Source organism: Flavobacterium artemisiae, assembly GCF_042678225.1.
In the GTDB taxonomy this organism is placed as follows: Bacteria; Bacteroidota; Bacteroidia; order Flavobacteriales; family Flavobacteriaceae; genus Flavobacterium; species Flavobacterium artemisiae.
In genome coordinates, this window is sequence record NZ_JBHUDZ010000007.1 from 690,342 (window position 1) to 798,353 (window position 108,012).

The 108,012-nt window shown below is 33.0% G+C and carries 103 protein-coding genes, 1 tRNA gene and 1 rRNA gene (1 of these 105 cut by a window edge); 52 read left to right on the top strand and 53 right to left on the bottom strand.

Annotation, left to right across the window (positions count from 1 at the left end; genetic code table 11):
- Positions 1-928, bottom strand: partial view of a B12-binding domain-containing radical SAM protein gene (locus ACFSC2_RS08220; protein ID WP_379816919.1) — the 5' portion only. Its footprint begins 1,277 nt before the window's first position; the window shows 928 of its 2,205 coding nt (coding positions 1-928); its start codon is at positions 926-928; its stop codon lies beyond the left edge, outside the window.
- Positions 929-1,061: 133 nt separating this feature from the next.
- Here ACFSC2_RS08220 and ACFSC2_RS08225 point away from each other — a divergent pair, with 133 nt between their 5' ends.
- A complete protein-coding gene (locus tag ACFSC2_RS08225) occupies positions 1,062-4,442 on the top strand; it encodes a T9SS type B sorting domain-containing protein (RefSeq protein WP_379816920.1) in 3,381 nt (1,126 codons plus the stop codon).
- Positions 4,443-4,449: 7 nt separating this feature from the next.
- Positions 4,450-8,505 carry a DUF7948 domain-containing protein gene (locus tag ACFSC2_RS08230; RefSeq protein WP_379816921.1) on the top strand — a complete coding sequence of 1,352 codons (4,056 nt, stop codon included), beginning with the start codon at positions 4,450-4,452 and terminating at the stop codon, positions 8,503-8,505.
- A gap of 94 nt (positions 8,506-8,599) precedes the next feature.
- Here the strand turns inward: ACFSC2_RS08230 and ACFSC2_RS08235 are convergent, their stop codons facing one another.
- Positions 8,600-9,868 (bottom strand): MFS transporter, encoded by a 1,269-nt coding sequence (locus ACFSC2_RS08235; RefSeq protein ID WP_379816922.1) that lies wholly within the window; start codon positions 9,866-9,868, stop codon positions 8,600-8,602.
- A 272-nt stretch (positions 9,869-10,140) separates the two neighbouring features.
- On the opposite strand from ACFSC2_RS08235, the gene bshC reads away from it, so the two are divergent.
- The 3 genes from bshC to ACFSC2_RS08250 all read left to right on the top strand — a co-directional run bounded on the left by bshC (position 10,141) and on the right by ACFSC2_RS08250 (position 13,838).
- A complete protein-coding gene (gene bshC, locus ACFSC2_RS08240) occupies positions 10,141-11,730 on the top strand; it encodes a bacillithiol biosynthesis cysteine-adding enzyme BshC (protein ID WP_379816923.1) in 1,590 nt (529 codons plus the stop codon).
- Positions 11,731-11,938: 208 nt separating this feature from the next.
- The gene (locus ACFSC2_RS08245; RefSeq protein WP_379816924.1) at positions 11,939-13,210 is read left to right on the top strand and encodes an acyltransferase family protein; all 1,272 of its coding nucleotides are present in this window, start codon (positions 11,939-11,941) and stop codon (positions 13,208-13,210) included.
- Between the two features lie 208 nt (positions 13,211-13,418).
- The gene (locus ACFSC2_RS08250; protein ID WP_012026941.1) at positions 13,419-13,838 is read left to right on the top strand and encodes a nucleoside-diphosphate kinase; all 420 of its coding nucleotides are present in this window, start codon (positions 13,419-13,421) and stop codon (positions 13,836-13,838) included.
- Between the two features lie 118 nt (positions 13,839-13,956).
- Here ACFSC2_RS08250 and ACFSC2_RS08255 read toward each other — a convergent pair whose 3' ends face one another.
- From ACFSC2_RS08255 to ACFSC2_RS08265, 3 genes are read right to left on the bottom strand one after another with little or no spacing between them, the layout of a single operon-like run.
- A complete protein-coding gene (locus ACFSC2_RS08255; RefSeq protein ID WP_379816925.1) occupies positions 13,957-14,253 on the bottom strand; it encodes a DciA family protein in 297 nt (98 codons plus the stop codon).
- On the bottom strand, positions 14,234-14,674 hold the full coding sequence (locus ACFSC2_RS08260; protein WP_379816926.1) for a lipocalin-like domain-containing protein: 441 nt from the start codon (positions 14,672-14,674) through the stop codon (positions 14,234-14,236). Before ACFSC2_RS08260 ends, ACFSC2_RS08255 begins: the two co-directional genes overlap by 20 nt.
- A gap of 9 nt (positions 14,675-14,683) precedes the next feature.
- The gene (locus ACFSC2_RS08265) at positions 14,684-14,869 is read right to left on the bottom strand and encodes a hypothetical protein (RefSeq protein WP_379818604.1); all 186 of its coding nucleotides are present in this window, start codon (positions 14,867-14,869) and stop codon (positions 14,684-14,686) included.
- 51 nt (positions 14,870-14,920) lie between these two features.
- Here ACFSC2_RS08265 and ACFSC2_RS08270 point away from each other — a divergent pair, with 51 nt between their 5' ends.
- Positions 14,921-15,985 (top strand): serine hydrolase domain-containing protein, encoded by a 1,065-nt coding sequence (locus ACFSC2_RS08270; RefSeq protein ID WP_379816927.1) that lies wholly within the window; start codon positions 14,921-14,923, stop codon positions 15,983-15,985.
- Positions 15,986-15,994: 9 nt separating this feature from the next.
- Here the strand turns inward: ACFSC2_RS08270 and ACFSC2_RS08275 are convergent, their stop codons facing one another.
- From ACFSC2_RS08275 to ACFSC2_RS08335, 13 genes are all read right to left on the bottom strand, one after another.
- Entirely contained in the window at positions 15,995-16,591 is a 597-nt protein-coding gene (locus tag ACFSC2_RS08275) for a Zn-dependent protease (protein ID WP_379816928.1), read from the bottom strand.
- Positions 16,592-16,610: 19 nt separating this feature from the next.
- A complete protein-coding gene (locus ACFSC2_RS08280) occupies positions 16,611-16,790 on the bottom strand; it encodes a hypothetical protein (RefSeq protein WP_379816930.1) in 180 nt (59 codons plus the stop codon).
- 6 nt (positions 16,791-16,796) lie between these two features.
- Complete coding sequence (ftsY, locus tag ACFSC2_RS08285; RefSeq protein ID WP_379816931.1) at positions 16,797-17,750, bottom strand: signal recognition particle-docking protein FtsY; 954 nt, start codon at positions 17,748-17,750, stop codon at positions 16,797-16,799.
- Between the two features lie 271 nt (positions 17,751-18,021).
- Positions 18,022-18,174 (bottom strand): DUF4295 domain-containing protein, encoded by a 153-nt coding sequence (locus ACFSC2_RS08290; protein WP_008468081.1) that lies wholly within the window; start codon positions 18,172-18,174, stop codon positions 18,022-18,024.
- 74 nt (positions 18,175-18,248) lie between these two features.
- Entirely contained in the window at positions 18,249-18,431 is a 183-nt protein-coding gene (gene rpmG, locus ACFSC2_RS08295; protein ID WP_011963553.1) for a 50S ribosomal protein L33, read from the bottom strand.
- 27 nt (positions 18,432-18,458) lie between these two features.
- Positions 18,459-18,695, bottom strand: coding sequence for a 50S ribosomal protein L28 (gene rpmB, locus ACFSC2_RS08300; RefSeq protein WP_008468080.1), 237 nt, complete (start codon positions 18,693-18,695; stop codon positions 18,459-18,461).
- A 74-nt stretch (positions 18,696-18,769) separates the two neighbouring features.
- Entirely contained in the window at positions 18,770-20,020 is a 1,251-nt protein-coding gene (locus ACFSC2_RS08305) for a CinA family nicotinamide mononucleotide deamidase-related protein (protein WP_379816932.1), read from the bottom strand.
- A 178-nt stretch (positions 20,021-20,198) separates the two neighbouring features.
- Positions 20,199-20,543, bottom strand: a complete 345-nt coding sequence (locus ACFSC2_RS08310; protein ID WP_379816933.1) for an Hpt domain-containing protein — start codon at positions 20,541-20,543, stop codon at positions 20,199-20,201.
- A complete protein-coding gene (locus tag ACFSC2_RS08315; protein WP_379816934.1) occupies positions 20,543-21,154 on the bottom strand; it encodes a fumarylacetoacetate hydrolase family protein in 612 nt (203 codons plus the stop codon). The genes ACFSC2_RS08310 and ACFSC2_RS08315 overlap by 1 nt, the downstream gene beginning before the upstream one ends.
- Before the next feature lie 88 nt (positions 21,155-21,242).
- On the bottom strand, positions 21,243-22,013 hold the full coding sequence (locus ACFSC2_RS08320; protein WP_379816935.1) for an exonuclease domain-containing protein: 771 nt from the start codon (positions 22,011-22,013) through the stop codon (positions 21,243-21,245).
- Between the two features lie 221 nt (positions 22,014-22,234).
- Positions 22,235-23,620, bottom strand: a complete 1,386-nt coding sequence (locus tag ACFSC2_RS08325; protein ID WP_379816936.1) for a dihydrolipoamide acetyltransferase family protein — start codon at positions 23,618-23,620, stop codon at positions 22,235-22,237.
- Positions 23,621-23,704: 84 nt separating this feature from the next.
- Positions 23,705-24,868 (bottom strand): glycosyltransferase family 2 protein, encoded by a 1,164-nt coding sequence (locus ACFSC2_RS08330; RefSeq protein WP_379816937.1) that lies wholly within the window; start codon positions 24,866-24,868, stop codon positions 23,705-23,707.
- A gap of 30 nt (positions 24,869-24,898) precedes the next feature.
- A complete protein-coding gene (locus ACFSC2_RS08335; protein ID WP_379816938.1) occupies positions 24,899-26,083 on the bottom strand; it encodes a BamA/TamA family outer membrane protein in 1,185 nt (394 codons plus the stop codon).
- Between the two features lie 140 nt (positions 26,084-26,223).
- On the opposite strand from ACFSC2_RS08335, the gene ACFSC2_RS08340 reads away from it, so the two are divergent.
- On the top strand, positions 26,224-26,784 hold the full coding sequence (locus tag ACFSC2_RS08340) for a hypothetical protein (protein WP_379816939.1): 561 nt from the start codon (positions 26,224-26,226) through the stop codon (positions 26,782-26,784).
- A 192-nt stretch (positions 26,785-26,976) separates the two neighbouring features.
- Here the strand turns inward: ACFSC2_RS08340 and ACFSC2_RS08345 are convergent, their stop codons facing one another.
- Complete coding sequence (locus ACFSC2_RS08345) at positions 26,977-28,167, bottom strand: DUF5009 domain-containing protein (protein WP_379816940.1); 1,191 nt, start codon at positions 28,165-28,167, stop codon at positions 26,977-26,979.
- Positions 28,168-28,280: 113 nt separating this feature from the next.
- Here ACFSC2_RS08345 and ACFSC2_RS08350 point away from each other — a divergent pair, with 113 nt between their 5' ends.
- The 5 genes from ACFSC2_RS08350 (at position 28,281) to ACFSC2_RS08370 (ending at position 33,354) form a co-directional block, all read left to right on the top strand.
- Positions 28,281-29,018: a tyrosine-protein phosphatase gene (locus ACFSC2_RS08350; RefSeq protein WP_379816941.1), complete on the top strand. Its 738-nt coding sequence runs from the start codon at positions 28,281-28,283 to the stop codon at positions 29,016-29,018.
- Between the two features lie 80 nt (positions 29,019-29,098).
- Positions 29,099-30,064 carry a T9SS C-terminal target domain-containing protein gene (locus ACFSC2_RS08355; protein WP_379816942.1) on the top strand — a complete coding sequence of 322 codons (966 nt, stop codon included), beginning with the start codon at positions 29,099-29,101 and terminating at the stop codon, positions 30,062-30,064.
- 64 nt (positions 30,065-30,128) lie between these two features.
- The gene (locus ACFSC2_RS08360) at positions 30,129-31,991 is read left to right on the top strand and encodes an ABC-F family ATP-binding cassette domain-containing protein (RefSeq protein ID WP_379816943.1); all 1,863 of its coding nucleotides are present in this window, start codon (positions 30,129-30,131) and stop codon (positions 31,989-31,991) included.
- A gap of 70 nt (positions 31,992-32,061) precedes the next feature.
- On the top strand, positions 32,062-32,550 hold the full coding sequence (locus ACFSC2_RS08365; RefSeq protein ID WP_379816944.1) for an FKBP-type peptidyl-prolyl cis-trans isomerase: 489 nt from the start codon (positions 32,062-32,064) through the stop codon (positions 32,548-32,550).
- Between the two features lie 24 nt (positions 32,551-32,574).
- Entirely contained in the window at positions 32,575-33,354 is a 780-nt protein-coding gene (locus tag ACFSC2_RS08370; protein ID WP_379816946.1) for an O-methyltransferase, read from the top strand.
- Positions 33,355-33,405: 51 nt separating this feature from the next.
- Here the strand turns inward: ACFSC2_RS08370 and ACFSC2_RS08375 are convergent, their stop codons facing one another.
- A complete protein-coding gene (locus tag ACFSC2_RS08375) occupies positions 33,406-34,065 on the bottom strand; it encodes a DUF6565 domain-containing protein (protein WP_379816947.1) in 660 nt (219 codons plus the stop codon).
- A 292-nt stretch (positions 34,066-34,357) separates the two neighbouring features.
- Here ACFSC2_RS08375 and ACFSC2_RS08380 point away from each other — a divergent pair, with 292 nt between their 5' ends.
- From ACFSC2_RS08380 to ACFSC2_RS08410, 7 genes are all read left to right on the top strand, one after another.
- Positions 34,358-35,050 (top strand): ABC transporter ATP-binding protein, encoded by a 693-nt coding sequence (locus ACFSC2_RS08380; protein ID WP_379816949.1) that lies wholly within the window; start codon positions 34,358-34,360, stop codon positions 35,048-35,050.
- 130 nt (positions 35,051-35,180) lie between these two features.
- Positions 35,181-35,732, top strand: a complete 552-nt coding sequence (locus ACFSC2_RS08385) for a hypothetical protein (protein ID WP_379816950.1) — start codon at positions 35,181-35,183, stop codon at positions 35,730-35,732.
- Between the two features lie 51 nt (positions 35,733-35,783).
- Entirely contained in the window at positions 35,784-36,353 is a 570-nt protein-coding gene (locus ACFSC2_RS08390; protein WP_229349106.1) for a cob(I)yrinic acid a,c-diamide adenosyltransferase, read from the top strand.
- Positions 36,354-36,591: 238 nt separating this feature from the next.
- Positions 36,592-36,813 carry a DUF2795 domain-containing protein gene (locus ACFSC2_RS08395; RefSeq protein ID WP_007138072.1) on the top strand — a complete coding sequence of 74 codons (222 nt, stop codon included), beginning with the start codon at positions 36,592-36,594 and terminating at the stop codon, positions 36,811-36,813.
- Between the two features lie 85 nt (positions 36,814-36,898).
- Positions 36,899-40,240, top strand: coding sequence for a preprotein translocase subunit SecA (secA, locus tag ACFSC2_RS08400; RefSeq protein WP_379816951.1), 3,342 nt, complete (start codon positions 36,899-36,901; stop codon positions 40,238-40,240).
- Between the two features lie 225 nt (positions 40,241-40,465).
- Positions 40,466-41,032 carry a DUF2306 domain-containing protein gene (locus ACFSC2_RS08405; protein ID WP_379816953.1) on the top strand — a complete coding sequence of 189 codons (567 nt, stop codon included), beginning with the start codon at positions 40,466-40,468 and terminating at the stop codon, positions 41,030-41,032.
- Positions 41,029-41,949 (top strand): YARHG domain-containing protein, encoded by a 921-nt coding sequence (locus ACFSC2_RS08410; RefSeq protein ID WP_379816955.1) that lies wholly within the window; start codon positions 41,029-41,031, stop codon positions 41,947-41,949. Before ACFSC2_RS08405 ends, ACFSC2_RS08410 begins: the two co-directional genes overlap by 4 nt.
- Positions 41,950-42,026: 77 nt before the next feature.
- Here the strand turns inward: ACFSC2_RS08410 and ACFSC2_RS08415 are convergent, their stop codons facing one another.
- The 3 genes from ACFSC2_RS08415 to cysC all read right to left on the bottom strand — a co-directional run bounded on the left by ACFSC2_RS08415 (position 42,027) and on the right by cysC (position 44,961).
- On the bottom strand, positions 42,027-42,689 hold the full coding sequence (locus ACFSC2_RS08415; protein ID WP_379818606.1) for a TrmH family RNA methyltransferase: 663 nt from the start codon (positions 42,687-42,689) through the stop codon (positions 42,027-42,029).
- Between the two features lie 64 nt (positions 42,690-42,753).
- Entirely contained in the window at positions 42,754-43,722 is a 969-nt protein-coding gene (locus ACFSC2_RS08420) for a sulfotransferase family protein (RefSeq protein ID WP_379818608.1), read from the bottom strand.
- A 9-nt stretch (positions 43,723-43,731) separates the two neighbouring features.
- Complete coding sequence (gene cysC / locus ACFSC2_RS08425) at positions 43,732-44,961, bottom strand: adenylyl-sulfate kinase (protein WP_379816957.1); 1,230 nt, start codon at positions 44,959-44,961, stop codon at positions 43,732-43,734.
- Positions 44,962-45,138: 177 nt separating this feature from the next.
- On the opposite strand from cysC, the gene ACFSC2_RS08430 reads away from it, so the two are divergent.
- From ACFSC2_RS08430 to ACFSC2_RS08440, 3 genes are all read left to right on the top strand, one after another.
- Positions 45,139-45,828 carry an SIR2 family NAD-dependent protein deacylase gene (locus ACFSC2_RS08430; protein ID WP_379816958.1) on the top strand — a complete coding sequence of 230 codons (690 nt, stop codon included), beginning with the start codon at positions 45,139-45,141 and terminating at the stop codon, positions 45,826-45,828.
- 79 nt (positions 45,829-45,907) lie between these two features.
- A complete protein-coding gene (purB, locus tag ACFSC2_RS08435; protein WP_379816959.1) occupies positions 45,908-47,254 on the top strand; it encodes an adenylosuccinate lyase in 1,347 nt (448 codons plus the stop codon).
- A 169-nt stretch (positions 47,255-47,423) separates the two neighbouring features.
- On the top strand, positions 47,424-49,661 hold the full coding sequence (locus tag ACFSC2_RS08440; RefSeq protein WP_379816960.1) for a cation:proton antiporter domain-containing protein: 2,238 nt from the start codon (positions 47,424-47,426) through the stop codon (positions 49,659-49,661).
- A gap of 190 nt (positions 49,662-49,851) precedes the next feature.
- Here ACFSC2_RS08440 and ACFSC2_RS08445 read toward each other — a convergent pair whose 3' ends face one another.
- Together ACFSC2_RS08445 and ACFSC2_RS08450 are read right to left on the bottom strand one after the other, a co-directional pair.
- Positions 49,852-50,490: a peroxiredoxin gene (locus ACFSC2_RS08445; protein ID WP_379816961.1), complete on the bottom strand. Its 639-nt coding sequence runs from the start codon at positions 50,488-50,490 to the stop codon at positions 49,852-49,854.
- 110 nt (positions 50,491-50,600) lie between these two features.
- Positions 50,601-51,512, bottom strand: coding sequence for an AEC family transporter (locus tag ACFSC2_RS08450; RefSeq protein ID WP_379816962.1), 912 nt, complete (start codon positions 51,510-51,512; stop codon positions 50,601-50,603).
- A 117-nt stretch (positions 51,513-51,629) separates the two neighbouring features.
- On the opposite strand from ACFSC2_RS08450, the gene ACFSC2_RS08455 reads away from it, so the two are divergent.
- From ACFSC2_RS08455 to meaB, 3 genes are all read left to right on the top strand, one after another.
- Complete coding sequence (locus ACFSC2_RS08455) at positions 51,630-52,037, top strand: RrF2 family transcriptional regulator (RefSeq protein ID WP_379816963.1); 408 nt, start codon at positions 51,630-51,632, stop codon at positions 52,035-52,037.
- A 57-nt stretch (positions 52,038-52,094) separates the two neighbouring features.
- The gene (locus ACFSC2_RS08460; RefSeq protein WP_379816964.1) at positions 52,095-52,736 is read left to right on the top strand and encodes an NAD(P)-dependent oxidoreductase; all 642 of its coding nucleotides are present in this window, start codon (positions 52,095-52,097) and stop codon (positions 52,734-52,736) included.
- Between the two features lie 208 nt (positions 52,737-52,944).
- Positions 52,945-54,039, top strand: a complete 1,095-nt coding sequence (gene meaB / locus ACFSC2_RS08465; protein WP_379817016.1) for a methylmalonyl Co-A mutase-associated GTPase MeaB — start codon at positions 52,945-52,947, stop codon at positions 54,037-54,039.
- 128 nt (positions 54,040-54,167) lie between these two features.
- Here the strand turns inward: meaB and ACFSC2_RS08470 are convergent, their stop codons facing one another.
- The 3 genes from ACFSC2_RS08470 to ACFSC2_RS08480 all read right to left on the bottom strand — a co-directional run bounded on the left by ACFSC2_RS08470 (position 54,168) and on the right by ACFSC2_RS08480 (position 57,887).
- On the bottom strand, positions 54,168-56,102 hold the full coding sequence (locus ACFSC2_RS08470) for an LTA synthase family protein (RefSeq protein WP_379816965.1): 1,935 nt from the start codon (positions 56,100-56,102) through the stop codon (positions 54,168-54,170).
- A gap of 43 nt (positions 56,103-56,145) precedes the next feature.
- Positions 56,146-56,373 (bottom strand): hypothetical protein, encoded by a 228-nt coding sequence (locus ACFSC2_RS08475; RefSeq protein ID WP_026984926.1) that lies wholly within the window; start codon positions 56,371-56,373, stop codon positions 56,146-56,148.
- A gap of 128 nt (positions 56,374-56,501) precedes the next feature.
- On the bottom strand, positions 56,502-57,887 hold the full coding sequence (locus ACFSC2_RS08480; RefSeq protein ID WP_379816966.1) for an MATE family efflux transporter: 1,386 nt from the start codon (positions 57,885-57,887) through the stop codon (positions 56,502-56,504).
- Between the two features lie 190 nt (positions 57,888-58,077).
- On the opposite strand from ACFSC2_RS08480, the gene ACFSC2_RS08485 reads away from it, so the two are divergent.
- Positions 58,078-58,596 carry a hypothetical protein gene (locus ACFSC2_RS08485; RefSeq protein WP_379816967.1) on the top strand — a complete coding sequence of 173 codons (519 nt, stop codon included), beginning with the start codon at positions 58,078-58,080 and terminating at the stop codon, positions 58,594-58,596.
- A gap of 180 nt (positions 58,597-58,776) precedes the next feature.
- On the opposite strand, the gene ACFSC2_RS08490 is transcribed toward ACFSC2_RS08485, so the two are convergent.
- Positions 58,777-59,655, bottom strand: coding sequence for a PPK2 family polyphosphate kinase (locus tag ACFSC2_RS08490; protein WP_379816968.1), 879 nt, complete (start codon positions 59,653-59,655; stop codon positions 58,777-58,779).
- A 296-nt stretch (positions 59,656-59,951) separates the two neighbouring features.
- Between ACFSC2_RS08490 and ACFSC2_RS08495 the strand changes: the two genes are divergently transcribed.
- The 8 genes from ACFSC2_RS08495 to ACFSC2_RS08530 all read left to right on the top strand — a co-directional run bounded on the left by ACFSC2_RS08495 (position 59,952) and on the right by ACFSC2_RS08530 (position 66,031).
- A complete protein-coding gene (locus ACFSC2_RS08495) occupies positions 59,952-60,530 on the top strand; it encodes a hypothetical protein (RefSeq protein WP_379816969.1) in 579 nt (192 codons plus the stop codon).
- Positions 60,531-60,554: 24 nt separating this feature from the next.
- Positions 60,555-61,391: a DUF6929 family protein gene (locus ACFSC2_RS08500; protein WP_379816970.1), complete on the top strand. Its 837-nt coding sequence runs from the start codon at positions 60,555-60,557 to the stop codon at positions 61,389-61,391.
- Between the two features lie 270 nt (positions 61,392-61,661).
- Positions 61,662-62,162, top strand: coding sequence for an RNA polymerase sigma factor (locus ACFSC2_RS08505; RefSeq protein ID WP_379816971.1), 501 nt, complete (start codon positions 61,662-61,664; stop codon positions 62,160-62,162).
- A 2-nt stretch (positions 62,163-62,164) separates the two neighbouring features.
- Positions 62,165-63,124 (top strand): hypothetical protein, encoded by a 960-nt coding sequence (locus ACFSC2_RS08510; RefSeq protein WP_379816972.1) that lies wholly within the window; start codon positions 62,165-62,167, stop codon positions 63,122-63,124.
- A gap of 77 nt (positions 63,125-63,201) precedes the next feature.
- A complete protein-coding gene (locus ACFSC2_RS08515; RefSeq protein ID WP_379816973.1) occupies positions 63,202-63,804 on the top strand; it encodes a carboxypeptidase-like regulatory domain-containing protein in 603 nt (200 codons plus the stop codon).
- A gap of 215 nt (positions 63,805-64,019) precedes the next feature.
- Positions 64,020-64,607, top strand: coding sequence for an LURP-one-related family protein (locus ACFSC2_RS08520; RefSeq protein ID WP_379816974.1), 588 nt, complete (start codon positions 64,020-64,022; stop codon positions 64,605-64,607).
- A 114-nt stretch (positions 64,608-64,721) separates the two neighbouring features.
- A complete protein-coding gene (locus ACFSC2_RS08525) occupies positions 64,722-65,438 on the top strand; it encodes a 3-ketoacyl-ACP reductase (protein ID WP_379816975.1) in 717 nt (238 codons plus the stop codon).
- Between the two features lie 89 nt (positions 65,439-65,527).
- Positions 65,528-66,031, top strand: coding sequence for a hypothetical protein (locus ACFSC2_RS08530; RefSeq protein ID WP_379816976.1), 504 nt, complete (start codon positions 65,528-65,530; stop codon positions 66,029-66,031).
- A gap of 254 nt (positions 66,032-66,285) precedes the next feature.
- On the opposite strand, the gene mtaB is transcribed toward ACFSC2_RS08530, so the two are convergent.
- Positions 66,286-67,620, bottom strand: coding sequence for a tRNA (N(6)-L-threonylcarbamoyladenosine(37)-C(2))-methylthiotransferase MtaB (gene mtaB, locus ACFSC2_RS08535; protein ID WP_379816977.1), 1,335 nt, complete (start codon positions 67,618-67,620; stop codon positions 66,286-66,288).
- Positions 67,621-68,106: 486 nt separating this feature from the next.
- Between mtaB and ACFSC2_RS08540 the strand changes: the two genes are divergently transcribed.
- A complete protein-coding gene (locus ACFSC2_RS08540) occupies positions 68,107-68,631 on the top strand; it encodes a hypothetical protein (protein WP_379816978.1) in 525 nt (174 codons plus the stop codon).
- A gap of 78 nt (positions 68,632-68,709) precedes the next feature.
- Here the strand turns inward: ACFSC2_RS08540 and ACFSC2_RS08545 are convergent, their stop codons facing one another.
- From ACFSC2_RS08545 to hisS, 12 genes are all read right to left on the bottom strand, one after another.
- Positions 68,710-69,240, bottom strand: a complete 531-nt coding sequence (locus tag ACFSC2_RS08545) for a GNAT family N-acetyltransferase (protein ID WP_379816979.1) — start codon at positions 69,238-69,240, stop codon at positions 68,710-68,712.
- A gap of 154 nt (positions 69,241-69,394) precedes the next feature.
- The gene (locus tag ACFSC2_RS08550; RefSeq protein WP_379816980.1) at positions 69,395-70,186 is read right to left on the bottom strand and encodes a Cof-type HAD-IIB family hydrolase; all 792 of its coding nucleotides are present in this window, start codon (positions 70,184-70,186) and stop codon (positions 69,395-69,397) included.
- A 94-nt stretch (positions 70,187-70,280) separates the two neighbouring features.
- On the bottom strand, positions 70,281-70,499 hold the full coding sequence (locus ACFSC2_RS08555) for a putative signal transducing protein (protein ID WP_379816981.1): 219 nt from the start codon (positions 70,497-70,499) through the stop codon (positions 70,281-70,283).
- A 23-nt stretch (positions 70,500-70,522) separates the two neighbouring features.
- Positions 70,523-71,239: an alpha/beta hydrolase gene (locus ACFSC2_RS08560; RefSeq protein WP_379816982.1), complete on the bottom strand. Its 717-nt coding sequence runs from the start codon at positions 71,237-71,239 to the stop codon at positions 70,523-70,525.
- A gap of 188 nt (positions 71,240-71,427) precedes the next feature.
- The gene (locus ACFSC2_RS08565; RefSeq protein ID WP_379816983.1) at positions 71,428-72,090 is read right to left on the bottom strand and encodes a DEAD/DEAH box helicase; all 663 of its coding nucleotides are present in this window, start codon (positions 72,088-72,090) and stop codon (positions 71,428-71,430) included.
- A gap of 49 nt (positions 72,091-72,139) precedes the next feature.
- Positions 72,140-73,303, bottom strand: coding sequence for a sigma-54-dependent transcriptional regulator (locus ACFSC2_RS08570; protein ID WP_379816984.1), 1,164 nt, complete (start codon positions 73,301-73,303; stop codon positions 72,140-72,142).
- Between the two features lie 101 nt (positions 73,304-73,404).
- Positions 73,405-74,721 carry an ABC transporter permease gene (locus ACFSC2_RS08575; RefSeq protein WP_379816985.1) on the bottom strand — a complete coding sequence of 439 codons (1,317 nt, stop codon included), beginning with the start codon at positions 74,719-74,721 and terminating at the stop codon, positions 73,405-73,407.
- Between the two features lie 72 nt (positions 74,722-74,793).
- Entirely contained in the window at positions 74,794-75,723 is a 930-nt protein-coding gene (locus ACFSC2_RS08580; RefSeq protein ID WP_379816986.1) for an ABC transporter ATP-binding protein, read from the bottom strand.
- 163 nt (positions 75,724-75,886) lie between these two features.
- Positions 75,887-76,996: a molecular chaperone DnaJ gene (dnaJ, locus tag ACFSC2_RS08585; RefSeq protein WP_379816987.1), complete on the bottom strand. Its 1,110-nt coding sequence runs from the start codon at positions 76,994-76,996 to the stop codon at positions 75,887-75,889.
- Positions 76,997-77,058: 62 nt separating this feature from the next.
- A complete protein-coding gene (locus ACFSC2_RS08590) occupies positions 77,059-77,637 on the bottom strand; it encodes a nucleotide exchange factor GrpE (protein WP_379816988.1) in 579 nt (192 codons plus the stop codon).
- Positions 77,638-77,986: 349 nt separating this feature from the next.
- A tRNA-Trp gene (locus tag ACFSC2_RS08595) sits at positions 77,987-78,057 on the bottom strand.
- A gap of 277 nt (positions 78,058-78,334) precedes the next feature.
- Complete coding sequence (gene hisS, locus ACFSC2_RS08600; RefSeq protein ID WP_379816989.1) at positions 78,335-79,762, bottom strand: histidine--tRNA ligase; 1,428 nt, start codon at positions 79,760-79,762, stop codon at positions 78,335-78,337.
- Positions 79,763-79,955: 193 nt separating this feature from the next.
- Here hisS and ACFSC2_RS08605 point away from each other — a divergent pair, with 193 nt between their 5' ends.
- Positions 79,956-81,200 carry an ABC transporter permease gene (locus tag ACFSC2_RS08605; protein WP_379816990.1) on the top strand — a complete coding sequence of 415 codons (1,245 nt, stop codon included), beginning with the start codon at positions 79,956-79,958 and terminating at the stop codon, positions 81,198-81,200.
- 56 nt (positions 81,201-81,256) lie between these two features.
- Here the strand turns inward: ACFSC2_RS08605 and prmC are convergent, their stop codons facing one another.
- A complete protein-coding gene (prmC, locus tag ACFSC2_RS08610) occupies positions 81,257-82,111 on the bottom strand; it encodes a peptide chain release factor N(5)-glutamine methyltransferase (protein WP_379816991.1) in 855 nt (284 codons plus the stop codon).
- Between the two features lie 81 nt (positions 82,112-82,192).
- Positions 82,193-82,678 carry a GNAT family N-acetyltransferase gene (locus ACFSC2_RS08615; protein WP_379816992.1) on the bottom strand — a complete coding sequence of 162 codons (486 nt, stop codon included), beginning with the start codon at positions 82,676-82,678 and terminating at the stop codon, positions 82,193-82,195.
- A gap of 131 nt (positions 82,679-82,809) precedes the next feature.
- On the opposite strand from ACFSC2_RS08615, the gene ribD reads away from it, so the two are divergent.
- The 3 genes from ribD to ACFSC2_RS08630 all read left to right on the top strand — a co-directional run bounded on the left by ribD (position 82,810) and on the right by ACFSC2_RS08630 (position 85,272).
- The gene (gene ribD, locus ACFSC2_RS08620) at positions 82,810-83,859 is read left to right on the top strand and encodes a bifunctional diaminohydroxyphosphoribosylaminopyrimidine deaminase/5-amino-6-(5-phosphoribosylamino)uracil reductase RibD (protein ID WP_379816993.1); all 1,050 of its coding nucleotides are present in this window, start codon (positions 82,810-82,812) and stop codon (positions 83,857-83,859) included.
- Positions 83,852-84,454, top strand: coding sequence for an HAD family hydrolase (locus ACFSC2_RS08625; RefSeq protein ID WP_379816994.1), 603 nt, complete (start codon positions 83,852-83,854; stop codon positions 84,452-84,454). Before ribD ends, ACFSC2_RS08625 begins: the two co-directional genes overlap by 8 nt.
- Before the next feature lie 185 nt (positions 84,455-84,639).
- The gene (locus tag ACFSC2_RS08630; RefSeq protein WP_379816995.1) at positions 84,640-85,272 is read left to right on the top strand and encodes an IMPACT family protein; all 633 of its coding nucleotides are present in this window, start codon (positions 84,640-84,642) and stop codon (positions 85,270-85,272) included.
- 31 nt (positions 85,273-85,303) lie between these two features.
- On the opposite strand, the gene ACFSC2_RS08635 is transcribed toward ACFSC2_RS08630, so the two are convergent.
- On the bottom strand, positions 85,304-85,708 hold the full coding sequence (locus tag ACFSC2_RS08635) for an acyl-CoA thioesterase (protein WP_379816996.1): 405 nt from the start codon (positions 85,706-85,708) through the stop codon (positions 85,304-85,306).
- 188 nt (positions 85,709-85,896) lie between these two features.
- Here ACFSC2_RS08635 and dnaA point away from each other — a divergent pair, with 188 nt between their 5' ends.
- From dnaA to ACFSC2_RS08665, 6 genes are all read left to right on the top strand, one after another.
- On the top strand, positions 85,897-87,324 hold the full coding sequence (gene dnaA / locus ACFSC2_RS08640) for a chromosomal replication initiator protein DnaA (RefSeq protein WP_091492283.1): 1,428 nt from the start codon (positions 85,897-85,899) through the stop codon (positions 87,322-87,324).
- A 9-nt stretch (positions 87,325-87,333) separates the two neighbouring features.
- Positions 87,334-87,801 carry a low molecular weight protein-tyrosine-phosphatase gene (locus tag ACFSC2_RS08645; RefSeq protein WP_379816997.1) on the top strand — a complete coding sequence of 156 codons (468 nt, stop codon included), beginning with the start codon at positions 87,334-87,336 and terminating at the stop codon, positions 87,799-87,801.
- Between the two features lie 59 nt (positions 87,802-87,860).
- The gene (locus ACFSC2_RS08650) at positions 87,861-88,574 is read left to right on the top strand and encodes an SAM-dependent methyltransferase (RefSeq protein WP_209575275.1); all 714 of its coding nucleotides are present in this window, start codon (positions 87,861-87,863) and stop codon (positions 88,572-88,574) included.
- A 22-nt stretch (positions 88,575-88,596) separates the two neighbouring features.
- Positions 88,597-89,055, top strand: coding sequence for an energy transducer TonB (locus ACFSC2_RS08655; protein ID WP_379816998.1), 459 nt, complete (start codon positions 88,597-88,599; stop codon positions 89,053-89,055).
- A gap of 125 nt (positions 89,056-89,180) precedes the next feature.
- Positions 89,181-90,308: a methionine aminotransferase gene (locus ACFSC2_RS08660; RefSeq protein WP_379816999.1), complete on the top strand. Its 1,128-nt coding sequence runs from the start codon at positions 89,181-89,183 to the stop codon at positions 90,306-90,308.
- Between the two features lie 74 nt (positions 90,309-90,382).
- Positions 90,383-91,264 carry an SDR family oxidoreductase gene (locus ACFSC2_RS08665; RefSeq protein ID WP_053474060.1) on the top strand — a complete coding sequence of 294 codons (882 nt, stop codon included), beginning with the start codon at positions 90,383-90,385 and terminating at the stop codon, positions 91,262-91,264.
- A gap of 130 nt (positions 91,265-91,394) precedes the next feature.
- Here ACFSC2_RS08665 and ACFSC2_RS08670 read toward each other — a convergent pair whose 3' ends face one another.
- Positions 91,395-92,231 (bottom strand): fatty acid desaturase family protein, encoded by an 837-nt coding sequence (locus tag ACFSC2_RS08670; RefSeq protein ID WP_379817000.1) that lies wholly within the window; start codon positions 92,229-92,231, stop codon positions 91,395-91,397.
- Between the two features lie 413 nt (positions 92,232-92,644).
- Between ACFSC2_RS08670 and udk the strand changes: the two genes are divergently transcribed.
- From udk to scpA, 4 genes are all read left to right on the top strand, one after another.
- Positions 92,645-93,253, top strand: a complete 609-nt coding sequence (udk, locus tag ACFSC2_RS08675; RefSeq protein ID WP_379817002.1) for a uridine kinase — start codon at positions 92,645-92,647, stop codon at positions 93,251-93,253.
- Positions 93,254-93,404: 151 nt separating this feature from the next.
- A complete protein-coding gene (locus tag ACFSC2_RS08680; protein ID WP_379817003.1) occupies positions 93,405-93,737 on the top strand; it encodes an FtsB family cell division protein in 333 nt (110 codons plus the stop codon).
- A 14-nt stretch (positions 93,738-93,751) separates the two neighbouring features.
- On the top strand, positions 93,752-95,116 hold the full coding sequence (locus ACFSC2_RS08685) for a methylmalonyl-CoA mutase subunit beta (protein WP_379817004.1): 1,365 nt from the start codon (positions 93,752-93,754) through the stop codon (positions 95,114-95,116).
- 43 nt (positions 95,117-95,159) lie between these two features.
- Complete coding sequence (gene scpA, locus ACFSC2_RS08690) at positions 95,160-97,301, top strand: methylmalonyl-CoA mutase (RefSeq protein ID WP_379817005.1); 2,142 nt, start codon at positions 95,160-95,162, stop codon at positions 97,299-97,301.
- A 44-nt stretch (positions 97,302-97,345) separates the two neighbouring features.
- Here scpA and ACFSC2_RS08695 read toward each other — a convergent pair whose 3' ends face one another.
- From ACFSC2_RS08695 to dapF, 4 genes are all read right to left on the bottom strand, one after another.
- Complete coding sequence (locus ACFSC2_RS08695; protein WP_379817006.1) at positions 97,346-97,984, bottom strand: peptidoglycan-binding protein LysM; 639 nt, start codon at positions 97,982-97,984, stop codon at positions 97,346-97,348.
- Positions 97,985-98,460: 476 nt separating this feature from the next.
- Entirely contained in the window at positions 98,461-99,501 is a 1,041-nt protein-coding gene (gene mltG, locus ACFSC2_RS08700; protein WP_379817007.1) for an endolytic transglycosylase MltG, read from the bottom strand.
- 10 nt (positions 99,502-99,511) lie between these two features.
- Positions 99,512-100,045, bottom strand: a complete 534-nt coding sequence (locus ACFSC2_RS08705; protein WP_379817008.1) for a GNAT family N-acetyltransferase — start codon at positions 100,043-100,045, stop codon at positions 99,512-99,514.
- Between the two features lie 65 nt (positions 100,046-100,110).
- Positions 100,111-100,893 (bottom strand): diaminopimelate epimerase, encoded by a 783-nt coding sequence (gene dapF, locus ACFSC2_RS08710; protein ID WP_379817009.1) that lies wholly within the window; start codon positions 100,891-100,893, stop codon positions 100,111-100,113.
- A 159-nt stretch (positions 100,894-101,052) separates the two neighbouring features.
- On the opposite strand from dapF, the gene ACFSC2_RS08715 reads away from it, so the two are divergent.
- A complete protein-coding gene (locus ACFSC2_RS08715; protein ID WP_379817010.1) occupies positions 101,053-102,453 on the top strand; it encodes a trypsin-like peptidase domain-containing protein in 1,401 nt (466 codons plus the stop codon).
- 172 nt (positions 102,454-102,625) lie between these two features.
- Positions 102,626-104,074, top strand: coding sequence for a glyceraldehyde-3-phosphate dehydrogenase (locus ACFSC2_RS08720; protein WP_379817011.1), 1,449 nt, complete (start codon positions 102,626-102,628; stop codon positions 104,072-104,074).
- A gap of 55 nt (positions 104,075-104,129) precedes the next feature.
- Here ACFSC2_RS08720 and ACFSC2_RS08725 read toward each other — a convergent pair whose 3' ends face one another.
- Positions 104,130-104,588 carry an Lrp/AsnC family transcriptional regulator gene (locus ACFSC2_RS08725; RefSeq protein ID WP_194140289.1) on the bottom strand — a complete coding sequence of 153 codons (459 nt, stop codon included), beginning with the start codon at positions 104,586-104,588 and terminating at the stop codon, positions 104,130-104,132.
- A gap of 200 nt (positions 104,589-104,788) precedes the next feature.
- On the opposite strand from ACFSC2_RS08725, the gene ald reads away from it, so the two are divergent.
- A complete protein-coding gene (gene ald / locus ACFSC2_RS08730) occupies positions 104,789-105,907 on the top strand; it encodes an alanine dehydrogenase (RefSeq protein WP_379817012.1) in 1,119 nt (372 codons plus the stop codon).
- A 133-nt stretch (positions 105,908-106,040) separates the two neighbouring features.
- On the opposite strand, the gene pafA is transcribed toward ald, so the two are convergent.
- Both pafA and rrf read right to left on the bottom strand, forming a co-directional pair.
- Positions 106,041-107,660 carry an alkaline phosphatase PafA gene (pafA, locus tag ACFSC2_RS08735; protein WP_379817013.1) on the bottom strand — a complete coding sequence of 540 codons (1,620 nt, stop codon included), beginning with the start codon at positions 107,658-107,660 and terminating at the stop codon, positions 106,041-106,043.
- Positions 107,661-107,932: 272 nt separating this feature from the next.
- A 5S ribosomal RNA gene (rrf, locus tag ACFSC2_RS08740) occupies positions 107,933-108,012 on the bottom strand; the annotation flags it as partial.

Consider the following 108,012-nt stretch of genomic DNA (forward strand, 5'->3'; position numbering starts at 1 on the left):
GTGAATTGTTTTTGTAAACTACTTCTCCATTTTCTAATAAAAAAGTTCTTTTAAAAGAATCTGAATCTGGATTTTCTAAATGAAAAATTAGTTCTTCAATTGGCACTTCTCCATCATCTAAGGTGATAAAATCAAAAAACTCAAAAACACGTTTATCTGAAAGCGAACGTAATTCGGTATTTGGAAAACCACCTCCCATCGAAATTTTTATTTCAGGATGATTTTGTTTTACCCATTGTGCCGAACGAAAAGCGCTGTATAAATTCCCTGGAAAGGGAACTGAAATTAGAAATAAAGTCGGTTTTACGGTTTCTATTTTTTCTTTCAAAATAGAAATCAAAATCGAATCAATATAAGTTGGTTCTTTTTGTAAAGCTTCATACAATTCGTCAAAAGAATTGGCGCTTCGTCCTAAACGTTCCGCATATCGGCTGAAACCGAAGTTTTCATCAACACATTCCACAATAAAATCCGAAATATCTTCCAGATATAAAGTCGCTAAATGTTTGGCTTTGTCCTGCGTTCCCATTGTACCAAAAGCCCAATCGAGTTCTTCTAATTGTGCAAAACGAGAAGCTTCTGGCAGAAAATCTTCCTGACAAATCTGCAAAGCTAAAGTCGGATTTTTTCCTTGCAAAAACTGAATTACAGAATCAATCGTTTTGATGTATTCATCTTGAAGTGCAAAAATACGTTTAGAATTATCTGAGATTTCAGAATCTGAAACTTCAAACTTGACACTTGACACTTGAAACAAATCAATAAGTCCTTTTTTCGAAAACAATTCTAAAATCACATCAATACCCAGATCTGCCTGAACCGATTCGATATTTTTAGTGTTCAGAAAACCTTTTATATACGCCGTTGCCGGATACGGTGTATTCAGTTGTGTAAATGGTGGCGTGATTACAAAAAGCTTCGTTTTCAAAAGGAATATTTTTTTGCAAAAATACAGCATATTGACGACTTTTCAAGCAAAAGATTTTAGTCGTTTTCGGACTGTATTTTTGATTTTATTTTGTAGATATTTAATTACATTTGCTTCGGTCTTAAATAAACTTATGAAATACAAATTACTTTTTATACTTCTTTTTTATTCATTTTTAATGCAGAGCCAGTGTTTTGATTGCGCTAAAAATATAGGAGGCTGGAATGGGGATGCTGCAACTGATCTAAAAAAAACAAATGATGGTATCTATCTCGTAAAAAACTCAGGAAATTTTGGTGATTCTGCTGCCTTCTACAAGTATGATTTTAATTGCAATTTACTTTGGAAAAAGGAAATTGATGATTTTAGAATATATGCATCGAAACTTACCTATGATAATCAAGGAAATATTTATGTTTTAATAACATGGACTAGTGCTCACAATGTTGTAGGGCCATTCCCTATTAATTTCAACGGATTCCCTATGTATCCTGGTCTAAATTTATTTAAATTTGATAAAAATGGAAATTTACTTTGGAATAGACCAATAGGTGAAGGTGCTGATTATGGAATGAGAGATATTTATATTTATAATGAAACTATTTACATCGCAGGAACATTTTACACTGACATCAATATAAACAATGAAATTAAACTTATAAATACTGCTTATACTGGATATTATGTTTATCATCCTTTACTATTCATTGCTGCTTTTGATTTGAATGGAAATTTAAAAGATGCTAAAAAATTCGGTGACAGCAATAATGAATATACTAGTTCTGACATGGATGAAAACGGAAACTTATATATTTCCAGATATTCAAATCAAAATAGTTCTTATACCCATTCAAATATTGATAAAATTGATTCCAATCTTAATGTTGTTTGGACAAAAGAAATATCAAATAACCTAATAAAAAAAGAATCCGTTTTCAGACCCACTATTTTACATTACAATGCAAACAATAGCAAATTATATTTATGGGGTTCTTTTTACAAATCAGCTGATATACTTGGTACCATTTACAACGAGCCAATTGCAGGTTTAAACTCAAACCAAAGTATTCTCTCAGAATTCGATACAACTACAGGAAATTTAGAAAGAATTAAGCAAATTAATAACTCTTCCACCTTGCCTCTTCCCGGTATAAACGGACATAGTGCAGGTAATACAGCCTTTTTGACTGAAAAAGACAATGAGCTTTATATTTTTTCGAGTTTTACAGGAACAATGACATTTCCTAATGGTACTATTAGTTCACGTCTTTATCAAAGTGGCGGCGTTTATTACAGTAATGAGGAATTAGTATTATTTAAAATAAACTTAAATAGTTTTGATTCTGAATTTATATTAAAATCTTCTGGAACAAATTATTATTCAAGTGGCAAGTCAACTGATGCGGCAAATCCTATTTTATTCAATGGTACTGATCTATATCTCACATCCAGTTTTCAAAGCTCACCCTTAATAATTAACAATACAACAATAAACAACAACAGCGGAAATAATGCTTCTGACGTAATGCTCTATAAATATAAATTAGACGCTTCATCTAATTCAGGTGAAATAATAGCCGAAAACACATGTTCTAATATGCCAGTTAATTTCTTAGTAAGAGGCACATTTGATTCTATATTATGGGATTTTGATGATCCAAATTCAACAACCAACAATAGCGCAGCAATAAATAATCCACAACATCAATTTACTGCTTCAAGAGCATATAATGTTTCTGCAATAATAAAATGTGGAACTGAAACCCAAACTTTAAAAAAAGAAATTATAATTACAAATATTCCAAATAGTATAACTCTAAATCCTATTTATGCCTGTGAATCAATTTCTGGTACAGGAATTTCAAACTCTTTTGACACATCAAATATTAACAACAAAATTATTGATAATCAAACAAATTTAGTAGTTGAATATAGAGATTCAAAAGGCAATTTATTACCAAATCCTTTACCAAATCCATACACAAATAATGTAAAAAATGAAGAAGTTATCAAAGTTAAAAGCTATTTTTCTTCTAACCCTTCATGTTTCTTTGAAACTGATTTAAAATTCATTACAAATGCAAAACCTGCAAATCTTTTAATTAATTCTCCTCAAACTTTCTGTGTTCAGCAAAATGCCTCTTTAAGTGATATTCAAATAACTGGACAAAGTATAAAGTGGTACAATGCACAAACTGCTGGAACACTTTTATCTAATACAACTCCACTTCAAAACGGAGTAACTTATTATGCATCTCAAACTGTAAACGGATGTGAAAGCGACAGAGCAGCTGTTTCAATTAATATTCAAAACACATTAGCTCCAACAGGAAATGCAAACCAATCTTTTTGTACAGATCAAAATTCGACTATTTCAAATATTGAAATTACAGAAACTAACATAAAATGGTACGATTCAACAACAAACGGAACTTTATTAGCAGAAACTACCACTTTACAAAACGGAAAAACCTATTACGCTTCTCAAACTATAAATAATTGTGAAGGACCTAGATTAGGAGTTACCGTTTCAATTGTAAATACACCTTCCATTCCAGCTGGAAATCCAGAACAATCTTTTTGTAAGAAAGAAAACAAAACATTAAATGATGTTCAAATAACAGGACAAAACATAAAATGGTATGACACCGCTTTTTCGGCATCTTCTCTGTCAAATACTACAGTATTAGAAAACAACAAAACCTATTACGCTTCTCAAACAATCGGATGTGAGAGTGATAGAACACCAATTCTTGTAAATGTTTATGATACTCCTTTACCAACAGGAAATAACAATCAACAGTTTTGTATCGATGAAATTGCAATGATTGAAGATCTTAATATTACAGGGACTGCTTTGAAATGGTTTGATGCCCCAGCAAACGGAAATACAATTTCAGAAACAACTTTATTGCAAAACGCAACTTATTATGTTTCGCAAACATTAAACAACTGCGAAAGTGAAAGATTCGCTATTACTGTAAAAATTCAAGATACTCCAATTCCAAATGTCGATTCTCCGCAAGTATTTTGCATTCAAAAAAATGCATTAATTAAAGATATTGATATCACGGGACAAAATATAAAATGGTTTTCAAATTCAGCTTCAAATACTGCTTTATCAGAATCAACACCTCTTGAAAACGGAATCACTTATTACGCTTCTCAAACAATAAGCAATTGCGAAAGCGACAAGATTCCTGTTACAATAAATATACTTGGAGCGACAATAGGAGATTGTATCAATTTTGTAGATGAACTTCCTTATCCAAAATTCTTTACTCCAAATAACGATGGCCATAATGATATATGGACTATTGATTTTCTTTATTTAGCGCCAAATACTGGAATTAGAATTTTCGACCGCTATGGAAAATTTATTAAAGAATTACGTCTAGGCGCTTCTTGGGACGGGACTTATCTTGGACAACAAGAACAATCTTCAGATTATTGGTTTACTGTTACAAGGTTAAACGGAACAGAATTTAGAGGTCATTTTACTTTGAAAAGATAGAATAAACATGAAACAAATTTCTATTTTATTATTCTTACTTTATTTTATTCCATTGTTTTCTCAAAGCAAAAACCAATCTATTGGTTTTAAAGAAAATAAAGGTCAGATTATTGATCAAAAAGGAAAACCGAATACGACTGTAAAATATTTACTGAACTCTGGAGGATTAAATGTTCAGCTTAAAAAAAATGGTTTTTCGTATGATATCTATGAGGTAAAAAAAACTCCAAAACCAAATTCACAAACATCAAAAACACTTCCATATAAAATTTCTGAAAAGGAAAAAGAAGAATTTGCTTTAGAATATTTATTTCATCGAGTTGATATTGATTTCATAAACTCAAACTCAAAGGTTGAATTAATTGCCGAACAAAAATTAACAGGTTCCGACAATTATTACAATGTACCAAACAAGCCCGAAGGAATTGTTGGCGTGAATCAATACAAACAGGTTACTTATAAAAACATCTATCCAAATATTGATGTTGTTTTTATGATTCCTGAAGACCCTAAAAAAACAGTTGAATACAATTTTATTGTTCATCCAAAAGGAAAATTCTCCGATATTGAATTAAAATTTAATGGTGCTGAAACAGATTTAGTTGATAACAAACTCCAGATGAACGTTCGTTTTGGAAAAATGGAAGAAACCCTGCCTGCTAGTTGGATTGAGGATGGAACTGCAAAAAAAGCGATTTCTGTTGTATATACTAAAATCAAGAAAAATGTTTATGGTTTTACTTCATCAAACAAAACAGAAGGGAAAACTGTAATTATTGACCCTGTACCTATAAGGCTTTGGGGAACTTTTTATGGAGATGAAACAAATATTCACATTTCTCTTGGCCCTTCTAATATTAGCACTGATTCTTTCGGAAATGCCTATGTTTCCGGAACCACGACGGCAAATAATTCATCTTATGCAACAACTGGTGCTCACCAAACTTCAATTCCTCCTTCTCCTTATCTGGCCACAAATGGTATAATTGAAAAATTCGATCCAGATGGAAAACGATTATGGGGCACTTATTATGGAGGACAAGATTATAATACAATTACTGGAATAAAAACTGATCATCAAAACAATATTTTAATAACAGGATCAACTCAATCTAAGATAAATATTAGTACAATTGGTTCTTACAAACCAACTTTAGATGGATACACCGATGCGTTTGTTGCTAAATTTAATTCTTCAGGTGTGAGAATGTGGGGAACGTATTTTGGAGGTGAAGGCGGTGAAATTGCGAATGCATTAGCACTGGATGATAATGATAATATTTATATAACCGGAAGTACGACAAGTAGAACCAATATTAGCGTAAATAACAATTTTCAGACACAATTAAATGAATCGCCTACCTCTTCTAATAGTGATGGCTTTCTAGCCAAATTAAATTCGGGAGGAAATTTAATCTGGAGTACATATATTGGCGGTGAAGCCCAAGAAGATTTAAAAGCTATAGCCGTTCGTAATAATACTATTGCACTTGGAGGTTATTCATCTAGTTTTACAAATATAGCTACTCCTGGTGTTTTTCAGGAAGCTCATAATGAAATCACACATCCTGATGGAATCGTTTACAAATTTTCAACAAATGGACAAAGAAAATGGTCAACTTACTATGGAGGTGAACAAGTTGATTATATATATAGCATTGAAATTGATGACGAAGACAACATCTATATTGGAGGAGAAACAGCTAGTAAAATTAATATGACATCTCCAGGAAGTTTTGACAGTTCAAATCCTTTTTTGTACAAAGGTTTTTTTGCAAAATTAAACAATAATGGACAAAGGGTATGGGGAACTTATTTAGGAGAAGCTTACGTATACTCGATTATTTTTAAAAATAATTCATTGTATTTAGGCGCAACAAATTTTGGTTTTTCATATGCTAAATTAACCAGTCCCTGTTCCTATAAATCGAATGAAGATTTTGAAGGATATATTGGAAAATTTTCTAAAGAAGCAGATTTTATATGGGGAAGTTTCGTAGGTGGAAGAAGTACATTTAAAACCACTAGAATAGCACTAGCCAATAATAATATGATATTTGTTAGTGGAATTTCATCTGAAAATAATGGTATTGCTGATGCAACTTCTCATCAATCTACCGTATTAGGGTATTTTGATAATTACTTTTTAATGAAATTTGAAGAACCCGTTTTAACTAATATTCCTACCATTGATAGCAATTCTCCAGTGTGCATTGGCAAAAAAATAGAATTAAAAGCATCTGGTGGAACTAATTATCTATGGACAGGCCCAAACGGTTTTACTTCAACAGATCAAAATCCAACAATCGCAAATGTTTCATCAATTAATTCAGGAGAATATAGATGTGTAATTACAGGAACTGGAGGTTGTGACGATACAAAAAAAATTAATGTCATTATTGGCGACATAGAAGCTCCAATTCCTGTTTTAACAACTCTTCCTACAATAACTGGAGATTGCAACACAACTGTAACAACAATTCCAACAGCAAATGACGTCTGCGCTGGAATAATTAATGGAACAACAACCAGTCCTCTATCCTATAGTTTGCCTGGAACTTATACCATTGTCTGGAATTATAATGATGGAAACGGAAATTCGTCAACGCAGAATCAAACGGTTACAATTACAGGTCAGCCGTTACCAAGCATAAATTCTCCGCAAACGTTCTGTGTTCAGCAAAACGCAACTTTAAATGATATTCAAATTACTGGACAAAGTATAAAGTGGTACAATGCACAAATTGCTGGAACACTTTTATCTAACACAACTCCACTTCAAAACGGAGTAACTTATTATGCATCTCAAACTGTAAACGGATGTGAAAGCGAAAGAGCGGCTGTTTTAATTACTATTCAAAACACATTAGCTCCGACAGGAAACGTAAATCAAACATTTTGTACAGCTCAAAATTCAAGTATTTCAAATTTAGAAATTACTGGAAATTCCATAAAATGGTACGATGCGTTAACCAACGGTTCATTATTAACAGAAACAACTACACTAGAAAACGGAAAAACCTATTACGCTTCTCAAACTATAAATAATTGTGAAGGACCTAGATTAGGAGTTACCGTTTCAATTGTAAATACACCTTCCATTCCAGCTGGAAATCCAGAACAATCTTTTTGCAAGAAAGAAAACAAAACATTAAATGACGTTCAAATAACAGGACAAAACATAAAATGGTATGACACCGCTTTTTCGGCATCTTCTCTGTCAAATACTACAGTATTAGAAAACAACAAAACCTATTACGCTTCTCAAACAATCGGATGTGAAAGCGACAGAACTCCAATTCTTGTTCATGTTTACGATACTCCTTTGCCAGCAGGAAATAATAATCAGCAATTTTGTATTGACGAAATCGCAACAATCGAAAATCTAAATATTACTGGAGTAAATGTAAAGTGGTATGATGCACCAGTAAACGGAAACACTTTACCAGAAACAACTCTGTTAGAAAGCAAAATTTATTACGCTACACAAACATTAAATAATTGTGAAAGCCAAAGATTACCTGTAATCGTAAAAGTTCAAGATACCTCTATACCGAATGCGGATTCTCCACAACAATTCTGTATTCAGAAAAATGCAAGAATTAGGGATATTAAAATAATAGGAGAAAATATTAAGTGGTATGAAACGGCCTCATCTCCTACCGGATTATCTGAAATAACCGAACTTATAGACGGAATCACGTATTATGCTTCTCAAACTATTAGTGGGTGTGAGAGTGACAAAATTCCTGTTACAATAAATATACTTGGAGCGACAATAGGAGATTGTATCAATTTTGTAGATGAACTTCCATATCCTAAATTCTTTACTCCAAATAACGATGGCCATAATGATACATGGACTATTGATTTTGTTTATTTAGCGCCAAATACTGGAATTAGAATTTTTGACCGCTACGGAAAATTCATTAAGGAATTACGTCTAGACGCTTCTTGGGACGGGACTTATCTTGGACAACAAGAACCATCTTCAGATTATTGGTTTACTGTTACAAGGTTTAACGGAACAGAATTTAGAGGTCATTTTACTTTGAAAAGATAATATTAAACAACACAGCCCACAAAATTTATAAATAATCTTGTGGGCTGTGTTTATTATGAAATTTCGTAATTACGAATTTTTAGTGAAATCAATTTTAAAACTTATGCTCATCCTTACTAATAACCAAAAATGAAATAAAGGATATAAGTGCAGCAGTAACTAAATAAAAGCCCACATAACTCACATCATATGTCTTGGCTAACCAAATGGCAATCATCGGCGCAAAAGCTGCTCCCAAAATTCCTGCCATATTAAAGGTTAATGAAGCGCCAGAATAACGAACATTCGTCGGAAATAATTCAGATAAAAAAGTTCCTAAAGGTCCGTAAGTGAAGCCCATCAAAGACATTCCGATACAGGCAAAGATGGCAACTTGAATAATATTTCCTTCACTTAAAAAGTACGAAAAGAAAAATCCGAAAATTGCAATGGCGGCCGTAGCGAAAATAAGCATTTTACGACGCCCGATTTTATCTGCCACAACAGCCGAAACTGGAATAAAAAGAGCAAAAAACAATACCGAAAACAATTGTATTAATAATCCGTCTCGTTTCACAATTCCTAAATCTGAAGTTGCCCAGCTTAAGGTAAATACTGTCATTAAATAAAAAACCAAGAAAGTAGTTATAGCTGCAAATGTTCCAAAGATTAATTGATTTTTATAAGACTGTACCAAAGTTAAAAATGGAACTTTTACTTCTTCTTCATGCTTTTTAGCATTTTCAAAAGAAGGTGTTTCTGTGATTTTAGTTCGGATGTAAAAACCAACTATAACCAAAAGCGCACTCGCAATAAACGGAATTCTCCAGCCATAATTCATAAAGTCTTCATTACTCATAGAATCGGTCAATATTAAAAAAGTTCCTCCCGAAAGCAATAAACCGATTGGTGCTCCCAATTGCGGAAACATTCCGTACCAGGCACGTTTGTTTGGCGGTGCATTTTCGATCGCCAGTAATACGGCTCCACCCCATTCTCCGCCTAAACCAACGCCTTGTCCGAATCGACATAACATTAACAATAATGGCGCAGCAACACCGATGCTTTCGTAACTTGGCAGAAATCCTATTGTAACGGTTGAAATTCCCATTGTCAATAAAGCAGCAACTAAGGTAAATTTACGACCAATTTTATCGCCATAATGTCCGAAAAAAGCAGAACCTAACGGACGCGATAAAAATGCGATTGAAAAAGTCGCCAAAGATTCTAATGTCGCCATTGTCGAATCTGAACTTGGAAAAAATAATTGTGGAAAAACCAATACAGCAGCATTGGCATAAATATAAAAATCAAAAAATTCGATTGTGGTACCAATTAAGCTGCCAAAAAGAACATGTCTCAAAGAATTTTGTTTAGGCTTCATGTAAAATAGATATAACTTTTTTTTACTTGCAAAAATAGAGTTTCATTATTAATAATTCATCTTTAAACAAATTAGTTTCAGAACAGTATTTATTTTTTAACAAATTCCATGTGTTTTTCATTTTAAAAACTACGATGTGAACCAAATTTAAAAACCTGATTATCGGAACTTTAAAACAAAAATTAAAATATCAATTCTTAAGCAATTGTTAATAGCGTTTTTACCTGTATATTTTCATTAAATTTACAGCTGTCAAAAATAAATTTAAAATTATGCCTACCGACTGTATCAGCTACCAAACCTCAGGATATTTCTCTAAATTGATACAAGATTATTTAGATCAAAAATCAGAATTAAAAACGCTGTACAATCATTTTCCAACTTTGGAAAACTTCGAAAAACAAATTGCTGAAAAAGAAACCAATTTTGATAACGCCAATCGAATTCCGTTGGTTGAAACTCTAAAAAAGCAATATCAGCAAATGGAAATCTCAGATTCGACTAAACAAAATATTGAACTTTTAGCACTTCAAAATACATTTACTATTACAACCGGACACCAATTAAATTTATTTAGCGGACCGTTGTATTTCTTGTACAAAATCATTTCGACGATTAATTTAACTAAAGAACTAAAGTTGAAATATCCGTCGCAGAATTTTGTTCCAATTTATTGGATGGCAACAGAAGATCACGATTTTGAAGAGATCAATTATTTTAACTTTAAAGGAAAAAAATTCCGCTGGAATGCAGAAAGCACTGGACCCGTTGGAAGATTATCAACAACAGGTCTTGAAGAATTCTTCGAAATTTATTCAAAAGAATTAGGTTCAAATACCAATGCAACTATTTTAAAAAAGCTTTTTGAAGATTCTTATCTAAAACATTCAAACCTTGCAGACGCTACACGTTTTCTGGCAAACAGCCTTTTTGCAAATTATGGTTTGGTTATTTTAGATGCCGATGATGCCGATTTAAAACGTACCTTTATTCCGTTTGTAAAAGAAGAACTAGAAAATCAAACCTCTTTTAAAGCGGTTCAGGAATCCATCAAAGAGTTACAAGAATATACAGCACAAGTAAATCCGCGAGAGATAAATTTATTTTATATTGAAGATAAATTAAGAGAACGAATCATTTTTGAAAATGATAAATACTATGTAAACCATACTAAAATTTCATTTTCTAAAGAAGAGATATTTACTGAGCTGGAAAATCATCCAGAAAAATTCAGCCCAAATGTGATTATGCGTCCGCTTTACCAAGAAATCATCCTGCCTAATTTATGCTACATCGGCGGAGGCGGAGAAATTGCTTATTGGTTAGAATTAAAAGCCTTTTTTGATGCTGTAAAGATTACTTTTCCAATGTTATTGATTCGTAATTCCGTTTTATTAGCAACCGAAAAACAAGCTAAAAAAGCAGATAATTTAAATTTAAGCTGGAAAGATTTATTCAATAAACCAGAAAATTTAATCAACGCGATAACACACAAACTTTCTCCTTTTCCAATTGATTTGACTGTTCAAAAAGAAGCACTTGAAAATCAGTTTAAATATCTTTTTGAACTGGCAGAACAAACCGACAAGTCTTTTTCTGGAGCTGTAAAAGCACAAGAAGTAAAGCAAAAGAAAGGTTTAGATAATCTGGAAAAACGTTTATTAAAAGCTCAAAAAAGAAAACTTCACGATCAATTACAACGTGTAACAGATTTACAATGTGAGTTATTTCCAAATAAAAGTCTACAGGAGCGTCAAGCTAATTTTTCTGAATTTTATTTAGAAAACGGCGAACAATTGATTCCGCTATTAATTCAAAAATTAAAACCTTTAGAAAATAATTTTAATATTATAACGATTTAATATAGTCTGCCACGAATTTTACTAATTACACTAATTTTTATCTCGAAAAACTATAAAGTAATTCGTGAAAAATAATGAAATTCGTGGCAGGCAAAAAAATAAAATAATAATTCTCGAGAAACAAATAACCACCTTCTTCTCAACATTATTATTCCTCAAACCAAATAGCGATTTTTTAAATTATTAACTAACCTATTTACCCAAACCAATGGTAAAAGAACGCTTAATTTCGCTAGATGTCTTTCGTGGACTCACTATTTTATTAATGACAATTGTAAACAATCCCGGCGACTGGGGAAATGTTTACCCGCCCCTGCTGCACGCGCATTGGAACGGTTGTACTCCAACCGATTTAGTCTTTCCGTTTTTTATTTTTATAATGGGAGTTGCTGTACCTCTTGCAATGCCTGAAAAATTCTATGACGATACTACATTCAACAAAATTCTCATTCGATCACTTCGAATGTTCTGTCTCGGAATCTTTTTTAATTTCTTCGGCAAAATTCAATTATTTGGTTTAGAAGGTATTCCTTTACTTATTGGGAGACTAGTTATTACAATCGCTGTCGGATATGCTTTGATGGGAAGTTTTAGTAACCGTCTCAAAAACATTTTAGCATTTAGTACTCTCGCTATCTATTTAATACTCGCTTATGGTGGTTTTGAAAATTATCAAGACGTTAGACTTCCAGGAGTTTTACAGCGAATTGCTGTTGTTTATTTTGTAGTTTCTTTGTTATATCTAAAAACATCCAAAAAAACACAAATCATTACAGGAATGGTTTTGTTATTAGGATATTGGGCAATTATGACATTAATTCCTGTGCCAGGCGTCGGAGAAGCTAATCTAGAAAGCGGAACAAATTTAGCCGCTTGGGTTGACAGCGTTTTACTAAAAGATCATGTTTATCACGAAACCAAAACATGGGATCCAGAAGGAATCTTAAGTACCATTCCGTCAATTGTTAACGGAATTATTGGTTTATTGATCGGACAAATTTTATTGTACAACGTTACTAAAATCCAAAAAGCCCAGCAAATGGGAATTACAGGTACTGTATTAATCTTTTTAGGATTAATCTGGGATTTGGTTTTCCCAATCAATAAATCCATCTGGACAAGCAGTTATGTTTTATACACTACGGGATTAGCCACAGTATTTCTCACTATATTATATTACACAATCGATATTGCCGATTACAAAAAAGGCTTTAAACTATTCTTAATTTGGGGAGTAAATCCGATGATTGTTTTCTTTGCTTCACAGATTATTCCGCAGGGATTGGTCATGATACAATTTCAAAATCCAGAAAATCCAGAACAGCAGACCAATCTTTTAAGCTTTTTGTATTATTCAGGAATCGTGCCCTTTTTCAGTAATCCGATGACAGCTTCTTTGGCGGGAGCGCTTACTTACGTAACAATCTGGACATTTATTCTCTGGATTTTCTACAGAAATAAATTAATTTTTAAGGTATAATTTTTTCACCATATAAGTGATCTAAGTTTTATTTTAAAAATGCGATAAAAAAATTACACAAAATAAATTTAAATGAACTTACATCACTTATATCGTTTAAATATTTTTTTCACTAAAAGAGCATTCTAGCCTATTTAAATTATGAATTTATTAAAATCAATTCATAAAAAAAACATACTTTTGCACAAAATTAAAAATAAGCAATAAAATGGCAACAAATAGAACTTTTACAATGATTAAACCAGATGCTGTTGCAAACGGACACATCGGTAATATCTTAGCAATGATCACAAACGGTGGTTTCAAAATCGTTTCATTAAAATTAACTCAATTAACTGTTGCAGATGCAAAAGCATTTTACGCAGTTCACGCAGAAAGACCTTTCTACGGAGAATTAGTTGAATTCATGTCTCGCGGACCAATCGTTGCTGCTATTTTAGAAAAAGATAATGCAGTAGAAGATTTCAGAACTTTAATTGGAGCGACAAACCCAGCTGAAGCTGCTGAAGGAACTATTCGTAAAGCATACGCTACTTCAATCGGAGAAAATGCAGTTCACGGATCTGACAGCGACGAAAATGCTGCAATCGAAAGTGCATTCCACTTTGCTGGAAGAGAGCAGTTTTAATTTATGATTTTAGAGTTCAGATTTTAGATTGCTGAACTTCAAAGTCAAAGCAAAAAAATCCATCTGTCGCGACAGATGGATTTTTTTTATATGAAAATCTAAAATCTAAAATCTAAAATTACCGAAGCACCACTTCCTTCACAACCTCACGTCCCAATTCCTCATTAATCATCTTAATGATTTTATACTTTCCATGGGATAGTTCTTCGCGTAAAACAGAAGAACCCAATTCTACATACAGCGTACTTCCTTTAAGAACCACATTTCTGGTATAGGTGTTTACACCGCTTCCCATAAGCTGTTTCCATGCATCTCGCACGTCAATTTGATCCATTCCTGGTTGTAATTTATTAACCTGAATGATCTGCTGTAAAACAGCGCTTATCGGAGTTTCATTATTTAGTCTTTTCGCCATCGTTCAATAAGTTTATTGGTGCTGCTTTTTTGTAATGATATTCAATTTTTTGTGGATTTTTAACCACTAACTTCTCATCCGAAAGTGAAATAATTTCTTCACTCCATTTTGCATAATCCGTTTTATAGTCTAAGAAAACCTGTTCTCCAGCGAATCGTACCGTAACATTTTCAAAAGTATCTGTTGTTAAAAATGTTCCGTCAAACTGCGGCGCTACTTTCGTACGAACACCTTTATTGTCCTTAATCTGAAAAAAATCAAACGTTTCATTCATCTTATATTCTTTCTCTTCGCCTTTCTCCAAAACCACTTTTTCAATTTCCCAATAACCGTTCAATTTCGCAATATCTGCTGGTTTAATTTCCTGTTTGCAGCTTACAAACAAAAGCGACAAAACCAAAACCATAAAAGTGTTTTTCATATTTATTCATTAAAATTTAAAATCAGAAGAATTAGAAGCTGGTACCTGCTGTACGCTGTATCTTTTGTGGCGAACCCCGCCACAAAAGGATGCCGCTCCCATCAGGGCTAGGACTCCCGTTTTCAAAAGAAAATTTTCTTGGACTACAAAGATAATCTTATAATCATCAAAAGACATAAAAATCAAGAAACTCATTAAACTATTTTCTATATTTTTGATCTTAACCAAAACTTAACTCCAAAAACCATGACCAAAACCATTTTTAAAACACTGATAATCTTAAGCTTTATCAGTTGCAGCAGTGATCCCAAAGAAGAAATTCCGACACCAGAAGAAAGCATGTATTTTCCGCCAATTTCAAATACAACATGGGAAACAAAATCTATTGCCGATTTAGGATGGAAACAAACAGCAGTACAACCGCTTTTAGATTATCTAGAATTAAAAAATTCTAAATCTTTCATTATTTTAGTAAACGGACGAATAGTTCTCGAAAACTATTTTCACGATCATAACGCTTCCACAAATTGGTATTGGGCAAGTGCAGGAAAAACGCTAACTTCTACAGTAACCGGAATTGCACAACAGGAAAACCTCCTAAACATCAACAATAAAGTTTCTCAATATTTAGGAACAGGATGGACAAGCGAACCCCTTGCAAAAGAAAACCTAATTACCTGTAAACATCTTTTAACCATGACCTCTGGACTTGATGACAGTACAGACGATGTTGATCCAGAAGACCTAATTTACAAAGCCGATGCAGGAACAAGATGGGCTTATCATAATGTATATGTAAAATTGCAAGATGTAGTAGAAAAAGCAAGCGGGCAAAGCTGGTCGAATTATTTCAACAGCAAATTGAGAGATAAAATCGGAATGAATGGTACTTGGGTACAACTTGGTGCAAACAGCGTTTATACAAGTACAACACGAAGCATGGCGCGTTTTGGCTTACTTATGCTGAATAAAGGAAAATGGGACAATAATGTAATTCTCAACGAAGCCTTTTTTAATGAAGCGACAACAACATCTCAAAATATCAATTTAGGATACGGCTATCTGTGGTGGCTAAACGGAAAAGCAAGTTATCATTTACCTCAGTATCAATTAACTTTTCAAGGAAGTGTAATTCCGACTGGACCAACAGATATGTTTATGGCACTTGGTAAAAATGATCAAAAAATATATGTTGTTCCTAGCAAGAAAATGGTCGTAATCAGAATGGGTGATGCTGCTGACATTGTCAACTTAGCACTTTCTGATTTTGATAAAGTATTATGGGAAAAGATTGCTGCTTTGTATCAGTAAAAAACAGTCTTAAATCAAAGACCAGCCCTTATTTTCTAAAAAGCTTTTGCAATTATTGCAGAAGCTTTTTTCTTCATTAAAAGGATTACCGCCTTTGGCATCGCGCATTAAACAAGTTTTTACTTTACAATACGGCAAACCTTCTGTATGCCCTAGTTCATGCAAAACTAATTTATAAAACTGTTCGTTTTTGTTTTTACGAGAAAGTCTAAAAGTAGAGACTACACAAGATTTACCAGGATTATAGCCCAATCCCATAACTCCCCAGTCTTTGATCCCGTTTTTTGTTGTACTGATATCAAAATTAGACAAGCCAACAATAACAGAATCTTTCTCAATATTATTTTTAAGACTTTTAATAATACTATCTGCTCGATATCTATTTCGGGGCTGGTAATAAGAACCTTTCGGAAATTCAATATTTTTCCTTAAAACCACATTTGGATTAATTGCCTTAATTTCTGAAAGAACTCTTTCTGCTTCATTCAAAGAAAAATCACCCAAAGGCTGGATAACAATGACTTTTTGAATCGGCGTACTATTTTCGTTTTTCTTATTTGTACAGCTTACAAAAACAAAAAATAAAACAAACAGAAAGTATTTCATAAAACGAGTAATAGGCAAACTATCTTTTAGTACGAGATCTTTTGATCGCGCCAACAAAGAACAAACCTATTCCTAAAACTAATAAAATGTAGTATATAGAAATATTTTTATCTTTTAAAACACTCGCCAATACAAAACAGATAACGCTTGCAAAATAAAAAGTCGAAGGCGTCATATTTTTTAATGAAGAAAAACTCATTGTAAATTATTTAAAGAAACTGTCAACGAACTCATATTTATTAAAGACTTGTAAATCTTCAATTCCTTCGCCGACACCAATATATTTAACTGGAATTTTAAATTGATCTGAAATACCAATTACAACTCCTCCTTTTGCTGTTCCGTCCAATTTTGTAACTGCTAATGAAGTAACTTCTGTCGCAGCTGTAAATTGTTTTGCCTGTTCAAAAGCATTTTGACCTGTTGAACCATCTAAAACCAATAATACATCGTGAGGAGCATCTGCAACCACTTTTTGCATTACGCGTTTTACTTTGGTCAGCTCATTCATCAAGTTGATTTTATTATGAAGACGTCCCGCAGTATCAATAATTACAACATCCGCATCTTGTGCAACCGCAGATTGCAGTGTATCAAAAGCTACTGAAGCTGGATCACTTCCCATTTGCTGTCTTACAATTGGCACATCTACTCGATCTGCCCAAACCTGCAATTGGTCAATTGCTGCAGCGCGGAAAGTATCTGCTGCTCCTAAAACAACTTTATGTCCTGCTTTTTTAAATTGATAAGCCAGCTTTCCGATAGTAGTTGTTTTCCCTACTCCGTTTACTCCAACTACCATTAAAACATAGGGCTTTTTATCTTTTGGAACTTCAAATTCAGTTGCTTCACCTGTGTTTGTTTCAGACAATAACGCTCCGATTTCATCACGAAGAATCTGGTTTAATTCATCAGTTCCTAAATATTTGTCTTCTGAAACTCTTTTTTCAATTCTTGTAATGATTTTTAATGTTGTATTTACTCCAACATCAGATGCTACTAAAACTTCTTCCAGATTATCTAAAACGTCATCATCAACTTTAGATTTTCCAGCAACGGCTTTGCTTAACTTTGAGAAAAAAGTAGTTTTTGTTTTTTCAAGACCTTTGTCTAAAGTCTCTTTTTTATCGGTAGAGAATAATTTTTTAAAAAAACTCATTTTATAATAGATTGTTAGTTTTTTTGAATTACAAGATTTCTGGCTTCTTGATAATCCTAATGCTTAAAAAAAGCAAATTGTTTGTTTTTAGCCCCGATAGAAACGGCATCCTTTGCTTGCCTTCTTTAGGCAAGTAAAGATATAGTGGATAGCGGGAACTACTGTTTAAAAGAAGCCGATTGTTGTGCTCCTCCTAAAACTTTAGACAAATATAGGTAATAAAAAAGCTACTTCCGAATGAAAGTAGCTTTTCTATATAATGTGATTGTAATTATTTCTTTTTCAAGAATTCATCAACTTCTTCAGGAGCCATAATAGATTCTACGAATGTATATGCACCAGTTTTAGGAGATTTCACCATTTTGATGGCTTTTGATAATCTCTTAGAAGATGTTTGTAACGATGCTACGGTTTTCTTTGCCATGATTCAAATGTTATTGAACTTTTCATAAAACTCGAATGGCCATACCATTTGAGATTTACAAAAATCTCTAATTATTACTTAATTTCTTTGTGAACAGTTACTCTTTTCAAAACTGGATTAAATTTTTTAATCTCTAATCTGTCTGGAGTATTTTTTTTGTTCTTAGTTGTAATATATCTAGAAGTTCCTGCAACACCAGAAGCTTTGTGCTCAGTACATTCTAAAATTACCTGGATTCTATTACCTTTCTTTGCCATCTTGCTATATATTTATTTAGGAAAAGATTATTTGATAAATCCTTCTGACTGCGCTTTTTTCAAAACTGCAGTGATTCCATTTTTATTAATTGTTTTTATCGTAGATGCTGCTACTCTAAGAGTAATCCATCTATCTTCTTCTGGAAGATAAAAACGCTTTTTAACTAAGTTTACAGAAAACTTTCTCTTAGTTTTGTTCATAGCGTGAGAAACGTTATTTCCTACCATCGCTCTTTTACCTGTAAGGTCACAAACTCTTGACATTATACTTATCTTTTATCGTTATTCAAAATCAGGGTGCAAAGAAAAGAAAAATAAACCATTGTAGCAAAAAAATATTACACAATTTTTAAAATTTCTTTCTGCAATATTTCTAAACTCTTAACTGTTGCCCTATCTATCACTTTTTCACGCGGTTGTCCGAAGTTAAATTCTTCTACAATTAGACCGCTCGGAGTTGCCAAAGCAATAAAAACTGCGCCAATTTCAGCATCAGAATCCCCTTTTGAAGGACCTGCATTACCTGTCGTTGCTATCGCATAGTCCGTCTTCATTAGGTTTTTCACATTCGAAGCCATTACCGACGCAACTTGCGCACTTACAACAGAATATTCATTAACTAAATCTTCAGAAACACCTAAAACATTTATTTTAGCTTCAGTTGCATAAGAAACTACACTTCCTTTAAAATAAGCCGACGCTCCAGGAACAGCAGATAATAATGAAGCTACTTTTCCGCCTGTAAAACTTTCTGCGGTTGCAATGGTTTTATTTTGCTTAGCAAGTAGTTTTCCAACAACAGCTTCTATTGTTTCATTTTCGTCGTAACCGACTATAATATCATGAATAATAGCATCTAATGATGTTACATTATCTTCTATTGCTTTTTCTAAAAGCTCTTTATCGGTTCCTCTTGCCGTCAATCTTAATCGCACGCGACCGGGATTTGGCAGATAAGCCAACTTTATAAATTCTGGAAGATTATTTTCCCAATGCTCGATACGTTCTGCAACTAAACTTTCGCCTTGACCATACGTTAAAATGGTTTTATGAATAATATAGGGACGTTTGTACTCGCGAACAATTTTGGGGATTATCTCTTCTTCTACCAAATATTTCATTTCGTACGGAACTCCTGGAAGCGAAATAAAGACTGTGTTTTGCTTTTTCATCCACATTCCTGGTGCTGTTCCTACTTTGTTATGCAAAACGGTGCAAGTTGACGGAACCAAAGCTTGATCTTTATTCAATTGTGAAATTGGTCTTTTGTAAAACCCTTCTATCAACTCTGTTACGTGCGCCAGAACTTCTGGATTCACAACCAATTCGTCATTAAAGTATTCGCAGAAAGTTTTTTTGGTAATATCATCTTTTGTCGGACCTAAGCCACCAGTTACAATAACAACATCTACTCTATTCTGAAATTGCGCAAAAGTATCTAGAATGTGTTTTTTATCATCGCTGATAGAAAGCATTTCTATTACCTCAACTCCTATTCTGTCTAGCGATTTAGCTATAAAAGCTGAATTTGTATCTACGATCTGACCAATTAAAATTTCATCTCCAATGGTAATAATTGCTGCTTTCATATTTGTGAAATATTTTTACTTACCAATACAGTAAGTCATTATTAAGAAAGAATTTAGCGCACTGAATCCTGACAAAACAATGCATTAGTTTTATTTTTAAAAAATGATATTTAAGATGGGGGAGGAAAAATAAAGAAACCCAATTCTATCAACAAAAACAGAATTGGGCTATAAAATTTTACAAATCAAAGTCTTTTTTTATTTCTTTGATCGCTTCTTTAACTTGTGTTTTTATGCTTTTATAAGTTTCAATGATATCTTTTTTCTTGCCTTCGGCCTTTGTCCAGGCTTCTACCTGCAAGATTTCTTCAAAAGCAACATTTAAACCCATTAAATCTAATGTTGGTTTTATTTTATGTGCATAAGAATAAGCATATTTATGATCTTTCTTTTTAATCCCTTCTTTGATTTCTTTTAAATCTTCTGGAACTTCTGTAACAAATAAGGTTAAAATTTGATTTACAAATTCAGGATCATTGTCTGAAAGCGCATACACTTTCGAAAGGTTGTATTTTAAAGCCATTACTTTACTTGTATTCTGAATAATTTTTTATCTTCTAAAAAGCCTTCTAAAACATCATTTGGTTTTACAGCCGCAACACCTGCCGGCGTTCCTGTAAAAATTATATCCCCAATTTTTAATGTAAAAAACTGCGACACATGCGAAATCAGTTCATCTATTTTCCAAAGCATCATTTCTGAATTTCCTTTTTGAACCGTTTCGTTATTATTTCGCAATTCAAAATTAAGATTTTCCATCGAAACATAATCAGTTTTTGGAACAAAATCACCAATAACTGCCGAACCGTCAAATGCTTTGGCTTTTTCCCATGGAAGTCCTTTTTCTTTTAACTTACTTTGCAGATCACGCGCCGTAAAATCGATTCCAACACTTATTTCGTCATAATATTTATGAGCAAATTTTGGCTCGATGTATTTTCCAACCTTATTAATCTTTACGATTATTTCGATTTCATGATGCACATCTTCCGAAAATTCTGGAATTACAAACGGATGCTGCTTCAACAAAACTGCCGAATCAGGCTTCATAAAAACTACTGGTTCACTCGGACGTTCGTTTTTTAACTCTTCTATATGATTGGCATAATTCCTGCCGACACAAACAATTTTCATTTTTTTTCTAAGCTTCTAAGATGCTAAGTCGCTAAGTTTCTAAGAAACTAAAAAACTTAGCATCTCAGAAACTTAGCGACTTAGGACCTTACTTCGTATTTAATTTTCTCAATTTTATTGCTGTCAAAACTTTTTTGGTGTACAAAGGAAAATCAGCATTTTGAATCCAGCTGAAATATCCTGGCTCCGACTCTAATACTTTTTCCACCTTTGCTCCTTTGTGTTTTCCAAAAGTAAAAATTTCTTCGTTATCTTTATCAAAAGCGATCATTCCTGCAAAATCAGCAATTTTCTTGCGCGTTGTAAACTCAGACAAAGCTTTCATATCATTTTCTAATTCTGGGTAACGATCTAACTGTGCTTTTAGAATTTCATAAGTCGCCATAGTGTCGGCTTCTGCCGAATGGGCATTTTCTAAACTTTTTCCGCAGTAAAACTTTAAAGCAGCGCTTAACGTTCTTTCTTCCATTTTATGAAAAATAGTCTGAACATCTACAGAGACTTTGTTTTTCATATCAAAATCGACTCCAGCACGAAGTAATTCTTCAGCAAGAAGCGGAATATCAAAACGATCGGAATTAAATCCTCCCAAATCGCTGTCTTTAATCATGTTATGAATTAGCGGTGCCAGTTCTGCAAAAGTAGGTTCGTTGGCCACTTTTTCGTCGGTAATACCGTGCACAGCCGTTGTTTGAGGAGGAATTGGAATTGTTGGATTAACCAGCCAGGTTTTACTTTCTTTGTTTCCGTTAGGAAAAACTTTGAATATTGAAATTTCTACGATTCTATCTTTACCGATATCAATTCCCGTTGTTTCGAGATCAAAAAAGCAAATTGGTTTGTTAAGTTTTAATTCCATTTCTAATTTTTATAAGTTTACAAATGTAATTTTTAAAGCCGAATTTCTTCCCTTATTCTTGTTTTTTTTGTCTAAAAAAGCTTTCAAATTGTGATTTTAACTTTTCCAAATAGACTCTTCCACAAGATAGAGCATCCGCACCTAAACTTTTCTTACAAAACAAAAAAAATCCGATAAGCTTAAACACCTATCGGATTTGAATTTATTTTTATAATTGATTTCTAGAAATCTCTTTCTATATCAAAAGCTTCTAAATATTCTGCTACTCTTTTCACAAAACTTCCTCCTAAAGCTCCGTCAACAACTCTATGATCGTAAGAGTGAGACAAGAACATTTTCTGACGGATTCCGATAAAATCACCTTCTGGAGTTTCGATAACCGCAGGAACTTTACGAATTGCTCCAAGAGCTAAAATTCCAACTTGCGGCTGATTAATAATCGGCGTTCCAAAAACACTTCCGAAAGTACCAACGTTTGTAACAGTGTATGTTCCGCCTTGTGTATCGTCTGGTTTTAGTTTTCCAGCTTTTGCACGGTTTCCTAAATCGTTAACCGCTTTTGCCATTCCAACCAAATTCAACTGATCTGCATTTTTAATTACAGGAACAATTAAATTTCCGTTTGGAAGAGCTGCTGCCATTCCTAAATTGATATTTTTCTTTTTAATGATATATTCTCCATCTACAGAAATGTTCATTCCAGGGAAATCTTTCAGAGCTTTTGCAACTGCTTCCATCATAATTGGAGTAAAAGTCAATTTCTCGCCTTCTCTTTTTTCGAAAGCTGCTTTTACTTTATCTCTCCATTTTACGATATTCGTTACATCCACTTCAATAAAAGACTGAACGTGAGCAGAAGTTTGAACCGAAGCTACCATGTAACCTGAAATCAGTTTACGCATTCTGTCCATTTCTACAATTTCGTCACCACCGTTTACAGAAACCGGAACTGCCTGCTGCGCTTTTGGAGCAACTGACTCAACCGCTTTTGGCGTTTCAGCAACCACTTTAGGAGCTTCAACAACTGTTTTCGGAGTTTCTTGAACTGGTTCCGAAACTGGCTCAACAGCTTTTGGTGCTTGTACAACTCCAGCTTTACGATCTTCTATATATTTTAAAATATCTTCTTTTGTTACTCGTCCATCTTTTCCAGAACCTGCAATAGCATCTAATTCTGAAGTAGAAACACCTTCTTCTTTCGCAATATTTTTTACTAATGGAGAAAAGAATTTATCCGAACTGCTGAAATCTTGAGTTGTAGTAGTTTCTTTAACCGCTTCGATTGTCTGCTCAATTACTGCTGCTTCGGCAGGAACAGCAGTTTCTTCAACTGTATTTACAGTTTCTGATGCTGCAGCTTCTCCTCCTTCTGTTTCGATAATTGCGATAGTTTGTCCGACTTGAACTAAATCGTCTTTGCTGAACAACTGCTCAACTAAAACTCCTGATACTTCACTTGGCACTTCACTGTCAACTTTATCCGTTGCAATTTCTAGTACAGCTTCATCAGCTTCAATTTTGTCTCCAACTTCTTTCAACCAGTTTGTAATGGTTGCTTCAGCGACACTTTCTCCCATTTTCGGAAGCTTTAATTCAAATCTTGCCATATTATTAAACTAAAAGATGTTTTTGATTTTCAGATTGCGAATTTACTGAAAAAATTAAACATAAATTATATTAAATATAATTTTTTACTCGATTTTTAAAATTTCACCCCTGTCATTTTTAGAATTGCTTCCAATTATAAAATGGGTATTTTTGGGCAAAATTTTAAAAGTAACCTTCTTATCTTTAAGAGTTTCTATGATTTTGATGCATTTTTTGAATGAAATAGACTCATTATCCAAAATAATCTCAATCCTTTTCCCCTCAAAAACAAGGGACGAATTTACCAATTTTTCTTCGGGGAATTTTATAAAGCGGACTTTATTTTTTAAAACTAAGGCTAATTTTTCAGACAATTTCTGGTTTTCTGAATAAAAAATAAAATTTTCTGGACTCGCCGCTGTTTTGGTTTTTCCTTGAAACATTTTTACAAAAGAGAAAAACCAAGTTCCAATTTGGATAAAAAAACTAAAAAATAAAGACTTCTTAAAATGTTTTTCATAAAAGAAATTCATCGCTTCCTGAAAACGTTTCATGTATTTTTCGTCTTTTACTGTGCTTTCTCCTTTATAATGTATCACAGTAGTTTCGTGAAAATAAAAGTTGTGTTTGCCTTTCTGCAACGCACGATACGACAGATCGATATCGTCGGCATACATAAAACAATCTTCATCAAAACCTTGTAATTCCTGATACAAACGGCTTTCTAAAAGCATAAAAGCACCGACCAAAATAGCCACTTTTCCAGTTTCATTTTCACTTAAATGCTGTGCGTAATATTGATTGAAAAGTTTCGATTTTGGAAAGAGTTTATACAATCCGAAAATCTTCGTAAAAGCGATCCAAGGCGACGGGATACCGCGTTTGCTTTCGGGCAAAAAATTTCCTGTTCCGTCAATTAATTTACAGCCGATAATTCCGAGATTATGCTGCCTTTCGGCGAAAGCCAGAATCTTCACAAATGTATCTTCAGCAACAACCGTATCAGGATTTAAGATGCATACGTACTTTCCTTTCGCTTGACGAAAACCAATATTATTACCTTTTGGAAAACCAAAATTTTCTTTGTTTTGAATGAGCTTTACATCTGGAAATTTTTCCTGCATCATCAAAACACTATCGTCTGAGGAATTATTATCGACCACAATAATTTCTGCATCGATTGCCGTTATGGCTTCCTGAACGCTCAAAACACATTGTTCCAGAAAATAACGGACATTATAATTAAGAATAATAATCGATAACTGCATGAAAAAGGGATCTGTAGATTTAGGCCGAAGTTAGAAATTTTCAGACAATCCCAAACGTAAAGACCAATCGTTTTTACTGATTCCGTAATCCAGCGCAAAATTACTGCCGTTGCGTTTGTTCCATTTGATACGAATTCCGGTTCCAACTGCGGGATTCCACTTCTTAAATTGATAAGTATCTAATTTTGAAACTGACGAAATATTGGTAAAAAACACAGCACCAAAAAATCCGTTTCGAGTGATATCTGTTCTATATTCGGTTTCAAAATAAATTAAAGCGTTACTTCTATATCTATTTTTAGTAAAACCTCGTCCCGTTTTTCCGTCGCGATCCCAGCCAATACTAGGCAAATCTAAATAATGAGGTTTTCCTCCAAAAGTTGACCAATAAAAAGCCCTCGAGGCCCAAACTCTGTGTTTGGTTTTACTAAACGAATGGTATTTTCTTGCGTCTACATATAAAGACTGCCATTTATCGCCTTCAACTCCACTGGTATTAATTCGCAGATCGGCTTCGATATAAAGTCCTTGCTCAGTATTTATGATATTTTCGCGGGAGTCATACAAACCTTGAACAGCAAATCCGAAGGAACTTTCGTTTGCATAATCGCCATTCATATATTTATAATAATCGGTTTCCTCGTCGATATAAGATTCCTCAGCAATATTCTGATAATTATCTAAAAGAAAACCGACTCCTAAACGATAATTTCCAATTACTTTTCGGGTGATAAATTGATAAAAACGCCATTGCTGATAATCTAAAGTCGACATTTTCTCTTTAGAATTATGTTCTCCCAAACCATAAGTATACTGCGGATAAATCATGTAGCGATAATCGCCGATAAAATTCCATTTGTTTTCACTCGTATATATATAGGACTGAACCGGAAAAACATATTGTTTGGTAAAACTAAAATAAGGCGAAAAAGTAATTTGAGACATTTTGGTTTTTTCGTGGTCTTCGCCCAAATAAAAAGTAGTCAAAAAAGACACCACTAAACCTGTGCTTGAATTTACATCTACAGGAACGGGCAATAACGAAAAGGCAACCTTTTTTTGCCTGTCTTTTTTGATACTGTCGTTTTTATCAAAGATTTTATGAATAACGTCTAAAATATCGTGATTTCCCATAGTGATGCTGTCATTTTGTGCATGACAAAATGAAGCGGTTAAAAATAAAAACATCGCAAATTTTAATTTTAAACTACTCATTTACAATATTTTAAAAAACAATATCTTACAAATTTAAATTTTTATTGAGAATTACAGTGCATATTTTTTAAATGAATAAAATAGAATTTTGAATTGCGCAAAAAACTATATTTGAGTTAATTCTATGCTAAACTCATTTTATGAAGAATCTTTCGATTTTATTGGTTTTACTATTTTTATTTTGCTTTTCAGCGAAAGGACAAAACAATTTCAATCTCGTAAAATCAAATAAATGGTTTATTGCCGGCCCAGCGAAGGAAAATGAAGAAACGATAAATGAAATAAGGCAGCAAAAAGGAATTATTGTTGTCACTTCTAAAGAGTATCCAAAAGGCGAAATTGAACTAAATATGATGATTACAAATTCGGGAACAAATGACGGAGCTTCGACAAATCTTTCGAAAGAATCAAAATACATCGAAATCACTTATCAATCTACGCAAGTTATAAAATTACAAGCTAGAGAAGGAAACAGCGAAGGAAACGGCTGTGTTCATGGCGGTTCGCACCCTCGAGTAAGTTTACCTGCCTCTCCAGATGATTTTACAACAATAAAAATTCTGTGGTCTGATTTTAAATTGGATGAACTTCCTGATGGCAGAGTTTTAAATATTCACAATTTATGCAAATTCAATTTTGTGAATTATAATCCTGTTTCTGGGTCGGTGCTAAAGATAAAATCGGTGGTTTTTAAAGGTTAAATTTGTTTCAGGTTTTCTAGAAAAGTTATTTTACCGCAAAGCACGCTAAGAATATTATATTGATAGTGATAAAACTTAAAGTTCGCAAAGCTTATTCAACAAAAAGCTTTGCGAACTTTGAGTTTCACAAAACCCTTTAATTAAAACTTAGCGGGCTTTGCGTTAAATTTTCTCATTTTCAAAAATCAAAAACTACAATTGCAGCTGAATTTTATATTTATTCAAAATTTTCATTACAAAAAGCATAATTGTAGAAAACACTAAAGACCAGATAATTCCTGGAACTCCTTCTCTAAAATATCCTGGAATGATATGAATATTAAAAGCTTTACAGAAATAATAAATTACACCCGGCAGAATATAAATCAATAACGGATTTGCGGCTGCGGGCATAAAAAACTCACTCCATTTGGTTTGTTTTTTTACTTCCATCAGCCAATACAAAAAGTAAAATAAAACGGTGCAGATTGCGGCCGAAAGCATTGTCCAAGACGGTGTTCCTTTTATTTTTGAAATCCCGAAATAGGGACGAAGTAAAATTGCGGTTGCCGTAAATAATAGTATAAAACCAATGACAGGCCAATTGATTTTTGAATCGATTTTTCGATCAAAGAACAAAAGCGAAATAACAACTCCGGCGGAAGCCAAAGAAGCATGTGTAAGATGTCCTGCTATAAAACTAAGCCAAGTTGTATTATGAACGAATGAGTTTTCGATGAGATTTACAGAATTCATCAGAACCGAAAAAACTAGAAATCCGATCATTGCCCAAAGATTTCCATTTACCAGCCAATAATAAATTACGGTAAAAAGATACGCCCAGCCAATTAATCCGAGAATTCCCCACCATTTTGGCGTCATTCCTCTTTCGCCGGTATCTCGAATGTATAAAAAATAAAGTGTGATTAAAACTAAAATTCCGCCATACTGCAGAACGTTTTTCAACCAAAGTGGAAAATCTTTTGGATATTTATTCCAAATCGGAATTGGCATTATATAGGCTAAAAGTCCCCAAAATACAGGCTCGATTATCATTTTTGATGCATCGTAACCATATTCGGCATTTACCATAAAAACACCTATTACAATTAAGGCAAAAGCTCTTTTGAAAGTATGCTCCCAAATTGTTTTGGCACTGTCTCCTTTTAATAATCTGGCATTAAAGGCAAACGGAATTGACATTCCGACGATAAATAAAAAAGCAGGAAAAACTAAATCTACAAAAGTCATTGCATCTGCATCTGCAGGCATGTGTTTCATCCATTGCGGAACATTTTTTATGCTTGCTAATTCGTTTACAAAAATCATTACAAAAATGGTAATTCCGCGCAAAGCGTCAATAGAAATTATTCTTTGATTGTATAAATTCTCTTTTATTTTCATAAAAATTTAGTTTTTTTAGTAAAACCAAATATAACATAATTCTAAAATGCTGGTTACAATTGTTACATTAAATTAATCTTCAAATACTATTGCAATTTGTATACATTTGCGCCATGTTATCATTCTTCAAATCCAAACCTTATTTAAAAGACCTGCTGGGAAGTCATTTTATTGATATTCATTCTCATATTCTGCCAGGCATTGATGACGGCGCAAAGAACATTTCAAAATCTATAGAATTAGTAAAATCTTTTCAAGAACTTGGAATTTCGCAAATTATTACAACGCCTCACATAAGCCATTATGTTTGGAATAATTCTCCCGAAATCATTCAAAACAAGCTTATTGAAACTAGAAATTCATTAAAAGAAAAGAAAATCAATACACCAATAAGAGCCGCTGCAGAATATTTTATGGATGATTGGTTTGAAAATCATTTTAAGAATGAAAAACTGCTTACTTTAAAAGATAATTATGTATTGGTAGAAATATCGTATCAAAGTCCGCCGATAAACCTGCATAAAATTATTTTTGATTTAAAAGTTGCTGGCTACATTCCTGTTTTAGCACATCCGGAACGTTATATCTATTTCCACAAAAACTTAGAGGAATATGCAAAATTGAAAAACCTTGGCTGTCTTTTTCAATTGAATTTACTTGCAACAGTAGAATATTACGGCTCTAAAGTTGCAAAAACAGCAGACGAACTTTTAAAGAAAGGAATGTATGATTTTTGTGGTACCGATATTCATCACAGAAAGCATATTGACGCATTTCAGGAAAAAGTTAAGATTGCAGATACCGCTGTTTTGAAAGAAATTATTTCAAACAATCAGTTTTTTAAAATCTAAAAGTATTCATAAAGATTCTTATTTTGATACCATCTGTTTCTCAAAAGCTTTAACTTTAGCAAATACGAACGGTTACCATTATGCTCAAAACTTTTTTCTTCTTTTTTATTGTTGTTTCTACTGCAAATTCCCAGGTTTCGGGCTGTACAGATTCATTGGCTAAAAATTACGATTCTAACGCTGTTCAAAACAACGGAAGCTGTATTTATGAAAACCTAAAATTGAAACCTGAATATAGTGTTCAATTAAGTGATTCTATAAAAGAAACTTCGGGTTTAATAGCTTTCGATAATTTACTATGGACACACAATGACGATCACGATAAAACTATTTATGGTTTAGATACGCTGGGAAAAATCAGAAAGAAAATTGTTTTAAATGCCGTTACAAATCACGATTGGGAAGAGATTTCTCAAGACAGCACATATATTTATATTGGTGATTTCGGGAACAATTATTCTGGAAACAGATCGGATTTAAAAATCTTAAAAATTGAAAAAAAATCTTTCTTTGACGAAAAACCTAAAATAGAAACGATTTCGTTTACCTATTCCAACCAAACGGATTTTTCTGCTTCAAAGCCCAATAAAACTGATTTTGACTGTGAAGCTTTTATCGTTTCAAAAGACAGCATTTATCTTTTTACCAAACAATGGAATTCGTCTAAAACCAGTATTTATTCGTTAGAAAATAAAGAAGGAAAACAAACTGCAAAATTCATTACCTCACTCGACACCAAAGGATTGATAACCGGCGCCACGTATTTAGAAAACAAAAATCTGATTGTACTCTGCGGTTATTCCAAAATAGGAAAACCTTTTTTATTTTTATTGTATGATTTTAAAAATCAAGACTTTTTGTCTGGCAATAAAAGACGTATTGATCTCAAACTTCCTTTTCATCAAATTGAAGGAATCGCAACAAAAGATGGTTTGCATTATTTTTTAACGAATGAATCTTTGGTTCGAAAACCTATACTAAATGTAATGCAGCAAATTCATTATTTTGATTTGAGCAATTTAATAAAAAACTATCTTCAGAAATAAAGCTCAAAAAGAGCCATTCGCAAATCGAATATAATAGTTTACTTTTGCAGAAAATTTTATTCTTGTGAATTACTTATCTGTAGAAAATATATCGAAGTCATTTGGCGAAAGAGTCCTTTTTGACAACATTTCTTTTGGAATTAATAAAGACCAAAAAATCGCTTTTATTGCCAAAAATGGTTCTGGAAAAACCACTATTATGAGCATCATCAATGGTTTGGATGAGCCAGATACTGGACAAGTGGTTTTAAGAAAAGGCATCAGAATGGCATTTCTTTCTCAGGATAACAATCTTCAGGACGAATTGACTATCGAAGAAAGTATTTTTGCTTCGGATAATGAAACGCTGAAAATCATCGAAGCTTATGAAAAAGCATTAGAAAAACCAGAAGATGAAGAAGCTTACCAAAAGGCTTTTGACGGAATGGATCAGCATAATGCATGGGATTTTGAAACGCAGTATAAGCAGATTCTTTTTAAACTGAAACTGGAAGATTTTAAACTAAAAGTAAAAAATCTTTCTGGAGGACAGAAAAAACGTCTTTCATTGGCAATCATTTTAATTAATCGTCCCGATTTATTGATTCTAGATGAGCCAACCAACCATTTGGACCTTGAAATGATCGAATGGCTTGAAAGCTATTTTGCGAAAGAAAACATTACGTTGTTTATGGTTACGCACGACCGTTTCTTTTTAGAGCGCGTTTGTAACGAAATTATCGAGTTAGACAACGGGAAATTATACCAATACAAAGGAAATTACTCTTATTATTTAGAGAAAAAAGAAGAACGAATTACGTCTGAAAACGCCAGCGTGGATAAAGCCAAAAACTTGTTCGTAAAAGAATTAGAATGGATGCGCCGTCAGCCAAAAGCGAGAACTACGAAATCTAAATCACGTCAGGATGATTTTTATGTAATTAAAGAGAAAGCGCAAAGCCGACGTAAAGAGAATAAAGTAGAGCTTGAAATTAATATGGAAAGAATGGGAAGCAAGATTATTGAGCTTCATAAACTTTCTAAAAAATTTAAAGAAAAAGTTATTTTAGATAATTTCAGTTTTGATTTTCAACGTGGCGAAAGAATCGGAATTATCGGAAAAAATGGAACTGGAAAATCGACTTTCTTAAATCTTTTAACAGGAACAATTCCACCAGACAGCGGGCGTGTTGTAAAAGGTGACACAATAAAAGTTGGGTACTATACGCAATCTGGAATTAATCCAAAACCAGGACAGCGTGTTATTGATATTATAAAAGAATACGGAGAATATATTCCTTTAGCAAAAGGAAAAATTATTTCTGCTTCGCAATTATTAGAACGTTTTCTTTTTGATGCAAAAAAACAATACGATTATGTAGAAAAATTAAGCGGTGGAGAATTAAAACGTTTGTATTTATGTACGGTTTTGATTCAGAATCCTAACTTTTTAATTCTGGATGAGCCAACAAATGATTTGGATATCGTGACATTAAATGTTTTAGAGAGTTTTCTTTTAGACTATCCAGGATGTTTATTGGTAGTTTCGCACGACCGTTATTTTATGGATAAAATTGTAGATCATTTATTTGTATTCAGAGGAGAAGGTGAAATCGAAAATTTCCCAGGAAACTATTCTGATTTTAGAGCGTACGAAGACAGTGCAGATGTTGCTCAAAAAGAAGAAAACAAAGCAGAAAAGAAAGAATGGAAACAAAATAATCCAACCGGAAATCTGACTTTTAACGAACAAAAAGAATATCAGAAAATAGAAAGAGAAATAAAAGATCTTGAAATCGAAAAAACTAAAATCGAACAATTATTCTCTGACGGAAAAGTAGCTGATGCTGATATTGAGAAAAAAGCAAATGAGCTTCAAAACATTATCAATAAAATAGACGCAAAAGAAGAAAGATGGTTTGAGCTTTCTGCAAAACTAGAAAGTTAAAATTATCAGCCAGAGGAACATAAAAAACTTATTTTATTATATTCGCTCATCATAAAAAAAATAATACCACATGAAAAAACTATTAGCTGTGTTATTCACAATAACACTTTTTACATCTTGTTCTATTGATGGAGGTAAAAATCCAGAAACGATTGTGCCTAAAGATTACTCTGCAGAAAACGAGACTCAAATTACCGAATATTTAGCAAAGAACAATCTTACTGCAAAAGCCCAAGCGACAGGAACAGGTTTGTATTTTATTATAAATGAACAAGGAACTGGAAAACAAGCATCTGCTTCATCAACTGTAACAATTGCTTACAAAGGATATCTGACAACTGGAACTGTATTTGACCAAAGTACTACTAGTGACGGAAGTACGTTTCAATTAAGCAGATTAATTGAAGGCTGGAGAGAAGGAATCCCTTACTTTAAAGAAGGTGGAAGCGGTGTTTTATTGATTCCTGCTCATTTAGGCTATGGAAGCACTAAAGTTGGAGATATTCCTCCTGGTTCAGTTCTTATTTTTGATATTAAAGTAATTTCTGTAACGAACTAAAATTGATCCTGAAAAGTTAACAAAATGTTCTTTCAAATAAATTCTTATTTAAAATTCCTTTGGAAATCTAAAAACGAACATGCGGTACATTCGCCTTTTGTTTTTAATTTACTGACTAAATGTTTTTATGATAAAAAAAGAAAGCCAGAATATCTGGTTTTAGAAAATTATCGAAAATCACTTTTAGAAAATAAGAATTTTATTGAAGTAACCGATTTTGGTGCAGGCTCAAAAGTCTTCAAATCAAACCGAAGACAAATTTCAAAGATTGCCTCAACAGCGGGAATTTCGCCAAAAAGAGCGCAATTATTATTTCGCGTTACAAAATATTTTCAGCCCAATTCTATTTTAGAAATCGGAACATCTTTAGGTTTAGCAACTTCTGCCTTGGCTCTTGGAAATCCGAACGCAAAAGTAATTACACTCGAAGGATGCCCGAATACGGGAGCTGTTGCGAAAAATCAGTTAAATGATTTTGATTGTACGAATGTTGAAAATGTAATTTCAGAATTTGAATCTTTTTTAATTGCTGAGAATCTGCAGTCAAAAATTTACGATCTCATTTATTTTGATGGAAATCATTCTAAAAAAGCAACTTTAGCTTATTTCGAGCTTTTACTGCCAACGATAAACAACGATTCTGTTTGGATTTTTGATGATATTCATTGGTCTCCAGAAATGGAAGAAGCTTGGGAAACGATAAAAAACCACCCAAAAGTAAAAGTCACTATCGATACTTTTCAATGGGGATTTGTGTTTTTTAGATACGAACAGGAAAAAGAACATTTTATTATAAGAGCATAAAAAAAGGCGATCAAAAATTTGATCGCCTTTTTTACTAATTCAAAATTGCATTTATTTTTTAGCTTCTTTATTTTCTTCAGCTTTTGCACCCATTCTGTTTACAGTATACATAGGTGCGAATTTAATTTTTAAACCTGCGATTTTTCTATTGTCTTCAGCAGTTAAACCTTCTTTTTCAACAGTATTTTTTCTGCTGTCTAATGCTTCGTACAATACTTTTATTTCATCCCAGTCTTCACGAGAATAGCTGTCTTTATTATTCTCAACTGTATGAACAAATTGTTGGTAAACACTATGAATATTTTGAGCATTTACCCAGGCAAAACTCATATCGTCTCCAATTTTTCCTTCACCAAACAAAGCATTTCTAAGTTGTTGTTTAGGACTTGGAGCCGGAGGGGCAAGAAGGGTGGTCATTTCATTTTTAAAGCTTTCGTATTTTGCTTTACTTGTGTTTATTTTTTCTGTTTGAGCAGCATTATCTTTAATATCTGCTAAAGCGGCATCTGCTTCTGCAGCTCTTCTATCATATTCTGATTCGACAGCAGTCCAATTTTCTTTTAAATCTTCGGCTTTCACATTTTTTACCGAATCAACGTAGGCAACATAAGAGTCAATTGTATGCTGTGCTTTTTCTTGTTTTTCATCTTTACATGATGTAAAGCTTAATGCTAATAATGCAATTCCCGTAGCTATTTTTATATTTTTCATATCTTGATTGTTTTAATTAATATTTAAATCAAATTTACTAAATACCTTCATTTAACAAATTACATTATTATCATGTTTTTAAAATTAAAAACATTTTAAAACTATAAAAAACACCAAATAATGATGATTATGCAAAAACAAATAAAAAACATATAACAATTGTCTATTTTAAAAAACATATTCTTTAAATACTTACTTTCTGAAAGAGTTTTTGTAACAAATCCCAATTCTAAACTACTTATTATTTATTGAAAAGTGTTTCGTACTTTTAAATCCAAAATTGTAAAACCAAATGGCTGAACCATTAATTAAAATAACCGACATTAGACGAAACTTCGTTTTAGGCAATGAAATCGTATACGTTTTAAAAGGAATTAATTTAGAAATAAATAAAGGAGAATATGTTGCTTTAATGGGACCATCTGGTTCGGGAAAATCGACTTTGATGAATCTTTTAGGTTGTCTAGACACTCCTACTTCTGGACGTTATGTTTTAAACGGAAAAGATGTCAGTCAAATGAGAGACGACGAATTAGCAGAAATCAGAAATAAAGAAATCGGATTCGTTTTTCAAACCTTTAATCTATTACCAAGAACAACCGCTTTGGATAATGTTGCATTACCAATGATTTATGCCGGATATGGAAAAACGGATAGAATTGCCCGTGCCACAGAAGTTCTTAAACAAGTTAACTTAGGTGACCGAATGGATCATCAACCGAATCAGCTTTCTGGAGGTCAGCGTCAGCGTGTTGCCGTTGCCAGAGCTTTAGTCAATAAACCTTCTATTATTCTTGCCGATGAACCTACAGGAAACTTAGACAGTAAAACTTCTGTAGAAATCATGAAGCTTTTTGGGGATATTCACGAACAGGGAAATACGGTAATTTTGGTAACTCACGAAGAAGATATCGCTGCTTATGCACATCGTGTAATTCGTTTGAGAGACGGATTGATTGAAAGTGATACGTCTAAGAAATTTTAGATTTCTGATTTTAGATTTTAGATTGAAAAAATCAACTGAAATCTAAAATTCATTACTGACTAAAGTTTTAAAGTATAAGAAGTTTTAAGTCTCAAAATAAATCTACACTCTAAAATCTAAAATTACATTTATGCGTTTACCGTATTTATTATTATCATTTTTAATTTTAGTATCCTGTAAAAAAGAACTGGAAAATAAAAATTCTTTGAAACTTCTGCCGCCAAAAAATTCAAGAACAGAAATAAAATGGCTGACTGAAAAAACAGTTAAATTAAAAATAGACAATAATTTATCTTATTCAAAAGGATTTCAATGTGATTCGGTGATAGCAATTGATTATATAGGTTTTGACGGCGAAGATTTCTTTTATCCTATTAATGAAAAAGGCGAATATATAAGTACTATTAATAGAAAACAAAAACTTAATACTGAGCAAATATTGGAATTAAGTTCAATTCTAGGCAGTAAAAAGACATATGAAAATCCAAATATTGCAGGTTGTTATGAACCCAGACTTGCTTTCGTTTATTTTAAGAATAACAACGTAATCTGCCAAACACAAATTTGTTTAGAATGTTCGCAACTTCAATCAACCGCGGCAATAGCTGGAGAATATGGCAATTTCAACAATAACGCTGAAAACGAATTTAAAAAACTCAAAAAAGATCTTGGTTTTAATTAAAAGTAAAAAACTTAGAACCTCAACATCTGAGAACTTAGCATCTAAAAAAAAATGAAAGTATATACTAAAACCGGAGACAAAGGAACAACGGCTCTTTTTGGAGGAACCCGCGTACCGAAAGATCATATCCGCATTGACAGTTACGGAACTGTTGATGAACTAAATTCTTATATCGGATTAATCCGTGATCAGGAAATAGATTCCCATTATAAAACTATTTTAATCGAAATTCAGGATCGTCTTTTTACTGTAGGCGCCATTTTGGCAACACCGCAGGAAAAAGAAGTTTTAAAAAACGGAAAACTTCGTTTAGAAAACTTAGGAATAATTGATTCCGATATTGAATTGCTTGAAAACGAAATAGACAAGATGGAAGAAAGTCTTCCGCAAATGACTCATTTTGTTTTGCCAGGCGGTCACCCTACCGTGTCACATTGTCATATTGCACGATGTATTTGTCGTCGCGCAGAGCGTTTGGCAGTACATTTAAGCCACAATGAACACGTTCCGGAAATCGCAATTATGTACTTAAACCGACTTTCTGACTACCTTTTTGTCTTGGCACGGAAGTTGTCGTTTGACCTAAAAGCGGAGGAAGTTAAATGGATTCCGAGAAAATAAATTTTCTTAAAATTCTAAATTTCTAAATCCCAAATTCCAAGAAAAACTAAAAATTCTTCGAATTTATTTTTTTTCGTAAAAGCTTTAAAAATGGAGGTTTTAAGCTCCTTTTTTGGAATTTGAAATTTAAAAATTGGAATTTAACAAGAGACGTTCTTAAATTTTATTAAAATAAATCAAAAATTACTTGTCTTTTTCGGTAAAAAATTTATTTTTGCACAAACTAAACAGATAACAGATGTATTGGACATTAGAATTAGCATCTTATTTAAGTGATGCGCCATGGCCTGCTAACAAAGATGAACTTATAGACTATGCTATTAGAGCTGGTGCTCCATTAGAAGTAGTAGAGAACCTTCAGTCTATCGAAGATGAAGGTGAGATATATGAATCAATGGAAGAAATTTGGCCTGATTATCCAACAGACGAAGATTATCTTTGGAATGAGGATGAATATTAAAAAATAAACCAAATGAAAAAGTCTCTCATCATAGAGACTTTTTTTTTGGTTCAAATATATACATAAAATAGAAATACAATAAATCATGAGTTTCATAAACAGTATCATTAAAGTCTTTGTAGGCGATAAATCGCAGAAAGATGTCAAAGCTTTACAACCTTATTTAAATAAAATTAAAACATTCGAAACTTCTTTAACGAGTCTATCAAACGACGAATTAAGAGGAAGAACCGTTTATTTTAAAGACAGAATAAAAGAAGCCAGAGCTGAGAAAGATGCTAAAATTGCTTCGCTTAAAGCAGAAGTAGAAAATATCGAAGACATCGACAAAAGAGAAGATCTTTACGATGCTATCGATGCTCTTGAAAAAGAGGCTTATGAAATCTCAGAAAAAGCTTTGATGGAGATTCTTCCAGAAGCGTTTGCAGTTGTTAAAGAAACAGCACGTCGTTTTAAAGAAAACTCACATATTGAAGTTACTGCAACTCCAAAAGACCGCGAATTCTCAGCAGCGAAACCTTATATTTCTATTGAAGGTGAAAAAGCAATCTGGGCTAACAAATGGAATGCTGCCGGAAAAGACATCACTTGGGACATGATTCATTATGATGTTCAGTTAATTGGTGGTATGGTTTTACACGAAGGAAAAGTTGCAGAGATGCAAACTGGAGAAGGTAAAACTTTAGTAGCTACTCTTCCACTTTACTTAAACGCTTTAACTGGAAATGGAGTTCACTTAGTAACTGTGAATGATTACCTTGCAAAACGTGATAGTACTTGGAAAGCACCTTTATTCGAATTCCACGGTTTATCTGTAGATTGTATCGATAATCACCAGCCAAGTACAGAACAAAGAAAAAAAGCATACGACGCTGATATCACTTACGGAACCAACAACGAATTTGGTTTTGACTACTTAAGAGATAACATGGCACATTCGCCAAGCGATTTAGTACAGAGAAAACACAACTATGCAATTGTCGACGAGGTTGACTCGGTATTGATCGATGATGCTAGAACACCACTTATTATTTCTGGTCCGGTTCCTCAAGGAGATCGTCATGAATTTAATGAATTGAAACCAAAAATCGAAAACTTAGTTGCACAACAACGTCAGTTAGCGAATGGTTTCTTAGCGGAAGCTAAAAGACTTATCAAAGAAGGAAATACTAAAGAAGGTGGATTTTTATTGCTAAGAGCTTACAGAAGTTTACCTAAAAATAAAGCCTTAATTAAGTTTTTGAGTGAAGAAGGAATTAAACAATTACTTCAAAAAACTGAAAATCAATACATGCAGGATAACAACCGTGAAATGCATAAAATTGATGAAGCTTTATATTTTGTAATTGAAGAAAAAAACAATCAAGTTGAATTGACAGATAACGGTATTAAATACCTTTCTGGAGATACCGATTCAGATTTCTTCGTACTTCCAGATATCGGAACTGAGATCGCTGCAATCGAAAGACAAAAATTAGATAAAGACTCTGAAGCTGAAGCCAAAGAAAGATTATTTCAAGATTTTGGTGTAAAAAGCGAGCGTATCCACACGCTGACACAGCTTTTAAAAGCATACGCTTTATTCGAAAAAGACGTAGAGTATGTTATCATGGACAACAAAATTATGATTGTCGATGAACAAACAGGTCGTATCATGGACGGACGTCGTTATTCAGACGGTCTTCACCAAGCGATCGAAGCAAAAGAAAATGTAAAAATTGAAGCTGCTACACAAACTTTTGCAACTGTTACATTACAGAATTATTTCAGAATGTACAACAAATTAGGTGGTATGACGGGTACAGCAGTTACAGAAGCTGGAGAGTTATGGCAGATTTACAAATTAGACGTTGTTGAAATTCCAACAAACCGTCCGATTTCAAGACAAGACAAAGAAGATTATATCTACAAAACTACACGTGAAAAATTCAACGCTGTAATCGAAGATGTAACTGAATTATCAAACGCTGGAAGACCAGTTCTTATTGGAACAACTTCTGTAGAGATTTCTGAATTATTAAGCCGTATGCTTAAAATGAGAGGAATCACACACAACGTATTGAATGCTAAAATGCACAAACAAGAGGCACAAATCGTTGAAGAAGCTGGTAAAGCCGGAGTTGTAACTATTGCAACAAATATGGCTGGTCGTGGTACCGATATTAAATTATCTCCAGAAGTAAAAGCTGCAGGAGGTTTAGCAATCGTTGGTACAGAGCGTCATGATTCTCGTCGTGTAGACAGACAGTTACGTGGTCGTTCTGGTCGTCAGGGAGATCCAGGAAGTTCTCAATTCTATGTTTCTCTTGAAGATAACTTAATGCGTCTTTTCGGTTCTGAAAGAGTTGCGAAAGTAATGGACAGAATGGGACTTAAAGAAGGTGAAGTTATTCAGCATTCTATGATGACTAAATCTATCGAACGTGCTCAGAAAAAAGTAGAAGAAAACAACTTTGGTGTTCGTAAACGTTTATTAGAATATGATGACGTTATGAATGCACAGCGTGAAGTTGTTTACAAACGTCGTCGTCACGCATTGTTTGGTGAGCGTCTTAAATTAGATATCGCGAACATGCTTTATGATACTTGCGAACTAATTGTAAGCAACAATAAAATTGCAAATGATTTTAAAGGATATGAATTTGATTTAATTCGTTACTTCGGAATCACTTCTCCAATTTCTGAAGCTGATTTTGCAAAATTGTCAGATATTGAAGTTACTGGAAAAGTTTACAAAGAAGCATTAGCATTTTATACTGAAAAAACAGAAAGAAGCGCTAGAGAAGCTTTCCCAATTATTAAAGGAGTTTTTGAAGAGCCAAACAATCATTTTGAAAGAATTGTAGTTCCATTTACAGATGGAATCAAAACTTTGAATGTGGTAACAGACTTAAAGAAAGCTTACGACAGCGAAGGAGCGCAATTAATTGCTGATTTTGAGAAAAACATCACACTTTCTATTGTTGATGAAGCTTGGAAAAAACATTTACGCAAAATGGACGAATTGAAACAATCTGTTCAATTGGCTGTTCACGAACAAAAAGATCCATTGCTTATTTACAAATTAGAAGCTTTCAACTTGTTTAGAGGAATGTTGGACAACGTTAATAAAGAAGTTATTTCATTCTTATTTAAAGGTGATTTACCAGCTCAAAACGCTCCTGAAATTCACGAAGCAAGAGAAGTTCGTCAGCAAGAAAATTTACAATTAAGTAAAGACGAAATTCCAAACAGCGAAAACATGAATCGTGAAGCTGGACAAACGCAAGAACGTCAAGTAACAGAAACGATTGTTAGAGATATGCCAAAAATCAACAGAAATGATACGGTTACCGTTCAAGAAGTTGCAACTGGTAAAACAGAGACAATGAAGTTTAAAAAAGCAGAAAGTTTAATCGCTGCTGGAACTTGGGTTTTAGTAAAATAATCTCAAAAGTTTCATTTAAAACTTAAAATATAAAATCTCCGATTATTAAAATAGTCGGAGATTTTTTTGTTCTTTATTATAACAATATTAAATTTTGCTTGATTTTATAACAACCTTTTTTCCTACATTTGTCCGTCTAAAATCGTAAAGCCAAAATTGAAAAACTATCTAAAATCTTATTCGCCTCTACTACTGACAATAGTTTTTAGTTACTTTTTCATTTTAATGATTAAGATTACACTTCAGTATTTTCCATTCAAAACAGATGTTGCTTTTCTTCAAATTAAACAGACAGAAGTCACAGAAATACCTTTATATCTTGTATTCTTCTATATTCATGTCTGCTCTTCAATTTTTGTTTTACTAGCTGGGTTTTCTCAATTTAATTCGACGCTTTTAAAAAAATATCCAAAGCTTCATCAAAGAATTGGAAAATTGTATGTTTTTACTATTCTTTTTCTCAGCGCGCCTTCAGGATTATTTATTGGTGTTTTTGCAAATGGCGGTTTATTTTCTAAAATATCATTTGTAACACTTGCTGTCCTTTGGTTTTATTTTACTTTAAAAGGATATACAACCATTAGAAAAGGAGATTTTCATTCGCACAAAATCTTTATGTATAGAAGCTTTGCTTTAAGTTTTTCTGCCATAACACTGCGCTTTTGGAAAGTCATTATTGTAACCTTATTTCATCCCCCGCCAATGGACGTTTATCAAATTATAGCCTGGCTGGGCTGGATTCCGAATTTGTTAATCATCGAATATTATCTTTATAACCAATCAAAAAAATGAAAAACTGTTTTTACTTATTATTTGCTGTTTTGCTTTTTTCATGCAATTCAAAAGAAAAAAAAGCTGTAGAAAATTTACCTTCAAAACCTCAGGAACAAGAATTAATGACGGAGCTTTATGGCTCTTGGGTTGGCGATTTCATTGCCGAAGAACGAAGCAATGATAGTGGTGAAACTGAAATGTACAGCAATAAAATAAATATCTCAATCAAAAAAATCACTTCGTCTGAAGTAACAGGAAGAAGTATTGTCGCTGGAAACAACAGACCGCTTACAGGCAGAATGACTAAAAAAGGTGATAAAGTTCACTTTATACTTAACGAACCGGGCGATGATAAAAATGATGGCTTTTTTGATTTTGAAATTAAAAATGATACGCTTCTTGTCGGTATGTGGACAGCAAATAATCCTAATAAAGATGTTAGAAAAAGAAGCTTCACACTGACAAAAAAAGAATTCAGATATAATCCGTACGTTATGCTTCCCGAAGAAGGAATGTATGTTGATTATCAGAATCCTAAAATAGAAAAAATAAAATATGAAAAGGAAGAAAGTGAAGATGGAGAAAATACAGCAATCGAAAATGACGAAACTGATGGATATGAGAATGCGTCTTTATACAGAGTAGCTTCTGAGAAAATCGTAACGCTTAATTCGTCAATTCAGAAATTTAAAGAATCGGATTTGAAAAATCTAAAGAAAATTGATTTGCAGATTCTTAGAAATACCATTTTTGCAAGACATGGATTTAGTTTTAAAACCAAAACAATTCGTCAGTTTTTTAATCAGGTGGAATGGTATATTCCGATGTACACCAATGTAAATGACAAGCTTACGCCTGTAGAAAAATCAAATATTGCTATTTTAAAACGTTTCGAAAAATACGCAGAAGACAATTATGATTCTTTCGGAAGGTAATTTTTTTTTAAAGCTTCTGAGATTCTAAGCTGCTAAGAAAAAAACTTAGAGCCTTAGTACCTCAGAAGCTTTTAAACCTATCTAGGGTTATCTTGATAATAACGTTCCTCAATACGTTTTATATCTTTTATGGTGTTCTTTGCCCAATCTAAACGTTTAGTCAGGATTTCTTCATCTGATAATTTCCAATCAATATCAGATCTTCTCAGTCTGTTGGTTAAATTCTGAATGATTATAGCTGCAGATACCGAAATATTTAAACTTTCTGTAAAACCAACCATCGGAATTTTTAAAAATCCATCGGCATTGTCCATAATTTCTTGAGACAATCCTTCTTTTTCTGTTCCAAAAAATAAAGCGCTTGGTTTTGTAATATCAAAATCCTCCAGCATGCAATCTTTTTCATGCGGTGTTGTTGCTATAATTTGGTAACCTTTATTTTTCAAATTCGATAAGCATCCAGAAACCGAATCAAAACGGTTGATATCTACCCATTTTTGAGCTCCAAGAGCAATTTCTTTATCGATTCTTTTTCCAAAACGCTGCTCGATTACATTTAATTCCTGAATTCCAAAAACTTCGCAGCTGCGCATCACAGCACTTGTATTGTGCATTTGAAAAACATCCTCTACAGCAACAGTAAAATGTTTGGTGCGATTGTTAAGTACTTCTAAAAATCTTTCTTTGCGGTTTTCTGTCAATATATTTTCTAAGAATGCGAGGTAATCTAAATCAATCATTTTATTTGAATTTGGCGCAAAAATACATTAATAATAAAATAGAATGAAAGATTTGTCTTTATTTTCAACTCACCAATTGTCTGCTAAAATTTTCGTTCAGTTTCTGATGCAGTACATTAGCTTCTTCCAAATTTATATCTAACGCATCATCTTTATAAGAATCTCCAGTAAAAACAATAGTTTCGTTTTTAGAATGTGTTTTTAAACGTTCGAGCATTTTATTTAATGCTGCATCCGAATAATTAATTTTAATGAAAGAGATAAACTGCTCTACAACATTTCTCATTCCTTCATTATAATTAAGCATAATTACATTTTTATCTGTTTCATAAAAATCTAAAAAAGCTTGAAAATATTTTTCCAGAACCAATACTCCATATTGCTGAACACTTTTATCTTGAATTTCTTTAACAGACATTCCGAAAACCGATGGTGGAATCAAATTCGGAACCATATGCATCCCCTTCATTTTTTGATGCGATCTTAAAACTTCGCCCGGATTTCGATACAATAAAGCAAAAGGAATATCTGGGAAAATAGATCGCAGAGAATTAGCTTCGAATATATTCCAAGCATCTAATTTTATAATTAAATTTTTTTCTTCAGAAAATCTTTTTTGTCCAAAGAAACCTAAAACAGCTTTTAATAAAACGGCTTTCTTTTCTGCACTAAAAAATTCGCTTCTCAAAATTTGGTCAATAATTGGTGCCTCAGAAATCATAATGTTTTCGTTTGAAGCAGCTAGACACTGACTCAACATTGTTGAACCACATCTTGAAACATGAAAAACCAATGATTTTAGTTTGACCGAAACCAATTCTTTAGACCAATCAATTACGTTTTCTACTGTACTTAAAACTCTAAAAGGCTTAGAATTATAAAGATGACTTTTGCACTTGGCTATAGTTTCATCAAAAAATGGTTCAACAATTTTAAAATCAGATAAATAAATCCATTCTACATAGATTTCATTATCTTTTTCTATTAATTTGACCGGTATCCAATTTTGCATAAGATGTTGCGAGTTTTCCATTTCTATTTTTTATTTTGATTGTAGATCAGCAATTATTTTAGCATTAGTTTCAGATGGATTTCTAGAAAGTTCAGCAATTATCCGCTGCTTAACTTCTTCTGAAAATTCATCATTGCTTGGAACGTAATGAATATCAAAACCCATTTTGGAGAACAATTCATCAGACCATTCGTTTCTGATACAATCGAGCGTAAGATGTATACGAGGTTCTGTACTTTTATTCTGCACGCTGTGCGGTAATTGAAAATTAGCATACCAACACTCGCCCATTTCCATCTTAACACGTTTTTTATCGACATAAAAAAACACTTCAGAATTCGTAATAATAGGAATATGAATTCTAAAAAAACCATCTTCGTAGGAAGTATCATTGTCTACATGTTCTTTGATTTCGCTTTCTGGTCCAAGTCTCAGTAATCTAACCGCCTCTTTTTCACATTCAAACCAATCCATAATTTCTTTAAAATAAGAACACTTGTCCAGCAATGGTGTATTCTTATATTCCCGATCTGGGAAAGAAAGAATATCGGTTTCTTTTCCAGATTGTGATCGTAACGAAACACTTGTCCAATTGCCTTCGTAACGGCCTGTATTAAAATGCGGTGTCCATAAAAGATTTTCGCAGATTGAAAGATCGTGCTGTAATTTTTCTATAGAAAAAGAAATTGGAAGCTGAGAGGAAGATGGGTTCATAAGCTTAAATTCTGACGGATTTGTAACTAAATTATCAATAATAAATTGATACAATTTTTGAGTAGAATCTGAAACTGGCTCAGAATCTGTTTTCAAAATTAAATCTGCATTTGAGGGTACTTCGTAAACATCGCTTATACCCGTAAAATTTTTGATTTTATTGACGTCGTGATCTGGAAGTAATGCTTTTTGATACAATCCTTTGGGATCTCTATTGATTAAAGCATCGATGTGACAATCTAAAAATACGGTCTTTACAAATTCAGATTGAGCAATTTCATTTCGCAAATCTTCAAAAGGATTTATAACTGACATTAAAACAATGTAATTTGACGCTACAAAATCACGGCTTATATTAAAAAGTCTTCGCACGTTTTCGTAACGATCTTCTTTAGAAAAACCTAAATCTTTACAGACTGTTTTTCGATAAACATCGCCATCTACAATTTTTACCTGATAACCATTTTCCAATAGCATAGCACTGACATTTTCTGCCAATGTGGTTTTTCCTGAGCCCGATAATCCTGTAAATTGTATTAAAATCATTTTAATATTTTTTCGTATCTAATTCATTATTAAAACTAAATAATATTAAAAAATAGGCAACAGGTAAAAATACGCTTTATTTTCTTTCAAAAAAGAAAATAAAACATTGTCGATTCTTGCCATTGTAATCATTTTTGAATGGAGAAATTATTATTTTTATCTCTTAATAAAATAAAAATGAAGAAGAAATTAGTAGTTCTCACAGGAGCTGGAATAAGTGCAGAGAGTGGTATCAAAACTTTTCGTGACAGCGATGGTTTATGGGAAGGTCATGATGTGATGGAAGTTGCTACTCCAGAAGGCTGGAACAAAAATCAAGAACTTGTACTGGATTTTTATAACAAACGCCGTCAGCAATTAAAAGAAGTGCAGCCGAATCTGGGACATATTATTTTAGCCGAATTAGAAAAAGATTTTGATGTATATATTATCACTCAAAATGTTGATGATCTGCACGAACGCGCCGGAAGTACAAAAGTTTTGCATTTGCATGGAGAATTATTAAAAGTAAGAAGCACTCAAAACAAAAATCTGATTTTGGATTGGACAGAAGATTTATTTACAGGTGATCTAGATTCAAACGGATATCAACTTCGTCCGCATATTGTTTGGTTTGGCGAAGAAGTTCCAGCGCTTGAAGAAGCTATTGACATCACTGAAACTGCTGATTATTTTGCCGTAATTGGCACTTCGCTGCAAGTTTATCCTGCTGCGGGTTTAATTGCATATACGCCGAGCACAACTCCCGTTTTTTATATTGATCCTAAACCTATTTCTATTCCTAACATTAGAAATAAAGTTGAAACGATTGCCAAATTTGCTTCTGAAGGAGTGGCAGATTTAAGAGAACGATTAAATTCATTTTGATTGTATAAAAGCGCTTTTGATTACCTCTAATCGCTAAATTCTGTTTATATTTGCACCTTTCGAAAAAACAACATAACAAATGACTACTCTAAACGAATTGAATGCTATATCACCAATTGATGGAAGATATAGAAATAAAACCCAAAATTTAGCACCTTTCTTTTCTGAAGAAGCTTTAATAAAGTACCGCGTTTTGGTTGAAGTGGAATATTTTATCGCCCTTTGCCAAATTCCGTTACCACAGTTACAAGGTATTGATTCTAGTTTATTTGAAAGTTTGAGAAACATTTACAAAAATTTCTCAACAGAAGATGCGCTTTGGATTAAAGAAACTGAAAAAGTAACCAACCATGATGTAAAAGCGGTTGAATACTTTATCAAAGATGCTTTTGAAAAATTAGGTTTATCTCAATACAAAGAGTTCATTCACTTCGGATTAACTTCTCAGGATATCAACAACACAGCAATTCCGCTTTCTACAAAAGAAGCTTTTGAGCAGGTTTACATGCCGACTCTTGTTGCTGTGATTGCCAAATTAAAAGAGTTAAGTGTTGAATGGAAAGATATCCCAATGCTGGCACGTACACACGGACAACCAGCTTCTCCTACTCGTTTAGGAAAAGAAATTTTGGTTTTCGTAGAGCGTTTAGAAGAGCAGATGCGCTTGTTATTTAATGTTCCGTTTGCTGCGAAATTTGGCGGTGCAACAGGAAACTTTAATGCACACCATGTAGCATATCCGCAAATTGACTGGAAACAATTCGGAAATAAATTTGTTGAAACTGAGTTAGGTTTACAGCATTCTTTCCCAACGACACAAATTGAACATTATGATCATTTTGCAGCATTTTTTGATGCTTTAAAAAGAATCAATACCATTATAATCGATTTAGACCGCGACATTTGGACGTATGTTTCTATGGATTATTTCAAACAAAAAATCAAAGCTGGAGAAATTGGTTCTTCTGCGATGCCTCATAAAGTTAACCCAATCGATTTTGAAAATTCTGAAGGAAACTTAGGAATCGCAAATGCTATTTTCGAACATTTAGCTGCAAAATTACCAATCTCAAGATTACAGCGTGATTTAACAGACAGCACCGTCTTACGTAACGTTGGGGTTCCGTTTGGACATACTATTATTGCTTTTGAAGCAACTTTGAAAGGTCTAAACAAATTACTTTTAAACGAAAGTAAATTTGCTGAAGATTTAGAGAGAAACTGGGCAGTAGTTGCTGAAGCTATTCAGACCATTTTACGTCGTGAAGCATATCCAAATCCATACGAAGCTTTAAAAGGTTTAACAAGAACAAACGAAGCAATCGACAAAAACGCAATTCACAATTTTATTGCAACTTTAGAAGTTTCAGATGCTGTTAGAGCCGAATTATTAGCAATAACGCCTAGTAATTACACAGGAATTTAAATAAAACCTAAAATATTTTACCAAAAAAAGCTATCTTTATCGAGATAGCTTTTTTTATTAATTATTTCGAGCAAAACCAGCCCAGATTACACTTAACTATTTTTCCAGAAGTTCAAGTGAATTTATTTTAATAAAAGCTGGATTAGCTCTTAAAGAAAAATACCACTTTATGATTGCCTTAAGCGCCGCTGCTGAAACTACACACCACTTAAAACCTTTAATTAGTGATTTAGGATTAATACTGATGACTGCCGGAATTGCCGTTTTATTATTTAAAAGACTAAAACAGCCCTTGGTCCTTGGTTATCTTATCGCTGGTTTTTTGGCAGGAAATCATTTCGATTTCTTTCCGTCAATTTCAGACATGCACAGCGTTGAAGTTTGGGCAGAAATTGGGGTCATTTTCTTGTTGTTTAGTTTGGGACTCGAATTTAGTTTTAAGAAATTAATGAAAGTCGGCGGGACATCGTCGGTCACGGCCATAACCCAAATCCTATTTATGGTCATGATTGGTTATTTTGCAGGCCAATGGATGGGCTGGGGAAAAATGGATAGTATTTTTCTCGGAGCAACACTTTCTATTTCATCCACAACAATTATTATCAGAGCTTTTGATGAACTCGGTGTAAAAGGTAAAAAGTTCGTCGGAATTGTTTTTGGAGCTCTTATTGTAGAAGATATTGTCGCTATTTTAATGCTTGTATTGCTTTCTACAATCGCAGTAAGCGATCAAGTTTCTGGAGGTGAATTACTCCAGTCGGTTTTAAAATTGATTTTCTTTTTGATTATTTGGTTCTTGGGCGGTATTTTTATTATTCCAACCATTTTTAAGAAAGCAAAACATCTTTTAACCGATGAAATGCTTTTAATTATTTCGCTTGCACTTTGCCTTATGATGGTAATGTTTGCAAATGAAGTGGGCTTCTCTCCTGCTCTTGGAGCTTTTATCATGGGTTCTATCATCGCAGAAACCACAATGGCAGAAAAAATCGAACATCTAATTCAACCTGTAAAAGATTTATTTGGTGCCGTTTTCTTCGTTTCGGTCGGAATGTTAATTAATCCTGAAACACTGGTTACTTATGCACTTCCTGTAGCCATAATTACTTTGATTACCATTTTCGGAAAAGCATTTAGTTCTTCTTTTGGAGCATTACTTTCGGGACAGCCCTTAAAACAATCTGTACAAACAGGAATGAGTTTAGCTCAGATTGGGGAATTCTCTTTTATTATTGCCACTCTTGGAATGACATTGAAAGTGACAAGTGACTTTTTGTATCCAATAATAGTGGCAGTTTCTGCCGTGACTACTTTTACAACGCCATTTTTAATTAAATATTCAGAATCTTTTGCACTCGCTTTAGAACAGAAATTACCAAAAAAATGGATTAAAAACATTAACAGATATAGTGTCAATGCACAAGCAATAAAATCTGTAAGTACTTGGCAGATTGTGCTTCGAGCTTCGGTTACACAAATTATTCTGCACACTATTATTATAACCGCTATTATTTTATTGTCTTCTAAATTTGTAGCGCCTTTGGTGGCAGACACTAGATTTGGAAATACTTTAGCCGCTCTAATTACTTTGGGTATAATTGCACCATTTTTATGGGCGCTTTCACTAAGACGTGTAAAGGTTGACGAAGTTGAATCACTTTGGGAAGAACGTAAATACAGAGGCGCACTTTTAATGTTAATTTTAATTAGAATGAGCCTTGGATTGTTCTTTGTCGGCTTTTTATTAAATATTTTCTTCTCGCCTTTGGTCGCTTTTGTAGCCTTAATTATTGCCATTGGAGCTTATCAAATCTTCCCTAAAAAATTAAACGAACAATATCATAGAATAGAAAGTCATTTCTTGAAAAATTTAAATGACCGTGAAAACAAAAAAATCGACCGTCGTTATGCCAACTTAATGCCTTGGGATGGTCACATGTCCTTTTTTGATATTGGAAAAGAATCGAATCTTGCGGGAAAAACATTAGAAGAACTTCGCATTCGGGAGCAAATGGGAATCAATATTGCGTATATCAAACGAGGCGACGTTATGATTTCTATTCCGATGAAAACCGAACGTCTTTTTCCTGGTGATGAAATCTGCGTAATCGGAACGGATGAACAAATTACTGAATTCAATAAATACCTGACCAAAAACGAAACTGAAGCGGCTAAAGTCGTGGAAGAATCTGAAATTGTATTAAGACAATTAGAAATTGCCGATGATGATTTTATTGACAAAAGTATCGGACAATTTAGAACCAAAACTGGCGGAATGACTGTAGGAATTGAACGTAACGGAAATCGAATCTTAAATCCTGAGTCAAATATCGTCCTTCAAAGAAATGATATTATCTGGGTTGTAGGTGATAAAAAGAAAATGAACGCATTGTTTAGAAAGGTATAGTTTTTTTTAAAAGGTACTAAGATGCTGAGATTTTAAGATGCTAAGTTTTTCTTTAGGAAGTTATTTTTATATTGAATCTAGCAAACAGAAAAAAGCTTCTGAGATTCTATTTAATTAGAATCTCAGAAGCTTTTTTTCTTAGCAACTAAACACTTAGAGGCTCAGTATCTTAGAACCTCAGCATCTTACACTATTTATTCGGCTGCGGTGTCAAACGCAAATAAGGTTTAATTGGTGTATATCCTTTTGGAAATTTAGCTGGAATATCACTGTCTGGAATAGCTGGAGCAATAACTACATCTTCACCATCTTTCCAGTTTGCAGGCGTTGCCACGCTGTAATTTGCTGTCAATTGTAAACTGTCAATTACACGAAGCAATTCGTCAAAATTTCGTCCTGTAGAAGCAGGATAAGTTAAAGTTAATTTGATTTTTTTATCTGGTCCGATAACAAAAACAGAACGAACTGTAAATTTATCGCTTGCGTTTGGATGAAGCATATCGTATAAATTAGCCACTTTTTTATCCTCATCCGCAATGATCGGAAAATTTACTTCCGTATTTTGAGTTTCATTGATATCTTTAATCCACTCTTTGTGCGAGTCCAAACCATCAACACTCAAAGCAATTACTTTCGTATTTCTTTTTGTAAATTCTGGAACATAATTCGCTACAGTTCCTAATTCAGTTGTACAAACAGGTGTAAAATCTGCTGGATGCGAAAATAAAACACCCCAAGAATCTCCTAACCATTCATGAAAATTGATTGGTCCCTGTGTAGTTTCTGCGTGAAAATCTGGAGCTATATCGCCTAATCTTAATGTTGACATAATTTATAGTTTTTAGTTCCTCTAAAATTAACTAAAAAATGTTTCTAGAAAACACATAAAAATTAAAATAAAGTTAAAATTCTACTTGGTCGATATAATTACTATTTAAATTAGATAAGACCAACGATAAAATACCAAACAGCAAGTGTAATAAAAGAAATCGGAATTCCGAAACCAATCATCATACTGCTTAATTTTGGTTTTAATCCGTAGGTTGAAGCTAGGATTGCACCTGTAATCATGGGCGCCATGGCAGTTTCCATTATGGTGATTTTTATAGCTTCAGAATGCTGATTAAAAATAAAAACATACAGCACTAAAATTATAAACGGAATTAAAAGCAGTTTAAAGAAAAGCCCGAGACGGAGGAATTTCCAATGCTGGCTTTTTCGATCAAAAGTCAATTGCAAGCCTACAGAAAGCAACGCTAAAGGCGTTACTAAACTTCCTATTTTTAATAAAAGCGATTGAATATTTTCATTTAAATCAAAATTGAATATATTCATCAGACAGGCAATCACAAACATTATGAATGGCGGAAACAAAATAACTTTCTTTAAAATTCCCAAAGCATTCGGGCTTCCTTTTGAATAAAATGCAGCTGTAAAAACTCCAAGCGTAGAAACCACAACAAAAGTTCCGGGCTGATCAACCAGAATAGCAGTTTCTAAACCTTTCTTCCCAAATAAAGCTTCTATAATCGGATAACCTAAAAATGAGCTGTTGCTTAATCCAGCAGTCAAAATCAGGCAGCCAATTAATTTATTTGACCAGCCATTTCTTCTTCCTAAAAAATGAAAAAATAAAAAGGCCAAAATATAAGTAATCCAACCCGCTCCAATTGGGAAAAGCAATTCGTTACTCCAATGAATTTTCGGAATATGATATAAAGTTATCGCCGGAAGGCAGAAATAGATAACAATTTTATTAAGTGTTTTATAAATATGTGTTGGAAATTGCTTTACATGTTGTAAAACCAAACCAAGTGCGAGGAAGAAAAATATTAGTATAAAATTGTTCATATTATAAGATCCACACAAAAATAGGCATTTAAAAAATGAGGTAAACAATTAATTTTTAGTTAAAAATGTTTTTTGTGTTACAAAACTCCTTATATTTGTAACAAATTTTATTACAGTATGATTTCAGGTAAATTTGCAATAACGATTCACATTCTTACTTTGCTGAATAAATTCCCAAACGATTTTTTGTCGTCGGAGTTTATTGCGGGAAGTATGAATTTAAATCCGGTTTTGGTTCGAAAAGAAATTGCCAACTTAAAAGCGCATCATATTGTAGAAAGTAAAGAAGGTAAAAATGGCGGAACCAAACTGGCTGTAAATGCAGCTAATCTGTCATTAAAAGAAATATTCGAAATGACTTTTGAAAGTATTGGTCTAGGTTTTGCAAAAAATCAGCCGAATCCAGATTGTCCTGTCGGAAAAAAAATCAATCAGAATTTGGAAAATTTATATAAAGAAATGAATAAAAATGTGAGCGCACAGCTGGAAAACATTTCGTTGGAAGATTTTTCGAATCAATTTTAAAAACCTTTTTTTATTCAAAACTGTAACATTTTTTATTACTAATTAAAATTATATATTATGAAAATTGCAATTATCGGAGCAACGGGATTTGTTGGCTCAGCATTATTAAACGAATTCGCAGACAGAAAACATGAGATTACGGCTATTGCTAGAACTCCAAAAGATACAGCAAATGCAAAATGGGTCGCTGCAGATATTTTTAATGTTGATGCTTTAGCAGAAACCTTAAAAGGACACGACGTTATTGTAAACGCATTTAATCCAGGATGGACAAACCCAAACATTTATGACGACTTTTTAGCTGGTTCTAAAGCAATTCAAGAAGCAGCAAAAAAATCGGGAGTAAAACGTTTTATAACTATCGGTGGTGCAGGAAGTTTGTATGTTGCTCCAGATTTACAAGCGGTAGATACTCCAGATTTCCCAAAAGAAATTTTTCCGGGTGCCAACGCTGCAAGACATTATTTAAACATTATTAAAGAGGAAAAAGATTTGGATTGGGCATTTTTTAGTCCTGCTTTTGAAATGCACGCTGGAACTAAAACAGGAAGAACTGGAAAATACCGTTTAGGATTAGAAAATCCAGTATTTAATGACGAGCAAAGAAGTATTCTTTCTGTAGAAGATTTAGCGGTTGTAATTGCTGATGAAGCTGAAAATCCAAAACACCACCAAGTTAGATTCACAGCAGGTTACTAAGTTTTTTAGCTACAAATTGCACAAACTTTCACAAATCTTTCTATTCAAAAAGCAACAGAAAGATTTGTGAAAGTTTGTGTAATTTGTGGCAACTATTTTTTTCTCATTTGGAGAATAACAAATTCGTGCAAATTCGTGTAATTCGTGGCAGACTAACTTTTTGAAACTCTTTTTGTTTTCTGTACTTTTACCAGAGAAAAAAACTGTTGTGTCTGATTTGAGAAAACATTCGAGTGCTTTACAAGAAAAAGCTGGGATTTCGCCTCCTGAAATTACCAATGTCACTGCTATAAATACTATTAAATTCAAACGCAGACAGCAGCCCACTTCTCAACAACTTATCAAAGACATTCTTAACGGAAACCGAACTGCTTTAAGCCGTGCAATTACTTTGATTGAAAGTACGAATCCGGACCATTTTGAAAAAGCCAGCGAAATTATTCAAGGTTGCCTACCTTATTCAAATCAATCTTTGCGTATCGGAATTACAGGTGTTCCTGGTGTTGGAAAAAGTACTTTTATTGAAGCTTTTGGAAAGCAGCTAACACAACTCAAAAAAAAGGTCGCAGTTTTAGCAGTTGATCCGAGCAGTTCTATTTCGCATGGAAGTATTCTAGGCGATAAAACCCGAATGGAAGAATTGGTTAAAGACGAAAATGCTTTTATTCGTCCAAGTGCTTCGGGCGAAACTTTGGGCGGTGTCGCACGCAAAACCAGAGAAACTATTATTTTGTGCGAAGCTGCAGGTTTTGATACTATTATAATCGAAACTGTTGGAGTTGGTCAGAGTGAAACTGCAGTTCACAGTATGGTTGATTTCTTTTTGCTTCTAAAGATTTCTGGTGCTGGCGATGAACTTCAAGGAATCAAACGCGGTATAATGGAAATGGCCGACATGATTGTGATCAACAAAGCAGATGGCGATAATATCAAAAAAGCCAATCTGGCAAAAGTTGAATTTAATAGAGCTTTGCATTTATTTCCTCCAAAAAAATCAAACTTACAGCCAAAAGTGACAACTTGCAGTGCAATTACAAAAGAAGGAATTTCGGAAATCTGGAATACCATTTCTGATTATTTCGAATTAACCAACGAATCTGGATTCTTTCAAGAAAAAAGAAGCGATCAGAATCAATTCTGGATGATGGAAACCATCAACGAGCAGCTGAAACGAAATTTCTACAATCAGCCCGAAATTATTTCATTATTGGAACAAAATAAAAAAGCGGTGCAAAATAATGAAATATCACCTTTTGCAGCCGCTCAAAATTTGTTACAGTTATATTTTGAAAAAAAATTTTAAACCATATAAGTGATATAAGTTCATTTAATTACGCTATCTCTAAAACTTAAATTTCTTTATTAAACTGATTTAAAACCATTCAATAGCAAAAACTCAAATTTTCTTGCATCACTTATATGGTTTAAAATTTATTTTTTATGCAATTTGTATTTACTCTCCTTATATAAATTTCCTGCTGTAATCACATGTGCTAGAGCATCTTTCGCTAAATCTTCATTTAATTTTACAGGAATTAAAGTCGTATCATTTTTTATTTTGAATTGAAGCGGTTTCAAATTTGGCTGCATGATCACGACCTGATTTTCGACTCTAAATGCATTGATATCATTAAACTGCATAATCGATCTTCCTTGTACTCCTGGTTTTAATTTCATTAGATTTCTTCCCACCATTGGAGTTTCAAACGGAAGTCCCAAATACCCCAATAATGTTGGCGGAATGTCAATCTGACTTGCCAATTTATCATACGAAACTCCTTTTGGAACTCCTGGTCCCATAATCAAGGCCGGAATATGGAATTTATTAATTGGAACTAAATTTTTTCCGTACGTTCTTGTATTATGATCTGCGATTACGATGAAAATTGTATTTTTAAAATAGGCTTCTTTTTTAGCCATCTCAAAGAATTTTCCAATCGAAAAATCGGCATATTTCATGGCGTTGTTTACTGTCGCTGCTTTTTTATCGTAAGTTTTAATTCTTCCTTCTGGATATTCAAACGGTTCATGATTTGAAGTCGAAAACATTAAAGAGAAAAATGGTTTGTCTCCTTTAGATTTAAAATAACTATTGGCTTTGGTTACTAAATCTTCGTCAGAATAACCCCAAGTTCCTTTAAAAGCGTATTGATTTCCATCAGATTCAAATTTTGTCTGATCGATTATATCGGAAAATCCGTTTCCATTAAAGAAAGAAGCCATATTATCAAAATTTGCCATTCCGCCATAAATGAAACTTGTGTCATAACCTTTTTGCTTTAAAGCATCTGCCAACGTAAAAAAGCCTTGCTGTGAGTTTCCAAGTTTTACAACACTTTCAGACGGAGAAGGAAGAAATCCTGTTACAACCGCTTCAATTCCGCGCACACTACGAGTCCCTGTGCAATATAAATTGGTGAATAATAAACCCTCTTTAGACAATTTATCGAATTCTGGCGTTAGCGGTTTCCCTCCTAAAATTCCAACATATTCGGCACCTAAACTTTCCTGTAAAAAGATAACCAAGTTGTAAGGTTTTGCTTTTGCTGAATCTGGTTCTTGTAAATGTAAAAACGGAATCTCTGGATCTTTAAAATCATTTTTATCCGCCATCATGTATTTTTTTACACGTGCAATGGCTTCGGCTTCATCCATTTTTCCGTACATTTTTGTGTTTCCTTCGTTTTTAATCGAATAAGCAGCAAAAGCAACCGTATAAAATGAATTTAATCCCAGACAATTCGTTAACTGATCTGTAGAAAATACAGCGTTACTCGCATTAATCGGACGTTTTGAAGTAAGGCTCGAACGTGCTCCAAAAAATAATAAAAATGCGACTAATGGAAAGATTATTAGTTTGAATTTATATTCTGAAGCTGTCGTATAAAAGTATTTTTTCCCTTTTTTAAAAGCGAAATATAAAACGACACCCAGAATTAAAAACGTAACAATTATAGAAGTCAAATAGCTTTTTAAAAGCATTCCAACTACTTCTTTTGGATAAATAAGATAATCTAAAAAAATCTTGTTTGGTCGTGTATCGTATTGCTTAACAAAATCTGGTGAAGCTAATTCTACAAAAAGAATCAGAAACAGAAATAAGAAACTGTAAATAACCAAAAAGCGATTGGTGAATTTAAGCCATTTATTTGGAAGAAATGTAATTAGTAACGCTGGAAGAAATGACAAATAGCAAAGTAAAATCAAGTCCATTCGCAAACCAATCGGGAAAATGTGCCAATAGTCAGGTGTCTGTACTACTCTTTCTTTAAATAAAAAAAACAGAAAAATTCGACTTAAAGTCGTAATCAATAAACCTATTAGTATGAAATTGAAAATAGGTTTTAAAAAGGACAATCTTTTCATTAATAAAAAATTAGAACGTAAAATAGAACTAAGCCGTCAAAGATTACTCTTCGTAACGGTTTATTTCTCGATCATAAAAATCATTTGCTTTTTCAATCAAACCTTCCATTTCAGCGTTTAATTCAGCTTCATCCAAATCTTCTGCTTCTTCCAAAAATTCCACTTCATCATCTTTCAAATTAATAATAAATCTTGGGTAATCTAAGTGAATGATAAAAATATCGTCTGGAAAATCAGTATTGTCTCCAAGTAAAAATTTAGGTAATTCCATATTATTTTATTTTTAGTTTTTATTGTAATGTTTTATTTTTCCAATGATTACAAAGATTAAAATGATTTATTTCGAAAATAAAATCTATGAGAATCAGTATAATCAGTTGTTTATAATAAACTTCAAATTTAATTATTTGAAAATGAATTTTTAATTAATTTCTTCGTCAGGTAATTGAAACGAAGGTACAGTAAAATTGCTGCTGTTGTTAATCCTGCCAAAAGTCCGATCCAGACACCTTGTGCTTTCCATTCTGTAAATTCTCCTAAATAATAAGAGATTGGAAAACCAACAACCCAATAAGCGACAAAGGTAATATACATCGGAATTTTCACGTCCTGTAATCCGCGAAGCGCACCTAAAACTACAACCTGAATTCCGTCTGAAATCTGAAAAACAGCCGCGATCAATAATAATTTTGAAGCAATGGCGATAACTTCTGTATTATCTGTGAGCTGAATTGTGTTTTCCATATTTAAGAAAACATATGGAAGCACCGTATGAAATAGAATAAAAATAATCGCAAAGAAAACCTCTAAAATAATCGCCAAAAGAAAAATTGATCTGGCGACTATAAGCAGATTTTTATAATCCATTAAACCTCTCTGATTGCTGACACGAATCATAGAAGTCACGCTCAACCCCATTGCAAACATAAAAGTAAGCGACGCCAGACTCAAAGCAATTTGATTAGCTGCCTGACTTGTTTTCCCGATATTACCGCAAAGCCAGATTGAAGCCGTAAACAAAACAACTTCAAAAAGCATTTGCATTGCCGATGGAAAGCCTATACTTACGATTTTCTTTATCGTTGTTTTTTTGATTTCATCAAAGCTGAAACCATTAAAAAATCGTTTCAAATCATTTCTTCTCGACAACATAATGTGCATAAACATTACGAGAAAAATTCTTGAAATCACCGTTCCAAGTGCAGCACCGATAATTCCCATTTTCGGAAAAAACCAAATTCCGTAAATTAAAACATAGTTAAGTCCAACATGCAGTACATTGGCCATAACCATTGCATACATTGAATATTTAGTCATTGACATTCCGTCCGCAAACTGCTTGTAACCTTGATACATTATTAACGGAATCAAAGAAAAAGCAACCCAGCCTAAATACGGTTTTGCCAAAACAATAACTTCTGCCGGTTGATGAAGCAATTCCATTACAGGTTTTGCCATCATGATTACGCTAAAAAGCACCAATCCTAAAATGGTGCATAAAAACAATCCGTGATGAAAAGCGGAGCGAATTTTACCGTCATTTTTTTCGGCATCACCTTCGGCTACAATTGGAGTTATGGCAGTCGAGAATCCAATTCCAAGAGACATTGCAATAAAAATCATACTGTTCCCTAGAGAAACTGCGGCAAGTTCTGTACTTCCTAGTTTTCCGACCATAATATTATCGACAATCCCTATTAATGTATGCCCAACCATTCCTAAAATAATCGGATAAGCTAGTTTTAAATTATACGAAAACTCTTTTGTGTACTGCTTTAAATTCACTTTTATTCATTATTAAGCCGCAAAGATACTTAGAAGCTTTTAATTCTACCATATTAATAAAAACATAAGCAAATATTAAGTCGATTTTCGTCAAAGCGAAATATTATATAACATATTTTAAAAATTATATAACAAGCTCGGCGAACCGAAAATATACTTTTACATTATTAATAATTCAAAAATATTTGCCATGAAAAAATTACAGTTTATATGCCTAGCTGCTTTTGCTTTTTTATTCTCCAATACTTCTTTCGCACAAGAAACTGCAGCAACAAATTACGATCAAGGATTTAGATTAGGTTTTGGAGTTAATGGAGGTTTACCAACCGACGGTGATTACGACTGGGCGCTTGGTGGAGATGTTCGTTTGCAATATGATTTGTCAAAAAAAACATCTTTGACTTTAACTACAGGTTTTACCAACTTATTCATGGGTAAAGATGACTTGGGGAATGACATTAAAGATCTTGGATTTATTCCAGCTAAAGCAGGTTTTAAAGCTTTCTTTTGGGAAGATCAATTTTATGTACTAGGAGAAGTTGGTGCTGGTTTTGCAGTAACAAATGGTTACGATAAAACTACATTTTTATGGGCTCCAGGAATTGGATATGCCAATAAATACATCGACTTAAGTGTTCGTTATGAAGATTATCACGATTTCAGAACCAATCAAGTAGCACTACGAGTTGCTTATGGTTTTGATTTATAAAAAAAAGGTTTAATTTATTTTTTGTTTTTGGTAAAAACCCGACAGTGAGCATAGTCTGTCGGGTTTTTTATTTTAAAAATTTCAATAGAAAAAATAAAAAAAACCGACAGGTTCACAAGACCCATCGGGTTTACAAAATTATCTAATTATCTAATTATCCAAATTGACACATTATCTCAATTAGCTATTTTGCAAAGTCTTCTTATAAGTATCAAAATTCTCTAAAATTTCTTTGTTCAATTCTGGAACTTTGATATCGGTATATTGTTTTAATTCTTCCCAAATAATTTTCGCTACGACATAGCGCGCCATATCCTTGTCGTCTGCAGGAATAACATACCAAGGAGCATGTGATTTTGAAGTCTGATTTATTGCTTCCTCATAATATTTCTGATATTCATCCCAATATTCACGTTCTTTCAGATCGCCGGGAGAGAATTTCCAATTGTGTTTTCCTTCTTCTAAACGGCGTAAAAGTCTGTTTTTTTGTTCGTCTTTACTTAAATGCAAAAAGAACTTCATTACAATCGTTCCGTTTTGAGCGATGTGTTTTTCAAAATGGTTAATCTGCTCTATTCTGTTTTCCCAAAACTTAGGTGTAATATCTTTAACCGAATTGATATCTGGAAGATTTTCATTTAAAATAAATTCTGGATGTACTCTTGTAACCAAAACATTTTCATAATGCGTTCGGTTAAAAATCGCAAACTTTCCTTTTTCTGGCAGCGCAATATAATGACGCCACAAATAATCGTGTTCTAGTTCTGTCGAATTTGGTGTTTTAAAACTATGCACCACAACCCCGCGCGGATTAAATTCTTTAAAAACCTCGCGAATCAAACTGTCTTTTCCCGAAGTATCCATTCCTTGTAGACAAATCAAAACGCTGTATTTATTATGTGCATACATAATATCCTGCAGATCACTTAGTTTATCCTTAACTTTATCCAGCTTCTCTTCTTTTTCTTCGTCATTCGCTTCAATATCTAATAAAGTTGGAATGTTTTTTAGTTTTATTTTCTCAACAACTTTAAAATCTTTTGGATCTATCGATTTCATATTTTTCAAATTTTTGTAATATAAATATACTACTTTTACGAAGCATATTCCTGCTATTCATTGCAATACTTTTCAATAAATTGTTTTTTCTAAGCCACAACAAGAGCTTCCGCTGGTCGCTTTGTTTTGTCAAGAAAAAATTCAATTTCTTTTCAAAGTATTTTCATTACTATCAGGGCTAGGCACTTATTTTCAAAAGAACTTATAAAATTAAAAACAGTATAATGACCCGAAATACGTTACTTTTATTTTGTTTGTTCCTAACTTTTATTTGTAATTCACAAACTCAACAAAAAGTGAATATTAATGAATTAGTTTCAGATTTTATTACAGCTCAAAAAATCGATACTATAATCACTTATAAAAAAATTACTCCAGAACGTACTCTAATTATTGTTGAACCACCATCTGATGAAAAGTATACCTGTTTTGATGATTTAGTTAATCTTCCTGTTTATGTCTTTTGGAAAAAAGAAGGTAGATTTTTTTTAACAAAAATTAATTATTGCTACGAGTACTCCATAATAACACTTGAAAACAATACTTTTTGGACAATATATTTTTCAAATAAAAAAACTATCGACAATGAAAAAGTAGAACCTTTTGAATATTTTGCAATTGAAAAATCTAAAAAGAAAAAATACGCTGTCGGCATGAGCAATTCAACCTTTCAAAAATTAAGCGTAATAATTAATGGTGATAAAACAGAAAAATTATTCGATAACTTTGATTTGCAAAAAGAAAGTGAAGGCTTGATCAATATCAATTATAAAAGCAATAACAGTCTGCAAAGCAAAAAAATCATTGACATTCTTGAAAAAATAACCTCAGAAGCCGAAAAAAACAATACATTTAAACAGATAAAGTCTAGATAATTCAAAGACTTAAAATAAAACTCCATGGAAAAATTCACATTAGAAATATTATTTCAAATTATCGGAATCGGTTCTGCATCGGGCTTATTCTTCAATAATGATGCACTTTATGTAATTGGCGATAACAGCGGATTTTTATACGAATACAATATGCAGAATCATCAATTGAGTCAGCATCCTTTAATTGATAATCCGACGCAGAATATTCCAAAAAACGTAAAGCCAGATTTTGAGTCAATGACCAATCACAATGATACACTTTATGTTTTTGGTTCTGGTTCAACCGAAAAAAGAAATCAAATGATTGCTTTTGATCTTAAAAACAAAACGGTTTTACAAAAAAATAATTTAGTCGATTTGTATGCTTTAATGCAGAGTTTTGGCGAAATAAAACCAGAAGACTTTAATCTGGAAGGCGCAATCTTCGACGGAGAAAACTGGTATTTATTCAATCGAGGTAACGGAATTTCGAACAAAAACACCATTTTTACCATTCATGCCAAAAAGCTTGATGAAGAATTTGCATTGATTTCGGTAAATTATAAACTGCCAAAAATAAAAGGCGTTCGTTCCAGTTTTACGGATGCTGTTTTAGTCGAAGATAAAATCTATTTCCTTTCTACAGCCGAAGACACCAAATCGACTTATGAAGACGGCGAAATCTTAGGAAGTTTCATTGGCCGAATTGATCTTAAAACAATGAAAATAGATTTCACTCAAAAAATAACTTCAACCAATAAATTTGAAGGTTTGACTTTCTACAAAAAAGAAAACAATAAAATAGAGTTTTTGCTTTGCGAAGATAATGATACTGATTTGTTGGAAACGAAAATTTATAAATTGACATTACCTCTTAAATAAATTTTGCGAACCTCTTCGTTTCTACTTGTGGATCTCTGTGCAAGAATTATTTCACAGAATTCACAAAGAGACACAAAACCAACGTAAAACGCCCAAAAGTGCGTCTCTAAATAAAACCTTTGCAACTTTGTAACTTAGCAGCTTTGAACCTCAAAAAAAATATTTTAATATTTTTTTCACCCACGTCCCAACCTTTTTATCTTTTTATCTATCTATATAAAAAAGACAACAATTGTGATAAACGAAACTCTAATAGCAAACTGTAAAAAAATGCACCGCGACGCTCAGCGTCAGGTGTACGAATACATGGCGCCAAAGTTGTACCGCCTTTGCAAACGATACCTAAAAAAGGAAGAAGAAGTTGAAGAAGCAATGGCCGATGCATTTTTCACCATTTTCACCAAATTAGATCAGCTGAAAGAAGCATACGCTTTTGAAGCCTGGGCGCGCAGAATAACAGTGAATCATTGTTTGGCATCCATCCGCAAAAACACCAATTTCAACATGTATCTCGACGATGTAAAACTGCTTTCGCAGCCTTCTGTCGACGAGCTTAATACGTTGGAAGAAGAAGACTTACTTAATTTATTAAACCATATTCCCGACGGCTGTAAAACGGTGTTCAATCTTTTTGTTATAGAAGGTTTTGGACACAAAGAAATAGCCGAAATGCTGAAGATTTCAGAAGGCACCTCAAAATCACAATTGAATGCCGCGAAAACCAAATTGAAAGAACTGGTTAATAAACTGTATTACCAAAAAGCGAAATAGTCATGGACAATCAAGATAAATTATTCGATAAAATAAAACAAGCTTCGCAAAATGCGGAGTTTAAAGACTTCCCCGGAATGGAAAAAGTCTGGTCACGTGTGGAGGAAAAACTAGATAAAAAAGCAGATAAAAAAACAATTGCTTTATGGAAGAAAATTGCCGTAGCAGCTTCTCTTATGCTTTTTATTTCATTAGGATATCAATTGCTGCATTCAGAAAAAACTATTGTAAACGAAACTCCAAAAATAGTTTTTGATGAAAAACAAAATTCTAAAGAACCAATTGTTAATTCAAAAAATGAAACAATTTCAAATGATTCAGGAATCGTTTCTAAAGAAGAGGCAATTACAATTTTAGAACATAAAAATAAAGAAAGTGTTGCTGTTAAAGAAAATGTACCAAATGAACCTGTTTTAACAATATCTCCTTTGCCGAATGCTGTTGCAGAAGTTAGTCAAAATATAGATGCCGCACCCGCTCAAGCCGATCATTTTGAAGAAAATAATGACAAGATAATTTCAAAAGACAAAGCCGCTACTAACTATGGTTATATAAACGGCGCCGAAAGAGAATCTGCAAAAGTGGTATTTGCTGAGGGAAAAGCAGCAACTACTAAGAAACCTGCTCCATTGGTAATTCTTAACGGCAATGCAATGGCACATAGCAACGAAAGCAAAAAAGACAAAATGATGCAGAATGAACTTCCGAATCTAAATCCGGAAAATGTTGATTCTCTTGTAATTCTTGATGAACCTTTATACATTATCGACGGAATTTATTATTCGGAAAATGATTTATTCGGAAACAATCCGACAAGTCCGTATGCGCCTTTAGACAAACAGGATATTAAAACTATAACTATTTTACAAGATTCAGAAGCCACTTCTAAATATGGTGAAAAAGGAAAAAAAGGAGTCGTAATTATTACTACGAAAACAGGAAAACCAACACCAAAGAAATAATCAATTTTAGAAAACTTTGTCAAAGTTTACAGCTTTGACAAAGTTCAAAATCCATCATTAACTTAAAATTTATCTTCATGAAAAGTGTAAAACTTATTTCATCAGCCATTGCTATGCTTATATGTTTCATCACCACGGCACAAGAAAAAACGATTACCGGAGTTGTGTCGGACGATATATATGGACCACTTCCAGGAGCTGGAGTTTACAATACAAGATCAAAAAGAGGAATTTACGCGGATATGGATGGGAAATATTCTATCAAAGCTCAAAAAGGAGATCTTTTAACATTTAGCTTTATTGGACATGAATCAAAAACAAAAAAAGTTCGTAAAAAAAACAGCATCAACATTGTCTTAGTCGAAGCACATCAGGAATTAAAAGAGACGGTATCAACTCGAAAAACAAAATCTAAAAACAAAAATCAAGATTACACCGAGAAACAAAAACAAGCGGCCTTAGAGTCATTAATTATTTCGAAAGACACAATTCCTGATGTAAAATCTTCCGCAAAAGAACCTTTGTATATTTTGGATAACAAAATATTGGATTCTAAACAATTTTCTAAGATCAACCCGAATGATATTGAAGAAATAAAAGTACTCAAAGGAAATGAAGCCAAATTAATTTATGGAGACAAAGGCTCAAATGGTGCTGTTATTATTACTCTTAAAAAATAATTAAATATTCTCGTTTAAAACGTTGACAAAAATTAGTTTCAAACTTTGTGTTAGACGCACTGCTGTGCGTCTCTACGGAAAACCTTTGCGCATCTCTGTGATAAAAACCAAAAAACCTTTGCGAATCTTTGCGGCAAAATAAGGGCTTATAATTCATTTTATAAATATTATATTACATTTGCACCTCATTTAATACAACATTATTTTACACTCTTATGAATCCTATTTTAAGCCAAAATCTATTTTTAGTTAAAGAACATGTCGGAATGTTTAAAGCAGCAAACAATTACGATATTTATCACCCAGAAACCAATCAGATTATCATGAACTGCCGAGAAAACAATCTTGGTTTTTTCACTAAAATATTTCGTTTTACAGATTATAAAAGAGCAACTCCTTTTAATGTAGAAATCTCAACTCCGTCTGGAGAAAAATTAATTACTGTAAGACGCGGTGTTGCTATTTTCCGTTCTACTGTTGAAGTTTTGGACGAAAAAGATCGTTTGGTTGGAACTTTCAAACAAAAATTCTTTTCTATTGGAGGAAAGTTTGACATTCTAGACAAAAACGAAAAACCAGTTGCAACCTTACAAGGAAAATGGACAGGCTGGGATTTTAAATTTTCGCACCAAGGAAAACAACTTGCTCAAGTAAATAAAAAATGGGCTGGATTAGGAAAAGAATTCTTTACAAGTGCAGACAATTACGTTCTTCAAATCGAAGAAACTGTTGAAGCAGAAAGTCCGTTAAGACAATTAATTCTTGGTGCTGTAATGTGCATCGATATGGTCTTGAAGGAATAACAAAAGTTGTTAAACTTAGATTAAGAATACATCTGAAAGCATTATTTTTAGTTTGCAAAAGCTTATTTTTGTTAGACTCAAAATAATGCTTTCTGCATTTCTAAAAACACAATCATGACTGACTTAAAAAATAAAAACGCTCTGATTACAGGCGCTGGAAAAGGAATCGGAAAAGCCGTTGCTATTGCTTTGGCAAAAGAAGGCGTTAATTTAATTTTGGTTTCGAGAACGCAAAGCGACATTGATCAATTGGCTGACGAAGCTTCAAATCTTGGTGTAAAAGCTTTGGCACTTTCTGCTGATGTTTCTGATATACATTCTATTAATTCGGCTGTAGAAAAAGCTTTATCTCAATTTAAAAGCATCGATATTTTGATCAACAGTGCGGGAATTGCTTCTTTTGGAAAATTCTTAGAATTAGAACCAGAAGCTTTCGAAAGAATTATTCAGGTGAATTTAATGGGGACTTACTACACAACACGCGCCGTAATCCCGAATATGATCGAAAGACAAACTGGAGACATTATCAATATTTCATCAACTGCAGGTTTAAACGGTAATGCCTTAACAAGTGCTTACAGCGCATCAAAATTTGCTGTTTTAGGTTTAACCGATTCTTTAATGCAGGAAATGAGAAAACACAATATTCGTGTTACTGCCTTAACGCCAAGTACGGTAGCAACTGATATGGCAAAAGACTTAAACCTGACAGACGGAAACCCAGAAAAAGTAATGCAGTCTGAAGATATGGCAGAATTAATCATTTCGCAGTTAAAACTAAACCGAAGAGTTTTTGTAAAAAACAGCAGCATTTGGTCTACAAACCCATAGAGGAAAATAACAAATTTTTAAAATTCCAAATTCCAATTACTTTGAGATTGGAATTTGGAATTTAATTATTGGAATTTAAAAAAAACATGATGGAACAATATTTAAGACAATTGGTTGAAATCGAATTTCAGGATAAAAAAGAAATCTTTACCGGTTTTCTTATTGACTATTCTGATGATTGGATTTTGCTTCGAAATAATCCCGTGGATTTTATTTTGGACGGTTTTGTGATTTTAAGAAATAAAAATATAGAAGCGGTAAATAGAGATCATGATTTGGCTTTTACCGAAAAAGTAATTCGCTTAAAAGGCTTAAAGATTAACTCAGAAGATATTATTCCGATTAAGGATTTGGCTTCGATTATAAATTATATTTCTGAGAAATACGGTATTTTTCAAATTGCAAAGAAATCTTCAAAATCTGCTTATTTAGGAAAATTAATGGAATTGAATGAGGAAGAATTGACGATTAACTTCATAGACATTCGCGGAGAATTCGGCGGAGAATTGAGTTTTAATCCCGAAAAAATTCGAGTTATAGAATTTGATACCGATTATATTAATTCGTTGAAATTGGTGGTTGAAGATAATTGATTTTGCTACCTCAGAGATACGCTAAGATTTCGCTGAGATTCACGAAGAATTTAATTAAAAACAAAAAGCTCTTTAAATTATTTAAAGAGCTTTTTTTGTCATTTCGAGGAACGAGAACACTAGTAATTCTGTATCCTGTAATTGCCAATCTTTGTAGAGTTTCGAGTGTGATTCTTCGTTCCTCAGAATGACAAACTGTATGTATCAACTTTGTCAAAGTTTGAAACTTTGACAAAGTTCTGAATATCTAAATCTTAAACCTCAGCCAATTTATTTAAAAACTCCAAACGAACACTTCCGTCTTCGTCTATTTTGGTTAAATTGATTTCTTGTAAAGTATTAACCAATTCTGGATTCCACGGTGTTTTTACTTTTACATAGTTTTCTGTAAATCCATGAATGTATCCTTCTTTATTTTCTCCTTCAAAAAGAACTGTTCTGTTGGTTCCTAATTGACTTTCGTAAAAAGCACGGCGTTTTTTAACCGAAAGACCACGAAGCATTTTACTTCTTTTTGCTCTAACATTTGACGGAACAACTCCCGCCATTGCTGCAGCTTCTGTATTATCTCGTTCAGAATACGTAAATACGTGTAAGTATGAAATATCCAAATCATTTAAGAAATGATATGTTTCTAAGAAATGTTCATCTGTTTCTCCAGGAAAACCGACAATTACATCAACACCAATACAAGCGTGAGGCATTACTTCACGAATTTTATTTACGCGGTCAATATAAACTTCACGCAAATAACGACGTTTCATTAATTTTAAAATATCATTGCTTCCTGATTGCAGCGGAATATGAAAATGCGGCACAAAAGTGCGGCTTTTAGAAACGAATTCAATGGTTTCGTTTTTCAATAAATTCGGTTCAATAGACGAAATTCTCAAACGTTCGATTCCTTCTACTTTATCCAAAGCCTGAACTAAATCTAAGAAAGTATGTTCGTGTTTTTTATTTCCAAACTCCCCTTTTCCGTAATCTCCGATATTAACTCCCGTTAAAACAATTTCACGAATATTCTGTGCAGAAATTTCTTTGGCATTTTTAAGTACATTTTCTAAAGCATCACTTCTCGAAATTCCTCTTGCCAACGGAATGGTACAATAAGTACATTTATAATCGCAGCCATCCTGAACTTTCAAAAAGGCACGCGTACGATCGCCGATAGAATAACTTCCGACATAAAAATCGGCTTCCTCGATCTCGCATGAGTGAACTTCACCCATATCGTTTTTGCTTAAATCATGAATATAGTCTGTGATTTTGAATTTTTCAGTTGCACCCAAAACCAAATCAACACCATCAACTGCTGCCAATTCTTCTGGTTTTAATTGGGCATAACAACCAACAGCGGCAACAAAAGCTTTATCATTAAGCTTCATTGCTTTTCTTACGACTTGTTTAAACTGTTTGTCTGCGTTTTCTGTAACCGAGCAAGTATTGATTACATAGATATCTGCAATTTCTTCAAAATCGACACGGTCAAAACCTTCGTCGTTAAAGTTTCTGGCGATTGTAGAAGTTTCTGAAAAATTCAGTTTACAACCCAGCGTATAAAAGGCAACCTTTTTTCTATTTTCCATAATTTATCTTAAATTAATGAAATCGTTGTCAAAAAATTTAAGGCTGCAAATTTACAAACAATATTCATTAAAAGAAAGTTAATAAAACACTTCGAGTCAATAATTTGCTAAAAGAACATTTTAATCACGTTTTAAGAAAAAATAAAGCCAAAACACAAATTTTGATTAAATTGCGTCGTGAAGAATTGTTTTTTTAACGTTCGATAAGAATAAAACGACAAAAACATCGATTAAAAGCGTTTTTAATCGATTAAATGCATTTTTTATGGATTTAAAATCAAAATTTCTTACATTTACTTTTGTTATAAATCTCCGCTAAATAAACTCAATTTTAAGAATTTTAACAAGGTTTGATTAATTAAATAATAATTCACGCATAACAATTTTGAATTTTACTCGTTATGTTGTTGTTTTGTATTACAAAATGAAATGGGAAAGCCGAAAACCAAAGAGAGTAGGCAAAATATTATATAAATACCACGCTTTATGAAAGCATTTTTACCCACGATCTGCTTGATGTTCTTAACCTATTTTAGTTCGCAAGCGCAAACTAATACTAATGTCCCTGCCACAAATCCATTTCCTACTATTAGTACATTAACGACATGGGCGAGCTTTAACTCGCAGCAGCAATTTGATGTTGCTATTCGTGCAGTTGGGTTCAAATTTGAAGTTAAAGAACCAGGTGAAGGGTCTACAGCTTACACTTATATTCGTAAAGTAACTGTAAATGAAGTAAACTATACGGATAGAATTGTTTACAGAATCACAAACAATAACTCTGCTAGTATTATTTCGCTTGTAACAGCTTCTACAGACTTAGTTAGCTTGTACACACCGCAATTGGCAACTTTTAAAAACAACAACTGTAAAACAGAAATGTCTAAAGACAAAAACACTACTTGCAGCTGTTACGAAAGTGCTAGTTTTGCAATCGATCTTTGTGACGAACGCGTAAAATTAACTATGGGTGACGGAAATAAATATTTTGTTTCTGTAGCTAAAAAATAATATTTCAAAATATTTAACTCTGAATTGTTTCCAAATCTTTACTGACTTTTAAGTATGTAAAGATTTGGAATACATTTCTTAGTTTGAGTTTGGATTTTTGAGTTCGTACCAAACTTCTAATTCTTCCTGATAAGTAAACGAATTCACAAAATGGAAACCTAGTTTTTCGAGAATTTTTCTTGAGTTTTCATTTCCTGCATCGGCATAAGCGTAAAGTACTTCTACTTTCATTTCATTAAATGCATAATCTACAAAAGCTTTTCCTGCTTCAGACGCATATCCTTTTCCCCAATGTTTTTCTATAAAACGATATCCTAATTCGTAGAATTTTTTGTGATCATTGATTTCGTCTGTAATATATTTAATTCCAGACCAGCCAATAAATTCATTAGTTTCTTTTAAAACAACAGCCCAGCGTGCAATTCCAAAATCTTTGTATTGTTTCTGGATATTTTCAATTTGTTCTATACTTTCCTCAATATGTTTTACAGGTCTGTTTCCGAGAAACAAATGCACATTTGGATTCGAATCCAATTCAAACATACCTTCTGCATCAGAAAGTTTTAACTCTCTTAAAATCAAACGTTCTGTTTCAATTGTTTTTTTCATCTTTATTTATTTTAAACACATAGAATCATAGTTTATCGATGTACTTAAAGGCATTTCATTTCACTAAAATTCACATAGCTATGTGTAGAAATGTATTTCCTTTATAATTTTTTTTCATGAAACAAACCTATGTTTCTATGTGTTAAATTATTTTTTAATTTAAAATAAAGCGCTGTACAACCTCAGCAACTCCATCATTATTATTTGAAGATACGATTAAATCTGCTTTATCACGCAACTCCGGCGTAACATTATCAACCCAAACACCCAAACCAGCATATTCAATCATTGTTAAATCGTTTCCTGCGTTTCCTACAGCGATAATTTCACTTTGATGAATTCCCAGCTTTTCTGCCAAAAGCTTTAAACTTGCCGCTTTATCAATTCCTAATTGTGCTACTTCTAAGAAAAATGGTTTTGATGTTGAAACACTCAAATGCGGCATAAAATCAATCAGATCTTTTTCAACCGTTTTTAAATAGTCTGGATTTTGAAGTAAAATGCATTTTACGGCCGGTCTGTCTACATATTCTTTAAAACTTGGAACTTTACGATGTGCCATTCCGGTAATTTCTTTTTCGATTTCAATGTATTCAGAATCCGTTTCGCTGATTATTTCGTTATCTAAATAGGTAATGATATGCGTATTCATTTTAACGCTGTAATCGTACAAATCGTGAATCTGCTCAACAGTTAATTTCTGTTCAAACAAAACCAAATCGTCTTTTACACGACTTATTATTGCTCCGTTAAACGAAAGCATATACGAATCGTTTATATCCAATTGCAAATCTTTCGCATAAGAAGTCATTGCAATAGTCGGTCTGCCCGAAGCCAAAACAACATAAACGCCTTTTGCCTGTGCCTCTAAAAGCACTTTTTTATTTAAATCCGAAATTCTGTGGTCGTCTGTCAACAAGGTATCATCCATGTCGAGTACAATCATTTTGTATTGCATGTTTTTAGTTTTCAGTGTTCAGTATTTAGTGTTCAGTCTCAGCAGACAGCTTAGTAACTGTTTACTTAAATACTGAACACTTTTAAATACTCATTCTAAATTCTTCAACAACAGGATTTGCTTTTGCAAAATCTGTTTCCTGAATAAACAATTCAACCGCTAAATCGGTTCCTCCAAAGCCACCAAGTCTAGCAGATTGAATATTATCTTTTTTAATTGTTTCTACTCCAGCTTCTTCCAATCTTTCCTGCAAAGCAATTGCCAACACTTCGCTTCCTGAAAATACCTTCATTAATCCCATAACATTCTATTTTTTATTATTAATTATATTTCTTCTAAAATTATTTTTAATCGATTTTGAAACTCATTATTTTCATTTATTCCAATATGTTCCTGATTTTCGAGTAGATAAAGATGTCCATTTTCATCAACTATTTTATTTAAACGAACAGCATTATCATACGGAATCAAACGATCATTTTTTCCATGAAAAATATAAATTGGCGCTTTAACTTTTGGTAAATAAGTATAAGTTTCCATTTGAAATTTTTTCATGAAATTTGGAAAAAATGGCACTCTTGAACTTGACAATTCTGTAAAACTATAATAAGGGGATTGCAGCATCAAAGCTTTTGGTTTATTTTCTGATGCTAAAATTGTTGCAAATCCAGAACCAATCGAATATCCAGCGATTATTATTTTGTTTTCAGAATAGCGCTTTTTTAAGTTTTGGTAAACAATTGAAATATCTTTATTCAATTGTTCTTCATCTTCAATTTCACCCTCGCTTTTCCCAAAACTGCGGTAATCTAAAATAAAAATATCATAACCTAGATTGGTATATACTTTTGATATGCTTCCCCAAGTATCAAGCGTTCCCGCGTTACCATGAAGATAAAAAACAAGGCCTTTTGAGTTTTCGGCTTTAAAAAGCAAACCATTCAAATTCGTTCCGTCAAACGATTTTATGTTTAATTCTTCAAATTTCTGAACATAATCAAACTTATGGTCTTTTGGAAGTGAAGCACTTTGAAAAACCATTCCAACTTGATTAAAATAAACATAGGAAATAATCAAAAGATAAATTACCAGAAAAGCACACAAAAGAACTATTACCAAAAATTTAAGTGTTTTAAAAATCTCCATAGATTAAGTTAGTATAAAATTTTAAGTCTCAGTACTCAGTATTAAAACTGACTACTAAGACTTAAAACGAGAATGATTATTTGTTATTCTTCCTCCTCAATATCTTCTTCATCCTCATCAAGTTCCTCACCGTCTTCATCCATATCAAACAAATAAGGTTCGACAAGCATTTTGTCTGCCAAAATTTCGACACGTTCTGTCAAAGTTTCAGCAAAAATAATTCTCTGCGTTTTGGCAATACTGTTAGAAATACGCATAATTTTAGGCTCATGACGCAATTTCAAAATCGGATCTGCATCATCCAGAATAAACATTTTTAGACGATTGACATTGTAACCTGCGGTGCTGAACATATCGTTTAATTTTGTCGGCGTTCCGATTAAAACATCAATTCCGGTTGAAACATAATTTTTATCATAATCCATATCACCTTTCTCATTTACACCGTAAACTTCCAGATTCGTATATTTTCCGTACGTATTGAAAAGCTCCACCATTTCTAAGACCTTCGCTTTATCTTCTACAATAATCAAAGCACGAGGTGATTCTTCGGTTTTTCCAGCCAATTGCTGAATCACATTTAAAACAATCGTTGTTGTTTTTCCACTTCCTTTCGGCGAAATAATAACACAGTCGGCACCACTTTTTAAGGTAGAAAAAGTTTCTAACTGCAAAGCATTTGCTTCCGTTAAACCATTTTCAATTAAACCGTCTTGTAATCTTTCGTTTATTTTCTTTAATTTCATTTCTAAATTTTAGAGTTCTGATTTTAGATTTCAGATTGAAATCAAATCATTATTTGCTTGCGAACATTTTTACGTCGGTTTCAGAGATTTCGTTTCCGCCTAAAATGATCAATCTTTCTACCACATTTCGAAGTTCACGAATATTTCCTGTCCAATCGTATTCCTGCAATAATTTTATCGCTTGCGCTGAAAAACCTTTAACCGCATTTCCTTGCTCCGAAGCTATTTTTTCTGCAAAATGCGAAATCAAAGCCGGAATATCATCACGTCTTTCATTCAAAGGCGGTACTTTAATCAAAATTACTGCTAATCTGTGATATAAATCTTCACGAAAACGTCCTTCTGCAATTTCTGTTTTTAAATCTTTATTGGTCGCTGCAACGACACGAACATCCACTTTAATATCTTTATCTGCACCAACTCTTGTGATCATGCTTTCCTGCAAGGCACGCAATACTTTGGCCTGCGCCGAAAGGCTCATGTCACCAATTTCATCTAAGAAAATAGTTCCTTTATCTGCTGCTTCAAACTTTCCTGCACGATCTTTAACTGCCGATGTAAAGGCACCTTTTACGTGTCCGAACAATTCACTTTCGATCAATTCACTCGGAATCGCCGCACAGTTTACTTCAATTAAAGGAAAATTAGCACGTTCACTTTTTTCATGTAATTGATGTGCCACTAATTCTTTTCCAGTTCCATTTGGCCCGGTAATTAAAACTCGGGCTTCGGTCGGCGCTACTTTATCAATCATCACTTTGATATGATTAATTGATTCGCTCTCGCCGATCATTTCGTAGTTTTTACTGACTTTTTTCTTTAGAATTTTATTTTCAACAACTAATTGTTTTTTGTCTAAAGCATTTCGAACCGTATTCAATAAACGATTTAAATCTGGCGGTTTAGAGATATAATCAAAAGCTCCCAAACGCATGGTATGAATCGCGGTTTCCATATCTCCGTGACCAGAAATCATAACCATCGGAATCTCTGGTTTGATTTTTTTTACTTCTTCTAAAACCTCAACTCCATCCATTTTTGGCATTTTGATATCACACAAAACCAGATCGTAATCGTTGTTTTTTATTTTTTCAAGTCCCGCAACGCCATCTTCGGCTTCATCAACCTGATACGAATCATTTTCTTCTGATAAAATTTTTACCAAAACTCTTCTAATCGCCGCTTCGTCTTCTATAATTAGGATTTTGCTCATTTTCTAAGGTTCTGAGGTTCTAAGTTACTAAGCTCCTAAGTTTTTCCGAGAACTAAAAAAAACTTAGCATCTCAGTATCTTAGAATCTTAGTAGCTTTAAATTAATATTTAAGCCATTTATACAATTCTTTCCATGTTGGTTTTTTGCCATACATTAAGATACCTACTCGGTAAATTTTTGCGGCGAACCAGACAACAAGGAAAAACGTAGCAAACAATAATGATACCGAAATTGCAATTTGCCACCACGGCACTCCAAACGGAATACGCATTAACATCACAATCGGCGATGTTAACGGAATCATCGAGAATACAACAGCAACCGTTCCGTGTGGATCATTAACTACTGTAAAAAATCCGATGTAAACGCTTAAAATAAGCGGCATTATAATCGGTAATAAAAATTGCTGTGAATCGGTTTGATTGTCTACTGCAGCTCCAATTGCTGCGTAAAATGAACTATATAAAAAGTAACCGCCAATAAAATAAATTACAAAACCAATAATGATACTTGCAATTGGCAGATTCCATAATTCGGCAATATACATTTGTGCGGTTCCAGAAAGCTCGTGCTGCGCTGACTGCATTAATTCTGGAGAAATTCTAGCCGTTGGACCGACATTTACTCCGAAGAAAGCCGACGCCGCAAACATTAATCCTAGACCAATAATAGCCCAGATCATAAATTGTAAAATTCCTGCCAGAGAGGTTCCGACAATTTTTCCAATCATTAATTGAAATGGTTTTACAGACGAAATAATAATCTCGATAATACGGTTTGTTTTTTCTTCGATGACACTTCGCATTACCATATTTCCGTAAATGATAATAAACATCATAATCAAGTAACCAAAAGCGCCTCCGATTCCGATTTTAATTTCGTTTAAACCTTTTAAACTTTCTTCTCCCGAAGCTTTCGCTAAATGAATATTAACATCTGCCTGTGCTTTTTGGATTGCCAAAGTATCCAGTTTTGCTTTTTCTAAATTGATTTTCGTGATTTTTGAAGCAATAACATCCTGTGTATTTTCGATAAAAGAAATACTTGGACTATTGTTCGAAATAAATTCAATTTTAGATTCTAATTCTTTTTCTGAATTGGTTTTTGGAATTACCAGCAAACCGCTGAAATCCTCTTTAGCAATACTGTCCTTTAATGCAGAAACACTTATTTCAGATACATTCAGGTATTTATATTCTCCGCCTTTTTTATTTTCTTTTAAAAAATCGCTGGCAAATAAACCTGTTTCATCATGAATTGCAATTCGCTTGGTTTCGGCTTTCATTGAACTTAAATAGCCAATAAAAAATGCCACCGCCACAAACAGCAACGGACTTAAAAAAGTCATAACCACAAAAGATTTGTTACGAACCTTTGCGATAAACTCTCTTTTTATAATTAGTGAAATAATACTCATATATAAATTTTAGATTGTTGATTTTAGATTTATTGATTCTAGGTTTTCACTCTAAAATCTGAAATCTAAAATCTACACTTTATTTTCTGTTACAGTTTGAATAAAAATATCATTAATACTCGGGATTTTCTCTACGAAATGTGTTACCTGTCCGCGCTGTGTCAGGATATTCAACAATTCATTTGGAGCCGCATTTCCAATTTCGATATTCAATTTTAAATCGTCATTTAAAGATTTAAAGTTTGCCGGAGAAACGGTAAACTTTTGTGTAATGTCATACATCAAACCTTCTACATTGTTCGTCAAAATCCCAACTTCAAAACTGTTTGTTCGAAATTGTCTTTTAACATCGTTTACTTTTCCTTCGATTAATTTATTCGATTTATGAATTAAAGAAATATGATCACAAAGTTCTTCAACACTTTCCATTCTGTGCGTAGAGAAAATAATTGTAGAACCTTGTTCTTTTAAGGCTAAAATTTCATCTTTAATAACATTCGCATTTACGGGATCAAAACCAGAAAACGGTTCGTCAAGAATCAACAATTTTGGTTTATGAAGCACACAAACCACAAACTGAATTTTCTGCGCCATTCCTTTAGAAAGTTCCTGAATTTTTTTGTTCCACCAGCCTTGAATTCCTAAACAATCAAACCAATAATCCAGTTGTTTTTTGGCTTCGGTTTTAGAAAGTCCTTTCATTTGAGCCAAATACAAACACTGCTCTCCTACTTTCATTGTACTGTACAATCCACGCTCTTCTGGCAGATATCCAATAGTCTGCACATGTTTTGGCTGTAGTTTTTCTCCATCCAAAATCACTTCGCCACTATCGGGCATTGTAATTTGGTTGATAATTCTAATAAGGGAAGTTTTTCCAGCTCCATTTGGACCTAAAAGTCCATAAATGCTTCCTTTCGGCACATTTAATGAAACTTCGTTAAGCGCTACATAGTCACCGTATTTTTTTACGACTTTATGTACTTCGAGTAAGTTGCTCATGCTGTTTTCTAGATTTTCTGTGTCAAATTTGACCTTTGCTTTAAAGCGGATGTAAAAATAATTAATTCGACGCTATTCTAAGTACTAATAAGCAAAAAACCCATTCTAAAATTTACATTAGAATGGGTTTTTATTTATTTAAACACTTTTAAAAAAGTTTTAGTTATGAAAACATATCTTTTACTTTCTCAAAAAATGATTTTTCTGATTTCTCTGGACTTGGAACAAAGTGTTCGTCGTTTAAAGCATTTTCAAAGAATTGTTTTTGTTCTTTATTTAATGTTTTTGGAGTCCAAACGTTTACGTGCACTAATAAATCTCCGTTTCCGTAACCATTTAAACTTGGAATTCCTTTTCCTTTTAATCTTAAGATTTTTCCAGATTGAATTCCTTCTTCCAGTTTAATTCTCACTTTCCCGTTAATTGCTTCAATATCTTTAGAAACTCCTAAAACTGCTTCTGGGAAACTGATGTATAAATCGAAATGAACATTTTCTCCTTCACGTTTCAAGAATTCGTGTTCAATTTCTTCAATAGCAACAATTAAATCTCCAGGAATACTATTTCCTGGTGCATCGTTACCTTTGTTAGAGACTTTCAACTGCATTCCGTCAACAACTCCCGCAGGAATTTTGATTGAAACTGTTTCGTCTTCCTGAACCATTCCTTGAGCATCTGCCTCAGAAGGTCTTTTATCTAAAATCTGACCAGAACCGCCACAAGTTGGACAAGTTGATGCAGACTGCATTCTTCCCAAAATAGTATTGGTTACACGCATTACCTGCCCTTGACCGTTACATGTTGTACATGTTTTGTAGGTTACGCCTTTGGCCTGAACTTTACGTTTTACTTTTACTTTTTTCTCAACTCCATTTGCAATTTCTTCCAAAGTCAGTTTCACTTTGATTCGAAGATTGCTTCCTTTTGCACGACGTGGGCCACCGCCTCCGCCTCCGAAACCGCCAAATCCGCCTCCGAAAATGTCACCAAACTGGCTGAAAATATCATCCATATTCATACCGCCGTGACCACCGCCAAATCCGCCAGAACCATCAAAAGCCTGATGTCCGTATTGATCGTATTTCGCTTTCTTTTGCGGATCGCTCAAAACTTCATAAGCTTCTGCCGCTAATTTGAAGTTTTCTTCTGCCTCTTTGTCGCCTGGATTTTTATCAGGGTGATATTTTAGAGCACTTTTTCTGTACGCTTTTTTAATTTCGGCAGCATCAGCATTTTTTGAAATGCCAAGTATTTCGTAAAAATCTTTTTTCATAATTTAGGTTAAATTCCAAATTCTAAAATTCCAAAAATGCACTTGAAATTTTTATTTGCATTTTAGTTTCCAGTAACAACTTTAGGGTAACGAATAATTTTGTCTCCTAATTTGTATCCTTTTTCAATAACGTCAACGATTTTACCTTTTAATTTGTCAGAAGGTGCTGGGATTTGAGTAATTGCTTCAGCAAAATCAGCATTAAAATCGTCTCCCGCTTTTACTTCAACCTGCTCTAAACCTTTAGAAACTAATGTATTTCTTAGTTTTTCGTGAATTAACTCCACTCCTTTTTTAAGGTTTTCGTCATCAGATTTGTTGATTTCTACAGCTGCTCTGTCAAAATCATCTAAAACTGGAAGCATTGCCAATAAAACTTCTTGGTTTGCTGTTTTAAATAATTCAAGACGCTCTTTTGAAGTTCTTTTTTTGTAATTTTCAAATTCTGCAAATAATCTTAAAAACTTATCTTTTTCGTGAGCCAAGTCTTTAGCTAATTGCTCTTCAACACTTAATTCTTCAACAATTAATTGCTCTCCATTGGCGTTATTCTCTAACGTTACATCGTCTAATTCTTGATCGAATTCTGTATTTTCCGTAGTCATATTACTTTTATTTTTAAAAATATTTTTAAACTTCATTTTTTATTCTTTCTGTTGGATTGCAAAAGTACTGCCAAATCTTATAAAATGTCAAATTGTCACTTTCTTAAAAATGAGCAAATTAAAATTTATTTTTGACTATAAAAAATTTAGTATAATTTTAAGACTATTACGTTTTAGTTTCCTGTAAATTTGAAGTCAAAACAACAACTAAATTATTATCATCTAAATTGAATTTAAGGGTTAGCCTCAGGCTATAAAAATAATTATTAATTCAAATTTACCTTATATTAAAAAAAGCTTCGCCTAAAGAGACGAAGCTTTTTTTTATGCTTTATTTTATCGTACAATTACTAGAAAGCTTCTGATAAAAACTATTTTTTATTTGCACGGGCGGAGGGATTCGAACCCCCATCAACGGTTTTGGAGACCGCTATTCTACCCTTGAACTACGCCCGTAACTTTAAGAGGTCGCAAATTAAAAGCTTTTTTTCTTCTCCACCAAGTTATTTTACGCGGATTTGAATCGATTTAACTCAAGTGACTCTATATCTTTAGATTATAAAATCAAATTTATTCTACGAAAATCTTTATCAGACATAAAAACTATTTATTTCTGGAATTTCGATAATTATCCAGAATGGCAAAAAACAAATCTTTGTGTTCCCGCGGTTGAAACCGCGGGTTATATTTTTATTATCTGTAAATAAAACTTTGTAAACCTTTCGGTTAAAACCTAAGCCAGCAAAGCATTTTTCAACCCTTTAAAATCAACAGTTATTTGTTCACCTGAAACTAGATTTTTTAATGCATAAGAATTCGATGCAATTTCCTGATCGCCAACAATTACCGCAAACGGAATTAATCGTTTATCTGCATATTGAAATTGTTTTCCTAATTTAACATTGTCAGGATACAACTCCACTTTTATATTTTCTTTTCTTAGTTTCTGAATTGCCTGAGACGCGTACAAAGCTTCTTTGTCTCCGTAATTTAAAAACAAAGCTTTAGAAGTTGCTGCAACAGTTTCTGGAAACAATTGTAACTCTTCAAGAACTAAATAAATTCTATCTAAACCAAACGAAATTCCAACACCGCTCATATTTTTTAAACCAAAAATACCAGTCAAATCGTCGTATCTTCCGCCGCCGCCGATAGAACCCATTGCAACTGTTTTTGGCGCTGCAACTTCAAAAATAGCTCCAGTGTAGTAATTTAATCCACGCGCCAAAGTAACATCTAAATCTAATGTTGCAGTTGACAAACCTAAAGTTGCCACATTGTCACATATAAATTTAAGTTCTTCAACACCTTTCATTCCTTCTTCAGAAGAAGCTAACATGTTTGAAAGCTGTTCGATTTTATCTGCAAAAGTTCCAGAGAAACTAAAAAGTGGCTGCACTTTTATTAAAGCACTTTCGGCAATCCCTTTTTCAATCATTTCTTTTTTAACGCCATCTTCACCGATTTTATCCAGTTTGTCTAACGCAACAGTAAAATCGATTAATTTGTCAGACGCACCGATAACTTCTGCAATTCCAGATAAAATTTTACGATTGTTGATTTTAATCGTTACACCTTCTAAACCTAAAGAAGTAAAAACAGTATCATATAGCTGCACCAACTCTACTTCCTGCCATAATGACTTTGAACCGACAACATCGGCGTCACACTGAAAAAACTCTCTAAAACGCCCTTTCTGCGGATTATCTGCTCTCCAAACTGGCTGGATTTGATATCTTTTAAACGGAAATTCAATTTCGCTTTGGTGTTGCACCACATAACGTGCAAACGGAACTGTCAAATCGTAACGTAATGCTTTTTCAGAAATTTTCCCTGTGAATTTATTCAGTTCGATTCTTTGTTCCAGAGTGATTTTTTCAGCAGAATTTAACTGCAATTCTTCTAATGATTCTGGCAGTTCGATTTTACTTTTATTGTAGAAAAAATTACCTGAATTTAGAATTTTAAAAATCAAACGATCCCCTTCTTCTCCATATTTCCCCATCAAAGTATCTGAGTTTTCAAAAGAAGGCGTTTCGATTGGCTGAAAACCAAATTTCTCAAAATTAGCTTTTATTGTCTGAATAATATATTGACGTTTTGACACCTCTGCTGGTGAAAAATCTCTTGTCCCTTTTGGTATACTTGGTTTTGAAGCCATCTTTTTTATTTTAGATTTTGGATTTTAGATTTCAGATTTTGTTGGAATCTTAAATTCTAAAAACGCTTTGACATTACTTATTTGATTTTTTGCGAATACTAAATCGCCTGCAAATATCTTACTTTTTAAAATAAATATTAACTCTTCGAAAACAAACTTGTAACAAAAAACGTATTTTCGTGACAAATTGGTCATGATGCTAAAATTATTTAAAGAAAATATCCGAATTGCTTTTGGTTCTATTAAAACCCAATTGCTGCGTACTATTCTTACCGTTTTAATTATTGCCATCGGGATTACGGCTTTGGTCGGAATCTTAACCGTAGTTTCGGCTCTTGACAATACCATTTCTAATGATTTTGCTTCTATGGGAGCAAATACTTTCAATATCAATCAATACGAAAATAAAGTTCGAAACCGTGGTGGAAATGAGCGCGAAGTGGTCAATCCGATTATTTCTTATCCAGAAGCTGTTGCTTTCAAAACAAAATATAAATATCCTTTTACAGAAACGTCTCTTTCTTTTACTGCAACTTCTACAGCAGAAGTGAAATATTTGGGAGAAAAAACAGACCCTGAAATTAAAGTTGTTGGTGTTGATGAACATTTTATTACCAACTCTGGATTAGAAACCAGTTTAGGAAGAAGTTTTAACCAATTTGATATCGAAAACAATACGTATTCCTGCGTGGTTGGTTCTGATTTTGAAAAAGGACTTTTGAAAGATGTAAATCCGATCGATAAAATCATTTCTATTCGAGGCGCAAGATTTAAAGTAATCGGAGTTTTAAAAGAAAAAGGTTCCACATTTGGAAACAGTCAGGATTTACGAGTTCTGATTCCGATTCAGGTTGCGCGATCATTATTTACGGCGCCAAACATTAATTATACGATTAGTGTCATGGTTTCTAAAAAAGAAGTTTTAGACGAAGCAATTGATAATGCGACAAGTACTATGAGAAGAGTTCGCAAATTAAGTCCCGTTCGTGATAATAATTTTGGAGTGGTTCGAAGCGATGACTTAATCAATCGTATTCTCAGCATAACGCAATATTTAAGTTTGGCAGCCTGGACTATTTCTGTTATTACGATTTTAGGCTCTTCTATTGCCTTAATGAATATTATGGTTGTTTCAGTTACAGAACGTACGCGCGAAATTGGCGTTCGTAAAGCATTAGGTGCAAAAAGATCAACTGTAGCTTTTCAGTTTTTTATAGAAACTTTATTGATTGGCCAGATTGGCGGTTTGGTCGGAATCGTTTTAGGAATTCTTCTTGGCTTTGCAATCGCAACCGCTATGAGTTTTGCATTTGTAATTCCGTGGATGGCAATTTTCGCCGCTTTCGCAACGAGTTTCTGCGTTGCTTTGGTTTCAGGTTTATATCCTGCAATTAAAGCTTCTAAATTAGATCCTATTGAAGCTTTGCGCTACGAATAAAAGTGATCAGGTATTTAGTATTCAGTTTGAAGAGAGCTGATTATTAAAAACTCGCGCTAAATTTTACAAGAAATCATACGATCATTATCGTAAATATCTTTGCGAAGTTCAATTTCTTTGAAGCCCATTTTTTCTAACAAATCAACCGTTTCTTTTCCAAGATATTGATTAATTTCAAAATAAATTCTTCCATTATCACTCAAATTTTTGCGTGCTAAAGAAGCTATTTGTCGATAGAAAATCAATGCATCATCATCTTCTACGAAAAGTGCCAAATGCGGTTCGTAATCCAAAACATTTTTCCTGATTTCTTGTTTTTCCAAATTACGAATGTAAGGCGGATTGGAAACTATAATATCGTAATCTGATTTAAGCATTTCTAATTCTAAGACATTCTTAAGCATAAAAACAACTTCAACATTATTGTTGATTGCATTTTTTTTGGCTGTTTCAAGTGCTTTTTTAGAAACATCAATAGCATAAACGGTGGCGTTAGGCAGATTTTTTGCGAGAGAGACAGCAATACAGCCACTTCCTGTTCCGATATCCAGAATTTTTATTTTTTTAGATTTAGGAGCGCTGGAATTTTCATTAATAATCCATTCAACCAATTCTTCTGTTTCCGGCCTTGGAATTAAAACATTATCATTCACTTCAAAATCCAATCCATAAAAATGGGTTTTCCCTAATAGATATTGAATGGGAACTTCTTTTTTTAATTGTTTCAACAAAGCGTCCCACATTACAAAATCGTCATCGGTAAAAACCAATTCATGATTTAATGCTAAGTCAATCTGCCTTAATTTATGTTTTTCCTCAAGTATTAAATAAAAAAAACTTTCAGCTTCATACGCATCGTAAAAAGGTGCTAATTCTTTAATAAACTGAGTACGATATTGTTTAATTTTCATTTTATTTTTGAATATAAATTCATCAGCCAAGACTGATCTTTCTCACAATAAGTCTTGTACTTTACTATTTGTTACAACAAATTACAAAACTTTCAACATCCAAACTGGGCAAGAATTATGCCCCGTGCTGCCTAATGGCGCATCTAAATACTCAAAACCAGATCGTTGATACAATTTTTGAGCGGCATGCATAAACGGCATAGTTTCGATATAACACTTTTCAAAACCAAATTCCCTCGCCTGATTCAAACATTTCTCCATCATTTGAGCACCAATTCCTAAACCGCGAGTTTCTGGCAGAAAATACATTTTCTGTAATTCGCAAATCTTTGGATCTCCATTTTCCAAAGACGCAATTCCGGCACAACCCACAACTTTCCCTTCTTTTTCTACAACAAAATATCTCGATTTTGGCTTTTTATATTCTTCATACATCAAATCTAAGTACGGATCTGCGTATGCAGTTCCCACTTTAGGAATTTCCATTTCATCAAAAACCGACCTTATCAAACTTGCAACCGCCTGATTATCTTCTTTTTTAATTGCTCTGATAAGCCAATTTACCATTTTTTTTGTTCTAAATCATTATCAATACAAAAGTAAAAATAGTTTTTGATCCTAATTATAACTATTAGGATTGTTTCACAACTTAACCGCCAACATTAGACAAAAACTTCAAAAATAATTACTTTTGCATTGTGAATATACATGAGAAATATATCAAACGCTGTATACAGCTTGCTCAAAACGGACTGGGAACAACGTATCCAAATCCGATGGTTGGCAGTGTAATAGTTTATGACAACCAAATTATTGGCGAAGGCTGGCATAAAAAAGCCGGGGAGCCACATGCAGAAGTAAATGCGGTAAATTCTGTGAAAGATAAATCATTGCTAAAAAAAGCAACAATTTATGTGAGTTTAGAACCTTGCAGTCATTTTGGAAAAACACCTCCTTGCTGCGATTTAATTATTGCTAATAAAATTCCGAATGTGATTGTTGGAACTGTCGATCCTAATGAAAAAGTGGCAGGAAGAGGCATCAAAAAATTAATTGAAGCCGGCACAAATGTTACGGTTGGAATTTTAGAAGACGAATGCAACGAATTGAATAAACGTTTTTTTACTTTTCATCAAAAAAGACGTCCTTATATTATTTTAAAATGGGCAGAAAGCCAAGATGGATTTTTGGCTCCTGAAAAAATAGAAAATCAAGATAGAAAACCAATTTGGATCACCAATGCATATTCTCGACAATTAGTTCATAAATGGAGAACTGAAGAACAGGCAATTTTGGCTGGAACGAATACTGTTATTGATGATAACCCAAAATTAAACGCAAGAGATTGGTACGGCAATAATCCTGCGAGAATTGTTTTGGATCGAAATAATCGAATTAATAAAGACAGTTTTATTTTTGATGACTCTGTAAAAACTTTTATTTTCTCTAATGAAAAAATAAATTCATCCACAGAAAATACGCAGTTTGAAGCAATTGATTTTAGCCAAAATATAGTCCCGCAGATTTTAGAAATTTTATATCAAAATCAAATTCAATCAGTCATTATTGAAGGCGGAAGACAAACTTTACAATCTTTTATCGATGAAAATCTTTGGGATGAAGCTCGGATTTTTGTTGGAAAAACAAGTTTTGAATCTGGAACAAAGGCTCCAATTCTTTCAAGAAAAAACAGCACAAAAACCAATATAGTAACTGACGAATTAATACAAATTAGAAATTATGATTGATAGTATAATTTTTGACTTTGGTGATATATTTATTAATCTAGACAAACAGGGGACCATTTCTGGGTTGCAAAATTTAGGCATGAAAGAATGGAATGCCGATTTTGATCAATTGAATCTTTCGTTTGAAGTTGGCGCCATTTCTCCGGAAGATTTTATTGGAGGTTTTCAAAAACAACTTCCAAATGCTTCTAAAGAAGAAATTCTAAAAGCCTGGAATGCCGTTTTGGCCGATTTTCCTTTTTATCGTTTGGAGTTTCTTCAAGAACTATCAAAAAAATATCGTCTGTTTTTATTGAGTAATACTGATTCTATTCATATCAATACTTTTGAAACTAAAAGCGGGGTTTCTTTTTATCAGGATTTTTATAACTGTTTTGAAAAAGTATATTTTTCATTTGATATGGGATTGAGAAAACCAGATCCTAAAATTTATCAATATCTAATTGATAAACACAATTTAGTTCCTGAAAACACTTTGTTTGTTGATGATAAAAAAGAAAATACAGACAGCGCTGCCACTTTAGGAATTAAGGTTTGGAATCTTCAAGTGGGGAAAGAAGATGTTGTAGATTTATTTAGCAAAGGATTATTGTAAAAAATATTTTAGCCACAGATTATACTGATTAAAAGGATTAAAAAGTATGTCGCCACGAATTACACAAATTTCCACTAATTGAACTGGTTTAAAAAAACTAAAATTCGCGGAAATTTGTGTAATTCGTGGCAAAAAAATCTTTTAAATCCATTAAATCTGTGGCAAAAAAATTAAAAGCTTAACATTTGGAAATCAACGATACTTATCAAACTATTGCAAGTGCATCTGAAGAAATATTGTTTAAAGAAAAAGGCAGTAAATTCTTTGGCTACGCTTTTCCGATAGATCATGAAGACGAGGTAAAACCTAAAATTGAAGATCTTAAGAAACAGCATCCACATGCCGTACATTATTGTTATGCCTATCAATTAGGCGTCGGGAATAAAATGTCGTACAGAGCCAATGACGACGGTGAACCAAGCAATACGGCCGGCGCGCCAATTTACGGCCAGATACAATCTTTTGGATTAACTAACGTTGTTGTTGTAGTTGTTCGAATTTTTGGCGGTGTTAAATTAGGAGTCGGCGGATTAATTGCCGCATACAGAACCACTGCTCAAATGACTTTGGAAGTTTGTGAAATCGTAGAAAAGACAATTGACGAAACTTTTTTAATCTCTTTTGATTACAAAAACATGAACAAAGTAATGCGTGTGATAAAAGAAAAGAAGTTAGAAATTGTTTCTCAAGAAATGGAAATGGATGAAATTACAGGACAGCCAATTGGCAAAATTGTGACAAAAACACGTAAAAAAAATGCCGAATCTATATTCAGCATTTTTGATTTAATGTTCGAAATCGATATTAAAATTATATAAAACGTTGCAAAAAATGCATTCGATTTAACAATTATTCTAGCGTTTTAAATATATCCAAAATGTATTCTGGAGGAGCCGTTGGACGACCTGTTTTTAACGCTACAAATACCAAAATAAACGATGCAGTTGTTAATAACTCATTTGATTCGTTAAAGATTGCACAGTCAAATTCGATCTTGACAGAAGAGTGGCTTTTGAAAGTGGTATGAATTGTTAAAAGTTCATCATATCTCGCCGATTTTTTGTAATTTATATTCATGTTAACAATCGGAAGCCCGATTCCGCTCTCTTCCATACTTTTATACGAAACCCCTTTATTTCTAAGCCATTCCACGCGTCCAATCTCAAAATAAGGCACATAATTTCCGTGATAAACAACTCCCATTTGGTCGGTTTCTGAGTAACGAACTCGTACTTGAGTCTGGTGATTTTTCATTGATAAAATATTAAAAAAATTCGAATTTAAAAAGCCTCTTTACAACTTTTTTTTTATAAAATTAGATAGCAAAATATTTTTTTTTACAGAAATTTGTTCACATATTTGTTATCCCGAAATACGGAATAAAATTGCTCCCTTTTTATTAGGAGAATCTTTATCAATAATATACAAACTTATTTGAATCTATGACTAAAACTGCTCAATCGGTATGGGAAAACTGTTTGTCCTTTATAAAGGATAATATTCAAGATCAAGCGTACAAAACTTGGTTTGAACCAATCAAATCAGTTGAGCTAACCGATAACGCATTATATATTCAAGTACCAAGTAAATTTTTCTACGAATGGCTCGAAGAGCATTACGTAAAATTATTGAAAGTTGCGCTTACCAAAGAACTGGGAAAAAACGCAAAGTTACTGTATAAAATTAAAATGGAAAACACTTATGGGAACAAACAGCCGTTTACCGAGCAGCTGCCAAGTTCTAATAGAGTGCCAATGAAACCGCAAGAGGTTGATGCTCCGTTTAAAAACTTAAATCCCGAACTTAAAAATCCGTTTGTAATTCCTGGAATTAGAAATTTAAAAATTGAGTCTCAGTTAAATCCAAACTACAGTTTTGATAATTTTCTTGAAGGAGATTCTAACCGTTTGGCTCGTTCTGCGGGTATGGCCGTTGCCAACAAACCTGGAGGAACTTCTTTTAATCCGTTATTAATTTTTGGTGGAGTTGGTTTAGGAAAAACGCACTTAGCGCATGCTATCGGTGTAGAAGTAAAAGACAAATATCCAGAAAAGACCGTTTTATATATTTCTGCTGAGATTTTCACACAACAATATATCGATTCTGTTAAAAAGAATAATCGCAATGATTTTATTCACTTTTATCAGTTAATCGACGTTTTAATTATTGATGACGTTCAGTTTTTATCTGGAAAATCTGGAACTCAGGACGTATTCTTCCATATTTTCAACTATTTACACCAAAACGGAAAACAAGTAATTCTTACTTCGGACAAAGCGCCTGTTGACATGCAGGATATCGAACAAAGATTATTGTCTCGTTTTAAATGGGGACTATCTGCAGAATTACATCAGCCTGATTACGAAACACGTATCTCAATCTTAAAAAACATTTTATATCGTGATGGTGTAGAAATGCCTGAAGATATTTTAGAATATGTTGCAAGAAACATTAAATCTAACGTAAGAGAACTTGAAGGTGCTATTATTTCGTTAATCGCTCAGTCTTCTTTCAACAAAAAAGAAGTTACAATTGAGTTGGCAAAAAGCGTTGTAGAGAAATTTGTTAAAAATGTAAAGAGAGAAATCTCTATCGATTATATCCAGAAAATTGTTTCTGATTATTTCCAATTGGATATTGAAACCCTGCAATCTAAAACTCGAAAGAGGCATGTGGTGCAGGCGAGACAATTGGCCATGTTTTTTGCTAAGAAATTCACCAAAGCATCTTTAGCAAACATTGGTTCACAAATTGGAGACCGCGATCACGCAACTGTTCTTCACGCTTGTAAAACAGTCGATAATTTAGTTTCTACAGACAAACAATTCAAAAAATTTGTCGAAGATATCAACAAAAAACTAACGCTGTAAACGCGAATCATGCCAATAAAAATTTTAATGGTTTGTTTAGGGAATATCTGTAGATCTCCCCTAGCCGAAGGAATTTTAGCTTCAAAATTACCCGAAGACAAATTCTTTGTAGATTCTGCTGGAACAGGTTCTTGGCACGTTGGTCATTGTCCTGATAAACGCTCGATTGAAGTGGCCAGAAAAAACGGAATCAATATCAGTGCTCAAAAAGGCAGACAAATTAAAACTTCTGATTTTGATGAATTTGATTATATCTATGTAATGGATAGTTCAAATTTTCGCGATGTCGCTCAATTAGCCAAAACTCCAGAGCATAAAAATAAAATTCGCATGATCTTGAACGACTTATTTCCAGATGAAAATGTCGATGTTCCAGATCCTTATTACGGTGCCGTAAATGGTTTTGACAATGTTTATCAGATGCTGGACGAAGTAACCGATCTAATTGCAGATCAACTTATTAAAAAACACTCCTAATACAATTCAATTGTTTCTAAAAAGAGATAATTGAATTTTTTAATTTAAAACAAATACACATGAAACTTCTCGGAAAATTATATCTTATTCCAACCACAATGGGCGAAAGCGATCCGATGGATGTTTTACCGCAAACGGTAAGAAGAACGATAGAAGTTATTGACCATTATATTGTTGAAAATGATAAAACGGCTAGAAAATCTATAAAAGCAGTTTATCCTGAGAAAAAACAATCTGAATTAGTACTTTTTACTTTAAACAAAAGAACAGAAACCAGCGAACATTTAGATTTTATAAAACCTTTATTGGAAGGGAAAAATATGGGACTAATGAGCGAAGCTGGCTGTCCGGGCGTTGCGGATCCTGGTGCGGTAATTGTAAAATTGGCGCATGAAAAAGGAATTCAGGTTGTACCTTTAGTTGGTCCTTCTTCTATCCTATTGGCAATGATGGCTTCTGGAATGAATGGTCAGAGTTTTACTTTCAACGGTTATCTGCCAATTGATAAAGATGAGAAAAAATCGGCAATTCGTCATTTTGAGAAATTATCTCAGGACAAAAACCAGTCTCAGTTATTTATAGAAACGCCATACAGAAACAATAAATTGATTGAAGATCTTTTGCAGATTTTAAATCCGTCAACACATTTATGTATTGCAACAGATATTACTTTACCAACAGAATTCATTAAAACGATGAAAGTTTCGGATTGGAAAAAGTTGAAAATTGATATTGATAAACGTCCTACGATTTTTATTATTCATAAAATGTAAACTAGCTATGAAATCATCATCCATGAAAAAATTTTTACTGCTAATTTTAATTTGTTCGGCACAAAATATATTTTCTCAAGCTAGAAATTCAAAAACAAAAAAAATTGAAGTTGTTAAGAGTGATCCCGTTGATCGGCCACGTATAATAGACACAACAATTTCTGAAGAAGATAAAGTTCATAATACTTCCGCAGTAGAAGTGATGCCTCAATTTCCTGGAGGAATCAATGAGTTTTATAAATTTATTGCTCAAAATTATATTATTCCAAAAGAAAAACCCACCGTTGCAACAGGGAAAATCTATGCAAGTTTTGTCATTGAAAAGAATGGCTTAATAAATGATGTGAAAATATTAAAAGATTTAGGCTACGGAACTGGAAATGAACTGATACGTGTTTTAAAATTATCTCCCAAATGGGAGCCTGGAAAAGTCCGCGACAAAGAAGTTAGGGTTCAATACACAATCCCAATAACAATATAGAAACTTAAAACATAATTTATCATTATTACGCTTTAGTAATTCCCCGTAATGAAAAAGCTTTTAATTCTATTTTTTATCTGCTTTGCACAGTAATTATTCAAAAGTTTTCCTAATCAAACTTCATTATGAGTAAACTCCCAAACGTAACCACAAGTATATTTACAGTAATGTCAAAAATGGCAGCTGAATATAATGCAATAAATCTTTCTCAGGGATTTCCAAATTTTCCTGTTGATGAAAGACTGACGGATATTTTAGCACGTTTATCTAAAGAAAACGTACATCAATATACACCAATGGCAGGCTATCCGCCATTAATGAATAAAATTGCGAGACTGACTTTTGATTCATACAAAAGAATCATAAATCCAGAATTGGAACTTTTAGTTACTGCCGGCGCGACGCAGGGAATTTTTACAACGATCTTAGCTTTAGTAAAAGAAAAAGACGAAGTTATCATCCTTGATCCGAGTTACGATTCTTATGAATCTCCTGTTTTATTATGCAATGCAAAACCAGTTCGTGTAGCTCTAAATGATGATTATACGCCAAATTGGGACAGAATCGAAAAAGCTTGCTCTGCGAAAACCAAGCTAATGATAATTAATAATCCGCATAATCCGACGGGGAAAATTTTAACTGAAAATGATTTTATTCAGTTAAAAAATCTGTTGGAAAAATATCCGGACATCACTATTTTGTCTGATGAAGTTTATGAATACATCACTTTTGAAGAAAAACATATTTCTGCTCATACCAAAGACTTTCTTTTAGATCGTTGTGTGATGGTTTCTTCTTTCGGAAAATCTTTCCATATCACAGGCTGGAAAATTGGCTATACGATTGCTCCAGAGCATTTAATGAAAGAAATCAAAAAGGTTCATCAGTTTTTGGTTTTCAGTGTTAATAGCATTTCACAATTTGCGATCAACGAATATTTAGATATTGTTGATGTAAATTTACTTGGGAAATTCTATCAAGAAAAACGAGATTATTTCCAGAAACTGCTTCAAAACAGCCGTTTTGAATTGAAACCATGTGAAGGAACTTATTTTCAAGTCGCTTCTTACGCTACTATTTCAAACGAAGATGATGTGACTTTCTGCAAAAATCTAATCATCGATCATGGCGTTGCTGCGATTCCGATTTCGACTTTTTATTCCGATCATAAAGACCAAAAATTAATTCGTTTTTGCTTCGCTAAAGACGACTTTACATTAGAATCTGCATCAGAAAAATTATGTCAAATATAATTTTTTGTAAATTTTATAACATTATTATGCATGCATCCTATTTTATTTAACTAATATTGTAAAAAAAGAAAAGTATGAGCTATACAGATAAAATGTTACGTGATGATGCTCTAAAAGGCAAAGTCATTGTTGTTACAGGAGGCGGAAGCGGTTTAGGAAAAGCTATGACCAAATATTTTCTCGAATTAGGAGCTCAAGTAGCGATCACTTCTCGAGATTTAGAAAAGCTTAAAACAACTGCTGCAGAGCTTGAAAGCGAAACTGGTGGGAAATGTTTACCACTTCAATGCGATGTTCGTCATTACGAAGAAGTTGAAAACATGCTTCAGGAAACTTTAAAAGTTTTTGGTAAAGTGGATGTTCTTTTAAATAATGCTGCGGGAAATTTTATTTCGCCAACAGAACGTTTATCCGCAAATGCATTTGATACTGTTATAGATATTGTACTTAAAGGTTCTAAAAACTGTACACTGGCTTTTGGAAAACACTGGATCGACACCAAACAAACATCGGCAACGATTTTAAATATTGTTACAACTTATGCTTGGACTGGTTCTGCTTACGTAGTTCCTAGTGCGACGGCAAAAGCTGGGGTTTTAGCCATGACAAGAAGTTTGGCTGTCGAATGGGCAAAATACGGAATTCGCTCGAATGCCATTGCGCCAGGACCATTCCCTACAAAAGGAGCTTGGGACCGATTATTGCCAGGTGATCTTTCAGAAAAATTCGACATGGCAAAAAAAGTACCTTTAAAAAGAGTTGGAGATCATCAGGAGTTAGCCAACTTAGCTGCTTATTTAGTCTCTGATTTTTCTGCTTATGTAAATGGAGATGTAATCACAATTGACGGTGGCGAATGGTTAAAAGGCGCTGGACAATTCAATTTATTAGAAGCAATTCCAGAAGAACTTTGGGATCAGCTTGAAATGATGATAAAAGCAAAAAAGAATAAATAATTACAAGTGTGCTTACTAAATTCAGAATATATTTTTTAAATCTATACTGATTGCACGAAATCCCGATAGCTTTGCTATCGGGATTTTTTTTATATAAAATATAACTTTAAAGATTTAAGTGAAAGAGTTTTTATTTGGCTTTGTAAAAAGTAAATGTTTTATCAAATAAAATACCTCTTAAGGTTTTTATAGGATTTGAATTCTTTTTCCTTTTCATTAAACCGATTTTTAGAGTTAACCAGGATAAGCTTGGGTGATTATGATGTACATCGTGATTACCTATACCAAACCCCATAGGAAACCAATATGTGTTTGTCTGCTGTTCCAGAGAAGTCCCCATATGCTCACACCAGCTTCTTATCACAGAGATAATATTTAAAGCCAAAAGAGTGAACAAAACAAAATAAAACGGGGGATTGATAATAATAAACCAAATTATACTAAGGCAGATAGAAAGCACAAAATACAACTTATTTATTTTTAATACATTGGCCACTTTTTGAGTATTTCCTTTCTTATTGAAATCAAAAATGAGATATGAGGTGTATAACGCTGGAATTGATTCTAAAAAAATATATAAATACCTGTGCTTTTCGTATAATTTTTTTAGCGAAGGAGAAGCGGTCGGATCAAAATCTGTATTTGTATATCCGTGATGTATTAAATGATATTTTCTGTAATGCTCGCCATAAAAAGGTAAAAACAACAAAGCAGCGGATACGTTCATAATAAGACGATCGTACTTCGTTCTCGTAATCGCTTTGTGCGAGCCGTCATGTACCACAATTATTAAAAAAGAATGAGCGCAAAAACTTGCCGGAATAAATGTCCAATAATAGCCTTGCTTAAAAAAATGCATACAAAAACCAATACAAGCGAGTAACAACAAAGCACAAAAAATCGTTGCAAATGGTATTAAAAAATAATTTTTTCTAAGTTTTTTTTCAATTGAAATTTCTTTTATCAATTGCTTTTTGTTCCTCATATTCTTCTTATTATATTATTAAATGATCTAATTATCATTTTATTTATTGCTTTCGATGGAAAGAAACAGAACAACAAAACTAAATGCTCGATAAGTCAAAACCTACCTTATAAAGTTGTAAAAACAATACAATAAGACATTTTAAAAATATAATGCTAAAATGTTTTTTTAAATAATTGCAAGCTTGTACTAAATTTTAAATATTATATTTTTCATAAAATAAAAATGAACATTTTAACCATATAAGTGATATTAGTTCAGTCAACTATTGTTTTACTTAAAAATATTCCTGCTTAAATTAAGTTACATTACTTATATGGTTTAAAAAATATAATATGTTTAGCAAATCACTTAAATTATTATTTTTGCCGAAACAAACATCAAACAAAAATTTTATGCTCATTATAGGAATTGCAGGAGGAACAGGAAGTGGAAAAACAACAGTAGTACACCAAATTATGAATGAATTACCGCATACAGAAGTAGGCGTTATTTCTCAGGATTCGTACTATAAAGAAACCACTAATTTATCTTTTGACGAAAGAGCATTAATTAATTTTGATCATCCTCGTGCAATTGATTTTGATCTATTAGTAAATCATCTTAAAGCTTTAAAAGCTGGAGAAACAATCGATCAGCCGGTTTACTCTTTTGTACAGCACAATAGAACAGACGATACGGTTTCGACACATCCGAGAAAAGTAATGATTGTTGAAGGAATTTTAATTCTTACGAATCCAGAATTACGTGATATGTTTGACATTAAAATATTCGTTCATGCAGATTCTGACGAAAGATTAATTCGCCGTTTAAAAAGAGATATTTCAGAACGCGGACGCGATATCGACGAAGTTTTAAACCGTTACCAAAGCACTTTAAAGCCTATGCATGAGCAATTTATTGAACCAAGCAAAGCTTTTGCAGACATCATTATCCCGAACGACAAATACAATACGGTTGCAATTGATGTAGTTCGTGCCGTAATTAATCAGAGAATTTTATAATTTTTATTGTAAATTTAGTCCATAAAAAAGGAGCTGATTTATACAATCTATTTCATTCTTTTGTATCTTGTTAAAAACGAGATACAAAAGGATTTTCATTAGTTGGGGATAGAAACACTAAATCAATTAAAAAGAAATATTCGTTTAAGAAATGAAACTAAAAAATCCATACAAAGACAAAAAATGGTTTAAATACCTGGGCAACAAATACGTTTGGGTTTTGCTGTTTTTTGTGGTTTGGATGTTGTTTCTAGACAATTATTCCTATTTTGACCATCGCTTTTTAGATGGGCAAATCAATGAACTTCATGATAATAAAAAGTATTATCAGGAAGAAATAAGAAAGGATCAGGAGCAGATCAAACTGCTCAAAAATCCAGAACAAATTGAAAAATATGCACGCGAAAAGTATTTTATGAAAAAAGACAGCGAAGATATTTACATTATACAATTTGAAGGAGATACTATTCAAGAAAAAGAATAATCAAAAAACAAAAAATGGCCACTACCCTATTCGACGATTTTAACCCGATTTCATCCAAACAATGGAAACAAAAAATTCAGTTTGAATTAGATGGAGCCGATTATAACCAAACCGTTATTTGGAATTCTCCAGAAGATATTCAAGTAAAACCATTTTACCACAGCGATGAATTTTCTAAAGCTGCCGATGTAAATACAACAGCTTCAAACTTCAAAATCTGCCAGAATATTTTTGTTTTCGATGTTGAAAAATCAATCGAAAGAGCTTTAAACACTTTAGAAAGAGGTGCAGAAAGTCTTCGTTTTACTATTCAAAACGAAAAAATCGATATTCAGAAATTATTAGAAAATCTTCTTTTAGAAAACAGGACGGTTTATTTTCATTTCAGTTTTATTTCAATCGATTTCGTAAAAAAATTAGACGTTATTTCTATTCAGAAAAAAGCACATTTTTACTGCAATTTTGATCCAATTGGACAATTAGCGCGTGAGGGAAATTGGTTTTCAACTTCAGAAAAAACAAACTTCGATACTTTAAACCTGCTTTTTAAAAATACTTCGAATTTAAATTTACTAAGTGTAGATTTAGGTTTGTATCAAAATTCGGGAGCCAATATTACCCAACAAATCGCTTACAGTCTGGCGCATGCGAACGAATACTTAAATCGCTTTCCAGATTTATCAAAACAAATTGTTTTTCAGGTTTCTGTCGGCACTAATTATTTCTTCGAAATTGCTAAACTTCGTGCACTGCGAATGCTTTTTAATTTGATTGCGAAAGAATATAACTCAAATATAGACTGCCACATTTTAGCAACACCAACCAAGCGAAATAAAACCATTTACGATTATAATGTAAACATGCTGCGTACAACAACGGAGTGTATGTCGGCAATTCTAGGCGGTGCAGATGCTATTGCAAATTTACCTTACGATGCATTGTATCATAAAGACAATGAATTTGGCGATCGAATTGCCAGAAACCAACTTTTAGTTTTAAAACACGAAAGTTATTTTGATAAAGTAGATAATCCTGCAGACGGAAGTTATTATATAGAGAGTTTAACCATGCAATTGGCCGAAAAAAGTCTGGCATTATTTAAAGATATTGAAGCTAATGGAGGTTTTCTAAAACTTCTTAATGATGGAACTATAAAAAAGAAAATTCAAGAAAGCGCCAATAAGGAACAAGAATTATTTGATTCTAAAAAAGAAGTTCTCTTAGGAACCAATAAATACCCGAATAAAGACGACAGAATGAAACATGATTTAGAACTGTTTCCTTTCGTTAAAATTAAACCACGAAAAACATTAATTACACCAATAATCGAGAAAAGATTAGCTGAAAAAATGGAACAGGAAAGATTAGAGCAAGAATAATCTTTTTTAAGTAATTAATAAAAATTCAAAACAAAGTGTCTCTATGATAAGAAAAGACCTTAAACATATCAAGTTAGAAGTTAAAAATGAGAAATTAAACGATCAATCGAATAACTTCTCACAAACAACTAATAACTTCACCACAGCCGAAGGAATCGAAATCAAAAAAAGATATTCTGAACAAGATATCGAAGATTTTGATTTTCTTGATTTCGGAGCAGGCTTTGCACCAAATCTTCGAGGTCCTTACGCCACAATGTACGTAAGACGTCCGTGGACGATTCGTCAATATGCCGGATTTTCAACTGCAGAAGAAAGCAACGCTTTTTACAGAAGAAATCTTGCAGCAGGACAAAAAGGACTTTCGATCGCGTTTGATTTACCAACACACCGCGGTTACGATTCTGATCACGAAAGAGTTGTTGGCGATGTTGGAAAAGCAGGTGTAGCGATTGATTCTGTTGAAGATATGAAAATATTATTCGATCAGATTCCACTTGATGAAATGTCGGTTTCTATGACAATGAACGGAGCCGTACTTCCGATTATGGCTTTTTATATTGTCGCTGCAGAAGAACAAGGCGTTGCGCCAGAAAAATTAGCAGGAACGATTCAAAATGATATTCTGAAAGAGTTTATGGTACGTAATACCTATATCTATCCGCCAGCTCCTTCCATGAAAATTATAGCTGATATTTTTGAATTTACGAGCAAAAAAATGCCAAAATTCAATTCGATTTCCATTTCTGGTTATCATATGCAGGAAGCAGGCGCAACTGCAGATATAGAATTGGCCTACACTTTAGCAGATGGTTTAGAATATATTAGAACCGGATTATCAACGGGAATGACGATTGATGAATTTGCACCTCGATTATCTTTTTTCTGGGCAATTGGTATGAATCATTTTATGGAAATTGCTAAAATGAGAGCTGGACGAATGATTTGGGCAAAATTATTACAGCAATTTAATCCAAAAAGTGACAAATCGCTGGCTTTAAGAACACATTGCCAGACAAGTGGCTGGAGCTTAACGGAACAAGATCCTTTTAATAATGTAGCCAGAACTTGTATCGAAGCGGCGGCGGCGGCTTTTGGAGGAACACAATCACTTCATACCAATGCATTGGACGAAGCTATTGCGCTTCCAACCGATTTCTCGGCACGAATTGCGCGCAATACACAGATTTTTTTACAAGAAGAAACTAAAATCACAAAAACAGTTGATCCTTGGGCAGGAAGTTATTATGTTGAAAGTTTAACTAATGAGATTGCTGAAAAGACCTGGAAATTAATTGAAGAAGTTGAAGAACTAGGCGGTATGACAAAAGCCATTGAAGCTGGAATTCCAAAACTTAGAATTGAAGAGGCTGCTGCGAGAAAACAGGCGCGTATAGACAGTAATCAGGATATTATAGTTGGAGTAAATCAATATCGATTAGAAAAAGAAGATCCACTTCGTATATTAGACGTTGACAATCAATTAGTACGCAAACAACAAATTGAGCGTCTTGAGGCTATTAAAAACAGTAGAGATTCAGATAAAGTAAATCATTCACTAGAAAAATTAATCCTTTGTGCAAAAACTGGCGAAGGCAACTTGTTAGAAATTGCCATCGAAGCGGCTAGAAATAGAGCAACTCTTGGCGAAATCAGCAATGCTTTAGAAAGTATTTTCGGCCGATTTAAAGCGCAAATTAAATCTTTTAGCGGTGTGTACAGCAAAGCCATAAATAATGATGAGAATTTCGAAAAAGCAAAACAGCTAGCTGATGTTTTTGCGAAACAAGAAGGAAGACGTCCTAGAATTATGATTGCCAAAATGGGACAAGACGGTCATGACCGCGGTGCAAAAGTAGTTGCAACGGGTTATGCTGATGTAGGTTTTGATGTGGATATAGGTCCGTTATTTCAAACTCCCGCAGAAGCTGCAAAACAAGCCGTAGAAAATGACGTACATATTCTTGGAGTTTCTTCATTAGCTGCAGGACATAAAACTTTAGTGCCACAAGTTATTGACGAACTTAAAAAACACGGTCGCGATGATATAATGGTAATTGTAGGTGGCGTAATTCCGTCGCAGGACTATCAATTCTTGTTTGATGCTGGCGCAGCTGCCATTTTTGGTCCAGGAACTAAAATTAGTGAAGCGGCAATTAAAATACTTGAAGCTTTAATAGATTAAAAGAAAAATCCCTTACATGTAAGGGATTTTTCTTTTTTTTTACGTTAGTCGTTAACAGTTGCGTTGCTGTCTGCTTCTATAAAAGAAAGATCGTAGCCCGCAAAATCTCGCATATAGCTTTTTAAAGATGTCCCGAAAGCATCTCTAAAATGCTTGTTACCTTTGTTCTTAAAGAAGTTTTTTACCGAACCTGCACCGCCTAAATGGGCTGCAGCTAAAATTCCAGATTCTGTAATTTCGATACCGCTGATTACTTTGCCTTTATACTTTTGAATTTCATAACGAAGAATCCATTTGTTCTTTGCTAATAAAGCAATAAAAGCTTTTTCTTGTAATGCAGGATCTTTTAAAAAGGCTTTATCATCATCAATTCCAATTGCTCTTAAAGCTTTAGAACCAAATTGATATTTACCCATGTAACCAAGAGAGTTTACTAATCTGTATTTCCCTTGAGATTCTTTGAAGGCAACTGCTTCTTTAAAACCGATTAGATGATTTCCCGTGTATGGGACGTTGGTATTTGGATAATCATCCTTTTCTGTTGATGGAAAAACATATTCTGATCCATCTGTTTTTTCAATGTGAAACCACGGTTTGGTTTCAGTTTCTGAGGGAATAAATCCCAAACTTAAAAATGTAATAATAACGACTAGTCCTGCGTAAAAATACCATTTCTTTATCATAAATTGTTTTTCTTCAAGTTCCTGTCACTCCCTTGAAATTTCTACGGTGCAAAGATAACAATTTAAAAAAATACTGTATTTCAGCGAGTTAACCAGAAGCTGAATTTGTAAGAATCTTTGTTAACACCTATAAACATAAATGATACCGAAGATTAAGCGAAGGTTAATTTTAATGCAAAAATGGAAAAATAAAAAGTCATAAAATTGCAATTTTAAGTCAATTTTAAGGTTTTTTATTTATTTTTAAAGAAAAAACTTACAATAAATTTTTTTCTTTTTAAAAGTTTGCTTTCGTTTATTTTTTCGAAATTAATAATTGTAAGTCGTAAAATGAGCAAATTTCAATTTGATTTTGTTCAAAAAAACAACAAGATTATAGAATCAATAATTTATTCAGAAACGACTTATTTTCTTTTTACCTTATAAAAAAAACCGAAGCTTTTCACTTCGGTTCTTATTAGTATTAAAATTCAAATTTATCTTGTTACACCTTGGCTCGCAATCCAATCAGAGTATTTTTTTGCATTTACATTATGTTCTGCCAATGTTGCTGCAAATTCGTGATATCCGAAACGTTCAACACTTGCACAGAAATATATATAATCGTTTTTCTCAGGGTTTAAAACGGCTTCTAATGCTGTAATATCCGGCATTGCAATTGGCCCTGGAGGAAGTCCTTTATTTACATAAGTATTGTAAGGCGATCTCATTACTAAGTCGTTATAAAAAACTCTTTTAATAACTTGGTCGAAATTATTATCTCTTAATTTCAAAGCATAGATTACAGTTGGATCTGCTTGCAAAGGCATTTCTAATCTTAAACGATTTAAATAAACACCAGCAATACGAGGTCTTTCGTCTTTTTTAACTGATTCTTTATGTACAATTGAAGCTAAAATTGTCGCTTGAACTGGAGTCAAACCTTGTGCCTTTGCTTTTGCAATTCTTTCATCTGTCCAGAAATTATGATATTCTTTGATCATTTTATCTCTGAATTTTTCTGCAGAAGTATTCCAATAAACTTCATAAGTATTAGGAATAAACATCGCAAAAACATTCTCTTCATTAAATCCGTTTGTCGCTAAGAAAGTAGAATCTTTAAAAGCTTTTACTAAAGATGTACTATCAGCTTCAATTTCGGCACCAATTCTTCCTGCAAAGTTTTCTAAACGCTCTTGATTATTAAAAACCAATTTTACTGGAATATTAGCACGCATTGCACGCACCAAATCGATATTATTCATATCTTTCTTTAAAAGGAAACGTCCCGATTTTACATTTTCTGGATAATCTCTCTTCTCAGCGACCATCTCAAAATTGTCAAAATTCTTTACGTAAGGTTCTAATATCTTTTTAACATCTGCATAGCTTGCATCAGTTGGCACATATACATATAGTTCTTTTTCTTCAAATCTAGTATTAGAACTAAAAATTTTACTGATTAATATAAATCCATAAATCAATAAAACTGAAATTATGGCTACGGCACTTATCGTGATTATTTTCTTTAGACTCAAAGCTTAAATTTTAAATTTGTTTATTAATTAACTGAAAAATTGCTTCATCCTGATAATGGTTATGAAATAATATCCAATCTTTTTTTATTCCGATTTTCTTGAAACCAAATTTAGTAAAAAGTGCGACACTGGCTACATTTTGCACACCAATATTTGCATACAATTGATGAAGGTTTAAATTATAAAAAGAATACTTTATTAGAAGCTGTAAAGCCTCTGAACCAATGTTTTTTCCTTGATTTTCTTCTTTTTGAACTACAATGCCAATCCCTGCCCTATTATTTCTAGGATCAAAATCAAACAAATCAATCAATCCAATTGCAGGAAAATCTTCATCCTGACAAATCGCCAAACGAAGTTGTTTGGCCTCATAAATATCCTGATGAGCATTTTCTAAATATTGTTTTATTAGAAAACGACTATAAGGCGTCTGTGTATTGCTGACTTCCCAAATATTCTCATCATTTTCTATAGAGTAAATGAATTCTAAATCTTGGGGTTCAAGTGCTCGCAGATAAATGTTTTCGCCTTTGAGTGTGATCATTTAATTTTAGATTTCTTAGAATTTGTGACTTCTTGGATTTTGGAGTTTAAAAAAATTGGGATTTCTTAAATTTCTATTGTTCCTTTAAAAACAAATTTTGCAGGACCAGTTAAGAATACATTTGTAAATTGATTTCCGTTTTTATCAAAAGAAACTACTAATTTTCCGCCTTCAACATTTAAATTAATTGATGTTTTATCGGTTTCTCCAATTGCATTCATTGCAATTGCAACTGCTGTAGCACCAGTTCCGCAAGCTAATGTTTCGTCTTCTACACCTCTTTCGTAAGTTCTTAACGAGAAAGTATCATTATCTACTTTCTTTACAAAGTTAACATTGCTTCCTTTTTCACCATACAATTCGCCATAACGAATTGCCGAACCGTTTTCTTTTACATTATAATGTTCTAAATCGTCTACAATCTGGACATGATGCGGCGAACCAGTATTTAAAAATGTATAAGAATCTTTCTTTTGCACTTCATCAACATCTATCATTCCTAAAGAAACAATTGCATCTTCTCCAACAGATGCATGGTGAAGACCATCGGTGGCAATAAATATGGTTTTATCTTTAATGACACCCAATTGATTCGCGAAAGCAACCAGACATCTTCCGCCGTTGCCACACATAGAACTTTGGTTTCCATCCGAATTGTAATAGACCATTCTAAAATCGGTGTCTTTATCATTTTCAAGCAAAATTAATCCGTCTGCTCCAATTCCAAAACGTCTGTCACACAAGCGTTCAATAAGTTTTACATCGTCTTTTGGAAAGAAATTTGAGCGATTATCAATCATTACAAAATCGTTTCCTGTACCTTGATATTTATAAAATTCTAGTTGCATTTTTTAGTTGTTTGAAATACAAAAGTACGAACTATTAATTAATGAAATGTTAATCATTGTTAAAGAGCGTTAAACCATTTTTCCAAATAATTTTTTGAAGTAATTTTACGTTAAATAACATGACATAAATTCTAATAACTTAAATTACAAATTTTAAAAATGAAAAGATTTTCAGCCTTATTTTTAGTGTCATTATTAAGCGGCGCTATTACTCTTGGTGCTTACAAGTTATTATTTGAAAGCAACAATTCTTTTTTTGGAAAAGGAAATTCTGTTGTAACTCTTGCTCCTAACTCTTATGGAAAAAATGTTGGTTTGGGAGCTGAAACACTCGATTTTACCGAAGCAGCAGACAAAACAATTCATACTGTTGTTCACGTTAAAAATGTCTCGAGACGAACAGTCACCAATCCAATGTTGGAATTTTTCTACGGATATGGCGGACAGCAGCAACAAGAACAAATAGGAACAGGTTCTGGAGTGATTATTTCTGAAGACGGATATATTGTGACTAACAATCACGTTATTAAAGATGCAACCGACATTGAAATTACTCTAAACAACAAAAAATCGTACAAAGCGAAGTTAATTGGTACCGATTCTAAAATGGATATTGCCCTTTTAAAAATCAATGCTGACGAAAAACTTCCTTACACTGCTTTTGCTAATTCTGACAATGTAAAAGTCGGCGAATGGGTATTGGCAGTTGGAAATCCATACAACTTAACATCAACAGTTACAGCTGGTATTGTTTCGGCGAAAGCCAGAAATTTAGATCAAAGCGGTATTCAATCTTTTATTCAGACTGATGCAGCTGTAAATCCAGGTAATAGCGGTGGAGCGTTAGTAAATGCAAGAGGAGAATTAATTGGAATTAATACTATGATTTCTTCAATGACGGGTTCGTATGTTGGATATTCTTTTGCAGTTCCTTCAAACATTGCCAGAAAAATAATTGAAGACATTATGGAATATGGAAATGTTCAAAGAGGAATCTTAGGCGTTGAAGGTGGCGAATTGAACAGCATGGCTTCTAAAGAATTGGGCATTACTGAGACACAGGGATTCTATGTTAATAGAGTAACTAAAAATTCTGGTGCAGAAAAAGCTGGTTTAGGTAAAGGAGATATTATTGTAAAACTTGACGATCAAAATATTTCAACTTATGCCGATTTATCTGGTTACATCAATACAAAACGCCCAAATGATGTTGTAAAAGTAACTTACATTAAAGACGGAAAAACAAAAACTGTTCCTGTAACTTTGAGCAAAAATGAATTTTACAGCGCTGAGTTTAAAGGAATCGAATTAGAAAATATTGATGCTGCAGATAAAAAGAAATTCAGAATTGATTATGGCGTTAAAATCAAGAACATTACCAATGAAAATTTAATGCAATATCAAAATGAATTGCAAGGAAACATTATTTTGAGTATTGATAATGTAAAAGCAACAAATGTTGAAACGGTTTCTAAACTTCTAAGTAAAAAAGATGAAGGTCAAAGTGTGCGTATCGAAATGATTAACAAAAACGGTGAGATATTCAGAATTATAATTTAAATACTACTTTCTACTTTAAGTAGACAAGTTTAAAATCAATTAAAAGGCCTCTTTAACTTGAAGAGGTCTTTTTTATTTTAAAAAAATTAACATCAAAATAGTTTACGAAATCGATTGAAATAGATACTTTTGCCCAAAATTTTAAAATAGTGAGCATTTTATTTTTTCAATTATGAGTAACAAATCATTATACCAAAAAGAGGTATCCTTACAAGTCGACCGAAGAAGAGCTGGCGTCGAATTAATTAAAGTTATTAGTGATTTATGGTATGACAAATCCATCGAAATGGTTTTATTTAAAAATCAGCTTTTGGATAAAAATGTCAGCGACATAATTAATCTGCATCAATATGCAGGTGAATTTGTCGGAAAACCAATTACTATTTTCGATTCTGTTGAAATCGCAAAAGTTGTTTTATCGCTGGATCTGCCGCCGGCAAAAATTGATCTCGGAAAACTAACTTACGAATATGGCCTAGAAGAAGAGAAATATCCTGATGCACGATATTTTGTAATGGATAAATTGAAAAAAGCAAAAACTTCAAAAGAAATTCAGCCAAAAGATGTTGTTCTTTATGGCTTTGGAAGAATCGGGCGTTTATTGGCACGCGAGTTAATGTCAAAAACGGGAAAAGGAAATCAATTACGCTTAAGAGCGATTGTCACCCGTGATAAAAATGATGCATCAAGTTTAGAGAAACGAGCTTCTCTATTGCGATACGATTCTATTCACGGAGATTTTCAAGGTTCAGTTGTTGCAGATTCAAAAAATAATGCCTTAATCATCAATGGAACCACAGTTCATATTATCACTGCAAATTCACCAGAAGAAATTAATTATACAGAATACGGAATTAATGATGCTTTAGTGATCGACAACACAGGCGTTTTTACTACAGAAGAAGCTCTCAAAAGACATTTGGCTTCACAAGGTGTAAATAAAGTTTTGTTGACAGCACCAGGAAAAGGAGTTCCTAATATTGTACACGGTGTAAATCACAGCGAATTTAATCCAGACGACATTGATATTTTTTCTGCAGCTTCCTGTACAACTAATGCAATTACACCTGTACTAAAAGCTATAGAAGATACTTTGGGAGTTTCAAAAGGCCACTTAGAAACTATTCACGCATACACAAACGATCAAAATCTCGTTGACAATATGCACAAAAAATACCGTCGTGGAAGAGCAGCAGCTTTAAATATGGTAATTACCGAAACTGGTGCGGGAAGTGCCGTTTCAAAAGCAATACCTTCATTGGAAGGAAAATTGACTTCAAATGCAATTCGTGTTCCTGTTCCTAATGGTTCATTAGTGGTTTTAAATTTAGAAGTTAAAAAAGCAACCTCCATTACAGGAATCAATAAAATCATGAAAAAATATGCTCTTGAGGGAGAGCTTGTTGAGCAGATAAAATATTCTTTAAATAATGAATTGGTTTCTTCTGACATAGTAGGAACTTCGGCTCCATCAATTTATGACAGCAACGCAACGATCGTTTCTAAAGATGGAAAAAACATTGTTTTATATATCTGGTATGACAATGAATATGGCTACAGCCATCAAGTTATTCGTTTAGCAAAATATATTGCCAAGGTAAGACGTTATACCTATTATTAATTCAACCAAACTAACTATTTTTTAAACCATCAAGTTTATCTTGGTGGTTTTTCTTTTATATAGGTAGGACAGTTGTGCTTTTAACTTCAGAAATAACAAAAACGGTATTTATCAGAGAAACTTCAGGTAAAACAGATAATTTCTTTTGATGAAAATGATGGTATCGTTCCATATCTGGAATAATGATTTTCAACATATAATCGAAATTTCCAGAAACGTAATTACATTCTACAACTTCCGGCATTTCTAAAATCGCCTGATTAAATCCCTCAGAGGTATCATAAGTTTGTTTTGTTAACGTAACTTGGCAATAAACTGTTAAATTATTGCCCAACTTTTTCTTATTTAAAATCGAAACATATTTTTCAATAACTCCCTCTTTTTCAAGGCGTTTAACTCTATCATGAACAGGCGTTAAAGACAAATTTATTTTATTAGCAATGTCTTTTAAAGTGTAGTGTGCATCTTCTTGCAGAAGTCGTAGGATTTTTTTGTCAATTTCATCTAAAAGCATTACGAAAACGTTTTAATTAAAAATCAGAAATCAGTCATTTTTTCTTTTTAAAAGGTAAAATAAATTTCAAAAAAGAAAATTTTTCTGTAAAAGTATAAAATAAAATAATATTTTCTTATTTAATATCCGTTTATCAATAATAAATACGCTATCTGTAGATTTGTAAAAACAAATATCAAAAAACAAAAAAATATAACAATATGATAATAGGTGTTCCTAAAGAAATTAAGAATAACGAAAACCGCGTAGCTTTAACTCCAGCTGGCGTTTCTGAAATGTTAAAAAATGGACATACAGTTTATGTTCAAGCAACTGCAGGTTTAGGAAGTGGTTTTGCTGATGAAGAGTATACTACAGCTGGTGCAGTTGTACTTCCAACAATCGAAGAAGTTTATGCTATCGCAGAAATGATCATTAAAGTAAAAGAGCCTATTGCTTCTGAATATCCTTTAATCAAAAAAGATCAATTATTATTCACGTACTTCCACTTTGCTTCATCTGAAGAATTAACTCACGCAATGCTTGAGAAAGGTGCAGTTTGTTTAGCTTACGAAACTGTAGAAAAGACAGACAGAAGTTTACCACTTTTAGTTCCAATGTCAGAAGTTGCAGGTCGTATGGCTATCCAACAAGGAGCAAAATATCTTGAAAAACCATTAAAAGGAAGAGGAATTCTTTTAGGTGGTGTTCCAGGTGTTCCGCCAGCAAAAGTATTAGTTTTAGGTGGAGGAATTGTAGGAACTCAAGCGGCTAAAATGGCGGCAGGTTTAGGAGCTCAAGTTACAATTATGGATTTAAGTTTGCCACGTTTACGTCAGTTAGATGATATTATGCCAGCAAACGTAAATACAGAAATGTCTAATCACTACAACATTACAAGAGCAATTAAAGATGCTGATTTAATTGTTGGAGCAGTTTTAATTCCAGGAGCAAAAGCACCACACTTAATTACTCGTGATATGCTTAAATTAATGCGTCCAGGAACTGTAGTTGTTGACGTTGCTGTTGACCAAGGTGGTTGTATAGAAACTTGTACTCCAACAACACACGAAAACCCAACTTTCATCATTGATGATATCGTTCACTATTGTGTAGCTAATATGCCAGGAGCTGTTCCTTACACTTCTACATTAGCTTTAACTAACGCAACTCTACCATATGCTGTACAATTAGCAAACAAAGGATGGGAAAAAGCTTGTGCTGAAAACGAAGAATTGAAAAAAGGATTAAACGTTGCTAATGGTAAAATCCTTTACAAAGGAGTTGCTGAAGCTTGGAATCTTCCTTTTAACGAAGAAATAGCGTTAGCAAACGCATAGTGCTAACACTTAAATAAGTGCTTACTAAGTCACTATTATAAAGGCTTTTCTTAATTGAAAAGCCTTTTTTTATGGCATAAAAAAACCTGTCCTTAAAAGGACAGGTTTTTATTAATTAGATTTATAAATGAAATTATTTCTTTTCATCTAATATTTCAGTCATTACTTTCGCTTCTGTTCCGTTAGGGAAAGTAACTTTTATTTTTTGAGCAATTGTCGGAGCAATTTCAGTTATAGCTTTCTTATCATATGATTCTCCCTTTTTAATATGCCAGCCGTAAAAAATTGCTGGTACATGTGTGTCATAAGAATAAGGAGTACCATGCGAAGTTCCCGTTATTGAATATTGAATATCTCCAGGTTTATCTAGAATTACAAGATCTCCATTTTGTGTAACATCATATCCTTTTGCTATAAAGTTTAGATAGTAGTCATTTCCTGAATTAGCTAAAATCTCTTCCTCAGTATATACTTTTTTAACGTGTGGCTGCGCTATCAAATAATCTTTAAATTCTTGTTTTACTTTAACTAAATCCAATCCTTTTTCTTTCATTAGTGATTTATTAAAGAAAACATTAAAATTAGAATAGTTTTGAATCAAGTCAACTCCAAAAGTTTTCACTGAGAAATCCTGCATTCCTTTTTTAACATCTTTTGATGGATAATTATCTACATTATACTTACGATCTTTCAAATAAATAACGTTTTCAGCACCAGCATGATCCGCAGTTAAGAAAAGTAAATAATTCCCTTTTCCAACTGTTTTATCTAAATAAGCTAAAAAGTCAGCAATAGTTTGATCCAATCTTAGATAAGTATCTTGCAACTCCATAGAACGTGGTCCCAGTAAATGACCAACATAGTCTGTAGATGAAAAACTCACTGTTAAGAAATCAGTAATATTATCTTTTCCTAGTTCTTCTTTTTCTATAGCTCGCTTAGCAAATTCTGCTAATAGATCATTTCCAAATGGAGTAGCTCTAATTATACCCGCATCATTCTTCTCATACATTGTTTTTAAATCATATGGAAAAACAGGAGCTGTACTACCATATAATTTACCTTCATACGGGTTATTATCTGGAAGACTTTCATTGTAAGTAGAAGCTGGTTTATAAAGATCCCAACCTTTATTAATGTAATTCATATAATGCTTCTCATTGTTAAATTGAGAAACCCATTCAGGCAATTTAGCACCGTAGAAACTACTAGAAATAAAGTCACCAGTTTTACTATACCAAAACGCCCAATTTGCAAAATGTCCTGCTGGTAAAATAGCACCTCGGTCTTTTAAACTCATTCCGATAACTTTACCGTTAAAGTTTGTTGCCATTCTAACTTCGTCAGTGATAGTTGTACTTAATAGGTTTTTCGGAGACATTGCTCCCTCTTCTGCAGTACCATTTCCAACAATAGAAACAGAAGCATCATCTGTACAATACATATCTTTACCCAAAGTCCTACTAAACCATTCGTTACCTACAATTCCGTGAGTAGCCGGAGTTGTACCTGTATAAATAGAAGCATGACCAGGCGCAGTATAAGTTGGCATATAATTATAATGCATATTCTGAAAAGTATATCCATCATTCATTAATCTCTTAAATCCGTTTGGTGAAAAATCATCTGAGAAACGATATAAATACTCCATTTTCATTTGATCTACTACAATACCAACTACTAACTTAGGGCGTTGTTGCGCACTTAAACTTGAGACAATAAATAATGTCAGCAAGACGATACTTTTTTTCATACTTAAATTATAATATTTAATTACAAAAATAAAGATTCGTATTCAAACAGACTAACTAGACAAAGATTAAAAGCTACAATTGACTTTAATTTAACAGAATAAGTACAATAAAAAAATCAGAAAACATTTAATTTAGTATTCACAAGAATTCAATTTATGTCCTTAATCCTAAGTTAACGTATCAGGTTCAAAATTTCCTCAAAATAGATAATTTTGATTTTGTAGTTATAAAACAAAAAACCCCGTTTCGTTAGAAACAGGGTTTTTCAAAAGAAAGGCGACGACATACTCTCCCACAAAACTGCAGTACCATCTGCGCAGGCGGGCTTAACTTCTCTGTTCGGAATGGGAA

Excerpts from the sequence above, each read along its gene's own strand:
- ACFSC2_RS08225 (WP_379816920.1), top strand. The coding sequence starts at position 1,062 with ATGAAATACAAATTACTTTTTATACTTCTTTTTTATTCATTTTTAATG.
- ACFSC2_RS08230 (WP_379816921.1), top strand. The coding sequence starts at position 4,450 with ATGAAACAAATTTCTATTTTATTATTCTTACTTTATTTTATTCCATTG.
- ACFSC2_RS08235 (WP_379816922.1), bottom strand. The coding sequence starts at position 9,868 with ATGAAGCCTAAACAAAATTCTTTGAGACATGTTCTTTTTGGCAGCTTA.
- bshC (WP_379816923.1), top strand. The coding sequence starts at position 10,141 with ATGCCTACCGACTGTATCAGCTACCAAACCTCAGGATATTTCTCTAAA.
- ACFSC2_RS08245 (WP_379816924.1), top strand. The coding sequence starts at position 11,939 with ATGGTAAAAGAACGCTTAATTTCGCTAGATGTCTTTCGTGGACTCACT.
- ACFSC2_RS08250 (WP_012026941.1), top strand. The coding sequence starts at position 13,419 with ATGGCAACAAATAGAACTTTTACAATGATTAAACCAGATGCTGTTGCA.
- ACFSC2_RS08255 (WP_379816925.1), bottom strand. The coding sequence starts at position 14,253 with ATGGCGAAAAGACTAAATAATGAAACTCCGATAAGCGCTGTTTTACAG.
- ACFSC2_RS08260 (WP_379816926.1), bottom strand. The coding sequence starts at position 14,674 with ATGAAAAACACTTTTATGGTTTTGGTTTTGTCGCTTTTGTTTGTAAGC.
- ACFSC2_RS08265 (WP_379818604.1), bottom strand. The coding sequence starts at position 14,869 with ATGAGTTTCTTGATTTTTATGTCTTTTGATGATTATAAGATTATCTTT.
- ACFSC2_RS08270 (WP_379816927.1), top strand. The coding sequence starts at position 14,921 with ATGACCAAAACCATTTTTAAAACACTGATAATCTTAAGCTTTATCAGT.
- ACFSC2_RS08275 (WP_379816928.1), bottom strand. The coding sequence starts at position 16,591 with ATGAAATACTTTCTGTTTGTTTTATTTTTTGTTTTTGTAAGCTGTACA.
- ACFSC2_RS08280 (WP_379816930.1), bottom strand. The coding sequence starts at position 16,790 with ATGAGTTTTTCTTCATTAAAAAATATGACGCCTTCGACTTTTTATTTT.
- ftsY (WP_379816931.1), bottom strand. The coding sequence starts at position 17,750 with ATGAGTTTTTTTAAAAAATTATTCTCTACCGATAAAAAAGAGACTTTA.
- ACFSC2_RS08290 (WP_008468081.1), bottom strand. The coding sequence starts at position 18,174 with ATGGCAAAGAAAACCGTAGCATCGTTACAAACATCTTCTAAGAGATTA.
- rpmG (WP_011963553.1), bottom strand. The coding sequence starts at position 18,431 with ATGGCAAAGAAAGGTAATAGAATCCAGGTAATTTTAGAATGTACTGAG.
- rpmB (WP_008468080.1), bottom strand. The coding sequence starts at position 18,695 with ATGTCAAGAGTTTGTGACCTTACAGGTAAAAGAGCGATGGTAGGAAAT.
- ACFSC2_RS08305 (WP_379816932.1), bottom strand. The coding sequence starts at position 20,020 with ATGAAAGCAGCAATTATTACCATTGGAGATGAAATTTTAATTGGTCAG.
- ACFSC2_RS08310 (WP_379816933.1), bottom strand. The coding sequence starts at position 20,543 with ATGGCTTTAAAATACAACCTTTCGAAAGTGTATGCGCTTTCAGACAAT.
- ACFSC2_RS08315 (WP_379816934.1), bottom strand. The coding sequence starts at position 21,154 with ATGAAAATTGTTTGTGTCGGCAGGAATTATGCCAATCATATAGAAGAG.
- ACFSC2_RS08320 (WP_379816935.1), bottom strand. The coding sequence starts at position 22,013 with ATGGAATTAAAACTTAACAAACCAATTTGCTTTTTTGATCTCGAAACA.
- ACFSC2_RS08325 (WP_379816936.1), bottom strand. The coding sequence starts at position 23,620 with ATGGCAAGATTTGAATTAAAGCTTCCGAAAATGGGAGAAAGTGTCGCT.
- ACFSC2_RS08330 (WP_379816937.1), bottom strand. The coding sequence starts at position 24,868 with ATGCAGTTATCGATTATTATTCTTAATTATAATGTCCGTTATTTTCTG.
- ACFSC2_RS08335 (WP_379816938.1), bottom strand. The coding sequence starts at position 26,083 with ATGAGTAGTTTAAAATTAAAATTTGCGATGTTTTTATTTTTAACCGCT.
- ACFSC2_RS08340 (WP_379816939.1), top strand. The coding sequence starts at position 26,224 with ATGAAGAATCTTTCGATTTTATTGGTTTTACTATTTTTATTTTGCTTT.
- ACFSC2_RS08345 (WP_379816940.1), bottom strand. The coding sequence starts at position 28,167 with ATGAAAATAAAAGAGAATTTATACAATCAAAGAATAATTTCTATTGAC.
- ACFSC2_RS08350 (WP_379816941.1), top strand. The coding sequence starts at position 28,281 with ATGTTATCATTCTTCAAATCCAAACCTTATTTAAAAGACCTGCTGGGA.
- ACFSC2_RS08355 (WP_379816942.1), top strand. The coding sequence starts at position 29,099 with ATGCTCAAAACTTTTTTCTTCTTTTTTATTGTTGTTTCTACTGCAAAT.
- ACFSC2_RS08365 (WP_379816944.1), top strand. The coding sequence starts at position 32,062 with ATGAAAAAACTATTAGCTGTGTTATTCACAATAACACTTTTTACATCT.
- ACFSC2_RS08370 (WP_379816946.1), top strand. The coding sequence starts at position 32,575 with ATGTTCTTTCAAATAAATTCTTATTTAAAATTCCTTTGGAAATCTAAA.
- ACFSC2_RS08375 (WP_379816947.1), bottom strand. The coding sequence starts at position 34,065 with ATGAAAAATATAAAAATAGCTACGGGAATTGCATTATTAGCATTAAGC.
- ACFSC2_RS08380 (WP_379816949.1), top strand. The coding sequence starts at position 34,358 with ATGGCTGAACCATTAATTAAAATAACCGACATTAGACGAAACTTCGTT.
- ACFSC2_RS08385 (WP_379816950.1), top strand. The coding sequence starts at position 35,181 with ATGCGTTTACCGTATTTATTATTATCATTTTTAATTTTAGTATCCTGT.
- ACFSC2_RS08390 (WP_229349106.1), top strand. The coding sequence starts at position 35,784 with ATGAAAGTATATACTAAAACCGGAGACAAAGGAACAACGGCTCTTTTT.
- ACFSC2_RS08395 (WP_007138072.1), top strand. The coding sequence starts at position 36,592 with ATGTATTGGACATTAGAATTAGCATCTTATTTAAGTGATGCGCCATGG.
- secA (WP_379816951.1), top strand. The coding sequence starts at position 36,899 with ATGAGTTTCATAAACAGTATCATTAAAGTCTTTGTAGGCGATAAATCG.
- ACFSC2_RS08405 (WP_379816953.1), top strand. The coding sequence starts at position 40,466 with ATGATTAAGATTACACTTCAGTATTTTCCATTCAAAACAGATGTTGCT.
- ACFSC2_RS08410 (WP_379816955.1), top strand. The coding sequence starts at position 41,029 with ATGAAAAACTGTTTTTACTTATTATTTGCTGTTTTGCTTTTTTCATGC.
- ACFSC2_RS08415 (WP_379818606.1), bottom strand. The coding sequence starts at position 42,689 with ATGATTGATTTAGATTACCTCGCATTCTTAGAAAATATATTGACAGAA.
- ACFSC2_RS08420 (WP_379818608.1), bottom strand. The coding sequence starts at position 43,722 with ATGGAAAACTCGCAACATCTTATGCAAAATTGGATACCGGTCAAATTA.
- cysC (WP_379816957.1), bottom strand. The coding sequence starts at position 44,961 with ATGATTTTAATACAATTTACAGGATTATCGGGCTCAGGAAAAACCACA.
- ACFSC2_RS08430 (WP_379816958.1), top strand. The coding sequence starts at position 45,139 with ATGAAGAAGAAATTAGTAGTTCTCACAGGAGCTGGAATAAGTGCAGAG.
- purB (WP_379816959.1), top strand. The coding sequence starts at position 45,908 with ATGACTACTCTAAACGAATTGAATGCTATATCACCAATTGATGGAAGA.
- ACFSC2_RS08440 (WP_379816960.1), top strand. The coding sequence starts at position 47,424 with ATGATTGCCTTAAGCGCCGCTGCTGAAACTACACACCACTTAAAACCT.
- ACFSC2_RS08445 (WP_379816961.1), bottom strand. The coding sequence starts at position 50,490 with ATGTCAACATTAAGATTAGGCGATATAGCTCCAGATTTTCACGCAGAA.
- ACFSC2_RS08450 (WP_379816962.1), bottom strand. The coding sequence starts at position 51,512 with ATGAACAATTTTATACTAATATTTTTCTTCCTCGCACTTGGTTTGGTT.
- ACFSC2_RS08455 (WP_379816963.1), top strand. The coding sequence starts at position 51,630 with ATGATTTCAGGTAAATTTGCAATAACGATTCACATTCTTACTTTGCTG.
- ACFSC2_RS08460 (WP_379816964.1), top strand. The coding sequence starts at position 52,095 with ATGAAAATTGCAATTATCGGAGCAACGGGATTTGTTGGCTCAGCATTA.
- ACFSC2_RS08470 (WP_379816965.1), bottom strand. The coding sequence starts at position 56,102 with ATGAAAAGATTGTCCTTTTTAAAACCTATTTTCAATTTCATACTAATA.
- ACFSC2_RS08475 (WP_026984926.1), bottom strand. The coding sequence starts at position 56,373 with ATGGAATTACCTAAATTTTTACTTGGAGACAATACTGATTTTCCAGAC.
- ACFSC2_RS08485 (WP_379816967.1), top strand. The coding sequence starts at position 58,078 with ATGAAAAAATTACAGTTTATATGCCTAGCTGCTTTTGCTTTTTTATTC.
- ACFSC2_RS08490 (WP_379816968.1), bottom strand. The coding sequence starts at position 59,655 with ATGAAATCGATAGATCCAAAAGATTTTAAAGTTGTTGAGAAAATAAAA.
- ACFSC2_RS08500 (WP_379816970.1), top strand. The coding sequence starts at position 60,555 with ATGGAAAAATTCACATTAGAAATATTATTTCAAATTATCGGAATCGGT.
- ACFSC2_RS08505 (WP_379816971.1), top strand. The coding sequence starts at position 61,662 with ATGCACCGCGACGCTCAGCGTCAGGTGTACGAATACATGGCGCCAAAG.
- ACFSC2_RS08510 (WP_379816972.1), top strand. The coding sequence starts at position 62,165 with ATGGACAATCAAGATAAATTATTCGATAAAATAAAACAAGCTTCGCAA.
- ACFSC2_RS08515 (WP_379816973.1), top strand. The coding sequence starts at position 63,202 with ATGAAAAGTGTAAAACTTATTTCATCAGCCATTGCTATGCTTATATGT.
- ACFSC2_RS08520 (WP_379816974.1), top strand. The coding sequence starts at position 64,020 with ATGAATCCTATTTTAAGCCAAAATCTATTTTTAGTTAAAGAACATGTC.
- ACFSC2_RS08525 (WP_379816975.1), top strand. The coding sequence starts at position 64,722 with ATGACTGACTTAAAAAATAAAAACGCTCTGATTACAGGCGCTGGAAAA.
- ACFSC2_RS08530 (WP_379816976.1), top strand. The coding sequence starts at position 65,528 with ATGGAACAATATTTAAGACAATTGGTTGAAATCGAATTTCAGGATAAA.
- mtaB (WP_379816977.1), bottom strand. The coding sequence starts at position 67,620 with ATGGAAAATAGAAAAAAGGTTGCCTTTTATACGCTGGGTTGTAAACTG.
- ACFSC2_RS08540 (WP_379816978.1), top strand. The coding sequence starts at position 68,107 with ATGAAAGCATTTTTACCCACGATCTGCTTGATGTTCTTAACCTATTTT.
- ACFSC2_RS08545 (WP_379816979.1), bottom strand. The coding sequence starts at position 69,240 with ATGAAAAAAACAATTGAAACAGAACGTTTGATTTTAAGAGAGTTAAAA.
- ACFSC2_RS08550 (WP_379816980.1), bottom strand. The coding sequence starts at position 70,186 with ATGATTGTACTCGACATGGATGATACCTTGTTGACAGACGACCACAGA.
- ACFSC2_RS08555 (WP_379816981.1), bottom strand. The coding sequence starts at position 70,499 with ATGGGATTAATGAAGGTATTTTCAGGAAGCGAAGTGTTGGCAATTGCT.
- ACFSC2_RS08560 (WP_379816982.1), bottom strand. The coding sequence starts at position 71,239 with ATGGTTTTTCAAAGTGCTTCACTTCCAAAAGACCATAAGTTTGATTAT.
- ACFSC2_RS08565 (WP_379816983.1), bottom strand. The coding sequence starts at position 72,090 with ATGAAATTAAAGAAAATAAACGAAAGATTACAAGACGGTTTAATTGAA.
- ACFSC2_RS08570 (WP_379816984.1), bottom strand. The coding sequence starts at position 73,303 with ATGAGCAAAATCCTAATTATAGAAGACGAAGCGGCGATTAGAAGAGTT.
- ACFSC2_RS08575 (WP_379816985.1), bottom strand. The coding sequence starts at position 74,721 with ATGAGTATTATTTCACTAATTATAAAAAGAGAGTTTATCGCAAAGGTT.
- ACFSC2_RS08580 (WP_379816986.1), bottom strand. The coding sequence starts at position 75,723 with ATGAGCAACTTACTCGAAGTACATAAAGTCGTAAAAAAATACGGTGAC.
- dnaJ (WP_379816987.1), bottom strand. The coding sequence starts at position 76,996 with ATGAAAAAAGATTTTTACGAAATACTTGGCATTTCAAAAAATGCTGAT.
- ACFSC2_RS08590 (WP_379816988.1), bottom strand. The coding sequence starts at position 77,637 with ATGAAGTTTAAAAATATTTTTAAAAATAAAAGTAATATGACTACGGAA.
- hisS (WP_379816989.1), bottom strand. The coding sequence starts at position 79,762 with ATGGCTTCAAAACCAAGTATACCAAAAGGGACAAGAGATTTTTCACCA.
- ACFSC2_RS08605 (WP_379816990.1), top strand. The coding sequence starts at position 79,956 with ATGATGCTAAAATTATTTAAAGAAAATATCCGAATTGCTTTTGGTTCT.
- prmC (WP_379816991.1), bottom strand. The coding sequence starts at position 82,111 with ATGAAAATTAAACAATATCGTACTCAGTTTATTAAAGAATTAGCACCT.
- ACFSC2_RS08615 (WP_379816992.1), bottom strand. The coding sequence starts at position 82,678 with ATGGTAAATTGGCTTATCAGAGCAATTAAAAAAGAAGATAATCAGGCG.
- ACFSC2_RS08625 (WP_379816994.1), top strand. The coding sequence starts at position 83,852 with ATGATTGATAGTATAATTTTTGACTTTGGTGATATATTTATTAATCTA.
- ACFSC2_RS08635 (WP_379816996.1), bottom strand. The coding sequence starts at position 85,708 with ATGAAAAATCACCAGACTCAAGTACGAGTTCGTTACTCAGAAACCGAC.
- dnaA (WP_091492283.1), top strand. The coding sequence starts at position 85,897 with ATGACTAAAACTGCTCAATCGGTATGGGAAAACTGTTTGTCCTTTATA.
- ACFSC2_RS08645 (WP_379816997.1), top strand. The coding sequence starts at position 87,334 with ATGCCAATAAAAATTTTAATGGTTTGTTTAGGGAATATCTGTAGATCT.
- ACFSC2_RS08650 (WP_209575275.1), top strand. The coding sequence starts at position 87,861 with ATGAAACTTCTCGGAAAATTATATCTTATTCCAACCACAATGGGCGAA.
- ACFSC2_RS08655 (WP_379816998.1), top strand. The coding sequence starts at position 88,597 with ATGAAAAAATTTTTACTGCTAATTTTAATTTGTTCGGCACAAAATATA.
- ACFSC2_RS08660 (WP_379816999.1), top strand. The coding sequence starts at position 89,181 with ATGAGTAAACTCCCAAACGTAACCACAAGTATATTTACAGTAATGTCA.
- ACFSC2_RS08665 (WP_053474060.1), top strand. The coding sequence starts at position 90,383 with ATGAGCTATACAGATAAAATGTTACGTGATGATGCTCTAAAAGGCAAA.
- udk (WP_379817002.1), top strand. The coding sequence starts at position 92,645 with ATGCTCATTATAGGAATTGCAGGAGGAACAGGAAGTGGAAAAACAACA.
- ACFSC2_RS08680 (WP_379817003.1), top strand. The coding sequence starts at position 93,405 with ATGAAACTAAAAAATCCATACAAAGACAAAAAATGGTTTAAATACCTG.
- ACFSC2_RS08685 (WP_379817004.1), top strand. The coding sequence starts at position 93,752 with ATGGCCACTACCCTATTCGACGATTTTAACCCGATTTCATCCAAACAA.
- scpA (WP_379817005.1), top strand. The coding sequence starts at position 95,160 with ATGATAAGAAAAGACCTTAAACATATCAAGTTAGAAGTTAAAAATGAG.
- ACFSC2_RS08695 (WP_379817006.1), bottom strand. The coding sequence starts at position 97,984 with ATGATAAAGAAATGGTATTTTTACGCAGGACTAGTCGTTATTATTACA.
- ACFSC2_RS08705 (WP_379817008.1), bottom strand. The coding sequence starts at position 100,045 with ATGATCACACTCAAAGGCGAAAACATTTATCTGCGAGCACTTGAACCC.
- dapF (WP_379817009.1), bottom strand. The coding sequence starts at position 100,893 with ATGCAACTAGAATTTTATAAATATCAAGGTACAGGAAACGATTTTGTA.
- ACFSC2_RS08715 (WP_379817010.1), top strand. The coding sequence starts at position 101,053 with ATGAAAAGATTTTCAGCCTTATTTTTAGTGTCATTATTAAGCGGCGCT.
- ACFSC2_RS08720 (WP_379817011.1), top strand. The coding sequence starts at position 102,626 with ATGAGTAACAAATCATTATACCAAAAAGAGGTATCCTTACAAGTCGAC.
- ACFSC2_RS08725 (WP_194140289.1), bottom strand. The coding sequence starts at position 104,588 with ATGCTTTTAGATGAAATTGACAAAAAAATCCTACGACTTCTGCAAGAA.
- ald (WP_379817012.1), top strand. The coding sequence starts at position 104,789 with ATGATAATAGGTGTTCCTAAAGAAATTAAGAATAACGAAAACCGCGTA.
- pafA (WP_379817013.1), bottom strand. The coding sequence starts at position 107,660 with ATGAAAAAAAGTATCGTCTTGCTGACATTATTTATTGTCTCAAGTTTA.